The following is a 112,877-nucleotide window of genomic DNA, read 5'->3' on the forward strand; positions in this document are numbered from 1 at the left end:
TATGCCGACGGCCGCATCCCCGATACAACGTGGATCGCCTACGTCGGGGACGGCCTCTCTGGCGACCAGAAGCTGACCGCCGGCAACGCGCTCATGGCCGAGCACCAAGACGTTGGCCGGCCGCTGCGCTACTGGCACAAGCCATTCCAGGGGCAGTGGAGCTTCGAAACCTGGGCTGTGATCGTGCAGCGTCGACTGCGCTGGGGTGTCGGAGCAGACAAGCTGCCACGTCGCGAATTTCTCTGGGTGTTGGCGCCAGTTCCATCCCCAGAGCACGAGACTTGGCCGCCCGAGGTCCTTGAAGCGCTGGAGGCCGACACCGGCGAACTGCACGACGACACTGACGACTATCGCCCCAGCGACGTCGCGCTAGCCCCGGAGGCCCCCGACGCTGCGGAGAGCGACGGGGACGCGTACAAACGCCTCGCGGAGAGGGCGGAGGCGAACGCTGAACGCCGTGAGCGGAAGAAGAAGCCCACAGAGGCCGACAGGTACATCCGCGACCCCAGCGCGCGAGCGGCAGTCCTCAGGCGCTGTCAGAACAGGTGTGAAAACCCTGAGTGCGCCGGCCACCCCACCGAGCTGACCAAAGCCGGCCTGCCCATCTTGCAGGTTGATCACGTTAGGGACCTGTCCAAGGAAGGGCCAGACATCCCACGGAACATGATCGCTCTGTGTCCGAACTGCCATGCGCTCAAGACCTACGGAGTGAACAAGGCGAGGCTCACCCGCCTCCTTGCGGCTACTGCGGAGCACCTTCACGAAACGATGCTCGGGTGACTTGGCATGTCCGCACTAGCTCCTCACCCTCGGGGAGATTCTGGAGATCGCTGCCCAGCCAACGAATCCTGGATGGAAGTGCGTGATCATCCTGATTGCCGTAACTCGGCTTTCCCGTCAGCCTGCAGCAAATCGGCTGACACCAAGACGACATGGCGCAATAATGCAGGCATGGAGATAGCCAATGAGAACACTCACCGCTTGCTCTTCTACGTCGGAGCTGTGACTCGACGTGGGCACAACCTTTCGGTGTCAGACTTTGAAGCCTACGCGAGGGGCCCCTTTCGCAAGACAGAGGTAAGGGAGGGCCCATTTAGCACTTTCCGTGACGTGGAGAGGATGTTCGCGAAACGAAATGTCCCTACCGAAAGCTGGCTTGAATATCTCGTGCGCGTACAGTGGGTTTCCGTCGATGACGGCCATGTGAAGCTCAGTAGACTCGGTAAAGCCATCCTCGACGAGCTCTCGGCACCTGTGGTCGACGCCGACTCGGAAAGCGCCACTGAAGTACTTCTGGATCCGGCGGACCCTTTCGCGTACGTGAAGGTAGTAGGCGTCTTGGCGGACATCGGAACGGGGATGCTCATCGACCCCTACTTCCGGTATGACCAGCTTGAGACGATTATGGATCACACACAGATTCGGCAAATCTTGACCAGCCGGAAGACTGGAAATACTGCAATCTCTCAGCTTCAGCTTGCCCTTGCGGTTATCGATGAAGATGATAGGCCGGAGTTGAGAGTAGCAGAATCGCTTCACGATCGGTTTGCTGTCGGCGACAATGGCAGTGTAGTGGCCATCGGGACATCGCTTAATTCGATCGGAAAGAATCACAGCATGGTGATTCCTTTGAGCGAGACAGCGGGGAGCTCCCTGGCATCCACTTACATGGAGATCTGGGATAAAGCGAGTGTTCTGACCCCACGGCAACAAAACGCGGCGCCCTGATCCTGCCCTGCCATAGAACGTGTCACATCAGGTTGGCGGGAACCGCTGTGGAGTGAGTAGCCAACAGAGTGCGCAGACTTCACCCACAAGAGACCCCCTGCCGGGAGAATTATGGAACTTAACGCATTCGAGAATCAATCAGAAAGGCGAACACGTCGAATCCTAACGTTTGCCACCGCGGACACACTCTATTGGGTCAATGCCAAAACTCGACTGGAGGATGTATTCACCCCCAGCCGCAGCGACCCAGAAGATGAGCGACGCTTCCTCCGAGACGCGCACTTTGACTACACTCTCCATAGGCAAAGTTCAAATACCGCCATCTGGGCATTCGAGTTCGATGGCCCGGGCCACAGGACCGATCCGGATGCAATCCGGCGGGATATCCTGAAGAATCGCATTTGCGCCAAGGCCAATCTCCCCATTCTCCGCATAGAAGATGAGCTCCTAGAGGCGATCGACGGTATCTCTCTCCTAGAGTGGCTCATCAAACGCTGGATGATCCATAAACGAATCATCCCGGGAATGATATCTGAGCGCAACAAGAATGCCGCAGCAATCCCCGAAGAAGAATGGGACGCGCTTCAAATCTCAGAGGGCTTGTTTAGCACCCCACCTGAACTAGACGTTGACTTCTTGTTCAACCTGAACAATCCATATCCGCCTCTTCAGAAAACGTCGACCCGCCTCCTGAATACGTACGGGATCCGAGAAGGATTGTCATTGGAGCTAGATCCCAACTGGCGAGAAATGACAGCTGAGGTGACGTGGGAGCTTTCAACAGAGGGGCCTCTTCCCGATCTGGCAAATCATGGTATGTACAGCCGAAGCTTCTGCGAGGTAGAACTGCGACGGGCCGGGGAGTCGTGGCCTAGCAAGCCTAGGTTCGCGACAACTGGCGAGTACATGGCCCGCATCGCCTACCCGACATTTCCCAACCAGCGCACACCATTCGACCTGAACCCAAAAACTAAAGAGCTTGGGTTGTGCGGCCCTCCCCACGGAGGTTCACTTTGGGCTGCTGGCCCACAGATTGCTTGGCATAAGGCCCTAATGGAAGTCGAGAAATGGGCAGCCAAGAACCTGCCTAGGGTTCCTCCAAACCGCCACACGGAAACGTGAAACGTCAAAAAGGCTCCGGAATGTTTTCAGCTATCTAGTCCCAGCGCATCGAGATGTTCCGCGAAATCCTCCACGAGGCTCGCCAAAACCGCCTTCCCCTTCTCTGCTGTCGCGTATGAAGGGAAGCCGATGACACCTGTATCGGTGTATGCCTTCATCCCGTGTGTCAGAAGGAAGGGGCGCTCTCCACCGTCATGGTCCGCGGTTTCGTAGCCCGGGCGCACAAGGCTCGGTTCAGCGTGTAGAAGGATCGACGTCTCGATCTCCCCCGCATGCATGTCGCCGTGTGCGTCAGACACAAGGCCGGCGCGCTCGCGGGACCGGTTCCACTCGCGGCCCTGCGGGAAGAGCGTCATCCGCGGTTCGGTGAGATTGGCTTCCTGGACGATGTTCGAGAGCACGTAATTGCCGCCGTGGGCGTTGACGAGCACGAGCTTGCGGACACCCTGGGCTTCGAGCGACGCGGCGATGTCGTTGACCACGGCGTGAAGCGTCCGAGCACTGATGCTCACCGTTCCCGGCCACGTACCGTGCTCGTGGCTGCACGCGATCGAGACGGGCGGGAGCTGGAGCACCGGGTACACGGCGGCGATCTCACGGGCGATGATGCACGCGATGGCCGTGTCCGTGACGAGCGGCAGGTAGGCGCCGTGCTGCTCGTATGAGCCGATCGGCAGGATGGCGACTCGGGGTTCCTGTTCCTGGACGTCAGTGGTTGTGATCGTGGGAAGCAGGCTCACAGCTCTCCTCTGGTTTCGTCAGGTCGCCTTCATACTGCCCACGGCCCGGTTGAGTTCAGCAATCTCTACAAGCTTCCTGAACGGCACCAGGTGCGTTTGCAGCCGAGTCAACTCTGCCAAGATCCTCGCCGATCCGGTGGCCTGGGCGATAGATACCGCCTCCATGCCCGCGCGGACGGCGCCCTCCAGGTCCTCATTCTGTGCGTACGCCGTGGCGAGCCGGGCAAGGCAGAGGCCCCGGTCGCGCTGTTGCTGGGCGGGCCACCGCGTGAGGCTTTCTTCCAGAGTCCTCACCGCGTCCTCGGGGCGGTTGAGCGCGATGGCGCAGTTGGCCGCCTCCATGTCGATGTACTCGACCGACACGTATGGTGCGAGACCGTCGTCGTCCCCTTGGGGCTTGTCCGCGAGGATGCGCGCCTGTTCGAGTGCTCGCGCGGTCTCGCTCGCGTTGCCCAGCTCGGCGTGCGCGTTGGCTCGCGCTCGTAAGGCGACGGCCTCGATCTGGGTCGGGATGCGGCCCGAGTAGTTCAGCGCGGCATTGACCAGGCCCTGCGCATAGCCCGCTCGGCCAGCCTCTGTCGCGATGTTGGCGCGCCGCTGGAAGACGTACGCGCTCAGGGTCGGGTTATCGAGTTCGTAGGCGTAGTCGAGGGCCCGGTTCGTCCAGAGCATCGCCTCTTTGGAGTCGCCCGAGTCCTGGTAGAGCCACCCCAGGAACTCCGTGTATCGCAGCCCGACGCGGAGGACATCGCCCCGCATGGGCCCCGATGCGTCCCGACACAACTGCTCGATGAGGGGCACCTGGCTGAGTACCGGCGGGACAAGGAATCTGGGGCCGACCAGTGGTTCCGCCTGGGCGTGCTGCACGAACACAGACTTGAGGTAGCCGAGGACTTCCGGCGTCGCCGTCGGGGCTGGGCCACTCGGGGTCGGCAGCTTAGGCAGAGAATCGAGCTGCGACGGTGCGGTTTCCAGGGCAAACCCGAGATCCTTGCGTGTCGCTTCGTAGACCTCGCAGAAGAGGCTTTGGTAGTCGGGACCGGGCGTGCGACGCCCGTTCTCGAACATGGAGAGCTGGGTCTTCAAGCTGGAGCGCGACGGGAGTTCGATATCGAGCCGGGCCGCGGCGTCCTCCAACGAGTCCATCAACTCGGCCTGCGTCCAGCCGCGGTGACGCCGCGCGGCCTTCAGCTTGGTTTCCATGACTCCCCCAACGTCAGACGGTGTAGCGGACTCCATGGTGCCCATAACACCGCTGACGTGGGGCGTTAACAGGTAACACAGGGGGGGTGTTAACCCCTGTCCACTGCCAACGGGCTTGGAATCGGGCCTACTTGTTCTTGTCAGCGCGGCCGGTGCGACTCGCTTCCAGCTTCTCGACCCGGCCGCGAAGTTCCGAGAGCTGGGAGGTGACATGTTCGAGTTGGCGCAGGACTTCCGAGAGGTCCGGGCTGACGCCGGCCCCACTGGTTTCGGCGGCCTGCTTCGGGTCTCGGGCGTAACTGCCTCGCCCGGTTGTCATCACAAGTCCTTCGTCGCGAAGGACTCCGAGAGCCTTCTGCACGGTGGTCGGCGAGATGTGGAAACGGTCCGCCAGATCCCGCACGGAGCCGACCTTGTGGCCGGGCTTGATGACTCCATCCCTGATCTCGCGTCGCAGGGTCTCGGCTGCCTGTTCGTAGGGCTGTCTGGGGTCGTCCTCAGCGATCGTCACGCTTCCGAGCGTACCCACTAGCACGACCTAGCACGTTCATTGCGCGGCACTCTTGCGCGATGTCACGTACTAGTACATGCTGTTACGTGCCAGCAAGGGAGCCCGGAAGGGCCGAGCGGCTGCATGCAATTACCTGCTTGACCTGCACGTATAGCGCCCGGATGCACGGACCGGAGCACGCGCTACGGAGAACTCAACAGAGTGCCGACCCAGCCGCATGAACACGTGCGGTCGATGGGTGCGGGTCACCATCCCGACCGCCCATGTCGGGCCGGGTGACCTGCCCAGATCCGCCCTCGGGGCGGACTGGCATCGCGTACCTCAACCTCTCCGCCGCGTTCGTTGCGGCGGCCGGTTGCCTCCGCTGCTCGTCTCGTACGAGCGGCGCTGAGGGGAGCCGGAACAGGCCGGACCGAGACCGAGGGGGAACCTCGTGCAGAAGTACTACTTCATCGCCGAAAACCTCACCGCCACCCGGGCCTCTGCGACCTACGGGAACGCGTGCGGCACGGTGTATGCGTCCTCGCCGGAGGCCGCCCGGAAGACGGTTGAGCGCAGCTTGCGCAGCCAGGGATACGAGCCGACCGGCGGCATCAAGATCTTCTAGCCGTCGGCGTATCCGCCTGCTCCACCCACACCCCATGAACGGCGCGCGCCCACCGGAGTTGCCGCTCCGGTGGGCGCTGTTCGGGCCGTTTCCACCTGCTAGGGAGACCACGACCCATGAACCACATCGTCACTGTTCAGGACGCTGTTACCGCATTCGAGTGCTTCGACTTCATGGAGCCCAAGAACGCGGAGCTGAACGCCATCGACGCCGAGATGCCCGTGATCCTGGCGGACGTTGAGCTGCTGGACGCATACATCACCACCCTCGACCGGACGCCGACCGAACTGGACGAGCGGCGCATCCGCCGGGCCCGTAGGCGTCTGCTCGCCGCCCACGTCAACCAGCTCAAGAGCACGGACAGCCAGACGGGCGGTGCCGCATGAGCGCCGGTACCGGCAAGGAGCTGAGCAAGACTCAGAAGGTTGTCCTGGGTATGGCGTTCGTGCCGATGCTCGCGACCGGGGTGTTCGGCGGGATCGGCACCTACTCCAACATCAGCGGCGCTTACGGCAAGGGCACCGCGCTCGGTGCCGTCGCGGCGGGCGAGGGCGCCACCGCCGTGCTCGCCCTGGTCCTGCTCGGGCTGACCATGCTCGGGCAGTCCTCGCCGCGCATCGTGCGCCTCGGACTGTGGGCGCTGCCAGCCGCCGCGTCCGCCATGGCCGCGATGGCGGCCGACAACCCCGGCACCACGGTCATCTACGCCATCACCCCGATGGGCATGTGCGTCTCCGCCGAAGGCATGGCGTTCCTCGCGCGCCGGATCGCGGTGCACACCGAGGGCCGCGACGCCGAGGGCGAACGACGCGCGGTCGAGACCGTGCAGCGCCTCGCGTTCCAGCGAGCCCGCGCCGCCAACCACCCCGACAAGCGGATCCGCTGGTGGTCCGACCGGAAGTCGTGGCGGTTCGCCCGCAAGGTCGGGACCGGGGACGCGGCACTCGGATCGAGGCTGCTCGATGTGCAGCGCGAGCGCGTCACGATCGGCGCGGACGCCGCCCTCGGATCGATGTTCCACCTCACCCCCGACGCCGTGGCGATCGAGGGCGCGAATGCGGAGGAATCTACCGAGACCGCGAGGAAACGGTCTACGGCTGACCTGCCCGAATCGACCCCCGCACCGATCACCGGGAACTCGCTCGTACTGCCGCGTGCGGTGCAGGTCGGGTTCCTGAAGTCGACGCTTCCGAGCAAGCCCGTGAAGGCGATCGAGTCGGCCCCGGTCGCCCCGATCGAGCGCCGCACGGTCGCCGCCGAATCGAGTCGACCCCGCCGCGCCACCGGCCGAGTGCCGGACGTCGCGAAGCCGACCCGATCCAAGCGCACCCCCGAGCAGTTGCTCGCCGAGGCGCGCGAGGTCACGGCGGAATGGCCGGACGCGAAGCTGACCGCGGAGGGCCTGCGCCGCGAACTGCACACCTCGCCCGCGAACGCCCGCACGCTGCGCGAGACGCTACGTGCCGAGCGCGCCAAGGCCGCGTGATGGGCACCGCCTACAGCAAGTGCTACGACCCCACCGGGGCCCGCTACGGGATACCGACCTACCCGTGGCACTACGCCCCGGACGGGTTGGCCACCCGCCGACAGCTCCGCGCGAAGGGGCTGCGGCCGGCCGGACAGCCCGTGTGCGCGCAACTGATGCTGCGTCACCGGGGCCGGAAGTCCGGCGCCCTGGTCGCCTACCTCTACCGCGTCGACCTGGCGAAGCCGGTGCGGCCGATGACCTCCCGCAAGTGGGGTGCGCTCGCCCTGGCGATGCTCGCCCGCCGCACCTGCCCCGTCTGCTCGGTGACCTACAGCTACTGCCTGCCGACGTCGCTCGGCATGTGCCTGCTGTGCCACGACTCCGGCGCCCAGATCGCCGCTTGACCTGCCTGTTCGGGGTTCGGCCGCTCACCTTCCACCGCGGCGGCCGAACCCCTCACTCCCGTGAAGGAGCACTTCAGCATGACTGAGATCGACGTATCCGGTCCGCCTGTTGAGGCACCGGAAGAAGAGACAGAAGAGGCCACGGCGCGGGTGCTGCCGTTCCTGCGCAAGGAGACCACCCCCGCCGCCGCGGCGGTGCCGGCCGACGAGGTGGAGGCGAAGCCGGGTGAGTGGGAGGCCGACCTCCCCGACACCGATGACCCGGAGGCCGAGGGCCTGACGGAGGGCGCGGAGGTCGACCCGCCCAAGCAGGCGTATCCGCCGAGCGTGGCGGAGTGGATGGAGGCCAAGGACAAGGCCCGCCTGCCGGTCCTGCCGGACTGGGTGAAGCTGCCCGACCAGCGCAAGGCCGTCCGTAAGTGGGCGGTGCGGCACTACTCGACGATGGTCGGCTATCACGCGGTGCGCCTGCCCGTCGTCTACACCCCGAAGATCGTGGCGTACTCGCCGATCGGTGCGTGGCGCTGGTCGACCGCGGTCGGCCGGTGGGTGTTCGACGCCGAGGGCAAGGCCCTGCGCCTCGCATCCGTGGTCAAGGAGGACGCCGCGGAGTATCTGCGGCTGTCTCACCAGCGCAATGACCGGGTGCGGCTGCGCGGCATCGTCGCCACCCTCGGCACGTTCATCGGCCTCGCCGCCGCCCTCACGCTGTATGTGATGGCGCCGTCCTGGCTGCTCATGCTCGCGATGGCCGCACTGACCACGGCACTTGGAGCGGCGGGGGCGCCGGCGGATCGGCCGCTGATCGACCGGGCCAAGGTGACGTTCCGCAAGCGCAAGCTGTCCTCCGACATCGTGATCCGCGCGCACGAGGTGGCGGGTCTGACCGAGAAGGACATGTCCGTCGCCTTCCCTCGCCCGATCGGCCGCGACGGGGACGGCTGGCGCGTCGTCGTCGACCTGCCGTACGGCAAGACGTTCAAGGACGCGCTCAAGGCCCACGGCCGCCTCGCCTCCGGCATGGACATCGCGCCCACGCAGTTGTTCATGGACCCGGACGAGACCAGCAACCGCCGTGTCTCGTACTGGATCGCGGACCGTGACCCGCTCGCCGTTCCGTCTGGGAAGTCGCCGCTGCTCGGGGCGACGCGGGTGGACTTCTGGAAGCCGTTCCCGTGGGGTGTCGACGAGCGCGGCAACCCGGTGATGGCGACCATGCTGTGGCTGTCGCTGCTGGTCGGTGCGGTGCCGCGGCAGGGCAAGACGTTCTCCGCGCGCACCATCGCCCTCGCCGCCGCCCTGGACCCGTACGTCAGGTTGTACGTGTTCGATGGGAAGGCGTCGCCGGACTGGCGGAAGTTCGCGCTGGTCGCGCACCGGATCGGGTTCGGCATCGTGCCCAAGAACGGCCTCGACCCGGTCGAGCACCTGCTCGCCTCGCTGCGCGAGCTGAAGGCCGACGTCGAAGACCGCTACCACCGGCTGTCCGAACTGCCGCTGCACATCTGCCCGGAGGGCAAGCTCACCCCGGAGATCAGCCGGGACAAGAAGCTGAACATGCCGCTCACGCTGTTCGTCGTCGACGAGGTGCAGGAGTACTTGCAGCACCCCGAGCACGGCAGGGAGATCCTGTCGCTGCTCGTCTACCTCGCCCGCGTCGCCCCCGCGGTCGGCGTCTCGGTGATGACGTCGACGCAGAAGCCGGACGACAAGGCCTGCCCGTCCGAGCTGCGGGACCAGCACCAGGCCCGGTTCGCGCTGCGGGTCGGCGCCTACCAGGTCTCCGACACCATCCTCGGTGCAGGCTCGTACTCCGAAGGGTTGGACGCGTCCAAGCTGCTCAAGTCCCACAAAGGAGTTGGCCTGCTCAAGGGCATGTCCGACGACTCGGGGATCGTGCGCACCTACCTCGCCGACGGCCGCGACGCGGAACGCATCCTGACCCGCGCCGCCGCCCTGCGCGAGGCCGAGGACACCCTCACCGGCGACGCCGCCGGACAGGCCCCCGCCGCCGAAAACGCCGCCACGATCCTGGACGACGTGGCGCAGGTGCTCGGCAAGGGCGAGGCCAAGGTGTGGTCGGAGACCATCGTCGACCGACTCGCCGACCTGCGCCCCGAGGCCTACGGGCCGTGGGCGGAGCTGGAGCCCAAGCCGAAGGCCGAAGCGCTCACCGCGGCGCTCAAGCCGTTCGGGATCGGCACCGAGCAGATCGGCCGCCGCATCGACGGCAAGCCGGTCAACAAGCGCGGCATCAAGCGCGACGACATCGCCGCCGCGATTACCCAGCGCAACGAAAAGCGGGACGCCGGATAGCCCTTTGGGGTCGCTAGCGCTAGCGGCAGCCGTCGCTAACGTTAGCGACCCCGCTAGCGACCCAAACCGGCCCTGATCAGGCCGCTAGCGGATAGCGGCCTACCTGCGGAAACCCTTCAAAACCGCCTGAGAGGCCCTGTCATGACTCTCTCCGCGCTCACTATCGCCTTCCTGCTGCTCGTCACGCTTGGTTACAGCGTCAGGTGTTGGCTGTCCCCGTTCGGCGACTGCCGACACTGCGACGGGATGGGCCACGCCCTCAAGTACGACCGCAAGGGCAAGGCCAAGCGCGGCAAGGACTGCCGCGCCTGCAAGGCCACCGGCAAGCGGATACGCGTCGGCCGCCACCTCTACAACGTCAGCCGCCGCACCTACCGCGCCGGCACCCGCTGATGGTCGCCACCGTGCCGCGTCTGGCCGCGCTCGGCATCGCGCCCAGGCTGCTGCTCACGTCCTGCCCCGCCCACTGACCCGAAAGGCGGCCCTGATGTCCGTCACGATCCCGCTCGTTCTGCTGCTCGCCGCCGGACTGCTCGTCCTGCTGCGCTTCCGCGCACTCGGGGGCGGCGCCGCCGTGGTCGCCGTGCTGTTCGGCTTCTACCTCGCCTCCACCGACGCCAACGGCACCATCAACGGCCTCGTATCGGCCATCACCAGCGCGATCCCGAACCTCGGAAGCTGAAGGGACCGGCCGTGAACGAACCCACCCTGCACCGCCCGACCGCCACGGCGGACACCATCCACTACCCGACCCCCGTGCCGACCGCGGCGCCGATGGTGCCCATGCAGCCGGGCCAGATTGCCGCCGTGCAGTCCATCGTGTTGCCCGACGGTCGCGTGGTCACCGGCTACGCCATGGACGCGGCCAAGCCCGAACCGGTCGCCACGAAGCCGCCCGTCTCTCGGGCCGCGGTCAACGTCGCGCTCGGGGGCGTCGGCTTCCTCGCCGTATGCGGGGGCCTGCTGATGCTCACCACGTTCGTCGCCGCGCTCGCCACGCTCATCCAACAGCTCGTCATCCTCGCCGCCGTCATCTTCGGCGGGTTCATCGCCGTGCAGATCCTCGGATCGGGCCGCGGCGGAACGACGGTCAACATCCGCAAGGCCGTCATCAAGCGCAACCACTTCCACGGCTGAAGAGGAGCACCACATGACCACGCACCCGCCCCCCGCCGAACTGGCCGACCAGGCCGCTGAAGCGGTCCGCAGCCTCAACCACGCCACCCAGCTCATCAAGGGCGAACTGACCTATCCGAGCGACGCGTACGAGGTCGTCGCCTCCCTCAAGACGCTCACCCAGCGCCTGCCGCAGACCTTCGACCAGCTCTCCACCTTCATGGAGCAGCTGGACAAGACCGGCAACGTCACGGCCGACTACGGCGACGCCGACGAGCACGTCGGCGAGACCCGTTCCGCGCTCGCCTCCGCAGCGCTCATCGCCCAGACGCTCACCGAGCACCTCGACCGCGCACACAGCGCGCTCGCCCCGCTCGGCTACCGCGCCACCGACGACCAGTAGCTACGCCAAGGGCGGCCCCCTACGTCTCGCCAAAGTCGCGGGGCCGCCCTTGTCCACCTGCCCACAACAGACCTGTGGAGGTCTCCCAGCATGACTCAAGTGACCGACATCCGACGAGAGCACCTGCGCCGGTACGGCATCAACGAGCACCACTACACCGCCCTCGACCTCGCCGCGTCCGGTTTCCCCGCTCTGCCGCTTCGGGCCGGGAAGGTGCCGTTCGGCAACTGCCGCCGCTGCACCGACAACGCATGCGGCGGCCGACCGAACATGAAGACCCCCGGCCCCTGCCAGTGCCCGGCGCCCTGCCACGGCTGGGCCGCCGCGACCAAGGACCCGGACATCATCAACTCCGGGATCTGGCGGCACGCGTGGACGAGGGCGGCCGCGGTCGCCTACCACCCCGGCGGAGCGGGCCTGACCGTTGTCGACCTCGACAACGCCGACGCGATCACCTGGGCCCGCGAGAACCTTCCCGCCACCCAGACCGTGACCACCACCCGCGGGGAGCACTGGCTCTACCTCGGACGCACGCAGTCGGCCAACGCGGTGCGTCCCGGCGTCGACATCAAGTCCACGATGTCCTACGCCCGCTGGCTCGGCTTCGGAAGCGGTGACATGGCCCTCCTGCCGGACGCCGTGCGCGCCCTGACCGCGAAGGCACCCGCCACCACCCGGTCTGTGCCGCACATCCCTATGCCCACCGGGGCCGCGGAGTGCCGGCACCGCACGCCCGCCTACCTCGAACGCGGCATCGCCATGGCCGAGCAGCGCATCACGGAGGCCCGCAGCGCGATCCACGCGACCGTCTACCGCACGTTCCTCGCCGTGCTGTCCACGCACGGCCGCTGCGGCTGCCTCACCGAGGACCACATTGCGCGACTGTTCACGGCCGCGCAGACCAAGGGCGAGACGGCCCGGCACTGCACGGAGGCGTGGACCAACGCCCGCACCACGTTGGGACTGTGAGCATGTCCGACGACGAGAAGAACCCCGCACGCAAGGTCATCGCCGACTACGCGCAGACCCACTTCCGGTACTTCCGCACCGCCGACGGCACCGTCTACGCGCAAAAGAACGGCCACCCCGTCGCCCGCCCCATCCGCTCTCAAGGAACCTCGGGGAGCCACCGGCAGGAACTCATGGTTGGCCTGTTCGACGACGGGCACGGCGTCTTCAACGGCACCGCCCTCAAGGAGGCGTTGGACTTGATCGAAGCACTCGCGATGAAGCAGGAAGTCCAGCAAGTCCACATCCGCGTTGCGCCTGGATTCGACGGCGCGACCTGGCTCGACCTCGGGCGCAACGACGGCAAGTCGGTCCGTATCCACCCCACCGGGTGGGACATCCTCACGCCCGACCCGGCCGAGGTCTGCTGGCGGCGCACCCAGCTCACCGGCGAACTCCCGCTGCCGGCCAAGGACACCGACGGCAAGGGCATCGATCTCCTGTTGCGGTTGTGCAACTTCGCCAACGCCGCGACCGAATCGCTCGCCATCGGCTGGCTGATCGGTTGCCTCGGCCCGTCCGTGCCGGTGCCTGCACCGTTCCTCACCGGGCCGCAGGGTGCGGGCAAGTCGACCGGCGGGCGCATGCTCGTGCGGATCATCGAGGGCATGAGCGGCGACCTGCGCCGCGCGCCGAAGGACGAGGAGAACCTGACCGCGGCCGTGGCCGCAGGATGGGTCACCGCGCTCGACAACCTCTCGTACTTGTCCCCGGATCTGTCGGACGCGATGTGCTGCATCGTCACCGGCGCCGAGAGCATCAAGCGCGCCCTCTACACCGATGGCGACGTGGTGCGGGCCCGCTACCGGCGCCCGCTGCTCATGACCGGTATCGACGTCGGCGTGATCCGGCCCGACCTCGCCGAACGGCTCCTGCCGCTCCGTCTGGAACGGCCCACCGTGCGGCGCACCGAAGCGGAGCTGTGGGCCGAGTACGAGGAGATCCTGCCCGTGGTCCTGGGCTCGCTGCTCGACCTCACGGTCAAGGTCCGCGCCGCTCAGGCGGAGATTCCCACCGACCTGCGCATGGCGGACTTCGCGCACCTGTGCGCGCAGCTCGACGCAGCCACCGGCTTCGGATCGCTGGACGCCTACCGGGCCAGCCTGGATGACCTCAATGACGACGTGATCGAGGGCGACCTGCTCGCACAGACCGTCCTCCAGTACGCCGGCACGCTCGTTCCCGGTAGCGAGGAACGGATGACGTCCACCGAGTGGCTACAGGCCCTCACGCGCCTCTACAGCGGCGAGGACTGCCGTCCCCTACCCAAAGGGTGGCCGACCACCGGCAAGGTCCTCTCGGACCGTCTCAAGCGCCTCCAGCCCACCCTCGCCGCCCGCGGCGTCCTCATCGACTCGGGCCGCACCAAGGAAGGCCGCTACCTCGAAATGACGATCCCGGCGAGCCCTCCCCCGCACGAGCAGGACGCGCTGATCTGACCGGAGCCTCCTCAATCGCCCTGCGCTAAAGCAAGAAGAGCACCAGGCCGCGCGACCGGGTGCTCTTCTTGCTGTTCGGCGCAACGCGCCGCCCCATAAGACGTGCCGCGCAGCGGCTCCTTCTTCACGCCTTGAGCCGCACAGCACCACAACAAAGACCCTCCCTATTTTCCTAAGAGAAGAGATCCTGCGTCACCAACGTCACCAACGCGTGAAAACCGGTCCCTGACCTGCTGCTACGGGGGTGACGCAGACGCCCGATCGCTGCGTCATCGTGCGTCATCTGCGTCACCGGCCTGCGTCACCGATGACGCAGCGGGTGACGCACCCCAAACCCCTGCGTCACCCAAAACCGCAGGTCAGAAGCATGAATGACGTAGGTGACGCTGTGACGCAGAAATCCCAACCTCGGACACACACAGCGCTGAAGCGCCCCGGCCTCAACTCCCGAGGACCCCATGAGCCGAACCCGTACCGCTGACTCCGACCCCCGTGCCACCCTCCGCGGCGGCCTGCCCGACCGGTATCTCACCCCCGATGACCTCGCCGAGATGTTCGAGGTGCCCAAGGAAACCGTCTACCAGTGGCGCAAGAAGCGCATCGGCCCGCCCGGCTTCCGCATTGGCAAGCACCTGCGCTATGACCCGGCCGACGTGCAGATCTACGTGACCGAACTCCGCCGCGTGGACGCCGACGCCGCCTGACGTCCCCAGCCGAATCCACTGTTCAACTCCCCAGGGAGGGCCACCCCGTGGCCCTCCCTGCGTGCTGTCGAGAAGGGACCGTCCCTCCATGGCCGGCCACATCCAAGACCGCTGGTTCAAGACCGAGACGACCGCCGAGGGCAAGAGCGTCCGCGAAAGGTCCGACCGCTACGGCACGGGTCTCCGCTATCGCGCTCGCTACGTCGGTCCTGATGGGACCGAGAAGTCCAAGAGCTTTCCCGACGGCCAGAAGCGCAGGGCAGAGAAGTGGCTCGACAAGACCAAAGCCGACATGGACAACGGCCAGTACGTCGACCCCAAAACGGCACGCACCACCTTCCGGCAGTACGCGGAGAAGTGGGTCAAGGGGCACACAGGCGAGATCAACAGCGGGGAAGCTGCGGAACGCCGGCTGCGGCTGCACACGTACCCGCACATCGGGCGCCGCCCCATCGGAGCGTTCAGGCCCGAGCACATCCGCGACTGGATTGCTGCCATGAAGGACACGGTGCCCGCCGAATCGTACCGCCGGGTCATCGTGGGCACGGCGTCCGCTGTGTTCAATGCCGCCATTGAGGATGGGCTCCTCGCCAAGAACCCCTGTAAGGCCAGCTCCGTATCTCTCCCGAAGCCCGGTGGCCCTCAGATCGTCCCGTGGACCGCGACTCAGGTCTTCGACGTGCGTGAAGCCCTCCCCGAACGCTGGCAGGCCGCCGTGGACATCGGCGCCGGGTGCGGACTGCGACAGGGCGAGATCTTCGGACTCTCGGAGGACGAACCCGACTTCGAAAGCGGCTGGTTGACCGTCGCCCACCAGCTCAAGCGCATCCGCGGCAAGTACGTGTTCGCCCTACCGAAGGGCAACAAGGTCCGTACAACACCACTCCCCGACTCGGTAGCCGATGCCCTGAGGCTGCACACGAAGCTGTTCGCGCCGGTTGAGATCACGCTCCCCTGGCGCACGCCGGACGGCCCTCCCATCACCAAACGGCTGTACTTCAGTGGCTTCCAGGGCGACCACGTACGCGTGAGCAACTTCAACGACTGGCATTGGAAGCCCGCTCTCGCGGCCGCTGGCATCATCCCGGAGCGCGAGCCGGGCAAGCGGTACGCGTCGGCGCGCGAGCACGGCATGCACGCGCTCAGGCACTTCTACGCGTCCGTTCTCCTGGATGCTGGCGAGAGCATCCGGGCTCTGAGCACGTACCTGGGGCATAGCGACCCCGGATTCACGCTGCGGACGTACACGCACCTGATGCCGAGCAGTGAGGGCCGGACACGGAAAGCGGTCGACAAAGTGTTCCTCGTTCCCAAGGTCACGGCCCACAGGCGGCCCACGGAGGGTTGACGGCCCACATGAACGGGCAAACGCGCAGGTCGGGGCCACAAAGCCCCGACCAGCCGTGACTTCATCTACTTCTGGCCGATCTACACGGGCGACGCGATCCCGGTCGACTCCTGGCGTTCACGGATGTGGCTGGACACCTGGGTCTGAATCGGTTTCGGTCAGCTTTGTGATCTCAATCCGGACACCTTCGGACATCATCTGCGGAACTCGCGGAACTTGAGGCACCTGCCGTGCTTACAGTCCCTCCCGTAAACCTGGGGAGGGGAGCGCTTCATGCGCAAGGGGGTCAAGATCTCCATCGTCGGCGGGGTGTTCACCGTCATGGTCGGGGGCGCGGGGTATGCGGGGTACAACCTCGTCACGGCGGTCACGGGCGGGAACACCGTGGCGTCGCAGGGGTCCGAGCACAAGTCCGGGCCGCCGAGCGGCGACGAGGTGAAGGAGACCTCGGAGCAGTTCCTCGCGGCGTGGGCGAAGAACGATCCGGGGGCCGCGGCGCGGCTCACGGACTACGCCGACAACGCGATGAGCGTGCTCGAGGACTGGCACGACAAGGCGCACGTCACACGCACCGAGCTGACGCCGACGAAGGCGGACGGCGCGAAGGTCGCCTTCCACGTCGAGGCCACCGTCACGTACGGCAAGAAGACGAAGACGCTGGCGTACGACTCCTCGCTCACGGTCGTGCGCGGGCAGACCACCGGCCGGGCGCTGGTCGACTGGGCGCCGGCCGTCGTGCATCCGGCGATGAAGAAGGGCGACACGCTCGTCACCGGTGAGGCGACGGTGCCGGCGATCGAGGCCGTCGACCGCAATGGAGTCGTGCTGGCCAAGGGCGATTACCCCTCCCTCGGCCCGGTCCTGGACCAGCTGCGCGCCAAGTACGGGGACGCCGCCGGGGGTTCGTCGGGCATCGAGACCTATGTGGAGCGGACCGACGCCAACGGCGAGACGACCACGGCGAAGACGCTCCTCACGCTCGCCAAGGGCAAGCCGGGCAAGCTGCGCACGACGATCAGCGCGACGGCGCAGGCGGCCGCCGAGCGGGCGGTGAAGAAGTACCCGGACTCCTCGGTGGTGGCGCTCCAGCCGTCCACCGGCGAGGTGCTCGCGGTCGCCAACGAGGCGAAGGGCGAGTTCAACGCGGCGTTCCAGGGCGGCAGCGCGCCCGGCTCGGTCATGAAGATCGTCAGCGCGGCCGCGCTGATCGACAACGGCGTCACCTCGGCGAACGGCCCGGCGCCCTGCCCCGATTCGGCGGTCGCGCTCAGCCAGAGCTTCCACAACCTCAAGGGCCTGCGGCCCAACGAGGGGGCGACGCTGGCCGACAGCTTCGCGCGGTCCTGCAACACCGCCTTCATCAAGCTCTCCGACGACCTGGGCGCCGCGAAGTTCGCCGCGGAGGCGGAGGACCGGTTCGGGCTCGGCAAGGACTGGAAGACGGGGATCGTCTCCCGTGACGGTTCGGTGGAAATGCCGGGCGACTCCGACGACGCCGCCGCGCTGATCGGCCACGGGCAGGTCAAGATGAACCCGCTGAACATCGCCTCGGTCACGGCGACCGCCGTCACCGGCACCTTCCGCCAGCCGGTCCTCGTCTCCCGGCAGGTCGACGACCACCCCCTCGCCACGGCGAAGGGCCTCAAGCCGGGCACTTCCGCCCAATTGCGGCAGATGATGCGGCTGACCGCGACCAGCGGCACCGCCGCCGCGGCCATGGCCGGCGTCCCGGGCGACAAGGGCGCGAAGACGGGCTCCGCCGACGTCGACGGCCAGGGCAACGCCAACTCCTGGTTCACGGGCTACAGCGGCGACGTGGCGGCCGCCGCGACGGTCCCGCGCGGCGGGCACGGCGGGGACGCTGCGGGGCCCATCGTGGCGGCCGTCCTGCGGGCCGGTTCGTAGTCCGTACGCGGCGACTACGGGCCGGAGCGTAGATCCCCTACGAATCCGGGTGCCTGGTGGTGAATCCACGCATCGCCAGGCGTTACCACGTCGTTCTGTCCTACGGAAAGTGCGTTCAGGGCCACCCCGTACCCTGGGCCACCCGTAGATCTCCGGAGGACTCAGGTGGGCAGCAGAGGCAAGCGTCGCGATGAACCGCGCCGCAACACGAACGCCCTGGTGATCGGTGGCGTCGCCGCCGTCGCCGTCATCGGGGCAGGCGTCGGCGCGTACGCGCTGATCGGGAGCGGCGAACAGGCGGGCAGCACCTCGGCGTCCGCCGCGGACGACAAGCCCGAGATCCCGAAGGGCCCGCCGACCGCCAAGGAGGTGCGGGCCGTCGCCGACGGTTTCCTCACCGCCTGGCAGCAGGGCGAGACCGCGAAGGCCGCCGCGTACACGAACGACGCGGCGAGCGCGAAGAAGGCGCTCGCCGGCCTCACCGAGGACGCCCACCTCTCCGGCCTGAAGCTCGCCCCCGGCACCCGCGAGGGCGCCGAGGTCCCCTTCCACGTCACGTCCACGGTCGAGTACAAGAAGGGCGGCGGCTCGGGCGCCGAGCTGAGCAAGCCCTTCGCGTACGACTCCTCGCTGACCGCCGAGCGCCGCAAGAGCGACGGCAAGGTCCTCGTCGACTGGCAGCCCTCCGTCGTGCACCCGGACCTCAAGGAGGGCGACCACCTGGAGACCGGCGAGGCCGGCGATCCGCCGGTCAAGGCGGTGGACCGGGACGGGACCGAGCTGGACGCGAAGAAGTACCCCTCGATCGGCACCATCGTCGACGGGCTGCGCGAGAAGTACGGGAAGAAGGCGGGCGGCACCGCAGGCGTCGAGCTGCGCGTCGTGCGGGGCAAGCCCGAGAAGAAGTCCGAGGACAAGAACGCGCTGCCCGACAAGACGCTGCTCACGCTCTCCAAGGGCACGCCGGGCACCGTGAAGACGACGCTGGACCCGGCGCTCCAGGCCACCGCCGAGGAGCAGGTGAAGTCCAGCAAGAAGGCCTCGGTCGTGGCCGTGAAGCCGTCGACCGGCGAGATCCTGGCCGTGGCGAACTCCAGCACCACGTTCAACACCGCGTTCCAGGGCTCGCTCGCGCCCGGCTCCACGATGAAGGTCATCACGGCGTCGATGCTCCTCGACAAGAACCTCGCGGACGTCGACAAGAAGCACCCGTGCCCGAAGTACTTCACGTACGGGCACTGGAAGTTCCAGAACGACGACAAGTTCCAGATCAAGGACGGCACGTTCAAGTCCAGCTTCGCCGCGTCCTGCAACACGGCCTTCATCAGCCAGGCGCCGAAGCTCGACGACGACTCGCTGACCAAGCAGGCCCAGCAGGTGTTCGGCCTCGGCATGAACAACTGGTCGATCGGGGTGCCGAGCTTCGACGGCGCGGTGCCGGTGCAGTCGGACGCGCAGATGGGCGCCTCGCTGATCGGGCAGGGCGGCGTGCGGATGAACCCGCTGAACATGGCCTCGGTGTCGGCGACCGTGAAGGCGGGCGCCTTCCACCAGCCGTACCTGGTCTCGCCCGACTTCGACGACCGGACGCTGGCGAAGGCCTCGCGGCCGATCTCCGCCTCGACGGCCTCGAAGCTGCGGGAGCTGATGCACTACACGGCGGTCGCGGGCACGGCCGTGAAGCCGATGTCCGGGCTCGGCTCCGACATGGGCGCGAAGACCGGTTCGGCGGAGGTCGACGGGCAGAAGGACCCGAACGGCTGGTTCACGGCGTACCGGGGCGACCTCGCGGCGGCGGCCGTGGTGCAGCAGGGCGGGCACGGCGGCGACTCGGCGGGCCCGGTCGTCCGCAAGATGCTGCTCGCGGGCGGCTGACCGGGCGGCCGTTCGCGTGGCGGACGGCACCCCGAAACGGGGTCGCGTGCCCCGTACACGTAGGGCTAGCGTGCGGCGCATGACGACAGCGGAAAGCAGCAACAGCAGCACGGCGGCACACCCCCGGTTCGCCGAGGCCGTCACGGCGATGGGCCTGGCCGACCTCCTGCCGCGGGCGCGGCGCTTCCCCGAGGCGACCCGCACCGCGCAGGAGGCGGCCGACGCGATCGGCTGCGAACTGAGCCAGATCTGCAAGTCGTTGATCTTCGCGGCAATGGGGTCTCCCCTGCTCGAGCCGGTTCGAGAGCTTGGGGAAGGTGTGCCGGTGCTGGTCCTGATGGACGGCGCCTCGCGCGTCGACCTGGATCTCGTACGCGAGGAGCTGGGCGCGCAGAAGGTGACGCGCGCGAAGGCGGATGTCGTCCGGGAGTTCACGGGCTACGCGATCGGCGGCGTGCCGCCCTTCGGCCACGCGAACAAGACCCGCGTCCTCGCCGACCGGTCCCTGCTCGCGCACGACACGGTGTGGGCGGCGGCGGGCAGCCCGTACGCCGTCTTCCCCATGGGACCCAAGGAGTTGATCTCGCACGCGGGCGCCGCGCTCGTGGACGTGCGCGCATGACTCCCGTGGTCGCCGCGGCGGTGCTGCTCGCCGCGGTGACCCACGCCTCGTGGAATGCCCTGGCCCACCACATCACGGACAAGCTGGTCGGCTTCACGTTGATTTCGGGCGGCGGGACGCTGATCGGGCTGGTGCTGGCGGTGTTCGCGCCGATCCCGGCGGCGGGGGCGTGGCCGTACCTGATCGCGTCGGCGCTGATACACGTCGCCTACTACGCGCTGCTGATGACGTCGTTCAAACTGGGCGACTTCGGGCAGGCCTATCCGATCGCGCGGGGCACGGCGCCGCTCGTGGTGACGGTGCTTGCGGCGGTCTTCGCGGGCGAGGTGCCGGGCGGCTGGCAGGCGGCGGGGGTCGCGGTGTCCTGCGCGGGGCTGACCGGGCTCGCGCTGTGGGGGCTGCGGGGGTCGGGGCGGCGGCCGGACTGGCGGGCACTCGGCGCGGCGCTCGCGACGGGGGTGTCGATCGCGTCGTACACGGTGGTGGACGGCCTTGGCGTACGCGCCTCGGGGTCGTCCCTCGGGTACATCGCGTGGCTGATGATCCTGGAGGGGATCGCGGTGCCGGTGTACGCGGCGTACCGCTGGCGCGGCGAACTGGTGGGGCGGTTGCGGCCGTTCGCGTTGCGGGGGCTGCTGGGGGCGGCGCTGTCCGTCGCCGCGTACGGGCTTGTCCTGTGGGCGCAGAGGCGGGCGGACCTGGCCCCGATCTCCGCGCTCCGGGAGACGTCGATCATCGTGGGGGCGGCGATCGGGGCGGTCTTCTTCAAGGAGCGGTTCGGGGCGCCGAGGCTTTTTGCGGCGGGTGTGGTGGTGGCGGGTATCGGGTTGATGCTGCACGCCGGTTGACGGTCGTCCGTGGTGCTGGGGGCGCTGCCCCCAGACCCCCGCTGCTCAATCGCCGCAGGGGCTTGTGTGACGTAGGGCGATGAACCCGCTGCTGACCGCGGTCGTCCCACCGTCGACCGGGAACGTCACCCCCGTCACCCACGCCGCGTCCCGCGACGCGAGGAACGCCACCGCCGCCGCGATGTCGGACGGCTCTCCGACCCGTCCCAGCGGGTACAACTTCCGCATCTCGTCGAGCTGTTCGTCACGGCCCTCCCACGCCGTGGTGCGGACGGTGCCGGGGGCCACCAGGTTGACGCGGACACCGCGCGGGCCCGCGTGGCCAGCCAACGTACGGGTCAGCGACCCGAGACCCGCCTTCGCGGCACTGTACGAGTGGTTGCCGAAGTCCTGGATCCCGTTGACGGAGCCGATGTTGACGATGGCGCCGCGCCCCGAGGCGACGAGGTGCGGCAGCGCGGCGCGGGCGCACCGGTAGGCCCCGGTGAGCGTGACGTCGAGGTCGCGGGCCCACACCTCGTCGTCCTCGTCCTCGAAGAGCGGGGTGTCGGGGTGGCAGGCGTAGGCGTTGTTGACGAGGACGTCGAGCCGGCCGAAGACCTCGACGGCGTACGCGACCGCCGCCTCCACCGACGACCGGTCGGCCACGTCGCACACGAACTCCCTTGCCGTGCCGCCCCGTTCACGGATCGAGGCGACGACCTTCCCGGCCGCCGCCCCGTCGATGTCGGTGACGAGGACGCTCGCGCCCTCCTCGGCCAGCCGGTGCGCGGTGGCGGCGCCGATGCCACGGCCCGCGGCGGTGATCAGGACCCCGTACCCCTCGAATCGATTCATGCCCGGACGCTACCCATGGCCCACTGGTCCAAGGCGCGGAATGGGTTCGACCGGCCCCCGTGGCAGGGCCTTTCGGCCCCTCTCGGGGCCGTGCGTCCCGCCACCACACTGGCCGCTCGACGGGCGTACCGGGGGAGATCGCGATGGGGGAACTGGATGCTCGCGCGCTGAGGACGCTGCGCGAGGACTGCGCGTGGGACGACGCCGAGCGGATGATCGCCGAGCGTCTGGAGGCGGCACCGCGGGACGTGCCCGCCCATGTCCAACTGGCCCGGCTGCGCATGGCGCAGCACCGGAACGAGGACGCGCTGACGGCCGTCATGGAAGCCGTCAGGATCGGCCCGGACGACGACGAGGCCTGGGCCTGGCACGTCGCCGTCCTCGACCGCCTCACCCACTGGGCCGAGGCGGCGGAGACCGGCGAGGACGCCCTGAGCAGGGGGAGCGCGGGCGACCTCACGCGGATCGCCCTCGCCCGGCTGCACAGCGGGCGGCGCAGGATGGACGCCGCCCTCGCACGGCTGGCGGCGATCGGTCCCGGAACTCCGCTGGAGGCCCGCGCGTGCGTCTGGCGGCTGCGGACGCTCGTACGGTACCGGCGGCTCGACGAGGCCGAGGCCGAGGCGCGTGCCGCGCTCCTCGCCCACCCCGACGACCCGCGGACCGTGGCCGCCGCGGGCTGGGCACTGGCCTGGTGCGGGCCCGCCACCTGCGCCGAAGGGCTCGCGGCGATCGAGCGGGCGTTGCGCGTCGCACCGGCCGACGCCCGCGTCCTCGCGGCCCGGTGCGAGGCCCTGTTCACCCACGCCCGGTGGGACGCGATGCGCCGGGCCGCCGAGGAGGCCGTCGAGCGCCGCCCGCGCGTGCCGGGGCTCTACGTCCACCTCGTCCGGGCCTGCCGCGGCGCCCGGCGCCTGGACCGGGCCCGCGAGGCCCTCGACCGGGCGCGCGCCCTCGACCCGGGCGACGAGGACGTACTGGCCGAACACCTGCGGGTCCGCACGGCCGACAGCGCCTGGGCCGAGGCCGCCGATGCCGCGCGCCGAGCGGTCGAGCGGTATCCGCGCAGCGCACGGATGCGGTGCGAACTGGGCTATCTGCGCTGGGCGGAGGAGGAGAAGACCGCCGCACTCGACGCCTTCGAGCGGGCGCTGGACATCGATCCGCAGTACGTCCCGGCCATGGAGTGGCGGGTCCACGTGCTCAGGGGCCTGAACCGGCACGAGGTGGCCGAGGCCGCGCTCGCCGAGTACCTGGGCCGCGCCCCCGAGGCGGCCGGCCTGCACGTGAGCCGCGCCAAGCTGCTCCTGCACCGCGGGGCCCGCGAGGAGGCACTCGCCACCGTGACCGAGGCGCTGCGCTGGGACCGGCGCAGCTCCTTCGCGCTGGCGAGCCGGATCTGGCTGCTGCGCGGCCTGTTCCGTTGGGAGGAGGCCGAAGAGGCCGCCCGCGCGTATGTGGCGGCGTACCCGGACAAGGCCGACCCGCTGCTGCGGCTGGGTTCCGTGCTCGACCTGCGGGGCCGCGAGGAGGCGGCGCTCGCGGCCTACGACGCGGCCGTCGACACGGAGCCCGGCCTCCTCGAGGCGAGCAGCTGCCGGGTCACCCAACTGCGCAGCCTCGGGCGCACGGAGGCGGCGCACGAGGCGGCCGCCGAACTCGTCGGCAGGTGGCCCGACGACCCGGACGCGCATCTGGCGATGTCGCTGCTGCTCACGGACGAGGGCCGCGTCGACCAGGCCGACCGGGCCCTGGACACCGCCCTGCGCCTCCAGCCGCAGCACACGGGGGCCCTGGTGGGGCGGGTCCGTCTGTTGTGCAACGCCCGCCGCTGGGAGGAGGCGGGCGCCGCCGCGGCGCAGGCCGAGACCCGGCAGCCGCGCTCGCTCCCGGTCCTGTTCGCCCGCAGCCATCTGCTGCTCGCCCAGGGGCGGACCGGGGAGGCGCTCGGCGTCATCGAGCGGGCCGACGCCATCGACCCGCACGACTCGGGCGCGGCACGGCGCCGGCTGCACCTGCTGTGCGAGGAGCGCCGGTTCAGGGAGGCCGGCGAATTCGCCGGGCGGATGCTGCGGCTGCGCCCCTGGGACCTCGAACTGAAGCTCCGGTGGTCCGCCGTGCTGCAGGCCCAGCAGCGGCACGCGGCGGCACTGGAGGCGGTCCAGGAGGTGCTGTCGGTGCAGCCCGACTTCGTCCAGGCGAGGTGTCTGCGCGTCACCCTGCTGTGCAGGACGGGCCGGTACGAGGAGGCGGAGGCCGCCGCACGGGAGGGCCTGGACGCCTACTCCGGCAGGACGGAGCTGCGGGCTCGGCTGCAACTGGCCGATGTCCTGGACCGGTTGCACCGCTACCGCGAGGCCCTCGTCGAGTGGGAGCGCATCCGCGCGCAGCACCCGTGGTCCGTGCGCGCCGTTTGCGGGATGTCCACCACCCTGCGGGCGCTGCGCTGCTTCGACGAGGCCCGCCGCATGGTCACCGAGGCCATCGACCGGTTCCCGCACAACGACGACCTGCGCACGGAACTGGCGCTGATCTGCCACGGCATGGGCCTGCTCCGCGAGGCCGAGCAGGAATTCGAGGCGCTCGCCGACCGGGCGCCGAACCCGCGCCTGGAGGCCGCGGCCCGCCGCGGCCTCGGCTGGGTGGCGGTCGCGGACGACCGCTGCGTCGATGCGGTGGCCCAGTTCGAGCGGGCGGGGCGGCTGCGCCCGCACGACCGGCAGCACACGGCGGGGCAGGCGTGGGCGCGGCTGTGCGAGGGCACCGACGCGGCCCTCGACGACGCGGCGGCGCTGGCCCACGAGGTGCTCCGCGAACGCGGCCTCGCGGAGGGCCTCGCCCACACCTGCCTCGGCTTCGTCGCCCACCGCCGCGGCCAACCGGAGGCGGCGGAGCGGCACTTCACCCGGGCCACGGACCTGGAACCGTACGACGGCTGCCATGGAGACCTCGGTGCCCTGTACGTGCAGCAGGGCCGCTACGAGGAAGCGGAGCCGCGCCTGCGCCGGGCCGTCGAGCTGAACGCGAACGACGCCGCGGCCCACATCGAACTGGGCAATCTGTACCTGCACCGGGCCGACGGCCACGCCTGCGCCCCGATGGAGGGGACCGGCGACGCGGAACGGGCGGAGCGCGCCTTCGACCGGGCCCTGCACATCGACCCGCACAGCGGCCGGGCCGCGATCGGGCTCGCCCTCGCGCTGACCCACGCGCAGGGGCAGGGAAACCTCGTGGCGGCCGAGTCGGTGCTGCGGCAGGCACTTGAGCGCTCGCTCGCGGGCGATGTGCGGGTCCAGGTGCATCTGGCGCTGGCCCGGCTGCTGATCCAGGCGGGCGACGCCGTCCAGCGCATCGAACCGTACGAGCAGGCGCTCCAAGAGGCGCTGCGCGCGGGCACGTTGGCGGTGGGGAAGAGCGAGTGCGCCTATCTCGCGGGAATCGCCGAGCAGCGCCGCGGCGCCCAGAGCGGCGACCTGCGGGTGCGGCTGCTCAGCCGGCGGCGGGCTCTCGCGCACTTCCGGCGCTGCCTGCGCCTGGAGAAGGGGCACACCGACGCGGCGCAGGCGATGCGGCTCCTGGAGGAGGAGAACCTCATCACCCGCTCAAGCCGGATCAGCACGGGGGCGCTGGCCGCCGTCTGCGCCGTCGCGCTCGTCACGATGTGGGTGGACTTCCTGTGGAAGCACCACGTCACGGCCGTCATGGTGACGACGCTGACGCCGCTGCTCGCCGGCCTGATGGCGATCGCGTTCCTGCTGCCCGTGCTGAGCCGGCTGAAGCTGCCCGGCGGCATGGAGGCGGACCTGTCGGCCAGTCTGCAACAGGTCTCCTCCGGGCCGGCCGGCGAGATGTCGCTCAGCACGTCCTGGATGTCGTTCACCGCGGGCCCGGTCGGCTGGCTCCCCCGCCTGGACGGCTGGCTGCCGCACCGGATCGGCCAGGACACGGACTGATCAGGCGCCGTCGCCGAGTGCCGCGCGCACCGCCTTCACCAGCGCCTGCGCGCGCGGGTCGGCGGTGACGCCCTTTTGCATGCCGTTCGTCACGTACCCGAACGCGATCCCCGACTCCGGGTCGGCGAAGCCGAGGGCGCCGCCGCGGCCCGGGTGGCCGAAGGAGCCCGGGGAGAGGAGCGGGGAGGCGATGCCATGGAGCATGTGGCCGAGGCCGAAGCGGGAGGGGGCTATCAGAGTGCGGTCCGGGCCCGACGAGGCCTCCGCACGGGCGAGTTGGGCCGTCTCCGGCGTGAACAGGCGCACCCCGCCCTCCACTTCGCCGATCAGCGACGCGTAGAAGCGGGCCAGGCCGTCCGCCGTGCCGATGCCGTTCGAGCCGGGGAGCTGGGCGGCGCGGTACGCCGGGTCGTTCTCGTCCGCCGCCGGGGCGATCGTGCCGAAGGCGCGGCTGGTGAGCGAGTCCGGGTTCGCGTACGCCTCGACGATGGCGCGCTTGGGGCGGGAGCGAAGGCCTCCGGCGGTGGCCGGGGGCTCGACGGGGCCGACCCGGCCGACGCGGTGGGCCTGCGCGTCCGGGAGGCCGATCCACACGTCGGCGCCGACGGGAGCGGCTATCTGCTCGGCGACGTACTCGCCGATGGTGCGGCCCGTGACGCGGCGGACCAGCTCGGCTGTCAGCCAGCTGTACGTCTGCGCGTGGTAGCCGTGGTCGGTGCCGGGCGCCCAGAAGGGTTCCTGCGCGGCGACGGCCGCCGCGGCGAGGTCCTGGTCCGCCGCCTCGGCGGGGGTGAGCGGGCGGTCGAGGGCGGGGACGCCTGCGCGGTGGGCGAGGACGTGCCGGACCAGCGCGTCCTCCTTGCCGTGCGCCTTGAACTCGGGCCAGTACGAGCCGACGGGCGCGTCCAGGTCGAGCTCGCCGCGCTGGTTCAGCAGGAGCAGTGCCGCCGCCGCGATCCCCTTGGTGCCGGAGCGGAGGAGCTGGGCGGTGTCCGGCTGCCAGGGCGCGTCCCCGTCGACATCCCGGGTGCCCGCGTACAGGTCGATGATCCGGTGGCCGTCCCGGTAGACGACGAGCGCGGCGCCGCGCTCACCGCGGGCCGTGAAGTTCTCGCCGAAGGCGGTGCGTACGCCTTCGAATCCGGGGGCCGTCGTGCCGTTCACTGCTGTGTCCACGCAGGGTGCAACAGGGGGCGACGCGCCCGCATTCCGGATGATCGATCAAACCGTCTTGCCCGCCACCGACCTCGGATCGAACCCGAACGGCAGCTCCAGGCGGTGCGCCGCCATCAGGTCCGCGTCCACCAGCAGGTCGCCCGTCGGCCCGTCCGCCACGATCTCCCCGCCGCTGAGGATCACCGCGCGGGGGCACAGCTCCATGGCGTACGGGAGGTCGTGCGTGACCATAAGGACGGTGACGTCCAACGAGCGGAGGATGTCGGCGAGTTCGCGGCGGGATGCCGGGTCGAGGTTGGAGGACGGCTCGTCCAGGACGAGGATCTCCGGCTCCATGGCGAGGACGGTCGCGACCGCCACGCGGCGGCGCTGGCCGAAGGAGAGGTGGTGCGGGGGCCGGTCCGCGAACTCCTCCATGCCGACGAGGGCGAGCGCCTTGCGGACCTGTGCCTCCAGCTCCGGGCCCTTCATGCCCGCCGCCGCGGGGCCGAACGCGACGTCCTCGCGGACCGTCGGCATGAACAGCTGGTCGTCCGGGTCCTGGAAGACGATGCCGACCTTGCGGCGGATCTCCGCCATGTTCTTCGCGGAGACGGGCAGCCCGGCGACCGTGACCGTGCCCGCGCCGCCGGTCAGGATGCCGTTGAGGTGCAGGACGAGGGTGGTCTTGCCGGCGCCGTTCGGGCCGAGCAGCGCGACCCGCTCGCCCTTGCCGATCGTGAGGTCCACGCCGAAGAGGGCCTGGTGGCCGTCGGGGTAGGCGAAGGCGAGCCCGCGTACGTCCAGAGAAGAAGTCACGGCAACAACCATCCCATCAGGCACACCACGAGCGCCGCCCCCGGCAGGGTCAGCGCGTACGACCACTGCGTCCGGGTGGCCGCCAGGTCGTCGATCACCGGCATCGTCCCCGCGTAGCCGCGGCTGACCATGGCGAGGTGCACCCGCTCCCCGCGTTCGTAGGAGCGGATGAACAGGGCGCCCGCCGATTTCGCGAGGACGCCCCAGTGGCGTACGCCCTTCGCCTCGAAGCCGCGGGACTCGCGGGCGATCTTCATGCGGCGCATCTCGTCGGTGATGACGTCGCCGTAGCGGATCATGAACGAGGCGATCTGGACGAGGAGCGGGGGCAGCTTCAGGCGTTGCAGGCCGAGGATCAGTTCGCGCAGTTCGGTGGTCGAGGCGAGCAGGACGGCGGCGGCGACGCCGAGCGTGCCCTTGGCGAGCACGTTCCACGCGCCCCAAAGGCCGCTCTCGCTCAGCGACATCCCGAGCACCTGCACCCGCTCGCCCTCCGCCACGAACGGCATGAGGACCGCGAAGGACACGAACGGGACCTCGATGAGCAGCCGCTTCAGCAGGAAGCCCGCCGGGACCCGCGCCGCGTACGCGACGGCCGCGAGCAGCACCGCGTACAGGCCGAACGCCCACATCGCCTCGCGCGGGGTGGAGACGACGACGAGGACGAAGCAGAAGACGGCGGCCAGCTTGGTGTGCGGCGGCAGCCCGTGCACGGGCGAGGTTCCGGCGCGGTAGAGCTGGTGGGCGTGGCCCGCGCCCATGTCAGGACACCTTCTCCTGCGCCGCCGGCGCCTCGGTCGAGGCCGCGTCGCTCGTGCGCCGCCTGCGCAGCGCCCAGAAGACGCCCGTCCCGGCGACGACGGTGACGCCGACGCCGATGACCCCGGCGAGGCCCCCGGAGAGGCGGCCGTTGGAGATGTCCTTCACGCCGTAGTCGGCGAGCGGGGAGTCGGAGGAGGCGTGCTCCTCGGTCTTCTTGTCGATGCCCTTGTCGTGGGCGACCTTCTCCAGGCCGTCGGGGTCGGCCGAGGCGTAGAAGGAGACGAAGCCGGCGAGGACGACGGAGGCGGCGAGGCCGATGAGCCAGACCTTGCGACTGGAGCGGGCGGCGGCCGGAGCGGGTTCGGCGGCGGGGGCGTCGACCAGCTCCCCGTTGACCCGCAGCTTCAGCGGCTGGTGCAGGCCCCGGGCCCCGTACACGAGGTCGGGGCGCACGGCCACGACGGCGCCGACGGTGAGCGCGGTGATCACGGCCTCGCCGATGCCGATGAGGACGTGCACGCCGACCATCGCGGTGGCGACCTTGCCGATGGAGACGTCGGTCGTCCCCCCGATGGCGTAGATCAGGGTGAAGACGACGGCGGCGGCCGGGACGGAGAGCAGCGCCGCGACGAAGGACGCCGAAGTGATCGAGCGGCGGGTGCGCGGCAGCAGCTTCACGAGGCCGCGGAAGACCAGGTAGGCGACGACCGTCGTGGTGATCGCCATGTCGGTGATGTTCACGCCGAGCGCGGTCAGGCCGCCGTCGGCGAAGAGCACGCCCTGCATGAGGAGGACCACGGAGACGCAGAGGACCCCTGTGTAGGGGCCCACGAGTATCGCGGCCAGCGCGCCGCCCAGGAGGTGTCCGCTGGTGCCCGCCGCGACGGGGAAGTTGAGCATCTGCACGGCGAAGATGAACGCCGCGACGAGGCCGGCGAGCGGAGCGGCCCGCTCGGAGCCCAGCTCACGGCGGGCGCCGCGCAGGCTGACGGCGACGGCACCCGCGGCGACGACGCCCGCGGCGGCCGACACGGGGGCATTGATGAATCCGTCAGGGACATGCATCGTTCGATGATAGAGGCTTGTTGCGAACGCCTTGCAAGAGCCTGTCGGCACCAATTGGCCCCGAACTCCCCCGATCTCCCCCGGTCATCCCTGGTCTGTACACCTCTACATATGCGACATTTAAGGACATGACGGTTGTCGAGCAGTACGTAGAGCAGTACGCCCGGGCCCGAGTCGTCACCGACTCCCCCGAGGCGCACCGGGCGGTCCCCGTCGTACTGCGCCACGAGGGCGGCACGGTCCGTGTCGCGCTGCCCGGGTCCGGCGAGTGGGGGTCCTTCCCCCGCGACCTGCTCGAACGCGGGGTGCGCACCCCGGTCTCCGCCGGCACCGTCCGGATCTGGCCGTGCGGGCGGGTGCAGACGGTCATCGAGTTCCACGCCCCGCACAAGCCGAGCGGGGTGACGGTCGTGCAGTTCGACACGAAAGCGCTGATCCGCTTCCTGCGCCGTACCCACACGGCCGTCACCCCGGCCCGCGCCCCTCAGGGCGTCACGCGCTGACGAGCTCCCGGTCCTCGTCCTCGGGACGCCGGCCGTCCGAAGCCGTCCGCAGGCCCTCGCCCTCGACGTCCACGTTCGGCAGCACCTTCGCCAGCCACTTCGGCAGCCACCAGGCCTTCTTGCCGAGCAGCGCGAGCACGGCGGGCACGAGGGTCATGCGGACGATGAACGCGTCGAAGAAGACGGCGATGGCGAGGCCGAAGCCGATCATCTTCACCATCTGCTCCGAGCTCCCGATGAAGCCCGCGAACACCGCGATCATGATGACCGCCGCTGCCGAGACCACCCGCGCCCCGTGCCTGAACCCGGTGACGACGGCCTGCGCGGGCCGCTCCCCGTGCACGTACGCCTCCCGCATCCGGGTCACGAGGAACACCTCGTAGTCCATCGCGAGGCCGAAGACCACGCCCACCATGAAGATCGGCATCATCGACATGACCGGTCCGGTCTGCTCGACGCCGAACAGCGAGCCGAGCCAGCCCCACTGGAAGACGGCGACGACCGCGCCGAGCGCCGCGAGGACGGAGAGCAGGAAGCCGAGGGCCGCCTTCAGCGGGACCAGGATCGAGCGGAAGACCACCATCAGGAGCAGGAACGCGAGGCCGACGACGAGCGCCAGGTAGGGGATCAGCGCGTCGTTGAGCTTCTGCGAGACGTCGATGTTCATGGCCGTCGAGCCGGTGACGCTCAGCTCGGCGCCGGTGTCCGCCTTGATGTCCTTGCCGGCGTCACGGATGTCGTGCACGACGTTCTCGGTGTCGACCGAGGACGGCTTGTACTTGGAGACGACGCTGATGACGGCGGTGTCGCCCGCCTTGTTGAACGTCGGCGGGGTGACGGCCGCGACGCCGTCCGTGCCCTTGATCTCGCGGACGACCTCGGAGACCGCGGCCTTCGGGTCGGCCGCGCCCTTGGCGTCGACGACCGTCATGAGCGGCCCGTTGAAGCCGGGCCCGAAGCCCTCGGACAGCAGGTCGTACGCCTTGCGCTGCGTGGTGCTGGTCGGCTGCGAGCCGTCGTCGGGCAGGCCCAGTTCGAGCGAGGCCACGGGTACGGCCATGGCGCCGAGGCCGACGATGCCCGCGATCAGGACGGCGACCGGGCGCCGCAGCACGAAGCGGGCCCAGCGGGTGCCCATGTTGGCCTTGGGCTCCTTCTGCTCCCCGAGGTCCTTGCGGGCCTTGCGGCCGTGCACCCGCTTGCCGACGTAACCGAGCAGCGCCGGGATCAGGGTGAGCGCGATGAGCACCGCGATGGCGACGGTGCCGGCGGCCGCGACGCCCATCTTGGTCAGCATCGGGATGTTGACGACGGCGAGACCGACCAGGGCGATGACGACGGTCAGGCCCGCGAAGACGACGGCCGAACCGGCGGTCCCGACGGCCCGCCCTGCCGCCTCCTCGCGCTCCCGGCCCTCGGCCAGCTCGGCCCGGTACCGGGACACGATGAACAGCGCGTAGTCGATGCCGACCGCGAGACCGATCATCATCGCGAGCGTGGAGGTGGTGCTGCCCAGGTCGAGCACGTTGGCGAGCGCCGTGATGGCGGAGACGCCGATGCCGACGCCGATCAGCGCGGTCAGCAGCGGCAGCCCGGCCGCGATCAGCGAGCCGAACGTGATCACCAGGACGACGGCCGCGACCGCGATGCCGATGATCTCCGTGGCGCCGGTCTCCGGCATCGCCTGGAGCGCGTCGCCGCCGACCTCGACGGTCAGCCCTGTCTTCTGCGCCTCGTCGATGACCTCCTGGAGCGCGTCCCGGTCGGCGTCGGTCAGCTCCATCGAGGAGACCTTGTACGAGGCCGAGGCGTAGGCGATCGTGCCGTCCCGGCTGATCGTCTTGGCCACGAACGGGTCCGCGACGGAGGCGACGTGCTTCGAGCTGGACTTGATGGAGGCGACGGTGTCCTGGATGTCGGCCTTGTTGGCCGGATCGGTGAGCTTCTCGCCCTTCGGTGCCTCGAAGACGACGCGGGCGGTGGCCCCGTCGGCGGCGGAGCCGGGGAAGCGCTGGTCGAGCAGGTCGAAGGCCTTCTGGGCCTCGGTCCCCGGTATGGAGAAGGAGCTGGAGGCCGCGGTCGGCGCGGAGGCGGCGCCCACGCCCGCGAGCGTGAGCAGGGCCACCCAGATCAGCGCGACGAAGTGCCGTCGGCGGAACGCGAGTTTGCCGAGTTTGTAGAGGAATGTGGCCACGGAGGCGTACTCCCGGTCGGTGTCGTGGGTCCAACAGGACAGCAGGGCAGGGATGATCGGCCCGACGACATGAGCGGGTGCGCGTCAGGTGGAACAGATGAAGCAGGTGGAACAGGCGGGGAAGGTTCAGGCGCTGAGGGCGGGGAGGACCACAGCGTCGATGTACGAGACGAGGTATTCCTGCGTCGGCGGCTCTTCGTCGATGAGCGTCCGGGTGGCGAACGCGCCGATCAGCATGTGGATCAGATAGCCGAGCGCCGGGTTGTCGGCCCGGACCTCGCCCCTGTCCACCGCCCTGCGCACCATCCGGTCGACGCCCGTCATCTCGGGCTCGACGATCCACTCCTTGAAGGCCGCGAGCAGATCCGGATTGGCGTGCACGGCCACCATCAGGCCGCGCATCAGCGCGCTGTTCTGCTCCATGTGACAGTCGTCCTCGCGGAACGCGATCGCATGCAGATCACCGCGCAGCGAGCCGGTGTCGACCTCGTCGAAGTGCGGCTTCTGGCTCCGCAGCGCCTTCACGACCAGCTCGGCCTTTCCGCCCCACTGGCGGTAGAGCGTCGCCTTGCTCGAGCGCGTGCGGGTGGCCACGGCGTCCATCGTCAGAGCGTCGTAGCCGACCTCACGGAGAAGTTCGAGCACGGCGCCGTACAGCTCGGCCTCGCGCTCGGGCGTGATCCGGCTGCGACGCGTCGTTGCCTCCGCGACCATGTCACCCACCTGACCTCTCCGTATGCGTACGCCATAAAAGTACCCTGCCCCCTAGCGAAACGAAACGGTTTCGTACGTGCGCTGCGCCACATCGGTCCCGGGCACCCTTCTCAGCGAGTCCCGGTTGCCGGAGCCCGCCTCGCGGAAAAGCATGAGGAGGTGACTGAGGTGACTGAGGAATCCGATGCTGCCGACGGCCGGGCGTACCTGCGCTTCCCCCACATCAGCGGCGAGCTGCTGTGCTTCGCCGCCGAGGACGATCTGTGGGTCGCGCCGCTCGACGGCTCGGCGCGGGCCTGGCGCGTCACCGTCGACCGCACCAAGGTCAGCCACCCGCGCTTCTCCCCCGACGGCCGGCACATCGCGTACACGACGTGGCGCAGCCTGGACCCGGAGATCCATGTGGCGCCGGTCGACGGCGGCTCCGCGCGGCGTCTGACGTACTGGGGCAGCGTCGACACCCAGGTGCGCGGGTGGTCGCCCCCCGACAAGGACGGGAAGGCGGACATCCTCGCGGTCGCCTCGCACGGCGAACCCTTCTCGTACTTCACCTTCGCCTACAGCGTCCCGACCGACGGCTCCCCCGGCGGCAAGCTGCCCTGGGGCCCGGTCTCCGACATCCAGGTCGCCGACATCGACGGGGAGCGCCAGACCCTGCTCCTGACCGGTACGCCGCCGCACGAGCCGGCCGCCTGGAAGCGCTACCGGGGCGGCGCGCAGGGCCGGCTCTGGGTGCACGGGCAGCGCATCCTCGCCGACCTCGACGGGCATCTGGACGACCCGATGTTCGTGGACGGCCGCATCGCGTTCCTCTCCGACCACGAGGGCATCGGCAACGTCTACTCCTGCCTCCCCGACGGCACCGACCTGCGTCGCCACACCGACCACGACTCCTTCTACGCCCGGCACGCCACCACCGACGGTGCCCGCGTCGTCTACCAGTGCGCGGGCGATCTGTGGATCCTCGACTCGCTGTCCGCCGACTCCGTGCCGCGCAGGCTGCGGGTCCGGCTCGGCGGGCCGCGCGCGGGCCGGCGCAGCTACCAGGTGCCCGCCGCGAACCACGTCGACTCACTGTCCGTCGACGAGACCGGGCGGGCCAGCGCCGTCGTCGTCCGCGGCAGCCTGTACTGGCTCACGCACCGCGACGGCCCCGCCCGCACCATCGCCGACACCCCGGGCGTGCGCGTCCGCCTGCCCGAGATGCTGGGATCCGGCGGACAGGTCGCCTACGTCACCGACGCCGACGGCGAGGACGCGATCGAGATCGCCTACCTGCCGCGGGCCAGCGGCGACCGCAGCCCGCGCCGGTTCGCCTCCGGGCGGCTCGGCCGCGTACAGGAGCTGGTCTCCGACCCGGCGGGCGAACGCCTCGCGGTGGCCTCGAACGACGGGCGGCTGCTCCTCGTCGACGTCGGCGAGGACGAGGGAGGCGAGGCTCCGCTGGAGGAGCCCACCGTCACCGAGCTGATCCGCTCCACGAACGGCCCCGTCCGCGATCTCGCCTTCTCCCCCGACGGCTCCTGGCTGACCTGGTCGCACCCCGGCATCGGCCGCTCGCTGCGGCAGATCAAGATGGCCCGGATCAACCGGGGCGGCGGCTCCACCGCGCTCGGCGCGACCAAGCGCGAGACCGCGACGGTCGTCGACGTCACCAACGGCCGCTTCGAGGACGAGAACCCGGTGTTCACGCGGGACGGCCGCTATCTCGCCTTCCTCTCCTGGCGCGGCTTCGACCCCGTCTACGACGTGCACACCGGCGACCTGTCGTTCCCGCTGGGCTGCCGCCCCTACCTCGTACCGCTGTCGTCGGCGACGCCGTCCCCGTTCGCGCTCTCGCCCGACGGGCGGACGGCGGCGGGCGGCCTCGACCCGGTGAAGGACGCGGGCGGCGACGGGACGCCGACCGTGGAGATCGAGGGGCTCGCCAACCGCGTCGTGCCGTTCCCCGTCTCGGCGTCCAAGTACTCCTCGCTGCACGCCGTGGCGGGCGGCGGCCTCGTCTGGCTGCGCTGGCCGATCTCCGGCGCGCTCGGCGAGACCTTCGCCAACCCTGCCGACCCCTCGGCCCAGCCGACCCTCGAACACTTCGACCTCGTGAAGGGCAAGAAGTCCCAACTCGTCGCCCACATGGACTGGTTCGCGGTCAGCGGCGACGGCTCCCGGCTCGTCGTCGTCGACGAGGGCGAACTGGAGGCCGTGCCCTCCACCGAGGCCGGCGACAACGACACCACCGTCTGGATCGACCTGCGCCGCATCCTGCACGAGGTCGACCCGGCGGCCGAGTGGCGGCAGGCCTACGACGAGGCGGGCCGCATCATCCGCGCCTACTTCTGGGAGCCGCACATGTGCGGCATCGACTGGGACGCCGTCCTCGACCAGTACCGCCCGCTCGTCGAACGCGTCGCGTCCCCCGACGAGTTCGCCGATCTCCTACGGGAGGTCCTCGGCGAACTCGGCACCTCCCACGCCTACGTGGCCGCCGCCCGCCGCAACGAGGGCCCGCCCCACTACCAGCGCGCGCAGGGCCTGCTCGGCGCCAACTTCGTGTGCCGCGACGGGCATTGGACGCTCCAGCGGATCCTGCCCGGCGACTCCTCCGACTCCAAGGCCCGCTCCCCGCTCGCCGGCACCGGCATCCGCGACGGCGCCGTCCTCACCCACATCGACGGCCGCCCGGTCGACCCGGTCAAGGGCCCCTACCCGCTGCTCGCGGGCGCGGGCGGCACGACCGTCGAGCTGACCTTCGCCCACACCGTCACCCACCACCACCCTTCCAAGGAAGGCCCTTCGGGCCCCTCTCGTCCTGCCGAGGGCGGCGGCCGGCCGCGCCGCGTCGCGATCGTCCCGCTCGTCGACGAACGCCCGCTGCGCTACCAGGACTGGGTCGCCAAACGCCGCGCCGTCGTCCGCGAACTGAGCGGCGGCAAGTGCGGCTACCTGCACATCCCCGACATGGGCGGCTCCGGCTGGGCCCAGTTCAACCGCGACCTGCGCATGGAGGTCTCCCGGCCCGCCCTCATCGTCGACGTGCGCGGCAACGCGGGCGGCCACATCAGCGAACTCGTCGTCGAGAAACTCACCCGGAAGATCATCGGCTGGGACCTGACGAGGAACGCGCAGGCGGTCTCGTACGCCTCGAACGCCCCGCGCGGACCGGTCGTCGCCCTCGCCGACGAGGCCACCTCCTCCGACGGCGACATGATCGCCGCCGCGTTCAAGCTGCTCGCGCTCGGCCCGGTCGTCGGCCAGCGCACCTGGGGCGGCGTCGTCGGCATGACCGGGCGGCACAAGCTCGGCGACGGCACGGTGATCACGGTCCCGATGAACGCGGCCTGGTTCCCCCAGTACGGCTGGTCCATCGAGAACAAGGGCGTGGAACCCGACATCGAGGCCCTGCGCACCCCGCTCGACTGGGCGGAGGGCCGGCACGCCCAGCTCGACGACGCGGTGGAGCTGGCGCTCAACCTCCTGGCGGAACAGGGCGCGACGACCCCGCCCGACTACTCGGACGTCCCGGACCGGCGGCGCCCGCGACTGCCACCACGGTGACCGTCCCCTCCGCCGGACCAATGTCCTGCGGAGGGCTTACCCCCTTCCCCCCCTGGCATGACAGATTCTGGGCGCGCACACGGCGATGTCACGGTCAACTACCTGTCAGCCAGGGGGTTTTCATGTCGCACGGTTCACGAAGAGCGGTACTGCTCGGCGCCGCGGGAATCGGCGCGGGGCTCGCGCTCAGCACCACGGGTCGGGCCGCGGCCGCGACTCCCGCGCTGCCACCCGTCCTCATCACCGAACAGGCCAGCAAGCGGCTGCTGGTGATGGACCCGCGGGTCCGGGTGTGGGACCCGGCCGTCGAACCCGGCGTCGTGCGCTGGGCGTTCTCGCCCGTGGGCGACGCCCGGTACCGGGACACCGAGGCCGACATCAGCTGGGTGTACCCGAGCGAGGCGAAGGTGCGGCGCCATCGGGGGCGTACGTACGTGCTGACCACGGCCTCGTTCGGATTCGCGGGCGTCGTGGAGTGGCCGAGCGGGCGGCGCTACTGGGCCGGGACGCTCGGCCCCGGGGACGACCTGCTCAACCCGCACACCGCCGAGATCCTCCCCGACGGGAACGTCGCCGTCGCGTGCAGCACGGGCGCGCGGGTGCGCCTGTACGCGGCGTCCCTCGGCCCGCACTCCACGCGGTACACGGAGGCCGCGCTGAAGGGGGCCCACGGGCTGCACTGGGACCCGGTGCGCGAGGTGCTGTGGGCCATGGGCGACGACGAGCTGGTGGCCTACCGGGTGGAGGGGACGCGCGTACGACCCACGCTGGTGCGGCAGTTCGCGGTGGCCCTGCCCGTCGCCACCCCGGGGAAGTCCGCCGGTGGGCACGATCTGTTCCCCGTGGCGGGCGTGCCGGGGCGGATGTGGGTGACGACCTCCGCATCCGTGTTCCAGTACGACATCGTCGGCCAGGGCTTCACGCAGGACTTCGCGGGGGCCTCGGAGATCGTCCGCAAGTCGGTGAAGGGCGTGGGGGACGATCCGCGCACCGGGCGGGTGGTCACCACGGTGCCGGAGAAGGGGCTCGGCGAGACGTGGTGGACGACCACCGTGAGCCTGCACCGTCCTGCCGGGGCGTTCACCTACGTCAACGGCGGTATCTACAAGGCCCGTTGGTGGCTACCCCGGTGACCCGTCGGACGGATACCCGCCGGGCGATTACCCGTCGGACGCTTCCAGCCTGCGGTCGAGCGCCAGGGACAGCTCCGCCTCCACCACGCCCTTCGCGAGCGGGCGCAGCCGGTCGATGTCCTTGTCGGAGGCGTGCGCGGCGACGAGGTCGGTGAAGAGCGCGGCCATGGCCTCGGCGTGCTCGCGCACCCGCCTGGCCGCCGCGAGCACGTCGGCCAGCGGGATGCCCTCGCGGACCAGGGCCGCCGAGATGTCGAGCAGCCGGCGGCTGATGTGCACGATCTCCTCGCCGTCGATGCCCAAGTAGCCGAGGTCCAGGGCGGCCTGGAGGTTCTCGGGCGTGACGTCGTCCGCGAAGTAGTCGGCGAGTTCGGCGGCGGAGAGCCGGACGGGGACCTCCTCCGTGGGCCGCACGCCGAGGAGTTCGCCGACGTCGCGGCCGCGGTCGAAGGCCTCGGAGAGCTCGCTGATCCCGTTGAGGGTGTGGCCGCGGTCCAGGAGCGAGGCGATCGTGCGCAGGCGGTCCAGGTGCGACTCGTCGTACCAGGCGATGCGGCCCTCGCGGCGGGGCGGCTTGATGAGCCCGCGCTCACGGTAGAAGCGCACGGTGCGGACCGTGATGCCGGCCGCCTTCGCCAGCTCCTCCATGCGGTACTCGCGCTTGCCTTCGCCGCCCTCTGCCGCCGTGCCGCCCGGTTCGCCCACGTCTTCCTTCACGTCTCCTCCCACGCCGGAAACCTTATGCCGTACTGCCGGTAACTTTCCTCGGTCCGACCCCTACCCATGAGTACGTACAGCCTCTACTCTCCGGATTACGCCAGTGTTCACTGGCAGAGTCGCAGCGGCAAGGGAGGCGCCGGGATGGCCGAGCAGGAGCACGAACACGTACGAGTGGCGGTGATCGGATCCGGCTTCGGCGGCCTCGGCGCGGCGGTCAGGCTGCGCCGCGAGGGGATCACCGACTTCGTGGTCCTGGAACGGGCCGGCGCGGTCGGCGGGACCTGGCGCGACAACAGCTACCCCGGATGCGCCTGCGACGTCCCGTCCCACCTCTACTCCTTCTCCTTCGCGCCCAACCCTGACTGGCCGCGGACGTTCTCCGGGCAGGAGCACATCTGGGAGTACCTGGAGCACGTCGCCGACACCTTCCGGCTGCGCCCGCACATCCGCCTCAACTCAGAGGTGAAGCAGCTGCGCTGGGACAACGACAAGCTCTGGTGGGAGATCGACACCGCGAAGGGCACACTCACCGCCGACGTCGTCGTCTCCGCCACCGGACCGCTCTCCGACCCGAAGACCCCCGACATCCCCGGCATCGACACCTTCCCCGGCAAGGTCTTCCACTCCGCGCAGTGGGACCACGACTACGACCTGCGGGGCAAGCGCGTCGCCATGATCGGCACGGGCGCCTCGGCCATCCAGATCGTCCCCGCCATCCAGAAGGAGGTGGGCAGGCTCACCCTCTTCCAGCGCACCCCGCCCTGGGTCATGCCGCGCGCCGACCGGGCCATCACCAAGGCCGAACGCTGGCTCCACCGCCAACTGCCCTTCACCACCCAGGCACGGCGCGGACTCCTGTGGGGCATCCGGGAGCTGCAGGTCCAGGCGTTCACCAAGCACCCCGGCGAACTGGGCATGGTCGAACAGCTCGCCAAGCGGAACATGCACCGGGCCATCAAGGACCCGGCACTGCGCGCCAAGCTCACCCCGGACTACCGCATCGGCTGCAAGCGGATCCTGCTCTCCAACACGTACTATCCGGCGCTCGCCCAGCCCAACGTCGACGTCGTCGCCTCCGGACTGAGCGAGATCCGCGGCAACACCCTCGTCGCCTCCGACGGCAGCGAGGCCGAGGTCGACGCGATCGTCTTCGGCACCGGCTTCCACGTCACCGACATGCCCATCGCCGACCGCGTCATCGGCGCCGACGGCGACACGCTCATGCAGTCGTGGAAGAACGGCATGAAGGCCCTGCGCGGCGCCACCGCCGCCGGATTCCCGAACTTCATGACCGTCATCGGCCCCAACACCGGCCTCGGGAACTCCTCGATGATCCTCATGATCGAGGCCCAGCTGAACTACCTGGCCGACTACATGCGCCAACTGCACGTCCTCGGCGGCCGCGTCGCCCTCACCCCGCGCGAGACCGCCGTCACCGGCTGGAACAACCGCGTACAGGACCGCATGAAGCGCACCGTGTGGAACACCGGCGGCTGCGACAGCTGGTACCTCGACGACAACGGGGTCAACACCACCGTCTGGCCGGGCACGACCACCGAATTCCGGCACGCCACCCGGCATGTCGACGTAGGCGAGTACGAGGTGGTGCGCGCGCCCGCGAAGGCCGCGTCGACCACGCGTACCAAGAAGAAGACCGAGGTGAACGCCGCATGAGCCGCCTGATGCGCCATGTCACGACGGGACCGTACGCACCGCCCGTCGCCGCCCGCGAACTGACCGTCACCTCCGCGGACGGGGCCCGGCTGCACGTCGAGGTGCACGGCCCCGACGGCGCCCCCGCCGTCGTGCTCTCGCACGGCTGGACCTGCTCGACGGCGTTCTGGGCCGCGCAGACCCGCGCCCTCGCCACCGACCACCGGGTGATCGTGTACGACCAGCGCGGACACGGCCGCAGCCCCGCCGCCGCCGAACCCCCGTACACCACCGACATGCTGGCCGACGACCTGGAGGCCGTGCTCGGCGCGACCCTGGAGCCGGGCGAACAGGCCGTGCTCGCCGGGCACTCCATGGGCGGCATGACGATGATGGCCGCCGCCGGACGCCCCAAGTTCAAGGAGCACGCCGCCGCCGTCCTGCTGTGCAGCACCGGAAGCTCGCAGCTCGTCGCCGAGGCCACCGTGGTGCCGCTGATGCGCGCGAGCAACCTGCGCACCCGCTTCACCCGCGCGATCCTCGGCTCCAAGGCACCCCTCGGGCCCGTCACACCCATCGGCAAGCGCGTCCTCAAGTACGCGACGATGGGCCCCGGTTCGGCCCCCGACAAGGTCGAGGCCTGCGCACGGATCGTGCACGCCTGCCCGCGCGGCGTCCGGTACGGCTGGTCGCACGTCCTCGAACACCTCCAACTCGACGCCGGAGTGGGCGAGTTGACGATGCCGGTCGCCGTCATCGCGGGCACCGCCGACCGCCTCACCCCGGTCGCGCACGCCCGGCGCATCGCCGCCGCGCTGCCCGACTGCGCGGGCCTGACCGAACTGGCGGGGCTCGGCCACATGACACCCATCGAGGCCCCGGACGCCGTCACATCAAAGATCCGCGAACTCTCCACCCAGTACGCGCAGCCGAAGACACAGCCACAGTCACCGTCGCAGTCGGACAAGGGAGCAGACGCCGCATGAGCAAGGTCAGTCTCGAAGGACAGGTCGCGGTCGTCACGGGAGCCGCACGCGGCGTGGGCGAACTGCTCGCACGCAAGCTGTCGGCACGCGGCGCCAAGATCGCACTGGTCGGCCTGGAGCCGGACGAACTGAAGCAGGTGGCCGCCCGGCTGCACTCCGACGCCGACTGGTGGCACGCGGACGTCACCGACCACGTGGCGATGGCGCAGGTCGCCCAGGAGGTCAAGGAACGCTTCGGCAAGGTCGACATCGTCGTCGCCAACGCGGGCGTCGCGACCGGCGGCCCCTTCGCCGAGTCCGACCCGGTGGCATGGCGCCGGGTCATCGAGGTCAACCTCATCGGCTCCGCCGTCACCGCCCGCGCCTTCCTCCCCGTCCTGACGGAATCCCGCGGCTACCTCCTCCAGATCGCCTCCCTCGCCGCGATCACCCCCGCCCCGATGATGACCGCCTACTGCGCCTCCAAGTCGGGCGTCGAGGCCTACGCGCACAGCCTGCGCGCCGAGGTCGGCCACAAGGGCGTCCGCGTCGGCGTCGGCTACCTGTCCTGGACCGACACCGACATGGTCCGCGGCGCCGACCAGGACGACGTGATGCGCGAACTGCGCCAGCAGCTCCCCTGGCCCTCGAACAAGACGTACCCCCTGGGCCCGGCCGTCGACCGCCTCGTCGCGGGCATCGAGCGCCGCTCGCCCCACGTGTACGCGCAGTGGTGGCTGCGCGGCATGCAGGGCATACGCGGCTACCTGCCCGCGGCGATCGGCCTCGTGGGCCAGCAGAAGGTACGCCGCTTCGAGGGCCGCCTCGGCACCGTCTCCAAGGGCCTCGTGGGCGCGGGCGGAGCCGCCGACGAGGCATCGCGGGGCCGCTGACCTGGCCCTTTACGGTGCGTCATTGATCAAAATGCGACAAATGGGGCATCGTGTCAGTCTGGTCGAGGCCCACCCCCCACCCTTCATGGAGTGCATCAAATGGGTATCTCTGACCAGTTCAAGGACAAGGCCGAGCAGCTGCAGGACAAGGCCAAGGAAGCCATGGGCGGCTCCGAGGGCAAGACCGAGGAAGGCCAGGACCGCGCCAAGGAAGGCACGGACCAGGCCAAGGAAAAGGCGCAGGACGCCGCCCAGGAGGCCAAGGACCGCTTCCAGCAGTGACGCCACCTGAACACATGTGACGGGGCCCCGTCCGGAGATCCGGACGGGGCCCGGCCATGCGCCCGCCTCCAGCCGGACCGCACCCGCCTCACGGCTGCCGCTCCACCCGCCCCCTCGCGCGGTGACGGCGCGCCGCCACCCCCAGCAGGACCAGACCCGCGAGGCCGACCAGGAGGGTTGCCCACTCGGGCACATGCGCCGCCCGCATGAGGGCGGCGACGCCGAAGCTCGTGCCCCACCCGGCCTCCGTGACGGCCGAGCCGAAGCCCTGGACGGCGAGGATGGCGCCGAACAGCCACAGCAGCCCCTGACCCGAGCCGCTGTCCGCCCCTTTGAGTTGATTCGCCATGACGAGCCTTCCCTCCCTGTGCCCACGCACCGTTCCGATGCACTTGCATCACATCGTGCGGCCGCAGCGGATATGATGCAAGTGCATCGGAACATGGGAAGGATCGGACCGTGCCCAGGAAGGTCGACTACGAGGACCGGCGCCGGCGGATCGCCGAGGCGGTCTGCACCCTGATCGCGCGCTCGGGGATGGAGTCCGTCAGCCTCCGCGACGTCGCCGCCGAGGCCGGCGTGTCCATGGGTGCCGTCCAGCGGTGCTTCCGCACCAAGGAGGACATGCTGCTCTTCGCGCTGGAGCACATCTCCCAACTGGTCGCAGAACGCGCCAACCAGCGCATCGCCGCCACCTCCACACCCCAGGCCGCAGCAACACTGCTCTCCCACACCCTGGCCGAACTCGCCCTGCTGGACGAGGCGTCGAGGACACAGGCTCACGTCTGGCTGGCCTTCGTCGCCCACGCCCCGGCCAGCGAGAAACTGGCCGCCGTCCTGCGCGACACCTACGGCAAGCTGCACGACCTCATCGCGTGGCTCGTGCGCTACGGCCAGGGCACCCGGGAGTTCCTCCGGAGCCTCGACCCGGACCGCGAGGCGCACACACTCCTCGCCCTCGCCGACGGCCTCACGGCCCACGTCCTGGCGGGCCACCACTCACCGGCCACGGCACTGGCCACCCTCCAGCGCCACATCGACCAGCTGCTGGCGGACACACCCGCCCGCTAGGTCCTGTCGTTCGGAGCGGGCCCCAGGTGCCTAGCGGTCGAAGACCACCGTGACGGGCGCGTGGTCCGACCACCGCTCGTCGTGCGTGGCGGCACGCTCGACGTAGCCCTTCACCGCGCGCGCGGCGAGCCCCGGCGTCGCCACCAGGTAGTCGATGCGCCAACCTGAATCGTTGTCGAAGGCCCGCCCCCGGTACGACCACCACGAGTACGGCCCCTCGACGTCCGGGTGCAGGGCGCGGACCACGTCGACATAGCCGCCGTCGGACGGGTCGAAGACGGAGGTCAGCCACTCGCGCTCCTCGGGGAGGAAGCCGGAGTTCTTCTTGTTGCCCTTCCAGTTCTTGAGGTCGGCCTCCTGGTGGGCGATGTTCCAGTCGCCGCAGACCACGACCTCGCGGCCGTCGGCGGCGGCCCGCTCGCGCAGGGACTTCAGGTAGGGCAGGAACTCGCCCATGAACCGGATCTTCTCGTCCTGGCGCTCCGTGCCGACCTCGCCGGACGGGAGGTAGAGGCTGGCGACGGTGACGCCCGGCAGGTCCACCTCGACGTAGCGGCCGCTGTCCGCGAACTCGGCCGAGCCAAAGCCGATCTGCACCCGCTCCGGCTCGCGCCGCGTATAAAGGGAGACGCCGGCCCGGCCCTTGGCGGCGGCCGGCGCGTGCGCGACGTGCCAGCCCTCGGGCTCCCGCACGTGCTCGGGCAGCTGGTGCGGCTCGGCGCGCACCTCCTGGAGGCAGACGGCGTCGGCGGAGGTCTCGGCGAGCCACTCCACGAAGCCCTTCTTGGCGGCGGCCCGGAGCCCGTTCACATTCACAGAGGTCACAGTCAGCACCCCGGCACGATACCGGCAGACTGGACGGGACAGCCGCAAGCACCCGCATAGAGTTACGATGACCCGTATGACTATTCAGCTTCCCGGAGTCGGGGCCCCGAGCCTGCGACCCACCTCCTTCGGCCACCTCGACGCGATCGCGCTGAACGACCGCGTCCAGCTCGAGTACGCGGAGCGGTACGGCGACGAGGGCGATGTCACGCCGCTCGACCCGACGATGTTCGAGCCGCCGCGCGGCCTCTACCTGATCGCCTACGACGCCGCGGGCACACCGCTCGCGACGGGCGGCTGGCGCGGCCAGGAGGCGAACGACGAGGGGTACGTGGACGGCGACGCCGAGCTGAAGCGCATGTACGTCATCCCGGAGGCGCGCGGCCTGGGCCTCGCCCGGCAGATCCTCGCGGCGCTGGAGGAGGACGCCCGGGCGGCGGGCCGCACGCGCATGGTCCTGGAGACGGGCCTCAAGCAGCCGGAGGCGATAGCCCTGTACGCGTCGAGCGGTTACGAGCCGTGCGCGAAGTTCGGTCACTACCGGTTCGACGAGTTGAGCCGGTGCTTCGCGAAGAAGCTCTGAGCGGGAGAAGCTCTGGGCAGCACGGACCCTGGACATGCGAAAACCCCCGGCGGTTTCCCGCCGGGGGTTTTCGTTGCTGTGGACGTGAGGGGATTCGAACCCCTGGCCCCCTCGATGCGAACGAGGTGCGCTACCGGACTGCGCCACACGCCCTTGCAACGAGTGAAACTCTAGCACCCCGATCCGGGTGCTTGGAAATCCGTTCCCTGGCTGGTCAGCCGGGCGGGCTCCGAAGTGGTCCGGCTCACTCGTTGGCGGCGCGCGGCCGGCCGTCGGCGCCGTCGTCGAACTGGTCGAAGAGCGGGGTCCGTCCGCGCTCGCGGGAGCGGCGCGCGGAGGCGGCGCGGCGGGCGTCGCTGCGGCCGTCGTCGGCGACCGGCTCGGCGGACTCCGGGGCGGCCTCGGCGGCCTGCTCCTCCTGCGCCTGCTGCTGCGCGGCCTGTTCCGCGGCGGAGGAGCGGGCGGAGCTCCACGTCTCGGGTGCGTTGTAGTCGATGCCGCCGGTGGCGCGCGGGGCGACGGGGGCGGTGACGTAGGTGGGCAGCGGCACGGGGACCGGGTCCCAGCTGTCGCCGGGGCCGGGGTGGCGCTGCCGTTCGCGCTGCTGGTCGACCCACTCCTGATGGTCGGTCTGTTCGACGAGGGCGCGGCGGTCGGCGGCGAGGGCCTCGAGGCCGGGGTCGGTGGCGGTCTCGTCCACCGATGGGCCTTCCTCCTGATCCTCGGCCGCGGCGCGGGCCGCGGCCGGCTGCCGCCTGCGGGGCTGGCGTTCGCGCAGTCGCTGTGCGGCGACCTCGGCGCGGCGGCGGTCCATGACGTAGGCGAAGCGGCGTCGTTCCTGGGTGCGCAGGTAGACGATGTACGCGCTGAGGAGCAGTGCGGGGGCCGCGGGTGCCCAGAGGAACGCGATGCCGCCGACGGCGGCCACGACGGCGCCGACGGTGAAGGCGGCGAAGAGCAGCACGGTCGTGCGGCGGCGGCGCGCGAGCACCTTGGTGCGCCGGGCGCGCGCGGCCTGTGCCTCGGCCGCGGCGGCCGAAGTGGCGCGGGCGGCGCGGGGCTTGGCGGGCGGCGCGGGCTCGGCCACCGGTTCGGGTTCGTGGGCGGGGTCCGCGCGCTCGTGGTCCGGTTCCGCGAACTCTCGGGCGGAATCGGGGTGTTCACGGCTTTCGCGACGTTCGCGTCCCGGGTGCGGGGCGCGCCGCTCCGGGGACGGAGACATGCCGACGTCCCGGACGTCCACCCCTTCGGTGGGTGCGTCCGGGTCGACCGGGTCGCCGCGCCGCTCGTCCGACTCGGGCGAGCGCGCCTGCAGGTCCTTGGCGTACCGGCGCTCCATGCCCGCCCGACCGGAGAGAAGCCGGATGGCGGTGCTGAAGCGTTCCGTCGGACGAGCTTCGTTCAACTCGTCCTGCCTACGGAGCCACATCGGCACCAAGTAGGCGGCCCAGGCCCCGACGATGACTGCGTAGATGAGGCCGCTGCTGCTCACGGACACACCGTAGAGGGGTTTAGGCGGGGCCATCCGCCAATTGAGCCGGTGTGTCGCACGATCTGGCTGATAATCCGAGCTTTTTGCGATGGATGTGATCAGCGGGCCGACCTTCGGGGGAATTCAATGACCCCTGACGGTGCCTCTTCGATCAAATTCGAACATTTATTTCATTTCGAGGGCGTGCCCGGATCGACCGTATTGGGGGCACTCGGACCTGCGGGATTGCCGCGTCGCTCACGCCGGCGCCGCTTCAGGATCCCTTCCGGAACCTCTTCGGCGGTGAGCGCGAAGACAAGGTGGTCGCGCCAGGCTCCGTCGATGTGAAGATATCGTGGACGCAGCCCCTCCTCGCGGAATCCGAGTTTCTCCACGACCCTGCGGCTCGGCCCGTTCTCCGGCCGAATACAGACCTCGATGCGGTGCAGGCCCACGGTCCGGAAGCAGTGGTCGACCGCGAGCGCGACGGCCGTCGGCATCACACCGCGGCCCGCCACCGACTGGTCCACCCAGTACCCGACGTGGCCCGAGCACATCGACCCCCAGGTGATCCCGGCGACGGTCAACTGCCCGACGAGGCGGCCCTGGTACTCGACCACGAAGGGCAGCATCCGGCCCGCGTTCGCCTCCGAGCGCAGGTGCCGCACCATTTGACGGTATGTCGGGCGGTGCGTGATCGGGCCGCTCGGCGTGGGCGGCGGGATGGTCGCCTCCCAGGGGCGCAGCCAGTCGCGGTTGCGCCGGTTCACTTCGCGCCAGGCACGCTGGTCGCGCAGCCTTATGGGGCGGAGGACGACTTCGCCCTCCACCAGCACGACGGGCCACGACGGGCTGTTCAGTGCGCACCCCCGGGTGCCTGGGCGTCGGGTCTGGACTCGCTGCTGTCGGGTCCGGAATCGCTTCGCGGATGGTCGCCGCCGTGGATCTGGTCGACGGCGTGGGTCAGCAGCGGCCCGAGGACGGCCAGGCCGTCCTTCACGCCCCCGCTGGAACCCGGCAGGTTCACGATCAGTGTGCGCCCGGCGACCCCCGCGAGGCCACGCGAGAGCGCCGCCGTGGGCACTTTCTCCCGGCCGTACGCGCGGATCGCCTCGGGGATGCCCGGCACCTCGCGGTCCAGGACGCGGGCGGTCGCCTCGGGGGTGCGGTCGGTGGGCGAGATGCCGGTGCCGCCGGTGGTGATCACGACGTCGTACGCCGCCTCCACGGCGGCCCGCAGGGCGGCCTCGACCGGGTCGCCGTCCGGGACCACCTGGGGGCCCTCGACGGCGAAGCCCAGCTCTCTGAGGCCCGCGGCGATCAGGGGGCCGCCCTTGTCCTCGTAGACCCCTGCGGCGGCCCGGTTGGAGGCCGTGACGACGAGGGCGCGGTAGGTGTCGGTCATGCCCGGTCCTCCCGGTTCCAGACCCCGGACTTGCCGCCGGTCTTCTCCTCGACCCGGACGTCCGAGATGACGGCCCCCTTGTCGACGGCCTTGACCATGTCGACGACGGTGAGCGCGGCGACGGAGACCGCCGTGAGCGCCTCCATCTCGACGCCCGTGCGGTCCGTGGTCTTCACGGTGGCGAGGATTTCCACGGCGTCGTCCGCCACGGACAGGTCGAGCTTGACCCCGGACACGGCCAGCGGGTGGCAGAGCGGGATCAGGTCGGGGGTGCGCTTGGCGCCCATGATCCCGGCGATCCGCGCGGTGGCGAGCGCGTCCCCCTTGGGCACGCCCTCGCCGCGCAGCAGCTCCACCACGCGCGGCGAGACGAGGACGCGACCGCTGGCGCGGGCGGTGCGCGCGGTCACGTCCTTCTGCGACACGTCGACCATGCGGGCGGCGCCCGCCTCGTCGATGTGCGTGAGCCGGTCGGTCTGGTCCTGGTGATCCTGCGAAGTGCTCATGGTGCTGTGGCGCTCCCGATCCGAGCCGTGCGCGGTGCGGCGCGCCGGACGATTTGTGCGCGACACGCTATCGCGAGCCTCCGACAGTCGGCCCGCTCAGCCCAGCAGGACCACGTCCACCTCGGTGCCCGGCTCCACCGACGTGGTGTCCTCGGGGACCACGATCAGCGAGTCCGCCTGGGCGAGCGCCGCGATGAGGTGCGAGCCCGCGCCGCCGACGGGGGCGACCTCGCCCGCCTCGGCGTCGTACACCCCGCGCAGGAACTGGCGGCGGCCCGACGGCGAGGTCAGCGCCTTGTCGGCGGTGAGGGTCGCGCGGGCCTTCGGGCGGTGCACGGCGTCCTCGGGCAGGCCCATCAGGGCGCGGATCGCGGGGCGCACGAACAGTTCGAAGGAGACGTACGACGACACGGGGTTGCCCGGCAGCGCGAGCAGCGGGGTGTGGTCGGGGCCGATGGAGCCGAAGCCCTGCGGCTTGCCGGGCTGCATGGCGAGCTTGCGGAACTCGACGCCACTGCCCGCCCCGATGCCCTCTTCGTCGTCCGGGTCGCCGATGCCGGTGAGGGCCTCCTTGACCACGTCGTACGCGCCGACGCTGACGCCACCGGTGGTGACGATGAGGTCGGCGCGGATGAGCTGGTCCTCGATGGTGGAGCGGAGCGTCTCGGCGTCGTCGGCCACCGCGCCCACCCGGTAGGCGATGGCTCCGGCGTCGCGGGCGGCGGCGGTGAGGGCGAAGCTGTTGGAGTCGTAGATCTGGCCGGGCGCCAACTGTTCGCCGGGCTGGACGAGTTCGGTGCCGGTGGAGACGACGACCACGCGCGGGCGCGGGCACACGCGTACGGTGCCGCGGCCGATGGCGGCGAGCAGCGCGATCTGCGGCGGGCCGAGGACGGTGCCGACGGTGAGTGCCCGGTCGCCGGCCTGTACGTCGCTGCCCTGCGCGCGTACGTGCGCGCGTGCCTCGGCGGGGCGGTGCACACGGACCTCGCCCGACGCGCCCTCAGGGGCGGTGCTGTGGGCGGGCATCGAGGTGACGGGGCCCGCGCCGAGTCCTCCGTCGGTCCACTCGACGGGGACGACGGCCTCGGCGCCGGGCGGCAGCGGGGCGCCCGTCATGATGCGGGCGGCCTCGCCGGGGCCGACGGTGGGCTGTTCGGCCTGGCCCGCGGCGACGTCACCGATCACCGTGAGCACGGCGGGGAACTCCTCGCTCGCGCCCGCGATGTCCGCGACGCGCACCGCGTAGCCGTCCATCGAGCTGTTGTCGAACGGCGGCAGCGACAGCGGGACCGTCACCTCTTCGACGAGCACACAGCCCTGTGCGTCGAGGAGTTGGAGCTCGATGGGGTCGAGTGCGTGGACGGCGGCGAGGATGTCCTCCAGATGCTCGTCCACCGACCAGATCTGCGCCTGGTCATTGGTGGCACTGAAACTGTTCACTGCTGCTCCCCTGCTCCTCGTGCCGGTGTGCTGAGTCTTCGGCGTATCCCGGTGTTCCTACCACGGGCGATATGTGACGCCCCGGAGGCGGTGTGCCGTACCGGGGCGCAGGTCCGCCGGGGAGCGGGGGTGCCGGGCCGCCTCGGGCCCGGCCCTGTCGGGTCAGACCTCCTCGGCGACGTAGCCGCGCAGCCAGGTCCGGAACTCCGGTCCCAGGTCCTCACGTTCGCACGCGAGGCGGACGATCGCCTTGAGGTAGTCGCCGCGGTCGCCGGTGTCGTAGCGGCGGCCCTTGAAGACGACGCCGTGCACGGGGCCGCCGATCTTCTCGTCGGCGGCGAGCTGCTGGAGCGCGTCGGTGAGCTGGATCTCGCCGCCGCGGCCGGGCTCGGTCTTGCGCAGTATGCCGAAGACGGCGGGGTCGAGGACGTAGCGGCCGATGATCGCGTAGTTGGAGGGGGCGTCGGCCGGGTCGGGCTTCTCCACCAGGTCGGTGACCTGTACGACGTCCCCGTCCTCGGTGGCCTGGACGGCGGCGCATCCGTAGAGGTGGATCTGGGAGGGCTCGACCTCCATGAGCGCGATGACGCTGCCGCCGTGCTCCTCCTGGACCTCCACCATCTTCTGGAGCAGCGGGTCGCGGGGGTCGATCAGGTCGTCGCCGAGCAGTACCGCGAAGGGTTCGTCGCCGACGTGCGGGGCGGCGCACAGGACCGCGTGGCCGAGGCCCCTGGGGTCGCCCTGGCGCACGTAGTGGATGGTGGCGAGGTCGTTGGACTCCTGGACCTTGGCCAGGCGGCCCGCGTCGCCCTTCTTCTGAAGCGCCGCCTCCAGCTCGTGGTTGCGGTCGAAGTGGTCCTCCAGCGGACGCTTGTTGCGACCTGTGATCATCAGTACGTCGCCGAGCCCCGCCGACGCGGCCTCTTCGACCACGTACTGGATCGCCGGCTTGTCGACGACCGGGAGCATCTCCTTGGGAGTCGCCTTCGTGGCGGGCAGGAACCGGGTGCCGAGGCCCGCGGCGGGGATGACAGCCTTGGTGATCCTGGTGTGCGCGTCAGTCATGCGGGTCACCATATCCGGCTGCTATGGGCGGAATCTGTGGGTCCGCTTTGTAGGCACATATATGCGTCGAATAGGAGAGGTTTGTGACCCGGCTATGAGTCCGCACACCGATGAGCCCGCAGCTGAACCGCGCGGCGACCACCCTGACAAGCGTTCGTTGCGCAGGGAGTTCCTCCGGGTGAGGAGCGCGTTGACGGAGGATGACGTGCGGGAGACGGAGCGGGCCGTGGCCCGCCGGGCTCTCGAACTCGACGAGTTGGCGCGGGCTCGCACGGTCGCGGCGTACGTCTCCGTGGGCGGCGAGCCGGGGACCGGCGCGCTCCTCGACGCCCTGCGCGCGCGTGGCACGCGCGTGCTGCTGCCCGCCCTGCTGCCCGACAACGACCTGGACTGGGGCGCCTACGAGGGTGCGGACTCGCTCACCACGGTGCGGCACCCCGGGAAGATGGCCCTGTCGGAGCCCGGCGGGGAACGGCTCGGCCCCGAGGCCGTCCTGGCGGCGGACGTGGTGCTGCTTCCCGGGCTCGCCGTGGACGCGCGCGGGATGCGGCTCGGCCGCGGCGGCGGCTCGTACGACCGGGTGCTCGCGCGCCTGGAGGCGGCCGGCGTGCGGCCCGCGCTGGTCGTGCTGCTCCACGACAGCGAGGTCGTCGCGCATCTCCCCCAGGAGGCGCACGACAAGGCCGTGGACGCGGTGGTGACGCCCTCGGGCGTGCGGCGCTTCTGACGCCCCCGCCCGCCCATGCGAAAGGGGCCTCCACGCGCGCGTGGAGGCCCCTTTCGCATGGATCGCCGCTACGGCTTCAGGACCAGCGAGTCCTCGGTGCTGTCGCCGACGGCCTTCTCGGAGAAGTTCCAGGGCAACAGGTCACCCTTGATCCACTTCTCGGTCTGGTCCGTGTAGTGGTCGCTGAAGGTGTGCCCCGAGGCGCCCGTCAGGTTGATCCACTTCGACTTGTCGAGGTCCGCCATGTTGACCACCATCCGCATGGACGGCACCCAGTCGACCCCGTAGCCGCCCGCGGCGTTCCAGCCGGTCGCGTTCACGGCCGCCTCGCCGCCGCCCAGCTTCCAGGGGCCGCGGTTGAGCACGTACTGCAGCCAGCCCGGGCCCTCGGTGCCGAGCGTCTGGTTCTTCAGCTCCAGCTTGTGCAGCCGGCCCCAGCTCCAGGTGTCGATGTCCTTGCCGAGCTTGGCCGTGAGGTCCCAGCGGGCGTCCTCCATGGCGCGCGCGAACAGCTGGTCACGGTTCTTGGTGGGGGCGTTCGTGCGGCTGCCCGGCGTCTTCCACCAGTCGTTCTTCGGATCCTTGATGATCTTGCGGACGACCTCGAACCAGCGGTCGCCGCCGTCCGGCTGCGCCGAGTGCGTGTCCCGCTCGCCGCACTCGCGGACCTTGCGGTCCTCGTCGGCGGGGCCCGTCTTGTCGACCGGCTCGACGCTCAGGCACTGGCCGTCGACCCGCAGCTCCTTGGGCAGCTTGTTGCCGAAGGCGAGCTTGAGGACGTTGCGCCACACGGAGTTGAAGTAGGCCGCGGCGGCGGAGTCCGGGTTCTGGGTGTAGTCCCAGTTCTCCAGGAGCTTCTGCGCGTCCCTGACGTCCTTGTCCTGGATGTCGATCTTCTGCAGGTAGGGCACCAGGAGCTTCGCGATCTCGCTGCTGTTGTCCATCTGCATGGTGCGCATGTCGTCGGTGGAGACCTTCCCGCCGTCCTTGATCTTCGACTCGATCAGGTCGGTGATGCGCTGGCTGCGGGTGCCGTAGCCCCAGTCCTTGGTCAGCGTGTACGGGTAGTCGTCGTCGACCACGGCCTGGTTGGCGGTCACGATGTAGCCGCGCTTCGGGTTGAACTCGTAGGGCAGCTCGGACTGCCTGATGTAACCGGTCCAGCGGTACTCGGAGTCCCAGCCGGGGGACGGCAGCGAGCCGTCGCCCTCGCCGCGGGTCGGGATCCGGCCCGGCAGCTGGTAGCCGATGTTGCCCTCGGTGTCGGCATAGGTGAGGTTCTGCGAGGGCACCTGGAAGTCGGCGGAGGCCTTGCGGAACTCGGACCAGTTCGACGCCTTGTCGAGGTTGAAGACGGCGTCCATGGTGTTGCCCGGCTGCAGCGCGGTCCAGCGCAGCGCGATGCCGTAGCCGTCGCCGCGGTCGGGGGCCGCCGCGTCCACGCCGGCCTTCTTGCCGACCTTCACGAGTTCGGAGTTGCGGTCGGACAGCAGCGGCCCGTTGTCGGTCTCGCGCACCGTGATCGTCTTGGACTCGCCGCCGGCGACCTTGATGGTCTCCTTGCGGGTCTTGAACGGCACGGTCTTGTCGTCGACCAGGTAGCCGTCGCCGCTGAACTTCTCCAGGTAGAGGTCGGTGACGTCGACGCCCGAGTTGGTCAGGCCCCAGGAGATGTTCTGGTTGTGGCCGATGACCACGCCCGGCATGCCCGCGAAGGTGTAACCCGAGGTGTCGTACTGGCACTTGCTGGAGACGCTCGTGCAGTGCAGGCCCATCTGGTACCAGACGGACGGCAGTTGCGGCGCCAGGTGCGGGTCGTTGGCGAGCAGCGGCTTCCCGGTGATGGTGTGGTCGCCCGAGACCACCCACGAGTTGGAGCCGATGCCGTTGCCGTTGGGGCCGAGGCCCGCGGAGTCGGGGATCTCGTCCAGGACCTTGGAGAGACCGCCCAGCTGGCTCTGCAGGCCACTGGGAGCCTGTGTGCCGCCCGCCAGGCCGGTGCCCGCCGCCCCGGCCGCCTGCGTGCCCGTACCGCCGCCCGAGGACGCGTCGAACGACTTCGTGGCGCTGTCGTACCCGCCCTCCTGCACGATCGGCTTGTGCCGCGCGTACGGGTAGTCGGGGTACAGGTCGGCGATCTGCTTCGGGCCGAGCCGGCTCGTCATCAGCGAGCGGTCGATCTCCTCCTGCATATTGCCGCGCAGGTCCCAGGCCATCGCCTTGAGCCACGCCACCGAGTCCACCGGCGACCACTTCTGCGGCTTGTAGTCGTTCTCGAAGCCGAGCGCGACGTACTCCGCGGAGATCGCCTTGCCGCTCTTGCCCCCCAGGTAGGAGTTGACTCCCTTGGAGTACGCCTGGAGGTACTTCTTCGTCGAGGGCGACAGCTTGGAGTCGTATTCCTTCTGCGCCACGCGATGCCAGCCCATGGTGCGCAGGAATTCGTCGGTCTTGACCTGGCCCTTGCCGAACATCTCGGAGAGCCGACCGGAGGTCGTATGGCGCCGCACGTCCATCTCGTAGAACCGGTCCTGCGCCTGCACATAGCCCTGCGCCATGAACAGGTCGTGGTCCGTGGACGCGTAGATCTGCGGGATCCCGTAGCTGTCCCGCTTGACCTGCACCGGTCCGTCGAGCCCGTCGAGTTGGATGGACCCCGTCGTCTGCGGCATGGACGCGCGGACGCTGTCGACGCTCCAGTAGGCACCGAATCCGATGCCCGCGAGAACGGCCAACACGAGCACGATCACGATCAGTCGGGCTCGGCGCCCCTTCTTCTTGCCGGGCGGGCTGCCGGCAGAGGCGTTCGTAGTGGAGGGCATCGCGGTCCTTGCTGTCCTTCGCTAACCGGGCGGGGCGAGAGCAACCTTACGAGCAGTGCGGTGTGGCTCCGGACGCGGAGTCGGGAAGCGGGGTTCTACGGAGACGGGCGTGACGTATCCGGCATCAAGAAGGCGTTAACGATTAGGTAAGGTAACGAAGTAACTTCCCTGTCGCAGTGCCCCTCCTGGAAGGAACGGCCCCTGACTGTCCACCAGCTCAACCAGCTCCTGCTCGTCAGCGCCCTCGTGCTGCTCGTGGCGGTCGCCGCCGTGCGCATCTCCTCGCGCAGCGGACTGCCCAGCCTCCTGCTCTACCTCGGCATCGGCGTCGCCATGGGCCAGGACGGGTTCGGCCACGTCGACTTCAGCAACGCCGAAATGACCCAGGTCATCGGCTATGCGGCACTCGTCGTGATCCTCGCCGAAGGTGGTCTGGGCACGAAGTGGAAACAGATCAAGCCCGCCCTGCCCGCGGCCGCCGCCCTCTCGCTCGTGGGCGTCACGGTGAGCGTGGGCGTGACGGCCGCGGGAGCGCACTACCTGGTGGGCCTCGAGTGGCAGCAGGCACTCATCATCGGCGCCGTGGTCTCCTCCACCGACGCGGCGGCGGTCTTCTCCGTCCTTCGTAGAGTGCCGCTCCCCGCGCGCGTGACCGGTGTCCTGGAGGCGGAGTCCGGCTTCAACGACGCCCCGGTCGTCATCCTCGTCGTCGCGTTCTCCGCCGCCGGCCCCATGGAGCACTGGTACGTCCTCGTCGGCGAGATCGCCCTGGAGCTCGCCATCGGCGCCGCCATCGGCCTCGCGGTCGGCTGGCTGGGCTCCTTCGGCCTGCGGCACGTGGCCCTGCCCGCCTCCGGCCTCTACCCGATCGCCGTCATGGCCATCGCCACGTCCGCGTACGCCGCGGGCGCCATGGCCCACGGCAGCGGATTCCTCGCCGTCTACCTGGCCGCGATGATGATGGGCAACGCCAAGCTGCCGCACTGGCCGGCCACCCGGGGCTTCGCCGAGGGGCTCGGCTGGATCGCGCAGATCGGCATGTTCGTCCTGCTCGGCCTGCTCGTCACGCCGCACGAGCTGGCCGACGACATCGTGCCCGCGCTCCTCATCGGCCTGGTCCTCACGATGGTCGCGCGCCCCCTGTCGGTCGTCGTCAGCCTGGTGCCCTTCCGCATACCGTGGGCGGAGAAGGCCCTCATGTCGTGGGCCGGTCTGCGCGGCGCCGTGCCCATCATCCTGGCGACCATCCCGATGGTCACCGGCGTCGCCGACAGCCAGCGGATCTTCAACATCGTCTTCGTCCTGGTCGTCGTCTACACCCTCATCCAGGGACCCACGCTGCCGTGGCTCGCCGGGAAGCTGCGCCTGGCGAGCTCCACCGACGCCGCCGACCTCGGCATCGAATCGGCACCCCTGGAGCGGCTCCGCGGCCACCTGCTGTCCGTCTCCATCCCGGAGGGCTCACGGATGCACGGCGTGGAGGTCGGCGAACTGCGGCTGCCCAAGGGCGCCGCCGTCACCCTCGTCGTCCGCGACGGCGCCTCCTCCGTGCCCGCCCCGACCACCGTGCTGCGCCGGGGCGACGAACTCCTGGTGGTCGCCACCGACCCGGTGCGGGACGCCGCGGAGGCGCGCCTGCGGGCCGTCGCCCTCGGCGGCAAACTGGCCGGTTGGTTGGGTACCGCCGGCCCGGAAGCCCGTTAGCATGGATGCACAGACCATGTACGACCGACTCTGCCTGACGTAGAGCCGGCGCGACCGCAAAGCGGCCGCGGTCCCCTTGCAGCACCGTGCTTCACGGCCTGACCTGCTTGGCCCAGGGCCTCTCCTGGCGCGGACCGTAGGTATCACTCGGTTCCCGGCGCATGAGGACGGCTCTCGGCGCGCACCCCTCAACCACGAGGACCGCGCGCTACCAGGCGGCAGAAAGGCAAGGACCGTGCCACAGAAGGACACGGTCACCGCACCCGGCACCCAGCGGGCCGCACGCCCCGGCTACGGGCAGCTCCTGCGCACCCGCGGGGCCTGGACGTTCCTGCTTCCCGGCTTCGCGGCCCGCCAGCCGTTCGCGATGCTCACGATCTCCATCGTGCTGCTCGTGCAGCACACCACCGGCTCCTACGGCACCGCGGGCGCGGTCTCCGCGACGACCGGTGTCGCCATGGCGCTCTTCGCGCCCTACAGCGGCAAACTGGCCGACCGCTTCGGGCAGCGCGCTGTCCTGCTGCCCGGCGTGCTCGTGCACTCCGCGGCGGGGCTCACGCTCACCGTGCTCGCACTCTCCGGGGCGCCCACCTGGGCGCTGTTCGTGGCCGCCGTGCCCACGGGTGCCTCGACACCGCAGATCGGGCCCATGGTGCGCGCCCGCTGGGGCGTGAAGCTGCAGGGGTCGCCCCTGATGCAGACGGCCGCCGCCTTCGAGTCGGTCACCGACGAGTTCACGTTCGTACTCGGCCCGCTGTTCGCGACGGCCCTGTGCACCGGCATCGACCCGGCCGCGGGCCTGATCACCGAGGCGGCGCTCACACTCGTCGGCGGCCTCCTGTTCGCCACCCAGAAGGCCACCCAGCCCCCCGTGGCCGGCCTGGAGGAGCACGCGCGCGTGCAGCACTCCTCCGCGCTGCGCGTCCCCGGTGTGCGGGTCCTGATCGTCACGTTCCTCGGCATCGGCTCCGTCTTCGGCGGCATGCAGGTCTCGCTCGCCGCGTACACCGAGTCGATCGGCGAGCCCGGCCTCAACGGCGTCCTGTACGGGATCTTCGCCGCGGGCAACATGCTCTCCGGCCTGGCCTGCGGCGCCATCGCGTGGAAGATCGCCCCGCAGCGCAGGCTCCTCGTCGGCTACACGGCGCTCGCCGTCATGGCCTCGGGGCTGTGGGCCGCGCAGTCCGTGGTGCTGCTCGCCGGGCTCGGCCTGCTGGTCGGCGTGTGCATCGCGCCGTCCCTGATCACGGGCTACACGCTGGTCGAGAAGATCGCCCCCGTGGGCTCCCGCACCGAGGCCTTCACCTGGCTGACCGGGGCCGTCGCGCTCGGCCAGGCGGCCGCCGTGTCGGTCTCCGGACAGCTGGAGGACCGCCTCTGGGACGGGGCCGGATTCCTCGTCCCGATGGGCGGCACCGTGCTCGCCCTGGTGGTCATGTTCCTGCTGCGCTCGCGGCTCACACCGTCCTCCACGGGGCGGACCGTGGCACGTGGTGTGGGTCACCGCGAGCCCGTGGCAGTGGACTGATCCCGCGGAATAGGTCACTATGGATCGTCGTTAGCACTCAACGAGTGAGAGTGCCAGGAGGAAGACACAGTGCCGACTTACCAGTACCAGTGCACCGAGTGCGGCGAGGGCCTCGAGGCGGTGCAGAAGTTCACCGACGATGCCCTGACCGAGTGCCCCAGCTGCAACGGCCGCCTCAAGAAGGTGTTCTCGGCCGTCGGCATCGTCTTCAAGGGCTCCGGCTTCTACCGCAACGACAGCCGCGGTTCCTCGTCGAGCAGCAGCCCGGCGTCGGCCTCGAAGTCGTCGACCGGCTCGGAGTCGAAGTCCTCTGACTCGAAGCCGCCCTCGGACGCGAAGCCGTCGACGTCGACCTCTTCGGCCTCGTCGAGCTCTTCGACGTCCTCCGCCGCGTAAAGCGTCCTCCGCCGCACAAAGCAGCGCCGGCGGCGCGAGCGGCGCCGCGAATTCTTACGAGACCCTGTCGTCTTCCGACGACAGGGTCTTCGGCGTTCGCCGCGTGACTACTGTGCTGACCCATGGCGACCAACTCAGGGAACGTACACGCAAGCGCCGCCGCCGGGATCGGCGTGATCGGCGGCTCCGGCTTCTACTCGTTCCTGGACGACGTGACGGAGATCAGCGTCGACACCCCCTACGGGCCGCCGAGCGACTCGCTCTTCCTCGGCGAGGTGGCGGGGCGCCGGGTCGCCTTCCTGCCCCGGCACGGCCGCGGCCACCATCTGCCGCCGCACCGCATCAACTACCGCGCCAACCTCTGGGCGCTGCGCTCCGTGGGCGTGCGCCAGGTTCTCGGCCCGTGCGCGGTGGGCGGCCTGCGGCCCGAGTACGGGCCGGGGACGCTGCTCGTGCCCGACCAGTTCGTGGACCGTACGAAAGCGCGGGCGCAGACCTACTTCGACGGGCAGCCGCTGCCGGACGGGACCGTGCCGAACGTCGTGCACGTCTCGCCCGCCGACCCCTACTGCCCCACGGGGCGCAGGGTCGCGGTGAAGGCGGCGCGCGGCAAGGACTGGGAGCCGGTGGACGGCGGGACGCTCGTGGTGGTCGAGGGGCCCCGGTTCTCCACCCGCGCCGAGTCCCGGTGGCATGCCGCCATGGGCTGGTCGGTGGTCGGGATGACCGGGCATCCGGAGGCGATGCTCGCCCGTGAACTGGAGCTCTGCTACACGTCGTTGACCCTGGTCACGGACCTGGACGCGGGTGCGGAGAGAGGCGAGGGCGTCTCGCACGACGAGGTGCTCCAGGTGTTCGCGGCCAATGTGGACCGGCTGCGGACGGTGCTGTTCGACGCGGTGGCGGGGCTGCCGGCGGAGGCGGAGCGGGACTGCCCGTGCGTGGGGGCGCTCGGCGGGATGGATCCGGGGTTCCGGCTGCCGTGACGCCGTATCTCGGCCGCCGGAACTACCCCTTCGGGTGAGGGAGTTGTCCACAACCGCTCGGTAGTGCACGGGCTTCGGCGGGATGCGGCGGGGAGGCGGATCGTGTTCGGCGAGACGGGTGCGGTGCCCGTCCGGCCCGACCGATCCGCAGGCGGTGACGACTGTGTCCGCATCTGTACCTGTCCCGTACGAGCTCGGCATTCCCCCGACGTCCGAGGTGCCGCCCTTCCCTCCCGTGCGGGTGCGCGGCGCGCGGTGGCGGCCGGGGCGCGCGGGCCGGCGTCGACACCGGCCCGCCGTGGCGGCGGGGCTCGTCCTGACCGCCGCGGCGCTGGCGGCGGCGGTGCCGTCGTCCGGCGCGGGAGGCGGGCCCGAGCCGCCGCACGCGGGGGCGGGGCCGGGTGGGCGGGCCGCCGCGTCCGCCGTGACGGTGTCGGCGCCGGTGCGGATCGCGGACGCGGGGGCGGTGCGGCTGCTGCGGCCGGGCGACCGGGTCGATGTGGTGGCGGCGCGGGCGGACGGCGGTCCGGGAGTGCGGGTGCTCGCGTCCGGCGTCCGCGTGGCATCCGTTCCGAAGCCGGGGCCAACTCTCGGTCAAGGCGGCGATGTCGGCGAAACCTCGGCGGCGGGCGGGGCGTTGGTGGTGCTGACGGTGGAACGTGGGGCCGCGGCGCGGCTCGCGGGCGCCGGAGCCGCCTCTAGGTTGGCGGTGACGGTGTGGTGACGTATATCTCCCCAAGTCCCCCGATCGAGCTACCGAATTGGACAGGTCTGACCCGAACTGTCGTAGGTTGCGGAAGCGTTTGCTCCACAACCTGTACATGTGAAGAGAGGCCTTCTGGTGAGCGAGAACAACGAACCGAGCCTGTGGGAAGGCTTCAAGGCCTTCCTCATGCGCGGGAATGTGATCGACCTCGCGGTCGCCGTCGTCATCGGCGCCGCATTCACCAACATCGTGAACGCGGTGGTGGAAGGGGTCATCAACCCGATCGTCGGCGCGTTCGGCACACAGGACCTGAACAAGTACGCGTACTGCCTCAAGGGCACGTGCGAAAAGGGCAGCGACGACAGCATCCAGATCATGTGGGGCACGGTTCTCAGCGCCGCGATCAGCTTCCTGATCACGGCCGCCGTCGTGTACTTCCTGATGGTGCTGCCGATGGCCAAGTACCTCGCCCGGCAGGCCGCGCGGAAGGCGGAGAAGGAAGGCACCCAGGAGGTCCTGGAGGTCTCCGAGCTGGAGGTGCTCAAGGAGATCCGCGACGCGCTCGTGGCGCAGCGCGGTTCAGGGCACACCGAGCCCTAGCCGGGCTCGCCGCGGCCCTTCAGATGTGGTGGGGCGGCTTCTCGTCGAGGAAGCGGGCCAGGTCGGCGGCGCTGTTGTCGCCGGCCGTCGGCCGCTCGCCCCAGCCGCGGTCCGTGTCGTCGGAGGACTGCGCCGTCAGCGGATCGTCGAAGATCAGCGCGGCCTTGGGGTCACGCTTCTTCGGATCGCGCTTCTCGGGGTCGGGGGTGGGGCTGCTCATGGCTCCAGGGTACGTCGCCGGGGGCGCCGGCCCCCGGGGCGCCGGGTCAGACGGCCGTGAGGCCGTGGGACTCGAAGATCGCCCTCGCGGAGGCGATCTGCTCGGGGGTGGGCGAGGGGGTGTCGTGCAGCGTGAAGGTCTTGCCGAGCGCCTGCCACTTCGCCTCGCCGAGCTTGTGGAAGGGCAGCACGTCGACCCGGGAGACGTTGCCGAGGGAGCCCGCGAAGGCGGCGACGCCCTCGATGTTGGCGGGGTCGTCGGTCAGGCCCGGGACGAGCACGAAGCGCACCCACACGTTCTTGCCGAGGTCGGCGAGGCGGTGCGCGAAGTCGAGGGTGGGCTGCAGCGGTCGCCCGGTGACGTGCTTGTAGGTGTCCCGGTCCCAGGACTTGATGTCGAGCAGCACCAGGTCCGCGTCGCGCAGCAGCGCGTCGGTGGCGCGCACACCGAGGAAGCCCGAGGTGTCGAGGGCCGTGTGCAGGCCCAGCTCGTGCTTGAAGCGGTGCAGCAGCTCGCCGGCGAAGACCGGCTGGAGCAGGGGCTCACCGCCGCTGATGGTGGCGCCGCCGCCCGCGGCCCCGATGAACCGGGTGTACTTGGCGGCCTCGGCGACGATGTCGTCGGCGGCGGTGCGCTTGCCGTCGCGCATCTTCCAGGTATCGGGGTTGTGGCAGTACAGGCAGGTGAGCGGGCAGCCGGAGAGGAACGTCACGAAGCGGGTGCCCGGCCCGTCGACGCCGGTCGACAGGTCCCAGGAGTGCACCGATCCCTCGATGGGCCGACGCGTCGCGGCGGCGGCCGGGGTCGCGGCGTCGTTCGCGGTGAGGTTCTGGGTGAGCATGACGGTCATGACGTTCCTCCTTGTGTCCTGCGGGCTGTCTCGGTCAGGAGGACCGGCTCACAGGGAGCCGTGGAAGGTGCGGTGGATGACGTCCAGCTGCTGCTCGCGCGTCAGGCGGACGAAGTTCACCGCGTACCCGGAGACCCGGATGGTGAGCTGCGGATAGTTCTCCGGGTGCTCCATGGCGTCCTCGAGGGTCGCCTTGTCGAGGACGTTGACGTTCATGTGGAAGCCGTCGCTGGCCATGAAGCCGTCGAGCACGCCGGACAGGTTGCCGATCCGCTCGGTGGGCGTGCGGCCCAGGGCGTCCGGGGTGATCGTGTTGGTCAGCGAGATGCCGTCCTCGGCGTCGTCGTAGGGCAGCTTCGCGACGGACAGGGCGGAGGCGATGTAGCCGTGCTCGTCGCGCCCGTTCATCGGGTTGGCGCCGGGGGCGAAGGGGGTGCCGGAGCGGCGGCCGTCCGGGGTGTTGCCGGTCTTCTTGCCGTAGACGACGTTCGAGGTGATCGTGAGCACCGACTGGGTGTGCACGGCGTTCCGGTAGGTCGGGTGCTTGCGGACCTTCTCCATGAAGCCGTGGACGATGCGCTTGGCGATGTCGTCGGCGCGGTCGTCGTTGTTTCCGTAAGCCGGGTAGTCGCCCTCGATCTCGTAGTCGACGGCGAGTCCGGTCTCGTCGCGGACGATCTTCACCCTGGCGTGCTTGATCGCCGAGAGGGAGTCCGCGGCGACCGACAGACCCGCGATGCCGCAGGCCATGGTGCGCAGGATCTCCTGGTCGTGCAGGGCCATCTCGATGCGCTCGTAGGCGTACTTGTCGTGCATGTAGTGGATGACGTTGAGCGCGTGGACGTAGGTCCGCGCCAGCCAGTCGAGCATCGCGTCGTACTGCCGGGCGACCGTCTCGTAGTCGAGGTACTCGCCCTCGATGGGTTCGAAGCCCTCGACGACCTGCTTGCCGGACTTCTCGTCGCGGCCGCCGTTGATCGCGTAGAGCAGCGCCTTGGCGACGTTCACGCGGGCGCCGAAGAACTGCATCTGCTTGCCGACGGCCATCGCGGAGACGCAGCAGGCGATGGCGGTGTCGTCGCCGTACTTGGGGCGCATCAGCTCGTCGGACTCGAACTGGATGGCCGAGGTGTCGATGGCGACCTGGGAGGCGAAGTCCTTGAACCCCTTGGGGAGTTCGCGCGACCAGAAGACCGTCAGGTTCGGCTCGGGGGCCGGGCCGAGGTTGTAGAGGGTCTGCAGCGCGCGGAAGGTGGTGCGCGAGACGAGCGGGCGGCCGTCCTCGCCGATACCGGCCATCGACCAGGTGACCCAGGTGGGGTCGCCGGAGTACAGGTCGTTGTACTCGGGGGTGCGCAGGAAGCGGACGATGCGGAGCTTGATGACGAAGTCGTCGATGAACTCCTGGGCCTCGGACTCGGTGATCCGGCCGGCCTCGATGTCGCGCTGGAGGTAGATGTCGAGGAAGTTGTCGATGCGGCCGATCGACATGGCCGCGCCGTTCTGCTCCTTCACGGCGGCCAGGTAGCCGAAGTACAGCCACTGGACGGCCTCGCGGCCGGTGGTCGCCGGGCCCGAGATGTCGTAGCCGTACGACATGGCCATGGCCTTGAGCTCGTTCAGCGCCTTGATCTGCTCGGAGATCTCCTCGCGGTCCCGGATGACGTGCTCGGTGGGCCAGGCGGCGCCGAGCTCGTCCTTGTCGGACTGCTTGGCGGCGATGAGGCGGTCGACGCCGTAGAGGGCGACGCGGCGGTAGTCGCCGATGATGCGGCCGCGGCCGTAGGCGTCCGGGAGCCCCGTGATGATGCCGGAGGAGCGGCAGGCGCGGATCTCGGGGGTGTAGGCGTCGAAGACGCCCTCGTTGTGGGTCTTGCGCAGGTGGGTGTAGATGTCGCGGACCTGGGGGTCGGCCTCGTAGCCGTAGGCGTTCAGGGCGCCCTCGACCATCCGCCAGCCGCCGTTGGGCATGATCGCGCGCTTGAGCGGGGCGTCGGTCTGGAGGCCCACGATGAGGTCGTTGTGGTTCGCGGCCGTGCCGTCGATGTAGCCGGGCCTGAACGCGTCGATACGGGACGGGGTCTTCACGTCGACGTCGTGGATGCCGCGCTCGATCTCGGCGGGGAACATTCCGAGGAGCTTGTCCCACACGGCGGTGGTGCGTTCGGTCGGTCCGGCGAGGAAGGAGCCGTCGCCCTCGTAGGGGGTGTAGTTCCGCTGGACGAAGTCGCGGACGTCGACGGCGTCCCGCCACAGCCCTCCCTTGAAGCCGTCCCAGGCCTCGCCGTGCGTCGTCTTTTCCGCGGGAGTGGCAGTCATCTGCGGCACCTTCCCCATCTCTTCGACCAGTGGGTTGCTACGTGTTCATTGCACTCCCGCGGGGCTCGCCGGAGGGGCGGCAATGGTCCTGAGTTGAGGACCGTAGGGCCCTACTTCGGGCCGGTATCCGCCGGAACCACCGGGGTGACCTGGGGTTTCCCTCGGGACTTTCGACCCATGTTCGCTTGTGAACGCATTCACAAGAAATGTGCCGGATTTCCGTGGTACCGGCCCCTGCCGCACATGCGTGAACTGCGTGCCGATTCCCCCACGCCGCCGCCCGATCTGCTGGGGTGGGCCCATGACGTCCACGCCAGACAAGCGCTCCCCGATCCGCCGCATGGTCGAGCGGGGGCGCGACGAGGAACACCGGGCCGCGTCCCCGCTGGAGCTCTTCTTCGACCTGTGTTTCGTCGTCGCCGTCGCGCAGGGCGGGGCGGAGCTGGTGCACGCGGTCGCGGAGGGGCACTCGGGCGCCGGCGTGATCGACTACGCGCGCGTCTTCTTCGCGATCTGGTGGGCGTGGATGAACTTCACGTGGTTCGCCTCGGCCTACGACAACGACGACGCGGCCTACCGCGTGATCACGCTCGTCCAGATCGCGGGCGTCCTGGTGCTCGCGGCCGGCGTCTCACAGGCGTTCGCGCACGACAACTACATGGTCGTCTGGCTGGGCTACCTGATCATGCGGGTCGCCATGGCCACGCACTGGCTGCGGGCAGCCGTCTCCACCACGGGGGCCGAGCGCCGGGTGGCACTGCGGTACGCGGGCGGGGTGCTCGCCTGCCAGATCGGCTGGCTGGCCCTGCTGTTCACGCCCAAGTCGGCGCAGGGCTGGGTGTTCCTCGCGATGGCGATCCTGGAGATGTGCGTACCGGTGTACGCGGAGCGGGACCGGCGGACGTCCTGGCACCCGCACCACATCGCCGAACGCTACGGCCTGTTCACGATCATCGTGCTCGGCGAGTCGATCGCCGCGGCGACGGTCGCGGTGAAGTCCGGCATCGAGGAGAACGACGCGCTCGGCGAGCTCCTGCCGATCGCGGCGGGCGGCCTCCTCATCGTCTTCGCGGCCTGGTGGATCTACTTCGCGGCGCCGATCCACGACCGGCTGCGCAGCAACCGGCAGGCGTTCGTATGGGGCTACGGCCACTTCTTCATCCTCGCGTCGGCGGCCTCCATCGGCGCGGGCATCGAGGTCACCGTCGAGCAGGCGGTGGGCAAGGCGCACATCTCCACGACCGCGGCCTCCGCCGCCGTGACCATCCCGTCGACGGTGTTCCTGCTCCTCGTGTGGGCGCTGCACGCGCGGTACTTCAAGGTGGGGGCCGCGCAGCAGATGGCACTGCCGGTCAGCGCGGTGCTGGTGCTCGCGTGCACGTTCGTGGGGCACTGGGCGGTACTCGCGGCGGGGATCGTCGCGGCGCTCACGGTGGCGGTCGGGGTGACGCTGTCCTCGCGCGGGGGCGAACCGCGACCTGCCTGACGGGCTGCGGGCGGCGCCGCGGTCGGTGCCACGGGCGGTATCGCGGTCCGCGCGACGGGCGGTGCTGCGATCCACACCACGGGCAGCACCGCTGGCAACGCCACGGGCGATGCCCCGGCCGGTACTACGGGGAGCACCACTGGCGGCGCCACGGGCGGTGCCCCAGCCGGCACCCGAGGCGGCACCCGGGCCGGCCCCTGGGTCGGCCCCCGGACCGGTACCCAAGGCAGGCGCCAACTCCCGTGGTAGGCATGGCACATGACGACGTCACGCAACGATGCCCTCACCGATGTCCCCGGCCTGCGCGTCGGACACGCCACCCGTGTCGGGGACGGATTCCTGACCGGTACGACGGTCGTGCTCGCCCCGGAAGGCGGCGCGGTCACCGCCGTGGACGTACGCGGCGGTGGCCCGGGCACGCGGGAGACCGACGCGCTCGACCCGCGCAACCTCGTGCAGCGGATCGAGGCGATCGTGCTCACGGGCGGCAGCGCCTTCGGCCTCGACTCCGCGTCGGGCGTCATGGCGTGGCTGGAGGAGCGAGGGCGCGGGGTCCCGGCCGGCGCCCGCCCCGGAGAGGTGGTGCCGGTGGTGCCCGCGGCGTGCGTGTTCGACCTCGGCCGGGGCGGCGACTGGCGGGCCCGGCCGGACGCGGCGACGGGCCGCGCCGCCATCGAGGCCGCCGCCGCGACGGAGCCCGGCTCCCCCGTCCAGGAGGGCAACATCGGCGCGGGCACCGGCACGCTCGTCGGGAAGCTGCGCGGCGGCATCGGCACCGCGTCCACGGTCCTCGACTCCGGGATCACGGTCTCCGCCCTGGTCGTCGCGAACGCCGCGGGTTCCGCCGTGGACCCGGCGACCGGGGCGCTGTACGGCGAGTTCTTCGCGGGGCGGGGGCCGGTGACGTACCCGACGCCGCAGGCGCACGAGGCGGCCGGCAAGCGCCTGGCCGAAGCAGCTGCGGCCGGGGCGAGCGGGGCGGGGCCGCTGGACGGGGAGGGCGGTCCCGGACGCGCGGCCGGGACCGGCGCGCGGGACGGCGCAACCGCTCCCACCGATCCCCCGCCCCTCAACACCACCCTCGCCGTCGTCGCCACCGACGCCGACCTCACGCGCGCCCAGGCGCAGAAGGTCGCCGGTACCGCGCACGACGGGATCGCGCGGGCCGTCCGCCCGGTGCACCTGCTGAACGACGGGGACACGGTGTTCGCGCTCGCCACCGGGGAGCGGCCGCTCGACGCCGCGAACCCCCTCGCCCTCAACGAGGTGCTCGCGGCCGGTGCCGACCTCGTGACGCGGGCGATCGTGCGGGCCCTGCGCACGGCGGAGTCCGTATCGGCCGGCGGCCGCACCCACCTCTCGTACAGCGACCTCTACGGGGGCACGAGCGGCGCCGTGTAACAGAGATCCACCGCCGCGTAACAGGACTGTCCCTGTGGCTGCGTTCACAGCAAGCGGAGGGAACCCTTCCGGCCGTCTCACGCTCTTCCCCCACATCGGTAGAGAAGCTGCGGAACAGCAGAAACCACGAAAAGGGGAGCAGACCGTGAGCAGGCAGAACATAGCCGTCGTGTGCGCGGCCATCGCCGTCGGCGCACTGACCCTCACGGCCTGCGGGGGCGACGCCACCGCCAGCGACGACAAGGACGGCGACGCCCCGAAGATCGCCATCTCCGCCAAGGACGGCTCGACCGGCGCGTCGATCAACGCGACCGGCGTGAAGGTCAGCGACGGCAAGCTGACCACCGTGAAGATGACCGAGTCGGCGAGCGGCAAGACCGTCCCCGGCACGATCACGTCGAACGGCGCGGCGTGGAAGCCGAAGGAGCAGCTGGAGCGCGGCACCAAGTACCGGATCTCCGCCGCCGCCAAGGACGACGGCGGGCACAAGGCCGCCGCCAACTCCATCTTCACGACGGTCTCCAGCGCCAACAGCTTCATCGGCACCTACACGCCGGACGACGGTTCGACGGTCGGCGTCGGGATGCCGGTCTCGTTCACGTTCGACAAGGCGATCACCAACAAGAAGGACGTGCAGTCGCACATCACGGTGACGTCCAGCAGCGGCCAGAAGGTCGTCGGCCACTGGTTCGGCACGCAGCGCCTCGACTTCAGGCCCCAGGAGTACTGGAAGGCCGGCTCCAAGGTCACCATGAAGATCGACCTCGACGGCGTCGAGGGGGCGAACGGGGTGCACGGCGTGCAGGACAAGACGGTGACCTTCACCGTCGGCCGCGCGCAGGTCTCCACGGTCGACGCGAACACGCAGGAGATGACCGTCGTCCGCGACGGCAAGACCATCAAGACGGTCCCCGTCTCCACCGGAAGCAACCAACACCCGACGTACAACGGGCAGATGGTGATCTCCGAGAAGTTCGTCCAGACGCGCATGAACGGCGACACCGTCGGCTTCGGTGGCGAGTACGACATCGCGGACGTCCCGCACGCGATGCGCCTGTCCCAGTCCGGGACCTTCATCCACGGCAACTACTGGAGCTCACCGGGCATCTTCGGCTCGCAGGGCACCAGCCACGGCTGCGTCGGCATGCGCGACGTGAAGGGCGCCGGCGGCGACACGACCGCCAAGTGGTTCTACGACAACTCCCTCGTCGGCGACGTCGTCGTCATGAAGAACTCGCACGACGAGACGATCGCTCCCGACAACGGCCTCAACGGCTGGAACATGGCATGGAGCCAGTGGACCGCGGGCAGCGCCGCCTGACCCACACGCACTCTCACCGACACGGGCCGCGCGGGAACCTCCCGCGCGGCCCGCGCGTTGTCCAGGCACGTCGCTCAAATCCCGCCCCCCGTTTGTCATTTCCCGGACACAAGGTCCGGCCGAAGGACTACGGTATGCACCCACGAGGTGACACGAAGCAATACTGGGAGGTGCCTTGAGCGCTCCGCATGACTCCGGGCCCGACATCGGATTCGGGACCGCCGAGCCGGACGCGTCACCCGAAGCACAGCTCGGGCGGCTCCTCGGCCGCGCGCTCAACTCCTTCGACCTGCCCGACGAGGCGCTGGAGCGGCTCGACGGCGCGCTCGCGTACGCGGGCTCCCTGCACTCGGCCCACCACAGCGCGGGCCGCCACCGCGAGACCTACCGGCACAACTGGCTGCTGATCGACGGCAGCTCGCTCACCCTCTGGGAGCTCGTGCACAACACGGGCCGGGACGGCACACCTCAGTACGAGGTCTACGTGTCCGAGGACGAGCTGCACCTGGCGACGGGACGGCTCCCGCTGCCCCACGGCGTCGAACCGGAGTTCGACCTCCACGTCCCCATGGCCCCCGTCAAGATCCTGCCGCCCCCGCCGACGCGCCACACCTTCGGCCCCGAAGACCCGGACAGCTCCGTCGACCACGCCCGCCGCCTGCTGCGCCGCGCGGAGAACCCGGACGTCACGACGCGCCCCGGCCCCGGCACCGCGCGACTGCTGCAAGAGGCGTGCGCGCACCAGATCACCCAGGCCTTCGGCTGCCGCGTCAGCCACGGCTTCGCGCTCTACGAGCACGCGTTCCTGCTGCGCGACGGCTGCGAGCTCAGCCTCTGGGAGGTCGAGCACACGGCGACACCGGACGGCCGGCACATGTGCGAGGTGTACGCGACGCAGGACGCGGCGCGGGCCGCGATGGAACACCGGGCGGCGTCCCACCCCCGGGCCCGCAGATAGCACTCCCCCGGACTACCGGCGGCTGAACTCCCGTACAAGCCCCGCGAAAGCGTCCTGCTCGTCGGCCGTCAGCGGCACCGACTCCAGCGCGGGCGCCCGCGACTGCGCCGGGAGCACACCCATCGGCAGCTGCGCCCGCCGCTGCGGCGGCCCGAAGGCGACGGTGCGCACCAGGCGGGCCAGACCGATCATCCATGCCACGGCCGCAAGAGCGACCAGGGCAAGGCCCAGCTGCTGAAGGATCGACACGTGCTCAGGCATGCGGTCCAGTGAACACCACGGTCCGGGACTTTGGTCCCGGACCGTGACGTATCTCGCAAGGCTCCTCAGGCCTCGCCAACCATGCCAACCGCGTCAATCACACCAAGCGCACCAAGCGCGGTATGCCTCACACCTTCGCGGGCTGCACCGCCGCGGGCTCCGTGACGGTCACCGTCTGCGACGGGGCCTGCACGGTCTCCGGCTGCGGCTGCCCGGTGGCGGCCGGCTGCTTGCGCAGCGACTTGAGCAGCACGGTCAGCGCAGCGGTGACGCACGTACCCGCCGCGATCGCCACCAGGTAGAGCCAGGCGTTGCCGATCAGGGGGACCACGAAGATGCCGCCGTGCGGGGCGCGGAGGGTGGCGTCGAAGGTCATGGAGAGGGCGCCGGTGACGCCGCCGCCGACGATCGACGGGACGATCACGCGGAACGGGTCGGCCGCCGCGAAGGGGATGGCTCCCTCGGTGATGAAGGAGGCACCGAGGACCCAGGCCGCCTTGCCGTTCTCCTGCTCGGCCTTGGTGAACAGCCTCGACCGGACGGTCGTCGCGAGCGCCATGGCCAGCGGCGGGACCATGCCGGCCGCCATCACGGCGGCCATCACCTTGAGCGAGCCGTCATTGGGGTTGGCGAGGCCGCCCACCGCGAAGGCGTAGGCGACCTTGTTGAGCGGGCCGCCCAGGTCGCTGGCCATCATCACGCCGAGCACGACGCCCAGAATGATCGCGTTCGAGCCCGACAGCGAACCCAGCCAGTCCGTCAGCCGTGTCTGCACCCAGGCGATCGGCTGTCCCACGACAGCGAACATCAGGAAGCCGACGAGCGCCGACGAGACGAGCGGGATCACCACGACCGGCATGATGCCGCGCAGCACGTCGGGCACCTTGACCCGCTGGATCGCCATGACCAGCGCACCGGCGATCAGACCGCCGACCAGTCCACCGAGGAACCCCGCGTTGACCGTGACCGCGATCGAGCCCGCGACGAAGCCAGGCACCAGGCCGGGCCGATCGGCCATGCCGTATGCGATGTAGCCGGCGAGGACCGGGACCAGGAAGGCGAAGGCCGCCTGGCCGGTCCAGAACATCAGGGCCGCCCAGCTGTGCATCGAGCCCCAGTTGAAGGCGTCGACGACGGACTGGACGTCGGTGTCGGCGATCTTGTAGCCACCGAGTGCGAAGGAGATCGCGATCAACAGCCCACCCGCCGCCACGAACGGCACCATGTAACTGACGCCCGACATGAGCCACTTGCGGAGCTTCGTGCCGTAACCGTCCGTGGAGTCGCCGGAGTTGTCCACAGGTGTGGACGACGCGTCGGCGTGGGCCGTGGTCTCGCCGCGGGCGGCCTTCTCCCGGACCTCCGTGATGAGTTCGGCGGGGCGGTTGATGCCCGCCTTGACGCCGACGTCGACCGTGGGCTTCCCGGCGAAGCGTTCCTTCTCGCGTACGGGGACGTCGTGGGCGAAGATCACGCCGTCGGCGGCGGCGATGACGGCCGGGTCGAGGCGGGTGAAGCCGGAGGAGCCCTGCGTTTCGACGACGAGTTCGACGCCGTCGGTGTCGCGGCCGGTGTTCTCCAGGGATTCGGCCGCCATGTAGGTGTGGGCGATGCCGGTGGGGCAGGAGGTGACGGCGACGATCTTGAACACCGTCGGGTTCTGCGCGGGCGTCTCCTCGTCAGAGGGTCCCGTCTCCGACGCCGGCGGCTCCACAGCCGCTTCTACGGGTTCCGGAGTCGGCTCGTCGCCGCGTATCAGCGCCGCCGTCGCCCCGGCGTCGGTCGCCGCGCGCAGGGTCGTCTTGAAGTCCTCGTCCATCAGCTGGCGGGCCAGGGAGGACAGGATCGTGAGGTGGGCGTCGTCCGCGCCCGCCGGGGCCGCGATCAGGAAGATCAGGTCGGCGGGGCCGTCCGGGGCGCCGAAGTCGATGCCCTCGGCGCTGCGGCCGAAGGCGAGCGTCGGCTCCGTGACGTGCTCGCTCCGGCAGTGCGGGATGCCGATGCCGCCGTCGAGGCCGGTCGGCATCTGGGCCTCGCGGGCCGCGACGTCGGCGAGGAAGCCGTCGAGGTCGGTGACCCTGCCGAGGGCCACCATCCGTTCGGCCAGCGACCTGGCCGCCGCTTCCTTCGTTCCGGCGGACAGGTCGAGGTCGACCAGGTCCGCGGTGATCATCTCCGTCATCGCGGGCTCCTTTGCCTACGCAGGGGTGGGGTGACTGTTCGGGTCCGGGCTGCCGTCGTTGTCGTCGTCATCGCACGGGTTCCTTCAGGGCGCGGTCCACCGGGATCTCGGCCGTCAGGTGCACCGCGTCCGGGCGGAGGTCCCGCGGCGTCGGCATCGCGCTGCCCGGCAGCTGGACCGCCGCCGCGCCGTGGGCGACCGCCGAGGCCAGTGCCTTCGGGCCCTCGCCGCCCGCGATCAGAAAGCCGGCGAGGGAGGAGTCGCCCGCCCCGACGTTGCTGCGCACCGCGTCGACGGGGGCCGAGGCGAACCAGGCGCCGCTCGCGTCGACCAGGAGTTGGCCGTCCGCGCCGAGCGAGGCGAGCACGGCGACCGCGCCCAGCTCCCGCAGTTCCTCCGCCGCCTTGACCGCGTCGCCGACCGTGGCGAGCGGGCGGCCGACGGCCTCGGCGAGTTCCTCGGCGTTGGGCTTGACGACGTCGGGACGCATCCGGAGGGCGGCGAGGAGTGCGGGGCCCGAGGTGTCGAGCGCGATGCGGGCGCCCGCGGCGTGCGCGCGCGTGACCAACTCGGCGTACCAGGAGGGCTCCAGGCCGCGCGGCAGGCTGCCGCAGCAGGCGATCCAGTCGGCCCCTGCGGACCGTTCCCCTACGACGCTCAGCAGCAACTCGGCTTCTGTGGCGGTCAGTTCGGGGCCCGGGGCGTTGATCTTCGTGAGGGTGCCGTCGGCTTCCGCGAGCGCGATGTTCGAGCGGGTGTGGCCCTCGACCGGGACGGGGGCGACGTTGATGCCCTGCCCGTCGAGGAGTTCGGCGACCAGGGCGCCGGGCGCGCCGCCCAGCGGGAGGACGGCGAGCGTGGGGGCTCCGGCGGCGGCGACGGCCCGCGAAACGTTGACTCCCTTGCCGCCCGGGTCCATGCGCTCGCCGCCGGCACGGACGACTTCGCCGCGGTCGAGGCCGGGGATCTCGTACGTGCGGTCGAGGGAGGGGTTGGGGGTGACGGTGAGGATCATGCGGGTGCCGTTGCCTTCGTGCTCGGGGTGGTGCGGGTGGTGCGGGTGCGGAGTGCCGGTCATACGCGGTGCACCTCCGTGCCGCCCGCCTCGATCGCCGCGGCGTCCTCGGGGGCGAGGCCGGTGTCGGTGATCAGGAGGTCGACGTCGGCGAGGTCGCCGAAGCGGGCGAAGTGCTCCTGGCCCCACTTCCCGGAGTCGGCGAGGAGCACGACGCGGCGGGCCGCGGCGACGGTGGCCCGCTTCACGGATGCCTCGGCGAGGTCGGGGGTGGTGAGTCCGGCCTCGGCGGAGAAGCCGTTGGCCGCGAGGAAGAGGACGTCCGCGCGGATCTCCCCGTAGGCGCGCAGCGACCAGGCGTCGACGGCTGCGCGGGTGCGGTGGCGGATGCGGCCGCCGACGAGGTGCAGCTGGATGCCGGGGTGGTCGGCGAGCCGGGCCGCGGTGGGCAACGAGTGGGTGACAACGGTCAGTTCGGATTCCAGCGGCAGCGCGGTCGCGAGCCGGGAGACCGTCGATCCGGCGTCGAGGATCATGCTGCCCTCGGCCGGGAGTTCGGCGAGCGCGGCGTGGGCGATGCGGTCCTTCTCGTCGGCCGCGGTGCCCTCGCGCTCGGCGAGGTCGGGCTCGAAGTCGAGGCGTCCGGCGGGGATGGCGCCGCCGTGCACGCGGCGGACGAGGCCCGCGCGGTCGAGGGCCTTCAGGTCGCGCCGGATGGTCTCGGCGGTGACCTGGAACTCCTCGGCGAGGGACAGCACGTCGACCCGGCCGCCGTCGCGGGCGAGGCGGAGGATCTCCTGCTGGCGCTCGGGTGCGTACATGTCCGTTTACCTGTGCCCTCGTCTGTGAGCCTGCGGGTCCGCGAGTCCGCGAGTCCGCGAATCTGCCCGAATGTGTTGCTCACCCCTGAGGCTACGACCGGATTTCCGGAAAGTAAACAGGTTCGGGCATGCGGCAGACACAAACGGGCATCAATCCGCGTGTGCGCACGACAAAGGGCCCGGCCCTCCCACGAGGAGGACCGGGCCCTGTGCCGGGTGGACGCCTGGCGTCTACTGCCCCATCACGTACTTCACCGTCGGACCCGTGGTCCAGCCGCCGTCCACGGCCAGCTCGGCGCCGGTCATGTACGAGGAGTCGTCCGACAGCAGGAACACGACGGCCTTCGCGATCTCGTCGGCCTCGCCGACGCGGCCCATCGGGGTGTTCGGGTAGTTGCCCTCGCCCTGCTGGATGCCGACCTGCGCGGTCATCGGGGTGTACGTCATGCCGGGGTGCACGGAGTTCACGCGGATCCGCGCGGTGCCCTGCTCGACCGCCGCGATCTTGGTGAGGCCGCGGACGCCCCACTTCGAGGCGCCGTACGAGGAGGTGAGCGCGAGGCCCATCAGACCGGCCGCGGAGGAGATGTTGACGATCGAGCCGCCACCGGCCTCCTTCATCGCGGGGACGACGGTCTTCATGCCCGCGAAGACGCCGACGAGGTTGACGTCGAGGACCTGGCGGAAGCGCTCCACGCTCTCCGTCTCGAACGGCATGCCGGTGGAGATCCCGGCGTTGTTGACCAGGCCGTCGATGCCGCCGAACTCGGTGGTGGCGTGGGCGAGCGCGGCCTGCCACTCGTCCTCCGACGTCACGTCGAGGTGGGCGTAGCGGGCGTTCTCGCCGAGTTCGGCGGCGAGGGCCTTGCCCTCCTCGTCGAGTACGTCGCCGATGACGATGTTGGCGCCGGCGGTGGTGGCGAGGCGGGCGATCTCGGCGCCTATGCCGCGGGCTCCGCCGGTGACCAGGATCGTCTTGCCGGTGAGGTTGTTCATTTCGGCTCCCTTTGGGTTACGTGCCCGTGCTTGTGTTGCGGCCCCCGTCGTTGACGACTCGGGGCTCCGCCCCGGACCCCGCTGCTCAATCGCCGCAGGGGCTGGATGTGCCGAACCGGGGCGCGTCCAGGTGCTCCAGGCACTCCAGAGCCAGCGCCGCCGGGCCGTTCGGGCCCGTCGGGGGTGCGTCCGAGTCGGCCCAGGTTTCGACCGCGACCCGTACCGCCGTCGTCGCCAGGCCGGCGAGGAGGCGCAGGTGCAGATCGGGGGCGGCCGTCTCGCCCGTGCGGTGTGCGAGGACCGTGAGGAGGGTGGACTCCGAGACGCGGCACGTGTCGCTCCAGACGGCCCGCAGTGCCGGGCTCTCGTCGGTGAGGCGGAGCAGGGCGCGGACCCAGCCGAGGGACGCCGCGTTCGCCGGGTCGGTGCCGGTGAGGGCGCGCTCGACGGCGTGCCGCAGCGCGGCGGGGACCGGCAGGTCGGCGGGTGCCTCGCGGACGGCCTCCGCCCACTGGTGGGCCCCGGCGTCGAGGAGCGGGGCGACCGACTCCTCCTTGGTCGCGAAGTAGCGGTAGAAGGTGCGCGGCGCGACGCCCGCCGCCCGCGCGATGTCCTCGGCGCGCGTGGCCCGCAGGCCGTCCCGCGTGAACAGCTCGGCCGCGGCGCGGGCGATGTCCAGGCGCGTGGCGGCCTTGCGTCGCTCCGTCAGCGTCGGGATCGTGACCGCAGTACCTGCCATACGGACATGGTATGCCTCTATGGCACAATCTGCCACTGCCAAGTAATGACCATGCCAAGCGGAGCGAGGCGAGAGCGGTGCGGCGGCGGCGGTTTCTGAGGACGACGGGCCTGGCCGGAGCAGGGGCGGGCGCCCTGGCCCTGACCGGCTGCGGTGCGGGCGACGGGAGCGCCGACGGAGACAAGGTCACGCTCGACCTGCTCGTGTCGAGCTACGACAAGAGCGTCGGCGCCTCCATCGGCGACCAGTGGGACGACGTCGTACGGGCCTTCGAGAAGGAACACCCGGACATCCACGTCGAGGTGGAGCGGGTCCCGTTCCTCAAGATGGACGCGGTCCTCGCCCGCCGGGTCAAGGACGGCCGCGCGCCCGACATCGCCCAGGGCCACCTCTTCGCCCCGTACGCCGAGGACCGCCTGCTGTACCCGGCGGAGCGGCTCTTCGACGTCCCCACGCAGGCGAGCTTCGTCAGCTCCTTCGCCGACGCGGGCCGGGTCGACTCCGTCCAGTACGGCATCCCGATCCTCGCCAGCACCCCGCGCCTCTTCTACAACACGGGCCTCTTCGAACGGGCCGGGATCGCGGGGCCGCCGCGCTCCTGGGCCGAACTCCGGTCCGCCGCACGGGCCTTGAAGGCCATCGGCGTGCCCACCCCGTACGCCCTGCAGTTCGGCCCCGAGGCCGCGGAGGACGAACTCCTCGCCTGGCTGCTCTCGGGCGGCGGCGGTTACGCGGACCTCGGCGGGTACGACTTCGGCTCCACCGAGAACAAGGCGACGCTGACCTGGCTCCGCGACGAACTCGTCAGGCCCGGCCTCGCGGGCGCCGACCCGGGCAAGCTCACCAGGACGCAGGCCTACGCCCAGTTCCTCGGCGGGAAGGCCGGCATGATCATCGCCCACCCGGTGCTGCTCGGCGCCGCCGACAAGGCGCGGCTGCCGTACGCGCACGCCGCGTTCCCGCTCAGGTCCGGGTCCGAGGCGGCGCCTCCGGTGGGGCTCAACGACTGGATGATGGCGTTCAAGAGCGGCGGCCACGCGACGGAGGCCGGGAAGTTCCTGACGTTCCTGTTCAGCACCGGCTCCGCGAAGACGTACGGGGGCGCGCAGGCCACGCTGCCGGTGACCGTGACGGCCTCCGACCGGCTGCGGGCCGACCGTTCGCAGCGGAAGCTGTGGAAGTTCGTCGACCAGATGCCGGACGCGGAGTTCCACCCGGTGGGCCTGCGCTCATGGCCCAAGGTGCGCTCGGCGGTGCGCGAGCGGATCGGTGCGGCGGTGGCTCCCGGCGGCAACCCGGCCCAGGTCCTGGAGGACCTGGACGCCATCAGCCCCGCCGGCGATTGAGGCGCGGGGCCCGGATCGGAGCCCCGCGACCGTCACACCAACTCCCGCTCCACCTCCGGCTCCCGCTCGGACGACACCGCACCGTCCTCGACGCCGTCCCCCGAAACAACCTCACCCGCCCCGCCGGAGGCCTTCGGCAGCGCGAACATCAGCGCGAAGATCCCGACGAGGACCCCCGCCACCCACACCATCGCGCCGCGGAACCCGTCCACGAACGCCACGTCGCCGATGCCCTGCGCGAACTTGTCCTCCACCACGTTGAAGAAGACGACGGAGACGAGGCTGAGGCCGAGCGCGTTGCCCATCTGCATCACCGTGTTGATGAGCCCGGACGCCGACCCCGCGTGCTCGCGCGGCACCTCGGAGAGCACCGCGTCGGTCAGCGGCGCGACGATCAGGCCCATGCCGAGCCCCATCACGACCAGCGGCAGCGCCATCTGCCAGGAGGCGATGCCGAGCCCGTAGTGCCCGGCCTGCCATACGTAGATCAGCACGCCGGCCGCCATCGTGAGCGCGCCCGCCTGGAGCACCTTGCGCCCGAACCGCGGCACCAGCTTCTGCACGGAGATCCCGGCGGCGACCGACACCGCGACCGAGAACGGCACGCCCGTGAGGCCCGCCCGCAACGCGCTCCAGCCGAGGCCGAGTTGCATGTACAGCGTCCAGGTCAGGAAGAAGATGCCGGTGGCGATGCCGAACACGGTCTGCACGGCGATGCCGCCCGCGAAGCTCTTCACCTTGAACAGCGACAGCTCGATCAGCGGCGACCCGTCGCGCCGCGTCTTCGCCCGCTCGTACGCGACGAGCACGCCGACGAGTACGACGGACGCCGCCATCATCACGTACCCCCACAGCGGCCAGCCGTTCTCGCGGCCCTGGGTGAGCGGGTAGACGAGCGCCAGCATGGCGAGCGTGACGAGGACGACGCCGACGAGGTCCAGCTTCAGCGCCTTCGGCGCCCTGGACTCGCCGATGAACCGCGAGCCGAGGACCAGAGCGGCGATGCCGACGGGCAGGTTGATGAGGAAGATCGGGCGCCATTCGAGCCCCGCGATGTTCCACTCGGTCAGCAGCGCGCCGAGCAGCGGACCGGTCACCGCGCCCATGCCGACGATCGCGCCGAACAGGCCGAAGACCTTTCCGCGTTCGTGCGCGGGGAACGTCGCGTGCACGATCGAGAGCACCTGCGGCACCATCATCGCCGCCATGCCGCCCTGCAGGATGCGCGAGGCGACCAGCATCTCCGGGTTCGCGGCGAAGCCGCACAGCGCGGAGGCGACCGTGAAGCCGCCGACCCCGAGCAGGAACAGGCGCTTGCGGCCGAAGATGTCGCCGAGCCGGCCGCCCGTGATCAGCAGCGCGGCGAAGGCGAGCGCGTAACCGGCGGTGATCCACTGGAGCTGCCCGGTCGAGGCGCCCTCGTCGTGCTGGATGGTCGGCAGGGCGACATTGACGATCGTGACGTCGACGAGGTCCATGAAGGCCGCCGTCATCACGATGGCGAGGGCGAACCAGCGCCTGCGGTCCGCCTCCGGCCGGGTCTTGGGAGAAGTGCTGCTGAAAGAACTCATGCCGGGAGGCTAGGAGGGATATAGGTCATAAGCGGTCCTAGTTCCCGGGCATGCTGGGACGCATGACGATGACGGCAGGCACCACCATCGCGACGGCGGCCCGGCGATGACCGGGGCGACCGGCGCCCAGACACCCGTACGGCTGCTGCAGCTGCTCTCGCTTCTGCAGACGCCCCGTGAATGGCCCGGCAGCGAGCTGTGCGAGCGGCTCGGGGTCAGCCGGCGCACCGTGCGCCGCGACATCGACCGGCTGCGCGACCTCGGCTATCCCGTGCAGGCCACGCTCGGCGCGGACGGCGGCTACCGGCTCGTCGCCGGCAAGGCGCTGCCGCCGCTCGTGCTCGACGACGAGGAGGCGGTGGCCATCGCGGTGGGCCTGCGGGCCGGGGCGGGGCACGCGGTCGAGGGCGTCGAGGAGGCCTCGGTGCGGGCCCTCGCCAAACTCGAACAGGTGCTGCCCTCGCGGCTGCGCCACCGGGTGGCCACGCTTCAGGCGGCCACCATCCCCCTGACCTCGGGCGACGGCGCCACGATCGCGCCGGAGACGCTCACGGTGATCGCCTCGACGGCGGCGGGCAGCGAACGTCTGCGCTTCAGCTACCGGGCGCGCGACACCGCGGAATCGCGCCGCCTGGTGGAGCCGCACCGGCTGGTGTCGACGGGCCGCCGCTGGTATCTCGTCGCCTACGACATCGACCGCGAGGACTGGCGCACCTTCCGCGTCGACCGCATCTCGGACCCGTTCGCCACGGGCGCGCGGTTCGCTCCGCGGGAGGTGCCGGAGGGCGACGCGGCGGAGTACGTACGCCGCTCGGTGTCCTCGTGGGGCGCGAGCACGTCGTACGACCTGGACGTCGAGTTCGCGGCCCCGGCGCAGACCGTCGCGGAACACATCCCGCCGGCGGTCGGAGTCCCGGAACCGATCTCGGACGACCGCTGCCGCCTACGGGCCGCGTCGTCGGACCCGGTCCACTGGATGGCGATCCGCCTGGCGATGACGGGTTACGCGTTCCGGGTCCGGGGCCCGGAGGAACTTGCAACTGCAGCACGAGAGTTGGGCACACGGCTGACCCAATCGAGCCCGCTCTAGCGCGAGAGACGGCGGGGACTGGTATTTCAAGCCCCTGCGGCGATTGAGCAGCGGGGCCCGGGGCAGAGCCCCGAGACCGCAACACCGCTACGGCGCAACAAAGAACCCGGTCACGCGGCCGCGTCGAACCCCGTGTCCCGCGCCAGCTTCTTCAGCTCGAGAAGCGCATGCTTCTCGATCTGACGGATCCGCTCACGCGTCAGGCCGTGCTCCTTGCCGACCTCCGTGAGCGTCCGCTCCCGGCCGTCCTCGATCCCGTACCGCATCTTGATGATCGACGCGGTGCGCTGGTCGAGCCGGCCGATGAGGTCGTCCAGCTCCTCGCTGCGCAGCAGCGTGAGCACGGACTGCTCGGGCGACACGGCGGAGGTGTCCTCCAGCAGGTCGCCGAACTGGGTCTCGCCCTCGTCGTCCACCGACATGTTCAGCGAGACCGGGTCGCGGGCCCAGTCCAGGACGTCGACGACGCGCTCCGGCTTGGCGCCGAGCTCGGCGGCGATCTCCGAGGGCTCCGGCTCGCGGCCGTGCTCGCGGTTGAACTCGCGCTGCACGCGGCGGATCCGGCCCAGCTCCTCGACCAGGTGGACGGGGAGGCGGATGGTGCGGGACTGGTCGGCTATGGAGCGCGTGATGGCCTGGCGGATCCACCACGTCGCGTACGTGGAGAACTTGAAGCCCTTGCGGTAGTCGAACTTCTCGACCGCGCGCACCAGGCCCGCGTTCCCCTCCTGGATCAGGTCGAGCAGGGGCAGGCCCGACCGCGGGTAGCGGCGGGCGACCGCCACGACGAGCCGGAGGTTCGACTTGATGAAGATGTCCTTCGCGTTCTCCGACGCCGCGACCAGAGCCTCCAGCTCCTCGCGCGACGCCTCGACCGCGGCCTTGCTGTCGGAGACCGTGCCGTCGAGGATCTGCTGGGCGTAGACGCCTGCCTCGATGGTCTGGGACAGCTCGACTTCCTTTGCGGCGTCGAGCAGCGGTGTGCGCGCGATCTCGTCGAGGTACATGCCGACCAGGTCGCGGTCGGCGATCTCCCCGCCTCCTGCGCGAACACTGCGTGCCGCATCAGTCTCACCAGTGGCGGCGGACTTACGACGGGCTACGGCACGGGTTGCCATGCGTGCTCCCTTGCGGTGGTAGGTCGGCTGTACGCCCCTTCCGGGGCCTTACGGGTGCCCTGCATCCGATGGAATCAACGACTGGAATCCGGACAGAATTCCCAAGCCGCCCATCTTTTTTCTGATCATGCAGTACCCTGTCGCGCCACACCGCGCGAAGAAGGGGGACAAGATGGTGTCCGATTCCACAGAGGTGCAGGTCAGGCCGGGAGTCGAGGACGACCTCAAAGCCCTCACGGACCTCTACAACCACTATGTGCGTGAGACGCCGATCACGTTCGACACGGCCGTCTTCACTCCCGAAGAGCGACGTCCTTGGCTGCTCTCCCATCTTGAAGACGAACGCCACCCGCTCCTGGTTGCCACTGAGACGACCTCTCACCGGATCCTCGGCTACGCGACGGCCAGCGCGTTCCGGCCGAAGGCCGCGTACGACACCTCGGTGGAGGTCACGGTCTACCTGGCGCCCGACGCGGGCGGCCGCGGCGTCGGCACGCTCCTCTACAAGGCGCTCTTCGCGGCCCTGTCCGGCCAGGACGTCCACCGCGCCTACGCGGGCATCGCCCAGCCCAACGAGGCCTCCGCCCGCCTCCACGCCCGCTTCGGCTTCCGCCATGCCGGGACGTACCGGGAGGTGGGCCGGAAGTTCGGCCAGTACTGGGACGTGGCCTGGTACGAGAAGGAGCTGTGAGCCCGGCGCTCAGCCGAACTGCACCGACCGCTTCGCCAACCCCATCCAGAACCCGTCGATCACGCTCCGCTGCCCCGCCAGATCGCCGGAGGCGTCCGCCGCGCCCATCGTCACGAACAGCGGGGCGAAGTGCTCGGTGCGCGGATGCGCGAGCGCGCCCGCCGGGGACTTGTGGGTGAAGTCGAGCAGCGCGTCCACGTCGCCCGCCTCCAGCGCCCGGTGCCCCCAGTCGTCGAACTCGGACGACCACGCCGGGATGCCGCCCTGCCGCAGCGCGGCGAGGTTGTGCGTGAAGAAGCCGGAGCCGACGATCAGCACGCCCTCGTCGCGCAGCGGCGCGAGGCGGCGGCCGATGTCCATGAGCCGGGCCGGGTCGAGCGTCGGCATGGAGACCTGGAGGACCGGGATGTCGGCGTCCGGGTACATCTCGACGAGCGGGACGTACGCGCCGTGGTCGAGCCCCCGGTCCGGCACGTCCTGGACGGGGATGCCCGGCGCGCGCAGCAGTTTGCGCACGGAGTCGGCGAGCTCGGGCGCGCCCGGCGCCGCGTACGTCACCTCGTAGTAGTGCTCGGGGAAGCCCCAGAAGTCGTAGACGAGCGGCACGGTCTCGGTGGCGCCGAGGGCCAGCGGCACGTTCTCCCAGTGGGCGGAGATCATCAGGATCGCCCTGGGGCGCGGGAGGTCGGCCGACCAGTCGGCGAGCTGGCCGGTCCACAGGGTGTCGTCGGCGAGCGGCGGCGCACCGTGGGAGAGGTAGAGCGCAGGCATCCGGTTCGCGTTCACGACGACCTCCTTGAAGTTTCAAGCTTTAGGGTTGCCCACAAAAGTAAGCCTTCTTTGTTTAATATTCAAGGAGGAGGTCTACGATGGGAACCATGGAGCAGCGGCACACGCAAAGCGACGGACGCGACGCGAAGGACGCGGAGGCCACCGCGTGGCTCAGCGAGGACGAACAGCGCACCTGGCGCGCGTACCTCCATGCCACCACGCTCCTCGAGGACCACCTCGACCGGCAACTCCAGCGCGACGCGAAGATGCCGCACATCTACTTCGGGCTCCTCGTGCGACTGAGCGAGTCCCCCCGGCGGCGGCTGCGGATGACCGAGCTGGCGCGGGAAACGAAGATCACCCGCTCCCGCCTCTCGCACGCGGTCGCGCGCCTGGAGAAGAGCGGGTGGGTGCGGCGCGAGGACTGCCCCTCCGACAAGCGCGGCCAGTTCGCGATCCTCACGGACGAGGGCCTCGAGGTCCTGAAGAAGACCGCTCCCGGGCACGTCGAGACCGTCCGCCAGGCACTCTTCGCGCGGCTCACCCCCGAACAGCAGAAGTCCCTCGGCGAGATCATGATGATCGTCGCCGAGGGACTTCAGCCGAAGGACGCCGGGGCGGACCTCCCCTGGCTCAGGTGAGATCCGCCCCGTACGCGGGGGTGGTCAGTGCGCGACCACCGGCACCAGCACCTCGTCCTCCGCACCCTCCGTGTCGCCGGAGGCCGCGGGCGAACCCGTGCCCGGAACGCCCGTGTTGACGAGCGTGAAGGCGATCAGGGAAGCGACGGCGAGGATGCCGACTGCCCACCAGATGGCGTGGGTGTAGCCGCTCACCATGGCCTGCGCCTGCAGCAGCTGCTGGTTCGTGGCTCCGGCCGCGTGGTCCGCGACGTACGCGGTGGTGGCCGAGGCCGCGATCGTGTTCAGCAGGGCCGTGCCGATGGCGCCGCCGACCTGCTGCGAGGTGTTGACCATCGCAGAGGCGACGCCCGCGTCCCGGGGCTCCACGCCGAGCGTGGCGAGCGACATGGCGGGCATGAACGCCGTACCCATGCCGAGGCCGAGCAGCAGTTCGGCGGGCAGGATCAGACCGGCGTACGACGAGTCGACGGACAGCTGGGTCAGCATCAGCATGCCGAGCGCCGCGACCAGGAAGCCGGGGCCCATCAACAGGCGCGGGCGGACCCGCGTCATCAGGCGGGCGCCGATCTGCGTGGAGCCCGCGATCATGCCGACGATCATCGGCAGGAACGCGAAGCCGGTCTTCACCGGCGAGAAGCCCTTCACGATCTGCAGGTAGTAGGTCAGGAAGAGGAACAGGCCGAACATGCCGATGACGGCGAGGCCGAGCGAGGCGTAGACACCGCCGCGGTTGCGGTCGGCGATCACCCGCAGCGGCAGCAGCGGGTGCTTGACGCGGGCCTCGACGACGACGAAGGCGAGCAGCAGCACGGCCGCAGCGATGAACATGCCGATGGTGGTCGCGTCGGACCAGCCGTTGGTCTCGGCGCGCGTGAAGCCGTAGACGAGCGAGACCAGGCCGAGCGTGGACAGCAGCACGCCGGGGATGTCGAGCGGCGAGCGGTTGCGCGAACCGGCCGGCTCACGGATGACGAAGTACGCACCGGCGGCGGCGACGATCGCGAACGGGATGTTCACGAAGAACGTCCAGCGCCAGTTCAGGTACTCGGTGAGGAAGCCGCCGAGGATCAGGCCGACGGCGCCACCGCCACCGGCGATCGCACCGTAGATGCCGAACGCCTTCGCGCGCTCCTTGGCGTCGGTGAACATGACGGCGAGCAGCGACAGGGCGGCGGGCGCGAGCAGCGCGCCGAACAGGCCCTGGAGCGCACGGGCGCCGAACATCATGGCCTCGCCCCCCGCCGCGCCGCCGAGCGCGGAGGCGAGGGCGAAGCCGATCAGGCCGGTGACGAAGGTGCGCTTGCGGCCCCACAGGTCCGCGATGCGCCCGCCGAACAGCAGCAGACCGCCAAAGGCGAGCGCGTAGGCCGTGATGACCCACTGCTTGTTGCCGTCGGATATGCCGAGGTCCTGCTGTGCGGCGGGCAGGGCGATGTTCACGATGGTGGCGTCGAGGACCACCATCAGCTGGGCGAGCGCGATGAAGGCGAGTGCCTTCCAGCGCCTCGAATCGGGTGCCGTTTCCGGCAAGGGGGTACCCACAGCGGGACTCCAAGTCGTGAATAAGCGTGAGAAATCGGGTTGGTACGAAGCTGGAGGTCGTTCCACGAAGGTCGTTCTACGGAGAGGGGAGCGCCCGGACGTCAGTCCTGGCGGAGGTCCTCCAGGGTCGCGGGCTCGCCCGGGAGTTCCGAGCGGGCGGGTGCCATCAGGCCGTCAAGGAACAGCTGCAGATGACGGTGGACGTACCGGTCGAAGTCCATACAGCCGGTGCCGGGCAGCGGCCGGGTGAGCTGGGAGAGGGCGACCATCAGATCGCCGACGCCGACGTCGGGCCGCAGTTCACCGGCCGTACGGGCCCGTTCGGTGAGCTGCTCGACGGCGTCGGTGAGCCGGTCGCGGGAGGCGACCAGATCCGGATGGTCCTTGTCGAAGGTGGCGTTGAGCATCGGGCACAGGGCGCCGATCCGCTCCTCGGCGGCGGCGTGCACGAAGGTGCGCAGCGCGCCGAACGCGGTCGCCCCGCCGGCGTCCTCGGCGGCGAGCCCCCGCTCCGCGTGCTCGGTGATGGTGTCGGTGACCGTGAGGACCACGTGGTGCATCAGCTCGCCGCGGTCCTTGAAGTTCCGGTACAGCGTCGCGTTGCCGACGCCGGCGCGGCGGGCGACCTCGTCGAGCGGCAGGACCGGACCGTGCTCCACGAGCAGCTCGCGCGCGGCGGCGACGATCCGCTCCCGGTTGCGCACGGCGTCGGCCCGCGGGCGCGGGGCGCGGCGCTGCGGCTTCTCGGTCGCGGTGGTCACGGCGGTCTCCTTCACGGTCTGGGTATGAAGTGGGGAGCTGGTCCCCGTTTCGTGCGGACACGGGTCTAAACGGGGAGAGCGTCCCCGGTTATTTCCCGGGCCTGATGTGACCTGCCTCACACGCCTCTGACCTCGGAAACCCACGATCGGCGCACCCAGCGAGCGGCCCGCCACACCTCACCACAGGGTGATCGAAAGGGACCCGAGCGTGAGGCGGTGCGGATGCGGATGCGTCGGATACGCAGGGGTCGACGTGCGGCGCTGCTCGCCGCGAGCACGGCGGCGGCGCTCACCGTGACGATGACCGCGAGCACCGGCAGGCTCCTCGACGACTCGACGACCGCGGCGGGTCCCGTCGCCGTCTCGCGCGCGACCTCCCTCTCCCCCTGCATGATCCGCGGCTCGTTCGGCGTCCAGATGTCGGAGGGCCTGCCAACCGCCCCCGGCTACGCCCGGTCCACAGGCACCGTGCGGGCCCTGAACCTCATGGTCGACTTCCCGGACGCGCCCGGCGAGGGCTCCGCGAAGGACCGGTTCGACGAGTTCTTCCCGCAGACCCAGGACTGGTTCCGCACCGGCTCGTACGGAAAGCTCGACTACGTCCCCGAGGCCCCGGTCGACCACTGGCTGCGGATGCCCAAGCCGTTCACCTCGTACGGGATAGACCGCGGCGCCCCCTTCGACCCCGGCTACCGCGAGCTCGCCGACGACATCGCGGCCGCGGCCGACCCCGAGGTGGACTTCCGGCGGTACGACCTGGTGAACATCCTGGTCACCCCGAACGCGGGGCCCTCCGCGCTGGACACCGTGCTGTCCGTGACGTTCGCCGGCAACCACGAGGCGCCGGTCGCCGACGGGGTGCCGCTGTCCAACGCGTCGTTCGTGTACTCCCGCCAGGACGACGGATCGGGGTCGTACGCGCAGACCGGGTACCGGGTGCTGCCGCACGAGAACGGGCACGTGTTCGGGCTGCCGGATCTCTACACGCAGGAAGGCGGTGGGGCTGCCGGGCACTGGGACATCATGAGCGAGGACTGGGGGGCCGGGAACGATCTGCTCGGCTGGCACAAGTGGAAGCTCGGGTGGCTCGACGACAGCCAGGTCGGCTGCGCCGCGCAGTCCGGCACGACGGAGTACCGGCTGTCGCCGCTGGCCCGCGACGACGGGCGGTCGAAGCTGGTGTTCGTGCCGCTGACCAAGAAGTCCGGGTACGCGATCGAGGTGCGTACGCAGGAGGGCAACGACGAGGCGGTGTGCCGCTCCGGCGTCCTCGTCTACAAGGTCGACGCGGACGTGGACACCGGGCAGGGACCGATCAAGGTCGAGGACGCGGCACCGGACAGCGGCGGCTGCACGCGGCAGCCCAACGTCCACGCGGAACTGTCCGACGCGGCGTACCAGCCGGGCGAGGTCTTCCGGGACAAGTCGTCGGGCGTACGGGTGACGGTCGGCGGCATCACGTCCTCCGGCGACTACCAGGTCCAGGTCACCCGCAATTAGCACGGCGGGCTGAACCGTCCTCACGCCACGGGGCTCCGCCCCGGCCCCCGCGCCTCAATCGCCGGCGGGGCTTGAATCGGCCAACGCCGCCCGCAACTCCCGCTTCAGAATCTTGCCCGTCGCGTTCCGGGGCAGCTCCGTCTCCTGGAGGACGACATGGGCCGGAACCTTGAACGCCGCCAAGGACTTCGCCACGAACCCGCGGATGTCGTCCGCCCCGACCACCGACCCGGACCGCACACGAAGCACCGCCGCCACCTCTTCCCCGAGGACCGGATGCGGAACACCCACAACGGCCGCCTCCAGTACGTCGGGGTGGTCGTGGAGGACCGCCTCCACCTCGACACAGTGGACGTTCTCCCCACCCCGGATCACCAGGTCCTTGATCCGGTCGACGACACTGACCCGCCCCTCCGAGCGCACCGCCAGGTCCCCCGTCCGGAACCACCCGTCCGCCGTGAACGCCGCCCCGGTGGCCTCCGCCGCGTTCCAGTACCCCCGGATCAACGGCTGCCCGCGCAGGCACAGTTCGCCCACCTCACCGTCGGCGACCGCCTCGCCCGCCGGGTCCGCGATCCGCACCTCCACCGCGGGCGCCGGACGGCCCACGCTCCCCGGCCAACTCCGGTACTCCTCCCCCGCGTTGGAGAGCACCCCGCCGAGCGTCTCGGTGAGCCCGTACCCGTTGCGCGGCTCGATGCGCTCGCCGTAGCGGTCGGTGAGCCGGGCCACGATCCCGGGCGGGGCCGCGGCGCCGCCGGTGCTGAATCCCGTAAGGGAGGGGAGTTCGTCGCCCAGTTCCGAAGCCCGTTCCAGGAGTTGGAGGGCCGTGGCCGGGACGCCGCCGAAGCTGGTGATGCCGTGTTCGCGGATCATGGCGAGCGCGGCGTCCGGGTCCCATTTGCGCAGCACCACGATCGTGCCGCCCACCCCCATCGCCGCGTAGAACCCGGTGAACGCCGCCACGTGGAAGAAGGGGAAGGTCAACAGGCCGATGGGGGCCGGGCCCTGCCCCGGCATGACGCCGCGCAGCAGCGCCGTGCGCGCGGCGGCGTAGCGGGGCCCCGCGATCGCGCCCATGTGCGCGTGGTGGGTGGCGACGGCACCCTTGGGGCGGCCCGTCGTACCGGAGGTGTAGAGGATCGTGGCGTCCGCAAACGGGTCGATGTCCACGTCTGGCGGCCCGAGTTGGGGATCGGGCGTGGGCAGATCGGCATACCGCTCCACCCGGTCACCGCTCACCTCCCGCCCCTCCTCGTGGCAGACCAGCGTCCAGGGGCGCGGGCTCGCCGCATCGAGCCACGGTCTGACCCGTTCCCAGCGCTCCCCGTCGACGACGAGCACCGCGGGCCCGCAGTCGTCGAGGGCGTACGCGAACTCGTCGGCGGTCCACCACCCGTTGAGCGGCACCGCCACCAGGCCCGCCAACTGCGCCGCCCAGAAGGCGACCTGCCACTCCGGATGGTTGCGCATCGCGATGACGGCGCGGTCGCCCGGCCGCAGCCCGTAGCCGCCCGCGCTCTCGTCCTCGGTGAAGCGGCGGGCCAGCGCGCACGCCGCCGCGAAGAACTCCCCGTAGGTCATGCTCCCGGTCTCGGAGACGACGAAGGGCGTGTCACCGAACGCCCACGTCGTCTCGCAGAACTCGCGCAGCGTACGGGGCCCGTCGGCATAGGAAAGGCGCCCGTCCTCGCCTCGTACGACGGCGAAGGGGGCGCCCGGAGCGGTCAGCAGCGCTTCCACGGAATCCACGGCATCAGCGTCCATGGTCGGACGGTACGTCCGGCGGCCCGACCCACGTCAAGGTACGTGCACCGGCCAAGGGCCGGACGGGGCCCGGACAACGCGACGGGCGGCGCACGTGAACCTCCACGCGCACCGCCCGCCGACAAGCCTCGGAACCCTCTGCCTACGACACTTCGGCCTTCGCCTGCTCCGCCACCCGCTTGTGCTCCGCCACCCGCTTCCGGGTCAGGAACCAGCCGATGACCAGGCCGACCACGATCAGCGGCGAGCAGTACACCGAGACCGCCGAGTCACCGCCGCCGACGACCATCAGGACCACGACCGCGACCAGGAACACGATGGTCAGCCAGCTCGTGAACGGCGCGCCCGGAAGCCGGAACGACGGACGCTCCAGCTCGCCGCGCAGCGCCTTCCTGCGCAGCACCATCTGACAGATCATGATCATGACCCAGGTGCCGATCATCGTGATCGCGGAGAAGTTGATGACGATCGCGAACGCCCGCTCGGGCACGATGTAGTTGAGGATGATGCCCGCGATGTAGCAGGTCGCGGTCAGCAGCACGCCACCGTAGGGGACGCCCTTCTTGCTCATCTTCGTCGTGAACGCCGGGGCGGAGCCCGCCAGGCCCATCGAGCGCAGCACGCGGCCGGTCGAGTAGAGCCCGGAGTTGCAGCTGGACAGGGCCGCCGTGAGGATCACGAAGTTCATGATGCCGCTGATGCCGGGCACGCCCAGCTTCCCGAGCAGCGTCACGAACGGGGACTCGCCCGCCTTGTACGCGCTCCAGGGCAGCAGCAGGACGAGGAGCAGCACCGACCCGACGTAGAACAGCACGATGCGCCACGACACGGAGTTGATGGCGCGCGGGATCACCTTGCGCGGGTTCTCGGTCTCGCCGGAGGCGATGCCGACCATCTCGATCGCGGCGTACGCGAAGACGACGCCCTGGATGAGGACGATGGCGGGCAGCAGTCCGTTCGGCAGCATGCCGCCGTTGTCGGTGATCAGCTGCGGGCCCGTGCTGTGGCCGTCGACGGGGTGGCGGCTCGCGAGCAGCCAGCAGCCGATGCCGAGGAAGCCGAGGATCGCGGCGACCTTGATGATCGAGAACCAGAACTCGAACTCGCCGAACCAGCGCACCGAGATCAGGTTCGCGCCGAGCACCACGAGGAGCGCCACGAGCGCGAGCGTCCACTGGGGTATGTCGCGGAACATGGCCCAGTAGTGCAGGTACATCGCCACCGCGGTGATCTCCGCGATGCCGCTGCACACCCAGTGCAGGAAGTAGACCCAGCCCGCCGTGTACGCGGCCTTCTCGCCGAGGAACTCACGCGAGTACGAGACGAACGAGCCCGACGTGGGCCGGTGCATCACCAGCTCGCCCATGGCGCGCGTGATGAAGAAGGCGAACAGACCGGTGATGGCGAAGATGACCACCAGGGACGGGCCCGCGGTGTGCAGCCGCTCCCCCGCGCCGAGGAACAGACCGGTGCCGATGGCGCCACCGATCGCGATCATCTGGACCTGACGATTGCGCAGGCCGGCCGCGTAACCCCCCTCACGGATGGCTCCGGCCGTGGCCTTGCCGCCCGTGGTCACACCGCTCTCGGTCGCAGCCGTAGAGGCCTGCGCGGGCCGGGCCTCGGGCTCGGCTTGTGCTGTGTGCTCCATGGTTCTCCGACGTACGTGCAAAACGGCATGCCGCACACACGCGAGCGCGAACGCGCGCAGGCGTGTACGGCGTACCTGTTGGACAGGACTGGTCCGCCGGATTCGGCGAACTACGAGATCGGAACGGATCCCGGTGGAGTGTGCCGCGGGCGGACCACGCGACGACACGCCACCTTAAACCGTTCGCGGGGGCAACTAATCCACGAGCCCGAGCAGCGAACCGGCGTACTGGGCACCGGACTCGGCGAGCACCTCGTCGAGCGACTGCGCGGACCGTACGGGGGCGAATGTCACCTTGTCCGCTTCTGCCCCGTTCTCCGACTGGACATATCCGTACACAGCGGGACGGGGAAGGCTGTTGTAGTGGAAGTGCGTCGAGAAGTAGTACGCGCCGGTGTCGTACAGCGCGACGAGGTCGCCGGGCTCCAGTTCGGGCAGCTCACGGCCGCGCGCCACGAGGTCGCCCGCGAAGCAGCAGGGCCCGGCCACGTCCTGCACGATCTCCCGCGTCGTCTTCGCCCGGCCCGCGGCGTCGTACGCGCCGACCCGCAGCGGCCAGGACTCGGGCACGAAGACGGTACGGGTCGCCACCTGCGCGCCCGCGTGCGTCACGGCGATCCGGCGCCCGCCGGACGTCTTGGTGTACTCGACGTGCGCGGCGATGAACCCCTGCTTGGCGAGGAGCGAGCGCCCGAACTCGGTGACGAGCGTGTACCGCCCGTCGAAGAGGCCGGGGACGGTCTCCCGCAGGATGCGCGCGTACTCCTCGAAGCCGGGCGTGATGTCGTCCGACGCGAAGTTCACCGGCAGGCCGCCGCCGATGTCGAGGGTGTCGATCTGCTGCCGCCCGACGTGCGCGTTGATCTTCTCGGCCAGGTCGTACGCGGCCCGTACGCCCTCGGCCATCAGCTCCAGGGCGACGCCCTGCGAGCCGGTGTGAGTGTGAAGGCGGGTCATCCACGGCCGCGCCTTGTACGCGCCGAGGACCCACTGCTCCGCGCCCTCGTCGCGCAGCGCGACGCCGAACTTGGAGGTGGCGGTCGCGGTGCTCATCGCGCCGATCGAACCGCTGCCGACCTGCGGATTCACCCGCAGGCCCACGGGCGAGGCGCTGGGGTTCGCCGCGAACTCCTCGACGAGCGCGTCGATCCGCTCCAGCTCCTGCGGGTTGTCGGCGTTCACAGCGATACCGGCCGCCAGCGCCTCGCGCAGCTCCCCGACGGTCTTGGCGGGCGAGTCGAAGACGATCCGCTCGGCCGGCACCCCGGCCGCCCGCGCGAGCGCCAGCTCACCGGGGCTCGCGACCTCGGCGCCGATGCCCTCCTCGTTCAGGAGCGCGAGCACGGGCACCAGCGAGGACGCCTTCACCGCGAAGGTGTGCCGCGCGTCGACGCCCGCGAACGCCGCCTTGAGCGCACGCGCCGCCTCCCGGACCCCGGCCACGTCGAGCAGCCCCAGGACGGGGGCGTCGGGACCTACGAGCCCCTGCTCGACGGCGGCGCGCAGGGCGGCGTCGCGGCGGGCGGCGGAGGTGGGGGGCTGCGGCATCAGGGGGTGGCCTGCCTTCTGCTTCGTATTGCTTCGTACGGGGTGGTGCTCGGGGCACTCGTCACTGTGCAGCGCGGCGGGGCGGCGTGTCTGCGTGCGGCCGCACGAAGTACGGGGCGGCCGGATGGTGCGCTGGCACAACGTGCGGGCTGCGGGGCGGTGCGCGTAGTGCCTGTGTACGACGGTGGGCGGGGTGGCATGGTGGCGACGCACCACGCCCAGGGTTCTCACGCCGTGCTCACGGCAGCGGTATGAGCCCGGCCCGCCGCAGCCCGAGCTCGACGACGAGCCGCACGTCGGGATCCGCCAGGTCGAAGCCGCCCAGCTCGCGGGCCCTGCGCAGCCGGTACCGCAACGTGTTCGCGTGGATGCCCAGGTACCGGGCGGTGGCCCCGGCGTCCCCGAAGAACGCCAGATGCGCGGCCACGGTGCGCGGCAGATCCGTCCCGTGCCGCTCGTCGTGCGCGAGGAGCGCCGCCACGGCGTCCCCGACGGACGGCACCCGCGCGGCGACGGCGTCCGACACCCGCAGCGCGTCCAGGGCGAACCGCACGTCGTCGGCGCCCGCAACCTCGGGCTCCCCGCGCTCGCGCAGCACCCGCAGCACCTCGCCGGCCCCGGCCCGGGACTCCGCCGCGTCCTTCAGCGCACCGACCACCGGCCCGACCGCGACCAGGGGCTTCACCCCGGCGCCGCGCAGCACGGCGGCGAGGTCCCGGGCGAGACGCTCGGCGGCGTCGGGCCGGGGCTCGGCGAGCAACACGTCGAACCGGTCACCGTCATGCCGGGCCGTGGCCCCCGGGGAGCCGCCCTCCACCCGATACGCGAACGCCGGCGAGCCATGCGCGGCAACCCGCAACGCCACCGCCCGCAACGCCCGCTCCCGCACCTCCGGTGCCACGTCCCCCACGACCGCACCGGAAAGCACCGCACACGGCTGCCCCGGATCGACCCCGAGCGCGGCCCCCGCGGCGACCACATCCGGCGCCCGCTCCTCGAACAGCGCCCGCACCGCGTGCCTCCGCCGCCCCTCGGCGGACCGGGACCGCAACCGGTGGTGCAGCAGATGCGGGACCGCGATCGTGGCGGCCTGCCGCAGCGCGTCCCGGGCCCCGTCCGGCAGCGGCTCCCCGTCGGCGGCGGCCCACAGCGACCCGAGCACCTCCTCGCCCGCCCGCACGGCGACGGCGAGCCGCTCGGGAAACCGCCCGTCAGCGGGCCGCAGCACGACATCCCCCGCCCACAACGCGGCCAGGAACCCGCTCTCCGCCAGCTCGGCGACCCGCCACCTGGGCACCCGCCGCCCGAGGATGGTCAGCCGCCGCAGCGGGTCGGCGGTGTCTGCGGTCGGCGAGTACGCCAGCACGTTGGACTCGGGGTCCTCGATGGTGATCGCGCCCCCGACGAGCGCGGCGAGCGCGGACGCGAGGGCCGGCAGATCCCCGAGCCCCACGTCGACACCCGGTTCGGGCACCCGCGCCCCACCGGCCGCGAGCGCGGCCCGCAGCAGCCCGATCAACTCGCCCCAGTCGACCCACGGGGCGCGGGCGAGCAGCGCGGTGGACACGCTGTCGGCCACTTCCCCAAGGAGCGGCGAGATGCCTTCGGCCCCGCGCCGCACCACAAGGGCGGCAGCCCCCGCCCGATCAGCGGCCCGCAAAACTTCAGCGGCAGCGGGATCGGCCGTATCAACGCCCACAGCGATCAGCACCCGCCCCCGCTCCTGCAGGCTCTCCCCGGCGTCGAACACGCCGACCCCGCCCACGGCGACGTCCGTCCCGCACGGCGCCCGCACGACCTCGACGACGTCTCGCCCCACGACCTCGACGACCTGCGCCAACGTGGGGCCGCCGCCCGCCGCGGGCCTCTCCGACTGCTCCATGCCCCCAGTCTCACCGATCACGTAACCGGCGCCACTGTGACGAACAAGTCACCGCAAACAGCCCACTTGTGAGCAACGGCACCCACCGGACGGCCCGAAGAGCCCGCCGCCGCCCCTACGTTGGAAAAATGTCCCCTCTAGCCGTGGTCAGCGAGGCGTACGGGCCCCGCTTCGCCGAATTCGCCTTCGAGCCCGCCTTCCTGGCCGCGGTCGACCAGCACGTGGCGGAGATCCGCGACCGCGTCGCGGCCGGATCGGCGGCGCTGCACCCGCCGGCCCCCGATGCCGAGGCCCTCGGCGACTACGCGCTCGGCTTCCTCGACGCGCTCAGCGAGAACGGCTGGCTCGAACCGGTGGGGCACGACTACGCGGTGTGCCGCCTCACCGCCATCAGCTGGCTGGTGAGACGGCACGACCTGCTCGACCTGGTGTAGGCGGCTACTGGTTGTCGAACCGCTCCCGCTCCTGAACGGGCTGATTGCTGAGCGCATCCTCACGCCCCGCCTGATAAGCACCGGCACCACCGGCACTCCCCACGCTCCCCTTCGCCTTGGCGGTCTCCTCCTCGGCCATGTTCAGCCACCGCTCCCAGCGCTGCTTCATCGGCCCGATGAGCCCGCCGCCGACGCCGACGATCAGGATTCCGGCGGCCGCCGCGAGCGCGGCGATCAGCACCGGCTGCGTGACGGTCGTGGCGATCCCCGCCTGCCCGAGCGCGGCAATCGCACCGAGCACGACGATGCAGGCCCACACGATGGTGCCGACGGTCTTCCCGTACGAGACGGAGGACAGGGCGTTGGTGACGATGTCCCGCACCAGGTTGGCGACGGCCATGGCCACGACGATCAGGACGACCGCGACGATGCCGCGCGGCAGCCAGGCGACGATGCCGTTGATCATGTCGGACACGGGGTTGGGGCCGAAGACCCCGAAGCCGAGCTGGAGCACGATCAGCATCAGGGCGACGTAGACGACCTTGCAGAGGATCGCGGTCGTGTCGTACTTCGACCCCTCGAGCATCTTCGCCGAGCCGGCCCGCTCGGCGAGCTTCTCCGACCCGATCTTCCTGAGCCCCCGGTCGAGGAGCTTGGTGATCATCTTGGCCACGAACCAGCCGATGACCATGACGACGATGAAGCCCAGCAGTTTCGGCACGAACTCGGCGACCTTCGACCACGCGTCGTTCAGCCCTTGAGTGAAGTCGACGGCGAGCGTGCCGGCGCCGTCCGGCGTACTGAGGTTCTGGATCATGAGTGGTACCTCCACCCAGTGGGGCCGGGCGCCGCGAAGCCGCACCCGACGAGACGTGTCCCCCTCGTTTTCCTGTGTCCCTCCGGCTTAACAGCCCCAGCCGCCCCCGGCCGCCCCACATCCCCCATTGGCGTGACCCACGCCCCGAACCCGATCCGCTACGCTGTTCACGCGCCTTCGTAGCTCAGGGGATAGAGCACCGCTCTCCTAAAGCGGGTGTCGCAGGTTCGAATCCTGCCGGGGGCACCAGCACAAGGGCCCCGGACCGGTCACGGTCCGGGGCCCTTGGCGTCTGCTCTTCCGACACCAACGGGTGCGCCGCCCGGTGACTGCCTCCGATGCCCCTGTTTCATGGCCCCCGTCGCCCGTTTAGTGGCCGTTTAACGCCGGGCCGCACAGTGGGCCGAGCAACTGACCGGCCGAGTTTGCGACGGAACGGATGACGTCATGAGCAAGACGCTGCACATCAAGACGCTCAAGTGTGTCGAGCAGGAAGACTGGACGATCGACGACAGGATCGTGATCTACGTGAACGGCGACCCCGTCAACGGGGCCGCGTTCGACGACGGCCAGAAGCGCTTCCTGGACACCAAGGTGGCCTTCAAGCAGGAGGCCGTCGTCAAGCTCGTGGAGATCGACGACGCCGACGCCGACGACGTCCTGGGCGTCCACACGGTCCGCGGCGGTTCCGGCGTCCTGGAGTTCACGCGCGACGACGCGCACTACCAGATGTCCTACGAGGTCTCGGGGAGCTGACCCGCGTATGACCGACAGCCAAAGGGGCAGTGCCGCGTAGGCGCCCATCAGCCCTGCGGGGCAGCCTCCCCGCCCGTTCTCGGGGGCGGCGAAGGTACCCGTGCATCGATCACCTTTCAGGGTCTTGAACGGCTGACCTTCGCCGGCTCGAGCGGACCCGCTTCTGGCCCGAGGCCACGGAGGAAGCGTTCTGGCACACGGACCGGTTCGCGGGAGTTGACTGCGGCATCCCTGAGTGCGGGTGCAACGGCGCATACTTCCGTGAACACCTGGAAGTCGTGCTTCAGACACTGCGCGCGTGGCGTCAACGCCATGGAGGACCCATGAGACTCGTACGCACAGTCGCCGTGGCGGCCTTGTCCGCCGCCCTGCTCTCAGGGTGCGCGCAGGAGAAGCCCGAACTGCGCCCCACCGGGACCCCCGGTGAAGGCGCCTGGTACGAGAGCACGAAGGCCGAGCGCCACGAGTACTGCGAGGCCTACCGCGCGCACGACCCGCAGCGCCCCATCAGCATCCCGACGTACCCGTCGGAGGAGTCCAGGGACGAGTTCGCCGACGACTTCTACAACGTGCTGAAGAGGAAGTGCTGAGCAACCGGCGGGGCCCGCCGGCAAGGACTCACAGAATCCACCTCCCCCTGTGACCGCCTTGTGAAGATCCAATGGGCTTGGCATACTCCTCCAGCCGCCCCCCAACGGCCAGCGCCCGCGCAGGGCTTGGTCGTCTTCGCGTTCCCCTGGGGGGATCTTGAAAATGCATGCTGTGGCGCGCGCTGCCGCTCTGACGGTGGCCGCGGTCGCGACGACGTTCGCCGTGGGGGCGCCCGCGCACGCGGTCGACGTGGAGTCCGGGACGTTCGACGTCGTCAGTGAGGTCGGGGACCCGGTCGGTGGCGGGTATCCGTACTCGTACGTCGACGGCGCCGGGTCGGGCGACTCCATGTACGCCGGGTGGAACGACGAGCAGAACTCCGTGCACGTCATCGTGATCGCCGCCAACGGGGATCGGTGGGATCTCACCATGGGGGCTCCGAGCGGGGACCGGCTCGCGGTCGGGACGTACAGCGGGGCCACCGACACGCCCTCCCTCGGCGGGGCCAAGCTCTCCGTCGACGGGACGTTCTACGGGTGCGAATCCGAGGGGTCGTTCACCGTCGACCGGCTCGAACTCGGGCCCCGCGGATACGTCCAGGCCCTCGACGCGAGCTTCGCGCAGAACTGCAAGGGCACCGTTCCCGGGCTCACCGGGCAGGTCCACCTCACCAATCCGCCGCCGCCCGCCGAGCTGTCGCTCGCGGCGGATGTCGACGCCACCGGCTCCGTGTCCGCCGACGGCAAGGCCACCGTGCGCGGCACCGTCACCTGCTCCGAGCCCGTCGACGACGTCCTGGTGAACGGCCGTATCGAGCAGGTCGTCGGCAAGGACGCCCTGGCCACCGCCACGTACTACACCCACGTCGCCTGCACCCCGGGCGCACCCGTCGCCTGGTCCGCCGTCGGCACCCCCACCGGCAGCGTCCCCTTCGCCAAGGGCAACGCCTCCGTCGGGTACAAGGCCCAGGCCACCGACCCGGTGTACGGGCACACGGTCGTCACCGACCCCGCCGCAACCACCGTCGTGTCGCTGCGCAAGTGACGAGTAGGCACAGCTCTCTCAACTCCCCCCCATACTGGCATTTGGAGATTCGTGAGATTCAGATCTAGATCCAGATCCATATCCAAGAAGCCCAGAACTGCCCTCACTCGTGGCGCCACCACCGTCGCCTCCGCCGTGCTCCTCTCCGGCGCCTTCGGCGTCGGCACCGCCGCGGCCTACGACGTCGAGTCCGGCAGTCTCGCCTTCAGCGGGGACGCCGGTGAGTACATCAGCGGTGGGCAGTCCTACGCGTACGACGAAGGGCTGACCACGCAGGGGTACGTCACCAATGGCGTCCCGACCGGCGTCGGCGTGTTCGTCGACGCGGGCGACGGGAGCAGTTGGGCCCTGCACCTCGAAACGGCCGGCGGTGACGTCCAGCCGCTGGCGCCCGGCACCTACAGCGGCGCCGCGGCCAACCCGGCCCCCGGCCGGCCCCGTATCGAGCTGCGCGGCAACGGACGGGACTGTCTCGCCGAGGGGGCCTTCGCCGTCCAGGACGTGGACATCACCGCCCGCGGCTACGTGAAGAAGCTCGACGCCACCTTCGAGCAGCACTGCCCCGGCGCCACGGAGTCGGTGCGCGGCGAGGTCCACCTGAGCAACCCGGAGCCGCCCGCCGAGACCGCGCTGGGGCTCGACGTCGCCCCCGACGCCGTCGCCGGCCGGGTCGACGGGCACGCCCTCGTGCACGGCACGGTCACCTGCACCGAGCCCGTCGCCCTCGACACGTACGGCACGGTGAGCCAGACCCTGGACGGCGTGACCACCCGCGGCACCTACCGCACCCGGGTCGACTGCGTGCCGGGCGCGCCCGTGCCGTGGGCCGCCTCCGCCGCTCCCACCAGCGGCGTGCCCTTCCAGCGCGGGGACGCCACCGTGATCGCGAGCAGCACCGGCAAGGACCCGTTCTACGGCCACACGATCACGGCCGGCTACAGCGGTCCGCTCCAGCTCACGAAGAAGTAGCCCCGCCTCACGGTCACGGTCACGACCGCTGCCGCATGGAGCCCACCGTCCGCAGCACCCGGTCCGCCCGCTCCCGCAGCTCCGGATGCGCGAGCACCGTGTTGCGCAGGCCGCGGACCGGGCGGCGCCACAGGCGGTGGGCCGTCGCGGCGGGGTGGGGGCGGGTCGCGAAGCCCTCGGCGACCCGGAGTTCGCGGGTCTTGAGCCAGTCCTTGTACTCCTTCTCGCCGCGGCCCCAGTCCATCAGCCGGATGCCCTGGCGGCCCGCCGCCTCGACCATCCGCAGGTGCATGAGGAGGCCGGGCGAGTAGTAGCTGAACTCCGGGTCGTACGCGGTGAACCAGGCCGCGAAGACCGTCCGGGACGTCGGCCCGAAGTGGGCGGCGACCGGGCGGTCGCCCGCGTAGACGACCGAGAGGACACCGGTGAAGTGCTCCTCACGGACCCGGAAGAGGTGGTCGGTGAGGTGCACGATCCACGGGCGGGCGAAGCGGTCCATGCGGCCGGTGCGGCGGTACTGGGCCGACTTCCAGCGCATCAGCTGGTGCAGCACCTCGGGGTCCCGCTCGTCGTAGACGAAGCGCATCTCCCCCACGTTGCGGCTCAGGCGGCGCTCCTTCTTGAGCGTCGTCTTGGCCTGTCCTGGATAGGCCGCCTTCAGCCACTCCTCGTACGTCTCGTGGCTGCCGTCCTTCAGGTCGAGGACGGGTGAGGCGAAGGTTCCGGTGACGTAGCGGCCGAAGGGTCTCTGTTCCTCGACGAGGTGGTCGAACTCGAAGACCGAGAGCCCGCAGGCGCGCAGGAGTTGTCTTGTGTCCCAGGTGACGCCGGGCCGGTGCACCAGGGCCTGGCAGTCGGACAGGCCCATGCCGATGGCCCGGCCGATGCCCGCGGGCCCCTTCTCGTACGGGAGGAATCCGACGGGTTCGCCGCCCTCGCGCAGCACCGCCACGTACGCGCGGCCCTTGAACCGGGCGACGGCCTCCGCGAACTCCGGTGCCAGGAACGGGTTCTGGAAGTCCGGAGAGTGTTCCATCGTCTCGTGCCAGGCCGCACGCAGGGACGCGCTGAGCTCGTCGGCCCTGTACGTCGTGATGTTCAACGTCGGTTCGCCCGCCCCTCGCCGCGGGCGCCTGGCCCACCGGCAATCGGATACGAGCGTCGATTCGGATACGAGCGTCGATACGTGAGCGTGCCGCTCATGAGCCCCCCTCTTCCCCCAGAGGGCTCAAAGGTCGCGAAACAGTACGCACGCTGTCAAGGGTCCTTCGGGCACTTCGGACACCCAACCGGAAGCCGTCGCCTACGAGTTGATCCGCATGTGGACGTGCATGTCGTGCCAGCCGTCGGTGTGCCGGGCCGAGCTGCGCCGGGTGCTCTCCAGTTCGTAGCCGGACTTGAGGGCCACCCGGCACGAGGGTTCGTTGCGGGTGGAGTGCTGGAGGTCGAGGCGGTGGAAGCCGAGGGCGAACGCCCAGTCCGTGAGCGCGTCCAGGGCCCGCGGCGCCACTCCTGCCCCTCGGGCCTGCGGCAGCACCCAGTAAGCGACCTCGGCGACGCCGTCCAGGAAGTTCATCTCGCGCAGCGCCATCCGGCCGAGCGGCGCGTCGTCTGCGGCCCCGGCCACGATCCACTGGGCCGACGTCTCCTCCCGCCAGCCCGTGTGCGTCGCCTCGACCCAGGCGCGTGCCTCGTCCAGGGACTCCATGCTGCGGATGTGCCAGTAGCGCAGGACCGGGTCCTGGAAGGCGTCGTGGACCGCCTGCGCGTCGCCGAACGCCGGTGTGCGCAGCACGAGTTCACCGTCGGCCGAGCGGAGCGTCGGCTGCGGGGCCGACGCCAGGGTGCCCGGCTCGATGACGTGCTTGGTGTCGAAAGGCATGATCCGCATGATGACCGGATCCCGCTGTCCGTGCACCCGGATTGCGGGGCGGTTCCGGGTCGGTCCCGGGCCGGTCGCGGGTCAGTCCTTGGTACGGACCGGTGCCGTCTCCGGCAGGCGCCAGACGCAGAGCGCGCTGGCGAGGCCGGCGAGCGCCATGTATCCGGCGAGGTACCAGGGGCGGTCGCCGCCCGCGTCGACCAGGAGCGTCGCCACGAAGGGCGAGGTACCCGCGAAGATCACGCCGTTGATCTCGCGGACGAAGACGAGCCCGCTGTAGCGGACCTCGGTCGGCAGCGACTCGGCGTAGAACGTGCCGGTGACCGCGAAGATCGAGTTGAGCATGAGCGCGAAGGCGACCGTGATCGCCAGGTAGATCAGCCACGGCTCGCGCGTGTCCACCAGCCAGAAGAACGGGTACGCGAAGAGCGTGATCGCCACCGCGCCGCCGATCATGACCGGCTTGCGCCCGACCCGGTCGGAGAGCGCGCCCGCCAGCGGGATCGTGAGGATCGAGACCGCCGAGGCGATGGTGATGCCGAGGACGGAGGTGCCGGAGGACAGGCCCAGCTGGTTGGTGAGGTAGCTGGGCAGGTAGCCCTGGATCGCGTACGAGGCGATGGCGGTGGCGCAGCCGGAGCCGACGAGCAGGGCGATGGCCTTGGGGCGGGCCTTGATCGCGGCGAGCACGGGGAGCTTCTCGCGCTTGCCGCTGTCGCGGGCCTGTTCGAACTGCTCGGTCTCGGGCGCCGCGTTGCGGATGAGGAGCGCGATCACGACCACGAACGCGCTGGCCAGGAACGGGATGCGCCAGCCCCAGCTGAGGAAGTCGTCCTCGGGCAGCGTCGAGACGGCGGCCACCGCGCCGGAGGCGATGACGACGCCGATGAACTCGCCCGCGCCGGGCAGCGAACCGTAGAACCCGCGCTTGCCCTCCTCGGCCGCCTCCGTCGACATGACGTACGCGCCGCCGAGCTCGGCGCCGACGCCGAAGCCCTGCATCATCCGGCAGAACACGAGCAGGACCGGGGCCCAGATCCCGATCTGGTGGTACGTCGGCAGGAAGCCGATGGCGAGGGTGCCGGCGCCCATCAGGACCACGGTGAGGATCAGCACCGGGCGGCGGCCGATGCGGTCTCCGAGGTGGGCCAGGAACAGGCCGCCGATGGGGCGTACGGCGAAGCCGAGCCCGAAGGTCGCGAACGAGGCGAGGGTCGCCGCGAACGGCGAGACGTCCGGGAAGAAGACCTTGTTGAAGACGAGCGCGGCCGACGCCCCGAACAGGAAGAAGTCGTACCACTCGAGGATCGAGCCGACGACGCTCGCGGCCGCGGTGCGGCGCTGGCGGGTGCGGGCGCTCATGACCTTCGCGCCGCTCGGAGCGGACAGCTCGGCGGACGACTCCTCGTGGGTGGATGTGCTCGTCGTCGGGCTCATCTCACTCTCTTTCCGGGCTCGGTGGGCCGACTAATGACCCGATGTTGCAACATGTGCACGCCTGTTGCGTGAAGGCTGCTAATGTTCTTCATGGGCCCAGCGGGATGTCAATGGAGGGACGGCGAATGTCCGGTAAGGCGGTCTGTCTCGGCGAGACGATGGCGCAGGTCACCCCCGCCGACGGCAAGGATCTTGAGCGGAGCCGGGAGCTGCGGCTCGCGGTCGCGGGCGCCGAGTCGACCGTGGCGCAGTACCTCGCGGATCTCGGGCACGGGGCCGCGTGGGTGAGCCGGGTCGGGGACGATCCGTTCGGGCGGCGGATCACCGCGGCGGTCGCCTCGCGCGGCGTGGACGTCGGCGGGGTGCTCGCCGATCCGGCCGCCCCCACCGGCGTCTACTTCAAGGACCCGGGGCCCGACGGCACGCGCGTGCACTACTACCGGGCGGGCTCGGCCGCGTCCCGGATGACACCGGCCGACGCGGACCGCGTCGACCTGACCGGCGTACGGCTGCTGCACCTCACCGGGATCACACCGGCCCTGTCGGACGGCTGCGCCGGACTCGTGGACGCGCTCGTGCGAAGGGCGGCGGACAGCGGGACGCTCGTATCGTTCGACGTCAACTACCGCCCCGCGCTGTGGTGTTCACGCGAGCAGGCGGCGGACGCACTGCTCGCGCTCGCCCGGCGCGCCGACATCGTGCTCGTCGGGCGCGACGAGGCCGAGACGCTGTGGGGCACCGCCACCGCCGAGGACGTACGCGACCACCTCGCGCCGCGCGACACCCTCGTGGTCAAGGACGGGGACGTCGGCGCCACCGAATTCACCGCCACCGGGGCCGAGTTCGTGGCGGCGCCCGCCGTCGATGTCGTCGAGGCCGTCGGCGCCGGTGACGCCTTCGCGGCCGGGTATCTCAGCGGGCTGCTCAAGGGGGCGCCGCCCGCCGAGCGGCTCGCGCTCGGGCACCGGCTCGCCGGGCGGACGCTGCGCAGCATCGAGGACTACGTGCCCGCGACCGGCCCCGACGCGGCCGATGCAACGACCGGCGAAGGACACTGATCCCATGTCACAGACCGTCCGTCGCGCCATCGACATCCTCGAGTTCGTCGCCCGCCGCCCGCGCACCCAGACCGAGGTCGGCGAGCACCTCGGCGTGCACCGCTCGACCGCGCTGCGCATCCTGGAGTCCCTCACCGACGGCGGCCTCGCCCGCCGGCTCCCCGACGGCCGGTACGCGGTCGGGCACCGGCTCGCCGGGCTCGCCCACCTCGCCCTGGAACAGTTCGGCCTGAAGGACGTCGCGGGCGAACACCTGCGACTGCTCGGCGAGCGCTGCGGGCACACCGTGCACCTCGCCGCCCTGGAGGGCGAGCGGATCGTCTACGTCGACAAGGTCGACCCCGTCGACGGGGTGCGGCTCTACTCGCAGATCGGCCGCCCGGTCACCCTGCACACCGCGGGCGTCGCCAAGGCGATCCTCGCGTACGTACCGCGCGAGCGCGCCGACGAGCTGCTCGCCGGCTGCGACTTCGCGCCGCACACCACCACGACGATCACCTCCCCCGACGCCTACCGCACGGCCCTCGGCGAGACCAGGACCCGCGGCTGGGCCGTCGACGACGGCGAGTACGAGGACTTCGTGAACTGCGTCGCCGTCCCCGTACGGGACAGCAGCGGCGAGGTCGTCGCCGCCGTGTCGGTGACCGCGCTCAAGGCCAGGGCCGACCTGGGCGCCCTCGAATCCGATGTGCTGCCCGACCTCATGACCACCGCCGACACGATCTCCAAGGAGCTGGGATGGCGTCCGTAACGTTTGATGAGCTGTTCGCCGGGGTGCCCGTCATGGCGATCCTGCGCGGCATGCCCGCCGACAAGTCCGTCGAACTCGCCGTACGCGCATGGGACCTCGGCATCGAATGCGTCGAGGTGCCCGTGCAGACGGAGGAGGCCGCGCGGGTGCTCGGCGCCGTCGTCGCAGCGGGCGCCGAGCGCGGCAAGCCGGTCGGCGCGGGCACGGTCACCACGGCCGAGCGGCTCGGGTGGGCGGTGGACGCGGGCGCCGCGTTCACGGTGGCCCCCGGGTTGGACGTGGAGGTGGCGCGGGCGAGCGTCGCGGCGGGGCTGCCGCATCTGCCGGGTGTCGCCACCGCCACGGACGTGCAGGCCGCGCGGGCCATCGGGCTGACCTGGCTGAAGGCGTTCCCGGCGAGCGTGCTCGGGGTGGACTGGTTCCGGGCGATGCGGGGGCCGTTCCCGGAGGTGCCGTTCGTGGCCACGGGGGGCATGGACGCGGGGAACGCGGCGGACTATTTGGCGGCGGGGGCGTCTGTGGTTGCCGTTGGTTCGGCCCTGGAGGACCCGGCGCAACTTTCCTCGCTGGCCGAACTGTTGCGGTCACCCGCGTGAGCGTCGCGGGGCTCTGCCCCGGCCCCCGCGCCTCAATCGCCGGCGGGGCTTGATTTGCCGAACCGGGCTTGATTTGCCGAACCGGGCTTGATTTGCCGAACCGTGCTCAGCCATATCGAAGGACATGCCATGAAGATCACCTCGCTCACCACCTACCTCGTCGCTCCCCGTTGGTTGTTTCTCAAGGTGGAGACCGATGAAGGGATCACGGGGTGGGGGGAACCCGTCGTCGAAGGACGGGCGCATACGGTCGCCGCCGCTGTCGACGAGTTGAGTGACTACCTCGTCGGGCAGGATCCGCTGCGGATCGAGGACCACTGGCAGGTCATGACGAAGGGCGGGTTCTACCGGGGCGGGCCCGTGCTGTCGTCCGCCGTGTCCGGGATCGACCAGGCCCTGTGGGACATCAAGGGCAGGTTCCACGGCGTCCCGGTGCACGATCTGCTGGGCGGCGCCGTCCGGGACCGGATGCGGATGTACTCGTGGATCGGCGGCGACGACCCGAGCGAGGCCGCCGAGCACGCGGCGCAGCGCCTCGAACAGGGGTACCGGGCCGTGAAGATGAACGTCGGCGGCAGGATGCGGCACCTGGAGACCTCGCGGGAGATCGACGCGGTCGTCGAGCGCGTGGCCTCCGTGCGGGACGTGCTCGGCCCGGACGGCGGCGTCGCCGTCGACTTCCACGGGCGCACCTCGCCCGCCCTGGCCAAACAGCTCGCCCAGGCGCTCGAACCGCTGCGCCCGATGTTCATCGAGGAGCCGCTGCTCCCCGAACTCACTTCGCAGTACGGCGACTTCACGGCATCGACGTCCATCCCGGTGGCTACCGGTGAACGGCTCTTCTCCCGCTGGGACTTCGACCCGGTCCTGCGCTCCGGCATCGCGCTCGCGCAGCCCGACCTGTCGCACGCGGGCGGCATCTCCGAGACCCGGCGGATCGCGGCGCAGGCCGAGGTGCACGGCGTGGGCCTCGCCCCGCACTGCCCGCTCGGGCCGATCGCGCTCGCGGCGTGCCTCCAGGTCGACTTCGCGTCGCCGAACGCGTTCATCCAGGAGACCAGCCTCGGCATCCACTACAACGTGGGCTCCGACCTCGGCGACTACCTCGTCGACCCGTCTGTCTTCGCCTTCGACTCCACGGACGGTCACATGGCACGGCTGACCGCGCCCGGCCTCGGCATCGAGGTCGACGAGCAGGCCGTCATCAAGGCGTCCACATCGGGCCACCGCTGGCGCAACCCGGTGTGGCGCCACGCGGACGGCTCGTTCGCGGAGTGGTGAGCACGGCTCACCGAAGCTCCTCCGGGCACGGGGTGCCGCGAGGCAGCTGGTAGGGCGCCGCGAGGCGGTACGTGCCCGGCTTCGGGGCGAGCAGCACCGTCCACTCGTCGCCCGCCTCGTCCTTCTCCGTCCCGACGAGGCAGCCGTGCACGTTCGCGTACCGCTTGGGGAGGGAGTCGTCCGACTCCCGCGCCCGCTTCGACGACTCCGTCTCCTTGGGCGCCCCGAGGCTCTTGCCCTCCGCGTCGACGACCGACAGCCACGGCGAGTACGGGACGCGGATCAGCACCCGGCCGGGCCGGGTCACCTCGATGGTCAGCTCGCCCTGCTCCGCGGCGTCGACGACGGCGTGCGGCTCGGCGAGCGGCGTCGGGTCCGTGACGGCGAACAGCTGCCAGTTGGCGTCGCCCCACACCTGCTTGAGGTACGGCAGCCCGCGCTGGACGAGCTGCCGCTCGCGTTCGGCGCCCTTGCCGTCCGGCTCGCCCTTGGGCAGCACCACGTAGTGCACGGCCCAGCGGCGCAGCCACTCGCGGTAGTTAGCCGAGTTGAGGGTGTCGTCGTAGAAGAGCGGGTTGCGCTCCATGTCGGCCTGCCGGTTCCAGCCACGCGCCAGGTTCACGTACGGGGCGAGCGCGGAGGCCTCGCGGTGCGAGCGGGCGGGCACCACCTCGACGCGGCCGTGCTCGGCCCTGACCTCCTGCAATTCGTTGACCAGCGGCGCCAGTTCACGCGCCCAGGAGGCGGCGGGGGTGGTCCGCACGACGTCGTCGACCGACTTGAAGCCGATCCACGCGTTGAAGGCGCAGAACGCGACCACGATGACGTACCACTTGCGCGAGCGCGGGACCGTGAACGGCAGCGCCGCGAGCAGCGCGACGCCCGCGAACAGCATCGGGAGCCGGGTGATGTTGGAGCCGATCTGCGAACTGATCAGCCACACCAGGAGTACGGACAGGGTGTAGACGGCGGACGTGATCCGGACCGTCACCCACCCCTTGGGGACGAGGACGCACACGAGGACGCCGTAGACCATCGGCAGCAGCGCCGACCAGAACGACATCGGCTGCGTGCCGGAGAACGGGAACAGCCAGGCCGAAAGCACGACGACGGCGGTGGGCGCGAGCCCGAGCGCGTACGCGCCGGGGCGCCGCTTCTGCAGGAACAGCGCCACGGCGACGAGCCCGACGAACAGCCCGGCCACCGGCGAGCAGGCGGTCGCGATGCCCGCGAGGGGCGCCGCCACGGCCGCCTTCGCCCAGCGCTTGTAGCGCCAGCGGTACGGCCAGCAGAACACGGCGGCCGTCGCCGCGAGCCCGAACATCATGCCGAGGCCGAACGTGACGCGCCCCGACGCGGCGTTGCACAGCAACGCGAAGACACCGGCGAGGGCCGGCCACAGCGGCTTGGCGACCACCCGCGTCCGGATCAGGATCATGGTCAGCAGCGCCGCGGACAGCGTGCCCGCGCCCATCATCGTGGTGCGCACGCCGAACACCGACATGAGGTACGGCGAGACCACGCTGTACGACACCGGGTGCATGCCGCCGTACCAGGCGAGGTTGTACGCGGAGTCGGGATGCCGGCCGACGAACTCGGCCCACGCGTCCTGCGCCGCGAGGTCCCCACCGCTGTTCGCGAACGTGAAGAACCAGATGAGGTGGAGGAGTGCGGCGGCCACCGTGGCGAGAGTGACGGGGTGCCGGGCGAGACGCTTCAGGCGGGCGCCGGCGTTCGCTTCGCCGGTGGCCACGGGGCCCGCATGCTGCTCTGGGAGCCGTATCCGGGGGCGGTCCTTGCCCGCCCCGGGCTTCGCGTCGTCGGCGCGCGCCGGCCTCGTTGTGGCCACTGCAGACACTCCCGTTTACCCGTGTGCCGTTGTGAATGAACGGGTGGGCGTCCCCCGCCTGCCCGGTCTCGCGACGCTAGCACGGCGGGCGCGGACGGGCGCCGTGGGAGGCCGAAGGGCATCGGCCTCCCACGCGGCGCCTCCGGCGGTCAGCCGACGCGGGTCAGCTTCGCGCCGAGTCCGGGCTCGGTGAGGTCCTTCTGGATGGCCACCGGCACCTCCACGGCGCCGCCTTCGCCGTCGCCGACCTCCAGCACGCCGACGGTCTCCCCGGCCTTGCCGGTGTGCGGCACGGACTTGCCGTCCTGGTCCGCGAGTTGCAGGCGCACGGTCTTGCCGGCCCAGCCGACGGCCTTGACGTCCTTCGTGACCGTGACGGGCGTGTGCCCGCCGAGCTGGTCGTCGACGTAGCCGACGACGTCGCCCTTCTTCAGGACCGTGGACGAGGTGACCGCGTCCTGGGCGGCGAGCATCGCGGTCTTGCTGACCGCGTTGACCGTGTCGATGATCGGCGCCCGGTGCTGGCCGAGGATCGCGCCGACGACCGTGACGGTCTCGCCGCCGGTCTCCTTGGTCGCGGCGAACAGCAGGTTGCCGCCGGCCTTGGTCGTCGTACCGGTCTTGATGCCGATGGCGCCGTCGTACGGCACGAGGCGGTTGTAGTTGGTCCACTTCTTGCCGGACGGGTCGGTCCAGGTGGGCAACTTGGTGATGTCGGTGAGCGCGGGGATCTGCACCAGCTCATTCCCCAACTTCACCTGGTCCTCGGCGGTGGAGACGGTGCTCTCCTTGAGGCCGGAGGGGTCGGTGTACGTGGTGTTCTTCATGCCGAGCTTCTTGGCGGTGGCGTTCATCTTCTTGACGAACGCCTCCTCGGAACCGGCGTCCCAACGGGCCAGCAGGCGCGCGATGTTGTTCGCGGACGGGATCATGACCGCCGCGAGCGCGTCCTTCTGGGAGATCTTGTCGCCCTCCTTGACGGTGTTGAGCGTCGACTCGTTCTGCCCGTCGGCGTCGTAGCCGCCCTCCTTCTCGGCGGTCGCGTCGATGTCGATCGACGGGCCGTCGGCACCCGCCTTCAGCGGGTGGTCCTTGAGCACGATGTACGCGGTCATGGACTTGGCGACCGAACCGATCGGCACGGGCGTCTGCTTGCCGAAGTTGTCCATCGTGCCGATGCCCTGGACGTCCATCCAGCCCTGGCCCTCGTCCGGCCACGGCAGGGACGCCTTGTCGCCGTCGAAGCTGTACGTGGCGTCGGCGGTGAGCGAGAGGGACGGTGTCGGCAGTGGGCGGACGGCCTGGATCACGCCGAACACGATGACCAGCAGGATGACGAGCGGCGTCCACACCTTGACCCGGCGCACCGCGGTACGGACCCGGGTCTCCGGGGGCGGCGGGGTGTTGGTCAGCTCGGCGAGCAGGTCGAGCGGCGGCTTCGGCGGCAACGGCTGCTGGGTCGTCCGCTCGGCCGGTTCGACCGTCGGCTGCTCGGCCTCCGGCGGCAGCTCCTTGCCCGCGTCAAGCGACCTCAGCGGCACGAACTTACTGCTCTGCGCGGTCCCGGCCGCCTTGAGCGTGGTGGTCGGCTGATCCACGGGCTGCGGCACAGCCTTGAACACAGCGGTGGCCTGATCCACGGGAACATCCGCCTTGCCGGCGGCTTTCCCGTCGGCCTTGGCTGCGGGCTTGGCGTCGGACTTGGCGTCGGACTTGGCGTCCGGCTGGGCGTCGTCCTTGGCGTCATCCTTGGCCGCGGACTTGCCGTCCGGCTTGGCGGCGGGCTTGGCCTCGACATTGGCCGCGGACTTGCCGTCGGCCTTGGCGTTGCCCGCGGAGTCGGCCTTGTCGCCGGCCTTGGCCGCGGGCTTCCCGCCTGCCTCGGAACCCGACTTGGCGTCGGCCTCGGCGGCGGGCTTGCTGTCGGCCTTGGCGTCCGGCTTGGCGTCGGGCTTGGCCTCGTCCTTGGCTGCGGACTTACCGTCGGCCTGGACGTCGGGCTTCCCGTCCACCTTGGAACCCAACTTGGCGTCGGACTCGGCGTCGGACTTGGCCGCGGACTTACCGTCGGCCTGGGCATCCGACTTGGCGTCGGGCTTGGCGTCGCCCTTGGCTGCGGGCTTGCCGTCGGACTTGGCCGCGAGCTTCCCGCCTGCCTCGGAACCCGACTTGGCGTCGGCCTTGGCATCCGGCCCGCCGTCGGCCTCGGCTGCGGGCTTGCTGTCGCCCTCGGCCGCGAGCTTCCCGCCTACCTCCGAACCCGACTTGGCGTCGGCCTCGGCCGCGGACTTGCCGTCAGCCTTGGCATCCGGCTTGGTGTCGTCCGGGGCGGCGGCCTGGCCCGCGAGCTCGGCAGCGGGCTTGCCCTCAGCCTTGGCCGCGGACTTGCCGTCAGCCTCGGAACCCGACTTGGCGTCGGCCTTACCGTCGGCCTCGGCCACGGACTTGCCGTCAGCCTTGGCATCCGGCTTGGCGTCGGCCGGGGCGGCGGCCTGGCCCGCGAGCTCGGCAGCGGGCTTGCCCTCGACATTGGCCGCGGACTTGCCGTCAGCCTCGGAACCCGACTTGGCGTCGGCCTTACCGTCGGACTCGGCCACGGACTTGCCGTCAGCCTTGGCATCCGACTGGGCGTCGGCCGGGGCGGCGGCCTGGTCCGCGGGCCCGGCAGCGGGCTTCCCGTCGGCCTTGCCATCCGGCTTGGCGTCGCCCTCGGCGCCCGATTCGGCATCCGCCTCGGCGTCGGGCTTCCCGCCGGTCTTGGCGCCCGACTTGCCCTCGGCCTTGGCCGCGGGCTTCCCGGCGTCCTCGGCGCCCGCCTTGGTGTCAGCGTTCCCGTCGGCCTCAGCGCCCGGCTCGGCATCCGCCTCGGCGTCCGCCTTGCCGGTGTTCTCGCCGTCCGGCTTCGCGGCAGGCGTGACGGCTGCCTTGGCCTCGGAACCGGCCGACGGGGCGTCACCCTCGTCGTCCGAACCGGCACCGGACTTGGCGTCGTCCGCGACGTCGGCCTCGGCCGCGGGCTCGGCGGCAGGCTCACCGCCACCCGGCTTCGGCGCCGCCTTGCGCTGCGGCAGGGCGGTGGCCGGTGAGGCGTCGCCCGTGGGCCCGGGGCCCGTGTCGTCGCCGCTCGTATTTGCAACTGCAGACGGATCGGCGGAGCCGCCGTCGCCCGCCACCCACGCCGCGACGGCCGCCCGCAGACGCTCGTCGCCGGCCTCCTCGGGCGCCGCCGCGTCCGGAGCCGAAGACCCCGCGTCCGGAACCTCGCCGGAGGCACCCGCCTCCTGGCCCACGCCGGACGGCGCTCGCGACACCGCGAGACGCGGATCCTCCGGAGCCGGGCCTCCCGACGCCTTGTGCTCTCCCGACCTGTCGGGGGTCCCCGCCACCGATGCCTCCTCGACCGAATGAACCACTCAACCACTTGTCGCCGGACAGACCAGCCCTGTCCGAACCATGTACCAGTGTCCTGTGTGGGGGCTTAACCCACGTGGTAGACGAGAACGACATACCTATAGGTTCCCGCCCAAACCCCCCACGCACTCTCGACAGACAGATGTGAGAGGGGTCACCCTGTCATTCATCCACGCGGGGAGGCATGGATGGGCAGGAGCCGCAGAACACTTCCGGAGGAGCTTCTGCTGCTCGCTCTGGACCCGGCCACGGGTACCACAGCGCAGCCGCAGTCGCTCGACCTAGGTCTGGCCGGAGCACAGCTAGTAGAGCTGGCGCTGGCCGGACGGATAGCCCCAGACGGGGATCGTATCGCCGTGGTGGCACCACGGCCGACCGGAGATCCGACTCTGGACTGCGCGTTGGAGTTGCTGCGAAGGCGTGGCGCTCCCGTACGGGCCGTCCACTGGATAGGCGGGCCGCGTCTCGGCCTGCGACAGACCTACCTCTCGCACCTGGAGCGGTGCGGCATGGTGCATGCCGTGGCCGGCCAGATGTGCGGGGTACTGCCGACGACTCGCTACCAGGCGACGGACACGGCGATCAGCCGGGAGATCAGGGCCCGGCTGGACAGTGCGATCCGCACCGGGGTCCCACCGGACCCACGGACCGCGGCGCTCGCCGCGCTGGCCCATGCGGTCGGTCTCGGCAAGCACCTGTATCCGGGCAACGAGGGCAGGTCCTCGCGCTCCCGGCTGCGGGACCTGATCAGGCACGACCCGATGGGCGGCCTCGTGGCGCACGCCGTGATGGACGTCCAGAACGGTGTGGCGGTACAGCCACGCCGCTCACCGGCCCCCTCGGCGGGCCGGGCCGCACCGGAGCCCGCACGCGGGGTTCCGATGCAGCCACGCCGCGGATCCATGGCTCGCGCCGTGGCCCACTAGGCGAACCGCACCACCCGTAGCACCGCAGCGCCGCACCGTAGTCCCCAAGAACCGGTCCGGGAGCCGCTGTACCGCGCGGGGTGGCGTGCCGGGCGTGAGGACGACGCCCCGGCCCGTCGCCCCGCGCGCTCGCGTTTGTGCTGCACAGGAGGCACGTGCACGCCGCATGTGCGTGCACGTACATCCGCCGTTTCCCAGCGCAGGGCCGCCTCGGGGTGGCAATCTGCTGAGCAGTAGATACGCAACGTATACAGAGCAGAGAATTGCACGTAGCCGGAGGTGCACGTCCGTGGCGTCCAACGTCAATCCCACCGTCAGGCGACGCCGGTTGGGCCAGGAGCTGCGCCGGCTCCGGGAACTCAAGGGCATGACCGCCGAAGAGGTCGCCGAGCGCCTGCTGGTGTCGCAGTCGAAGATCAGCCGCCTGGAGAACGGGCGGCGCAGCATCAGCCAGCGCGACGTACGCGATCTGTGCGGGGTGTACGAGGTCGAGGACCACCGGGTCATCGACTCGCTGATGCAAATGGCCAAGGATTCGCGCCAGCAAGGCTGGTGGCACTCCTTCGGCGACATCCCGTACAGCGTCTACATCGGTCTGGAGACCGACGCGGCGTCGCTGCGCGTGTACGAGTCGCAGTGCATCCCCGGCCTGCTGCAGACGCGCGGCTACGCGGAGGCGCTGATCCAGGGCGCGATGCCCGAGGCCTCGCAGACCGACGTCGAGAAGCGCGTGCAGGTCCGCATCCGCCGCCAGGAGCGGATCGACGACGAGGCCAACTCGCTGCGCCTGTGGGTGGTCCTGGACGAGGCGGCGCTGCGCCGCACCGTCGGCGGCTCCGCGGTGATGCGCGAGCAGTTGGAGCACCTCGCGGAGGTGTCCGGGCTGCCCCATGTCACCGTGCAGGTGCTGCCCTTCGAGATGGGCGCGCACCCGGGGATCACGGGGCAGTACGCGATCCTCGAGTTCCCCGACGCGGCGGACTCCAGCGTCGTGTACATCGAGGGCGTCACCAGCGACCTGTACCTGGAGAAGACGCAGGACGTGCAGAAGTACAGCGTCATGTACGAGCACCTGCGTGCCCAGGCGCTGAACGTGGAACAGTCCCGGCAGTTCATCCTGGAAGCCGCGAAGCGGCACACGCGCTGAGGTCCAACTCGCGTAACGGACCGCCGGGTTCAGGCCTCGGATCCGGGCCCCGCCCGTGGGAAAGCGCCGCACGGTACACCTTTCCCACGGGCCGATGGAAGACCCCCCTGGAATATGCCATCCGGTCGAGTGAATGGCCCCACCGCTGCCCCTGGTCGGCGAGTAGCGTCGATCACGCCAACAACAGACAAGGTGTTGGCGCAAAGCCGCGGCAAGTCCGCGGCCACGCAAGGGACAACTGGCCAGACCGGAGCAGATCATGGCAATCACCAAGGGCGCACAGCCCACCTGGATCAAGTCCTCGTACTCGGCAGGGAACGGCGCGTGCGTGGAGATCAAGTCTCCCGCGGCCCACGCCGTGGACGTACGCGACTCCAAGGACCCGCAGGGCCCGAACCTGGCGTTCGCGCCGGCTTCATGGAGCGCCTTCGTCACGGAGATGAGCCGGGTCGACGTCTGACCCCCAGCACACTCCGTGAGACAACCGAACACGCAAGACAGCTCAAGGCAACACAGCTCCATGCAAGACAGCTCCATGCAACACAGCACCACTGACAGAGCCCTCTCGACTGGTCCGCCGTCCTGGCCGAGGGGGCTCGGCGCTGTCCGGATCAGCGCAGCTGGTCCACGTACTTGTCCGTGCCCGGCACCGTCGGGATGAACGGGGCCATCAGTTCCACCCGGCCGAGGCCCGAGGCCGCCACCGCCTCGCCCAGGCCCGCGAAGTGCTCCTGCCACGCCTCGCGCGGGTCGCACTGCAGGAACCAGAGCAGGGTGAGCCGGGTGTCGACGCCCTCGACCTGCTTCACATACGTCATCCGGTCCCCCGGCAGCGGGGTCGGGCGGAAGACCGTGACCAGCGCGGCGGGCGAGCCCGCGAGCCGCCGCGGCAGATGTTCCTCACGCAGCCAGTTCAGCAACTCGGCGCGCTGCCGCGGCCCTTCGGAGTCGATCACCTCGACGACCAGGCCCTGGTACGGGTGGTCGAGCGCGTGGAAGTCGCGCGGCCCCTCGTCGCCGTCCCGGTACACGGTCGCCTCGTGGTCCTGGAACGACGTGAAGACGTGGGTGC

Annotated in this window: 103 protein-coding genes and 2 tRNA genes (2 of these 105 cut by a window edge); 59 read left to right on the plus strand and 46 right to left on the minus strand. The window is 70.6% G+C overall.

From position 1 onward, the window contains the following. From ACFV9W_RS15865 to ACFV9W_RS15875, 3 genes are all read left to right on the plus strand, one after another. Window positions 1–780: the 3' end of an HNH endonuclease gene (locus tag ACFV9W_RS15865; protein WP_385760542.1), read on the plus strand. It extends 903 nt beyond the left edge of the window; the window shows 780 of its 1,683 coding nt (coding positions 904–1,683); its start codon lies off the left edge, out of view; its stop codon occupies window positions 778–780. A gap of 171 nt (window positions 781–951) precedes the next feature. Continuing rightward, window positions 952–1,728, plus strand: a complete 777-nt coding sequence (locus ACFV9W_RS15870; protein ID WP_385760545.1) for a hypothetical protein — start codon at window positions 952–954, stop codon at window positions 1,726–1,728. Between the two features lie 111 nt (window positions 1,729–1,839). Next, window positions 1,840–2,850, plus strand: coding sequence for a DUF2726 domain-containing protein (locus ACFV9W_RS15875; protein WP_385760548.1), 1,011 nt, complete (start codon window positions 1,840–1,842; stop codon window positions 2,848–2,850). Window positions 2,851–2,876: 26 nt separating this feature from the next. Here ACFV9W_RS15875 and ACFV9W_RS15880 read toward each other — a convergent pair whose 3' ends face one another. The 3 genes from ACFV9W_RS15880 to ACFV9W_RS15890 all read right to left on the minus strand — a co-directional run bounded on the left by ACFV9W_RS15880 (window position 2,877) and on the right by ACFV9W_RS15890 (window position 5,304). Beyond that, on the minus strand, window positions 2,877–3,590 hold the full coding sequence (locus ACFV9W_RS15880; protein ID WP_385760551.1) for a creatininase family protein: 714 nt from the start codon (window positions 3,588–3,590) through the stop codon (window positions 2,877–2,879). Window positions 3,591–3,608: 18 nt separating this feature from the next. After that, a complete protein-coding gene (locus tag ACFV9W_RS15885) occupies window positions 3,609–4,793 on the minus strand; it encodes a hypothetical protein (protein ID WP_385760553.1) in 1,185 nt (394 codons plus the stop codon). Between the two features lie 127 nt (window positions 4,794–4,920). Next, the gene (locus tag ACFV9W_RS15890) at window positions 4,921–5,304 is read right to left on the minus strand and encodes a GntR family transcriptional regulator (protein ID WP_385760555.1); all 384 of its coding nucleotides are present in this window, start codon (window positions 5,302–5,304) and stop codon (window positions 4,921–4,923) included. A gap of 433 nt (window positions 5,305–5,737) precedes the next feature. Here ACFV9W_RS15890 and ACFV9W_RS15895 point away from each other — a divergent pair, with 433 nt between their 5' ends. From ACFV9W_RS15895 to ACFV9W_RS15975, 17 genes are all read left to right on the plus strand, one after another. Continuing rightward, window positions 5,738–5,911, plus strand: a complete 174-nt coding sequence (locus ACFV9W_RS15895) for a hypothetical protein (RefSeq protein ID WP_385760558.1) — start codon at window positions 5,738–5,740, stop codon at window positions 5,909–5,911. 116 nt (window positions 5,912–6,027) lie between these two features. Next, window positions 6,028–6,297, plus strand: a complete 270-nt coding sequence (locus tag ACFV9W_RS15900; protein WP_385760561.1) for a DUF6284 family protein — start codon at window positions 6,028–6,030, stop codon at window positions 6,295–6,297. Continuing rightward, window positions 6,294–7,397 carry a conjugal transfer protein gene (locus ACFV9W_RS15905; protein WP_385760563.1) on the plus strand — a complete coding sequence of 368 codons (1,104 nt, stop codon included), beginning with the start codon at window positions 6,294–6,296 and terminating at the stop codon, window positions 7,395–7,397. Before ACFV9W_RS15900 ends, ACFV9W_RS15905 begins: the two co-directional genes overlap by 4 nt. After that, window positions 7,397–7,783 (plus strand): RRQRL motif-containing zinc-binding protein, encoded by a 387-nt coding sequence (locus tag ACFV9W_RS15910; protein WP_385760566.1) that lies wholly within the window; start codon window positions 7,397–7,399, stop codon window positions 7,781–7,783. The genes ACFV9W_RS15905 and ACFV9W_RS15910 overlap by 1 nt, the downstream gene beginning before the upstream one ends. Window positions 7,784–7,861: 78 nt before the next feature. Next, the gene (locus ACFV9W_RS15915) at window positions 7,862–10,099 is read left to right on the plus strand and encodes a cell division protein FtsK (protein WP_385760569.1); all 2,238 of its coding nucleotides are present in this window, start codon (window positions 7,862–7,864) and stop codon (window positions 10,097–10,099) included. A 141-nt stretch (window positions 10,100–10,240) separates the two neighbouring features. Then, window positions 10,241–10,492: a hypothetical protein gene (locus ACFV9W_RS15920; RefSeq protein ID WP_385760571.1), complete on the plus strand. Its 252-nt coding sequence runs from the start codon at window positions 10,241–10,243 to the stop codon at window positions 10,490–10,492. A 94-nt stretch (window positions 10,493–10,586) separates the two neighbouring features. Continuing rightward, window positions 10,587–10,781 (plus strand): hypothetical protein, encoded by a 195-nt coding sequence (locus ACFV9W_RS15925; protein WP_385760574.1) that lies wholly within the window; start codon window positions 10,587–10,589, stop codon window positions 10,779–10,781. 11 nt (window positions 10,782–10,792) lie between these two features. Beyond that, window positions 10,793–11,236, plus strand: a complete 444-nt coding sequence (locus ACFV9W_RS15930) for a hypothetical protein (protein ID WP_385760576.1) — start codon at window positions 10,793–10,795, stop codon at window positions 11,234–11,236. A 13-nt stretch (window positions 11,237–11,249) separates the two neighbouring features. After that, on the plus strand, window positions 11,250–11,618 hold the full coding sequence (locus tag ACFV9W_RS15935) for a hypothetical protein (RefSeq protein WP_385760579.1): 369 nt from the start codon (window positions 11,250–11,252) through the stop codon (window positions 11,616–11,618). Between the two features lie 90 nt (window positions 11,619–11,708). Further along, on the plus strand, window positions 11,709–12,587 hold the full coding sequence (locus ACFV9W_RS15940) for a bifunctional DNA primase/polymerase (RefSeq protein WP_385760582.1): 879 nt from the start codon (window positions 11,709–11,711) through the stop codon (window positions 12,585–12,587). A 2-nt stretch (window positions 12,588–12,589) separates the two neighbouring features. Further along, window positions 12,590–14,065, plus strand: coding sequence for an ATP-binding protein (locus tag ACFV9W_RS15945; RefSeq protein ID WP_385760585.1), 1,476 nt, complete (start codon window positions 12,590–12,592; stop codon window positions 14,063–14,065). Window positions 14,066–14,523: 458 nt separating this feature from the next. Next, window positions 14,524–14,769 (plus strand): helix-turn-helix domain-containing protein, encoded by a 246-nt coding sequence (locus ACFV9W_RS15950; protein WP_385760588.1) that lies wholly within the window; start codon window positions 14,524–14,526, stop codon window positions 14,767–14,769. A gap of 88 nt (window positions 14,770–14,857) precedes the next feature. Beyond that, window positions 14,858–16,117, plus strand: a complete 1,260-nt coding sequence (locus tag ACFV9W_RS15955; RefSeq protein ID WP_385760591.1) for a tyrosine-type recombinase/integrase — start codon at window positions 14,858–14,860, stop codon at window positions 16,115–16,117. Between the two features lie 273 nt (window positions 16,118–16,390). Next, window positions 16,391–18,022 carry a penicillin-binding transpeptidase domain-containing protein gene (locus tag ACFV9W_RS15960; protein WP_385760594.1) on the plus strand — a complete coding sequence of 544 codons (1,632 nt, stop codon included), beginning with the start codon at window positions 16,391–16,393 and terminating at the stop codon, window positions 18,020–18,022. A gap of 165 nt (window positions 18,023–18,187) precedes the next feature. Beyond that, on the plus strand, window positions 18,188–19,897 hold the full coding sequence (locus tag ACFV9W_RS15965; protein ID WP_385760597.1) for a penicillin-binding transpeptidase domain-containing protein: 1,710 nt from the start codon (window positions 18,188–18,190) through the stop codon (window positions 19,895–19,897). A 79-nt stretch (window positions 19,898–19,976) separates the two neighbouring features. Then, window positions 19,977–20,519 carry a YbaK/EbsC family protein gene (locus ACFV9W_RS15970; RefSeq protein ID WP_385760600.1) on the plus strand — a complete coding sequence of 181 codons (543 nt, stop codon included), beginning with the start codon at window positions 19,977–19,979 and terminating at the stop codon, window positions 20,517–20,519. Beyond that, window positions 20,516–21,367 (plus strand): EamA family transporter, encoded by an 852-nt coding sequence (locus ACFV9W_RS15975; RefSeq protein WP_385760603.1) that lies wholly within the window; start codon window positions 20,516–20,518, stop codon window positions 21,365–21,367. The genes ACFV9W_RS15970 and ACFV9W_RS15975 overlap by 4 nt, the downstream gene beginning before the upstream one ends. Before the next feature lie 45 nt (window positions 21,368–21,412). Here the strand turns inward: ACFV9W_RS15975 and ACFV9W_RS15980 are convergent, their stop codons facing one another. Then, window positions 21,413–22,204 (minus strand): SDR family NAD(P)-dependent oxidoreductase, encoded by a 792-nt coding sequence (locus ACFV9W_RS15980; RefSeq protein WP_385760606.1) that lies wholly within the window; start codon window positions 22,202–22,204, stop codon window positions 21,413–21,415. A gap of 143 nt (window positions 22,205–22,347) precedes the next feature. Between ACFV9W_RS15980 and ACFV9W_RS15985 the strand changes: the two genes are divergently transcribed. Then, window positions 22,348–26,157 (plus strand): tetratricopeptide repeat protein, encoded by a 3,810-nt coding sequence (locus tag ACFV9W_RS15985; protein WP_385760609.1) that lies wholly within the window; start codon window positions 22,348–22,350, stop codon window positions 26,155–26,157. Here ACFV9W_RS15985 and ACFV9W_RS15990 read toward each other — a convergent pair whose 3' ends face one another. Genes ACFV9W_RS15990 through ACFV9W_RS16005 form a run of 4 tightly spaced genes read right to left on the minus strand, consistent with a single transcriptional unit; the run spans window position 26,158 to window position 29,958 of the window. After that, complete coding sequence (locus tag ACFV9W_RS15990; RefSeq protein WP_385760612.1) at window positions 26,158–27,321, minus strand: serine hydrolase domain-containing protein; 1,164 nt, start codon at window positions 27,319–27,321, stop codon at window positions 26,158–26,160. Between the two features lie 57 nt (window positions 27,322–27,378). Beyond that, window positions 27,379–28,143, minus strand: a complete 765-nt coding sequence (locus ACFV9W_RS15995) for an energy-coupling factor ABC transporter ATP-binding protein (RefSeq protein WP_385760616.1) — start codon at window positions 28,141–28,143, stop codon at window positions 27,379–27,381. Then, window positions 28,128–28,892, minus strand: coding sequence for a cobalt ECF transporter T component CbiQ (gene cbiQ / locus ACFV9W_RS16000; RefSeq protein ID WP_385760619.1), 765 nt, complete (start codon window positions 28,890–28,892; stop codon window positions 28,128–28,130). The genes ACFV9W_RS15995 and cbiQ overlap by 16 nt, the downstream gene beginning before the upstream one ends. Window position 28,893: 1 nt before the next feature. Then, a complete protein-coding gene (locus ACFV9W_RS16005; protein WP_385760622.1) occupies window positions 28,894–29,958 on the minus strand; it encodes an energy-coupling factor ABC transporter permease in 1,065 nt (354 codons plus the stop codon). Between the two features lie 128 nt (window positions 29,959–30,086). On the opposite strand from ACFV9W_RS16005, the gene ACFV9W_RS16010 reads away from it, so the two are divergent. Continuing rightward, window positions 30,087–30,461, plus strand: coding sequence for an SsgA family sporulation/cell division regulator (locus ACFV9W_RS16010; RefSeq protein WP_385760625.1), 375 nt, complete (start codon window positions 30,087–30,089; stop codon window positions 30,459–30,461). Here the strand turns inward: ACFV9W_RS16010 and ACFV9W_RS16015 are convergent. Further along, the gene (locus ACFV9W_RS16015) at window positions 30,451–32,655 is read right to left on the minus strand and encodes an MMPL family transporter (RefSeq protein ID WP_385760628.1); all 2,205 of its coding nucleotides are present in this window, start codon (window positions 32,653–32,655) and stop codon (window positions 30,451–30,453) included. The two genes, ACFV9W_RS16010 and ACFV9W_RS16015, sit on opposite strands and share 11 nt — an antisense overlap. Window positions 32,656–32,781: 126 nt before the next feature. Beyond that, entirely contained in the window at window positions 32,782–33,369 is a 588-nt protein-coding gene (locus ACFV9W_RS16020) for a TetR/AcrR family transcriptional regulator (RefSeq protein ID WP_326021473.1), read from the minus strand. Between the two features lie 168 nt (window positions 33,370–33,537). On the opposite strand from ACFV9W_RS16020, the gene ACFV9W_RS16025 reads away from it, so the two are divergent. Both ACFV9W_RS16025 and ACFV9W_RS16030 read left to right on the plus strand, forming a co-directional pair. Then, window positions 33,538–36,921 carry a S41 family peptidase gene (locus tag ACFV9W_RS16025; RefSeq protein ID WP_385760632.1) on the plus strand — a complete coding sequence of 1,128 codons (3,384 nt, stop codon included), beginning with the start codon at window positions 33,538–33,540 and terminating at the stop codon, window positions 36,919–36,921. A gap of 122 nt (window positions 36,922–37,043) precedes the next feature. Beyond that, entirely contained in the window at window positions 37,044–38,054 is a 1,011-nt protein-coding gene (locus tag ACFV9W_RS16030) for a DUF6528 family protein (protein WP_385760635.1), read from the plus strand. Window positions 38,055–38,081: 27 nt separating this feature from the next. Here ACFV9W_RS16030 and ACFV9W_RS16035 read toward each other — a convergent pair whose 3' ends face one another. After that, window positions 38,082–38,702, minus strand: coding sequence for a MerR family transcriptional regulator (locus tag ACFV9W_RS16035; protein WP_385760911.1), 621 nt, complete (start codon window positions 38,700–38,702; stop codon window positions 38,082–38,084). 213 nt (window positions 38,703–38,915) lie between these two features. On the opposite strand from ACFV9W_RS16035, the gene ACFV9W_RS16040 reads away from it, so the two are divergent. The 4 genes from ACFV9W_RS16040 (at window position 38,916) to ACFV9W_RS16055 (ending at window position 42,567) form a co-directional block, all read left to right on the plus strand. Further along, window positions 38,916–40,448, plus strand: coding sequence for a flavin-containing monooxygenase (locus ACFV9W_RS16040; RefSeq protein ID WP_385760637.1), 1,533 nt, complete (start codon window positions 38,916–38,918; stop codon window positions 40,446–40,448). Further along, window positions 40,445–41,413 (plus strand): alpha/beta fold hydrolase, encoded by a 969-nt coding sequence (locus tag ACFV9W_RS16045; RefSeq protein WP_385760639.1) that lies wholly within the window; start codon window positions 40,445–40,447, stop codon window positions 41,411–41,413. The genes ACFV9W_RS16040 and ACFV9W_RS16045 overlap by 4 nt, the downstream gene beginning before the upstream one ends. Continuing rightward, window positions 41,410–42,285, plus strand: a complete 876-nt coding sequence (locus ACFV9W_RS16050) for an SDR family oxidoreductase (RefSeq protein ID WP_385760642.1) — start codon at window positions 41,410–41,412, stop codon at window positions 42,283–42,285. The genes ACFV9W_RS16045 and ACFV9W_RS16050 overlap by 4 nt, the downstream gene beginning before the upstream one ends. Before the next feature lie 99 nt (window positions 42,286–42,384). Next, a complete protein-coding gene (locus ACFV9W_RS16055; RefSeq protein ID WP_385760645.1) occupies window positions 42,385–42,567 on the plus strand; it encodes a hypothetical protein in 183 nt (60 codons plus the stop codon). Between the two features lie 88 nt (window positions 42,568–42,655). On the opposite strand, the gene ACFV9W_RS16060 is transcribed toward ACFV9W_RS16055, so the two are convergent. After that, window positions 42,656–42,916: a hypothetical protein gene (locus ACFV9W_RS16060; protein ID WP_385760648.1), complete on the minus strand. Its 261-nt coding sequence runs from the start codon at window positions 42,914–42,916 to the stop codon at window positions 42,656–42,658. Between the two features lie 110 nt (window positions 42,917–43,026). Between ACFV9W_RS16060 and ACFV9W_RS16065 the strand changes: the two genes are divergently transcribed. Next, window positions 43,027–43,638 carry a TetR/AcrR family transcriptional regulator gene (locus tag ACFV9W_RS16065; RefSeq protein ID WP_385760651.1) on the plus strand — a complete coding sequence of 204 codons (612 nt, stop codon included), beginning with the start codon at window positions 43,027–43,029 and terminating at the stop codon, window positions 43,636–43,638. A gap of 30 nt (window positions 43,639–43,668) precedes the next feature. Here ACFV9W_RS16065 and ACFV9W_RS16070 read toward each other — a convergent pair whose 3' ends face one another. Beyond that, window positions 43,669–44,472 carry an exodeoxyribonuclease III gene (locus ACFV9W_RS16070; protein WP_385760653.1) on the minus strand — a complete coding sequence of 268 codons (804 nt, stop codon included), beginning with the start codon at window positions 44,470–44,472 and terminating at the stop codon, window positions 43,669–43,671. Between the two features lie 67 nt (window positions 44,473–44,539). Here ACFV9W_RS16070 and ACFV9W_RS16075 point away from each other — a divergent pair, with 67 nt between their 5' ends. Continuing rightward, window positions 44,540–45,046: a GNAT family N-acetyltransferase gene (locus ACFV9W_RS16075; RefSeq protein WP_385760655.1), complete on the plus strand. Its 507-nt coding sequence runs from the start codon at window positions 44,540–44,542 to the stop codon at window positions 45,044–45,046. A gap of 79 nt (window positions 45,047–45,125) precedes the next feature. Here the strand turns inward: ACFV9W_RS16075 and ACFV9W_RS16080 are convergent. From ACFV9W_RS16080 to galU, 7 genes are all read right to left on the minus strand, one after another. Then, window positions 45,126–45,199 (minus strand) — tRNA-Ala (locus tag ACFV9W_RS16080). A 91-nt stretch (window positions 45,200–45,290) separates the two neighbouring features. Next, the gene (gene glpR, locus ACFV9W_RS16085) at window positions 45,291–46,538 is read right to left on the minus strand and encodes a gephyrin-like molybdotransferase receptor GlpR (RefSeq protein ID WP_385760657.1); all 1,248 of its coding nucleotides are present in this window, start codon (window positions 46,536–46,538) and stop codon (window positions 45,291–45,293) included. A gap of 170 nt (window positions 46,539–46,708) precedes the next feature. Then, entirely contained in the window at window positions 46,709–47,353 is a 645-nt protein-coding gene (locus tag ACFV9W_RS16090; protein WP_385760660.1) for a GNAT family N-acetyltransferase, read from the minus strand. A gap of 20 nt (window positions 47,354–47,373) precedes the next feature. After that, complete coding sequence (locus ACFV9W_RS16095; protein WP_385760663.1) at window positions 47,374–47,922, minus strand: molybdenum cofactor biosynthesis protein B; 549 nt, start codon at window positions 47,920–47,922, stop codon at window positions 47,374–47,376. Next, complete coding sequence (gene moaC, locus ACFV9W_RS16100) at window positions 47,919–48,428, minus strand: cyclic pyranopterin monophosphate synthase MoaC (RefSeq protein ID WP_385760665.1); 510 nt, start codon at window positions 48,426–48,428, stop codon at window positions 47,919–47,921. The genes ACFV9W_RS16095 and moaC overlap by 4 nt, the downstream gene beginning before the upstream one ends. A gap of 96 nt (window positions 48,429–48,524) precedes the next feature. After that, a complete protein-coding gene (gene glp / locus ACFV9W_RS16105) occupies window positions 48,525–49,871 on the minus strand; it encodes a gephyrin-like molybdotransferase Glp (RefSeq protein ID WP_385760668.1) in 1,347 nt (448 codons plus the stop codon). A gap of 162 nt (window positions 49,872–50,033) precedes the next feature. Continuing rightward, complete coding sequence (gene galU / locus ACFV9W_RS16110) at window positions 50,034–50,936, minus strand: UTP--glucose-1-phosphate uridylyltransferase GalU (RefSeq protein WP_385760670.1); 903 nt, start codon at window positions 50,934–50,936, stop codon at window positions 50,034–50,036. A gap of 94 nt (window positions 50,937–51,030) precedes the next feature. Between galU and ACFV9W_RS16115 the strand changes: the two genes are divergently transcribed. Beyond that, a complete protein-coding gene (locus tag ACFV9W_RS16115; protein WP_385760673.1) occupies window positions 51,031–51,663 on the plus strand; it encodes a 5-formyltetrahydrofolate cyclo-ligase in 633 nt (210 codons plus the stop codon). A gap of 68 nt (window positions 51,664–51,731) precedes the next feature. Here the strand turns inward: ACFV9W_RS16115 and ACFV9W_RS16120 are convergent, their stop codons facing one another. Further along, window positions 51,732–54,485: a penicillin acylase family protein gene (locus ACFV9W_RS16120; protein WP_385760676.1), complete on the minus strand. Its 2,754-nt coding sequence runs from the start codon at window positions 54,483–54,485 to the stop codon at window positions 51,732–51,734. Window positions 54,486–54,731: 246 nt separating this feature from the next. Here ACFV9W_RS16120 and ACFV9W_RS16125 point away from each other — a divergent pair, with 246 nt between their 5' ends. The 6 genes from ACFV9W_RS16125 (at window position 54,732) to mscL (ending at window position 60,405) form a co-directional block, all read left to right on the plus strand. Continuing rightward, window positions 54,732–56,189: a potassium/proton antiporter gene (locus ACFV9W_RS16125; RefSeq protein ID WP_385760679.1), complete on the plus strand. Its 1,458-nt coding sequence runs from the start codon at window positions 54,732–54,734 to the stop codon at window positions 56,187–56,189. 235 nt (window positions 56,190–56,424) lie between these two features. Continuing rightward, a complete protein-coding gene (locus tag ACFV9W_RS16130) occupies window positions 56,425–57,717 on the plus strand; it encodes an MFS transporter (protein WP_385760682.1) in 1,293 nt (430 codons plus the stop codon). Between the two features lie 69 nt (window positions 57,718–57,786). Continuing rightward, the gene (locus tag ACFV9W_RS16135) at window positions 57,787–58,113 is read left to right on the plus strand and encodes an FmdB family zinc ribbon protein (protein ID WP_385760685.1); all 327 of its coding nucleotides are present in this window, start codon (window positions 57,787–57,789) and stop codon (window positions 58,111–58,113) included. A gap of 122 nt (window positions 58,114–58,235) precedes the next feature. After that, window positions 58,236–59,099, plus strand: a complete 864-nt coding sequence (locus ACFV9W_RS16140; protein ID WP_385760688.1) for an S-methyl-5'-thioadenosine phosphorylase — start codon at window positions 58,236–58,238, stop codon at window positions 59,097–59,099. Between the two features lie 163 nt (window positions 59,100–59,262). Further along, window positions 59,263–59,823: a hypothetical protein gene (locus ACFV9W_RS16145; RefSeq protein WP_385760691.1), complete on the plus strand. Its 561-nt coding sequence runs from the start codon at window positions 59,263–59,265 to the stop codon at window positions 59,821–59,823. A gap of 114 nt (window positions 59,824–59,937) precedes the next feature. Beyond that, the gene (gene mscL / locus ACFV9W_RS16150) at window positions 59,938–60,405 is read left to right on the plus strand and encodes a large conductance mechanosensitive channel protein MscL (RefSeq protein ID WP_385760913.1); all 468 of its coding nucleotides are present in this window, start codon (window positions 59,938–59,940) and stop codon (window positions 60,403–60,405) included. 19 nt (window positions 60,406–60,424) lie between these two features. Here mscL and ACFV9W_RS16155 read toward each other — a convergent pair whose 3' ends face one another. The 3 genes from ACFV9W_RS16155 to pflB are packed head-to-tail and all read right to left on the minus strand — an operon-like array spanning window position 60,425 to window position 63,794. Next, window positions 60,425–60,625: a hypothetical protein gene (locus ACFV9W_RS16155; protein ID WP_385760694.1), complete on the minus strand. Its 201-nt coding sequence runs from the start codon at window positions 60,623–60,625 to the stop codon at window positions 60,425–60,427. 46 nt (window positions 60,626–60,671) lie between these two features. Beyond that, complete coding sequence (pflA, locus tag ACFV9W_RS16160) at window positions 60,672–61,475, minus strand: pyruvate formate-lyase-activating protein (RefSeq protein ID WP_385760697.1); 804 nt, start codon at window positions 61,473–61,475, stop codon at window positions 60,672–60,674. Window positions 61,476–61,523: 48 nt separating this feature from the next. Then, the gene (pflB, locus tag ACFV9W_RS16165) at window positions 61,524–63,794 is read right to left on the minus strand and encodes a formate C-acetyltransferase (protein ID WP_385760700.1); all 2,271 of its coding nucleotides are present in this window, start codon (window positions 63,792–63,794) and stop codon (window positions 61,524–61,526) included. Between the two features lie 301 nt (window positions 63,795–64,095). Here pflB and ACFV9W_RS16170 point away from each other — a divergent pair, with 301 nt between their 5' ends. From ACFV9W_RS16170 to ACFV9W_RS16185, 4 genes are all read left to right on the plus strand, one after another. After that, on the plus strand, window positions 64,096–65,280 hold the full coding sequence (locus ACFV9W_RS16170; RefSeq protein WP_385760703.1) for a low temperature requirement protein A: 1,185 nt from the start codon (window positions 64,096–64,098) through the stop codon (window positions 65,278–65,280). Between the two features lie 258 nt (window positions 65,281–65,538). Continuing rightward, window positions 65,539–66,681: a P1 family peptidase gene (locus tag ACFV9W_RS16175; protein ID WP_385760706.1), complete on the plus strand. Its 1,143-nt coding sequence runs from the start codon at window positions 65,539–65,541 to the stop codon at window positions 66,679–66,681. Between the two features lie 145 nt (window positions 66,682–66,826). Beyond that, a complete protein-coding gene (locus tag ACFV9W_RS16180; protein WP_385760709.1) occupies window positions 66,827–68,002 on the plus strand; it encodes an Ig-like domain-containing protein in 1,176 nt (391 codons plus the stop codon). Between the two features lie 175 nt (window positions 68,003–68,177). Then, window positions 68,178–68,960: a DUF6227 family protein gene (locus ACFV9W_RS16185; protein WP_385760711.1), complete on the plus strand. Its 783-nt coding sequence runs from the start codon at window positions 68,178–68,180 to the stop codon at window positions 68,958–68,960. A 12-nt stretch (window positions 68,961–68,972) separates the two neighbouring features. Here the strand turns inward: ACFV9W_RS16185 and ACFV9W_RS16190 are convergent, their stop codons facing one another. From ACFV9W_RS16190 to ACFV9W_RS16215, 6 genes are all read right to left on the minus strand, one after another. Further along, window positions 68,973–69,221, minus strand: coding sequence for a hypothetical protein (locus tag ACFV9W_RS16190; protein ID WP_385760714.1), 249 nt, complete (start codon window positions 69,219–69,221; stop codon window positions 68,973–68,975). A 127-nt stretch (window positions 69,222–69,348) separates the two neighbouring features. Then, a complete protein-coding gene (locus ACFV9W_RS16195; RefSeq protein ID WP_385760716.1) occupies window positions 69,349–71,403 on the minus strand; it encodes a fructose-specific PTS transporter subunit EIIC in 2,055 nt (684 codons plus the stop codon). Window positions 71,404–71,470: 67 nt separating this feature from the next. Beyond that, on the minus strand, window positions 71,471–72,418 hold the full coding sequence (gene pfkB, locus ACFV9W_RS16200; RefSeq protein WP_385760916.1) for a 1-phosphofructokinase: 948 nt from the start codon (window positions 72,416–72,418) through the stop codon (window positions 71,471–71,473). Window positions 72,419–72,477: 59 nt separating this feature from the next. Then, complete coding sequence (locus ACFV9W_RS16205) at window positions 72,478–73,239, minus strand: DeoR/GlpR family DNA-binding transcription regulator (RefSeq protein ID WP_385760719.1); 762 nt, start codon at window positions 73,237–73,239, stop codon at window positions 72,478–72,480. A gap of 231 nt (window positions 73,240–73,470) precedes the next feature. Beyond that, window positions 73,471–74,235, minus strand: coding sequence for a glucose 1-dehydrogenase (locus ACFV9W_RS16210; RefSeq protein WP_385760722.1), 765 nt, complete (start codon window positions 74,233–74,235; stop codon window positions 73,471–73,473). A gap of 85 nt (window positions 74,236–74,320) precedes the next feature. Continuing rightward, window positions 74,321–74,974, minus strand: a complete 654-nt coding sequence (locus ACFV9W_RS16215; RefSeq protein WP_385760724.1) for a TetR family transcriptional regulator — start codon at window positions 74,972–74,974, stop codon at window positions 74,321–74,323. Window positions 74,975–75,051: 77 nt separating this feature from the next. Between ACFV9W_RS16215 and ACFV9W_RS16220 the strand changes: the two genes are divergently transcribed. Next, window positions 75,052–76,320, plus strand: a complete 1,269-nt coding sequence (locus tag ACFV9W_RS16220) for an extracellular solute-binding protein (protein WP_385760727.1) — start codon at window positions 75,052–75,054, stop codon at window positions 76,318–76,320. Between the two features lie 32 nt (window positions 76,321–76,352). On the opposite strand, the gene ACFV9W_RS16225 is transcribed toward ACFV9W_RS16220, so the two are convergent. Next, entirely contained in the window at window positions 76,353–77,891 is a 1,539-nt protein-coding gene (locus tag ACFV9W_RS16225) for an MFS transporter (RefSeq protein WP_385760729.1), read from the minus strand. A gap of 106 nt (window positions 77,892–77,997) precedes the next feature. Between ACFV9W_RS16225 and ACFV9W_RS16230 the strand changes: the two genes are divergently transcribed. Beyond that, window positions 77,998–78,981 (plus strand): helix-turn-helix transcriptional regulator, encoded by a 984-nt coding sequence (locus ACFV9W_RS16230; protein WP_385760732.1) that lies wholly within the window; start codon window positions 77,998–78,000, stop codon window positions 78,979–78,981. A gap of 110 nt (window positions 78,982–79,091) precedes the next feature. Here the strand turns inward: ACFV9W_RS16230 and ACFV9W_RS16235 are convergent, their stop codons facing one another. Continuing rightward, window positions 79,092–80,099: an RNA polymerase sigma factor RpoD/SigA gene (locus ACFV9W_RS16235; RefSeq protein ID WP_385760735.1), complete on the minus strand. Its 1,008-nt coding sequence runs from the start codon at window positions 80,097–80,099 to the stop codon at window positions 79,092–79,094. Between the two features lie 172 nt (window positions 80,100–80,271). Between ACFV9W_RS16235 and ACFV9W_RS16240 the strand changes: the two genes are divergently transcribed. After that, complete coding sequence (locus ACFV9W_RS16240) at window positions 80,272–80,790, plus strand: GNAT family N-acetyltransferase (RefSeq protein WP_385760737.1); 519 nt, start codon at window positions 80,272–80,274, stop codon at window positions 80,788–80,790. 9 nt (window positions 80,791–80,799) lie between these two features. Here ACFV9W_RS16240 and ACFV9W_RS16245 read toward each other — a convergent pair whose 3' ends face one another. Beyond that, window positions 80,800–81,561, minus strand: coding sequence for a dioxygenase (locus ACFV9W_RS16245; RefSeq protein WP_385760919.1), 762 nt, complete (start codon window positions 81,559–81,561; stop codon window positions 80,800–80,802). Between the two features lie 107 nt (window positions 81,562–81,668). Here ACFV9W_RS16245 and ACFV9W_RS16250 point away from each other — a divergent pair, with 107 nt between their 5' ends. Next, window positions 81,669–82,202, plus strand: coding sequence for a MarR family winged helix-turn-helix transcriptional regulator (locus tag ACFV9W_RS16250; RefSeq protein WP_385760740.1), 534 nt, complete (start codon window positions 81,669–81,671; stop codon window positions 82,200–82,202). Between the two features lie 24 nt (window positions 82,203–82,226). On the opposite strand, the gene ACFV9W_RS16255 is transcribed toward ACFV9W_RS16250, so the two are convergent. Both ACFV9W_RS16255 and ACFV9W_RS16260 read right to left on the minus strand, forming a co-directional pair. Further along, window positions 82,227–83,735 carry an MFS transporter gene (locus ACFV9W_RS16255; RefSeq protein WP_385760743.1) on the minus strand — a complete coding sequence of 503 codons (1,509 nt, stop codon included), beginning with the start codon at window positions 83,733–83,735 and terminating at the stop codon, window positions 82,227–82,229. Between the two features lie 113 nt (window positions 83,736–83,848). After that, window positions 83,849–84,508: a TetR/AcrR family transcriptional regulator gene (locus tag ACFV9W_RS16260; RefSeq protein WP_385760746.1), complete on the minus strand. Its 660-nt coding sequence runs from the start codon at window positions 84,506–84,508 to the stop codon at window positions 83,849–83,851. A gap of 228 nt (window positions 84,509–84,736) precedes the next feature. Between ACFV9W_RS16260 and ACFV9W_RS16265 the strand changes: the two genes are divergently transcribed. Continuing rightward, window positions 84,737–86,008, plus strand: coding sequence for a M6 family metalloprotease domain-containing protein (locus tag ACFV9W_RS16265; protein ID WP_385760749.1), 1,272 nt, complete (start codon window positions 84,737–84,739; stop codon window positions 86,006–86,008). 54 nt (window positions 86,009–86,062) lie between these two features. Here ACFV9W_RS16265 and ACFV9W_RS16270 read toward each other — a convergent pair whose 3' ends face one another. From ACFV9W_RS16270 to ACFV9W_RS16285, 4 genes are all read right to left on the minus strand, one after another. Then, on the minus strand, window positions 86,063–87,775 hold the full coding sequence (locus ACFV9W_RS16270) for a class I adenylate-forming enzyme family protein (protein ID WP_385760752.1): 1,713 nt from the start codon (window positions 87,773–87,775) through the stop codon (window positions 86,063–86,065). Between the two features lie 142 nt (window positions 87,776–87,917). Next, complete coding sequence (locus ACFV9W_RS16275; RefSeq protein WP_385760755.1) at window positions 87,918–89,426, minus strand: amino acid permease; 1,509 nt, start codon at window positions 89,424–89,426, stop codon at window positions 87,918–87,920. Window positions 89,427–89,621: 195 nt separating this feature from the next. Then, window positions 89,622–90,974: a diaminopimelate decarboxylase gene (locus ACFV9W_RS16280; protein ID WP_385760758.1), complete on the minus strand. Its 1,353-nt coding sequence runs from the start codon at window positions 90,972–90,974 to the stop codon at window positions 89,622–89,624. 238 nt (window positions 90,975–91,212) lie between these two features. Further along, a complete protein-coding gene (locus ACFV9W_RS16285; protein ID WP_385760761.1) occupies window positions 91,213–92,856 on the minus strand; it encodes a PucR family transcriptional regulator in 1,644 nt (547 codons plus the stop codon). A gap of 128 nt (window positions 92,857–92,984) precedes the next feature. Between ACFV9W_RS16285 and ACFV9W_RS16290 the strand changes: the two genes are divergently transcribed. Continuing rightward, a complete protein-coding gene (locus tag ACFV9W_RS16290) occupies window positions 92,985–93,290 on the plus strand; it encodes a DUF6401 family natural product biosynthesis protein (RefSeq protein ID WP_385760764.1) in 306 nt (101 codons plus the stop codon). Between the two features lie 4 nt (window positions 93,291–93,294). On the opposite strand, the gene ACFV9W_RS16295 is transcribed toward ACFV9W_RS16290, so the two are convergent. Further along, window positions 93,295–94,107, minus strand: a complete 813-nt coding sequence (locus ACFV9W_RS16295) for a hypothetical protein (RefSeq protein WP_385760767.1) — start codon at window positions 94,105–94,107, stop codon at window positions 93,295–93,297. Window positions 94,108–94,280: 173 nt separating this feature from the next. Between ACFV9W_RS16295 and ACFV9W_RS16300 the strand changes: the two genes are divergently transcribed. The 5 genes from ACFV9W_RS16300 to ACFV9W_RS16320 all read left to right on the plus strand — a co-directional run bounded on the left by ACFV9W_RS16300 (window position 94,281) and on the right by ACFV9W_RS16320 (window position 97,467). Then, window positions 94,281–94,356: transfer RNA gene (locus ACFV9W_RS16300), tRNA-Arg, on the plus strand. Between the two features lie 198 nt (window positions 94,357–94,554). After that, complete coding sequence (locus tag ACFV9W_RS16305; RefSeq protein ID WP_385760770.1) at window positions 94,555–94,863, plus strand: hypothetical protein; 309 nt, start codon at window positions 94,555–94,557, stop codon at window positions 94,861–94,863. Between the two features lie 323 nt (window positions 94,864–95,186). Continuing rightward, window positions 95,187–95,453, plus strand: a complete 267-nt coding sequence (locus ACFV9W_RS16310; RefSeq protein ID WP_385760773.1) for a hypothetical protein — start codon at window positions 95,187–95,189, stop codon at window positions 95,451–95,453. 172 nt (window positions 95,454–95,625) lie between these two features. Then, window positions 95,626–96,498, plus strand: coding sequence for a hypothetical protein (locus tag ACFV9W_RS16315; protein ID WP_385760776.1), 873 nt, complete (start codon window positions 95,626–95,628; stop codon window positions 96,496–96,498). Between the two features lie 51 nt (window positions 96,499–96,549). Further along, window positions 96,550–97,467, plus strand: a complete 918-nt coding sequence (locus ACFV9W_RS16320; protein WP_385760778.1) for a hypothetical protein — start codon at window positions 96,550–96,552, stop codon at window positions 97,465–97,467. A gap of 19 nt (window positions 97,468–97,486) precedes the next feature. On the opposite strand, the gene ACFV9W_RS16325 is transcribed toward ACFV9W_RS16320, so the two are convergent. The 3 genes from ACFV9W_RS16325 to ACFV9W_RS16335 all read right to left on the minus strand — a co-directional run bounded on the left by ACFV9W_RS16325 (window position 97,487) and on the right by ACFV9W_RS16335 (window position 100,786). Continuing rightward, window positions 97,487–98,569: a GNAT family N-acetyltransferase gene (locus tag ACFV9W_RS16325; protein WP_385760780.1), complete on the minus strand. Its 1,083-nt coding sequence runs from the start codon at window positions 98,567–98,569 to the stop codon at window positions 97,487–97,489. A 201-nt stretch (window positions 98,570–98,770) separates the two neighbouring features. Then, window positions 98,771–99,349 (minus strand): GNAT family N-acetyltransferase, encoded by a 579-nt coding sequence (locus ACFV9W_RS16330; RefSeq protein ID WP_385760783.1) that lies wholly within the window; start codon window positions 99,347–99,349, stop codon window positions 98,771–98,773. Window positions 99,350–99,430: 81 nt separating this feature from the next. Continuing rightward, a complete protein-coding gene (locus ACFV9W_RS16335) occupies window positions 99,431–100,786 on the minus strand; it encodes an MFS transporter (RefSeq protein WP_385760786.1) in 1,356 nt (451 codons plus the stop codon). A gap of 125 nt (window positions 100,787–100,911) precedes the next feature. Here ACFV9W_RS16335 and ACFV9W_RS16340 point away from each other — a divergent pair, with 125 nt between their 5' ends. From ACFV9W_RS16340 to dgoD, 4 genes are all read left to right on the plus strand, one after another. After that, window positions 100,912–101,844: a sugar kinase gene (locus ACFV9W_RS16340; RefSeq protein ID WP_385760788.1), complete on the plus strand. Its 933-nt coding sequence runs from the start codon at window positions 100,912–100,914 to the stop codon at window positions 101,842–101,844. A gap of 4 nt (window positions 101,845–101,848) precedes the next feature. Next, on the plus strand, window positions 101,849–102,595 hold the full coding sequence (locus ACFV9W_RS16345) for an IclR family transcriptional regulator (RefSeq protein ID WP_385760791.1): 747 nt from the start codon (window positions 101,849–101,851) through the stop codon (window positions 102,593–102,595). After that, complete coding sequence (locus ACFV9W_RS16350) at window positions 102,583–103,191, plus strand: bifunctional 4-hydroxy-2-oxoglutarate aldolase/2-dehydro-3-deoxy-phosphogluconate aldolase (protein ID WP_385760794.1); 609 nt, start codon at window positions 102,583–102,585, stop codon at window positions 103,189–103,191. The genes ACFV9W_RS16345 and ACFV9W_RS16350 overlap by 13 nt, the downstream gene beginning before the upstream one ends. A 129-nt stretch (window positions 103,192–103,320) precedes the next feature. Then, window positions 103,321–104,472 carry a galactonate dehydratase gene (gene dgoD, locus ACFV9W_RS16355; protein WP_385760797.1) on the plus strand — a complete coding sequence of 384 codons (1,152 nt, stop codon included), beginning with the start codon at window positions 103,321–103,323 and terminating at the stop codon, window positions 104,470–104,472. A gap of 7 nt (window positions 104,473–104,479) precedes the next feature. On the opposite strand, the gene ACFV9W_RS16360 is transcribed toward dgoD, so the two are convergent. Both ACFV9W_RS16360 and ACFV9W_RS16365 read right to left on the minus strand, forming a co-directional pair. Then, complete coding sequence (locus ACFV9W_RS16360) at window positions 104,480–106,321, minus strand: MFS transporter (protein ID WP_385760799.1); 1,842 nt, start codon at window positions 106,319–106,321, stop codon at window positions 104,480–104,482. A gap of 149 nt (window positions 106,322–106,470) precedes the next feature. After that, window positions 106,471–109,632: a D-alanyl-D-alanine carboxypeptidase gene (locus ACFV9W_RS16365; RefSeq protein ID WP_385760802.1), complete on the minus strand. Its 3,162-nt coding sequence runs from the start codon at window positions 109,630–109,632 to the stop codon at window positions 106,471–106,473. Between the two features lie 288 nt (window positions 109,633–109,920). On the opposite strand from ACFV9W_RS16365, the gene ACFV9W_RS16370 reads away from it, so the two are divergent. From ACFV9W_RS16370 to ACFV9W_RS16380, 3 genes are all read left to right on the plus strand, one after another. Next, window positions 109,921–110,658, plus strand: a complete 738-nt coding sequence (locus tag ACFV9W_RS16370) for a GPP34 family phosphoprotein (protein WP_385760804.1) — start codon at window positions 109,921–109,923, stop codon at window positions 110,656–110,658. A gap of 289 nt (window positions 110,659–110,947) precedes the next feature. Then, entirely contained in the window at window positions 110,948–111,805 is an 858-nt protein-coding gene (locus ACFV9W_RS16375; RefSeq protein ID WP_385760807.1) for a helix-turn-helix domain-containing protein, read from the plus strand. Window positions 111,806–112,064: 259 nt separating this feature from the next. Further along, the gene (locus ACFV9W_RS16380; protein WP_385760809.1) at window positions 112,065–112,265 is read left to right on the plus strand and encodes a DUF397 domain-containing protein; all 201 of its coding nucleotides are present in this window, start codon (window positions 112,065–112,067) and stop codon (window positions 112,263–112,265) included. A gap of 151 nt (window positions 112,266–112,416) precedes the next feature. On the opposite strand, the gene ACFV9W_RS16385 is transcribed toward ACFV9W_RS16380, so the two are convergent. Continuing rightward, window positions 112,417–112,877, minus strand: the 3' portion of a protein-coding gene (locus ACFV9W_RS16385) for a hypothetical protein (protein WP_385760812.1). 400 nt of this gene lie beyond the right edge of the window; only the last 461 of its 861 coding nucleotides appear in the window; its start codon lies beyond the right edge, outside the window — the gene reads right to left on this strand; it ends in the stop codon at window positions 112,417–112,419.

Origin of the sequence: Streptomyces sp. NPDC059897, assembly GCF_042730865.1 — a bacterium.
Lineage (GTDB): Bacteria > Actinomycetota > Actinomycetes > Streptomycetales > Streptomycetaceae > Streptomyces.

Coding starts and splice junctions, on each gene's coding strand:
- ACFV9W_RS15870 (WP_385760545.1), top strand. CDS start 952: ATGGAGATAGCCAATGAGAACACTCACCGCTTGCTCTTCTACGTCGGA.
- ACFV9W_RS15875 (WP_385760548.1), top strand. CDS start 1,840: ATGGAACTTAACGCATTCGAGAATCAATCAGAAAGGCGAACACGTCGA.
- ACFV9W_RS15885 (WP_385760553.1), bottom strand. CDS start 4,793: ATGGAAACCAAGCTGAAGGCCGCGCGGCGTCACCGCGGCTGGACGCAG.
- ACFV9W_RS15900 (WP_385760561.1), top strand. CDS start 6,028: ATGAACCACATCGTCACTGTTCAGGACGCTGTTACCGCATTCGAGTGC.
- ACFV9W_RS15905 (WP_385760563.1), top strand. CDS start 6,294: ATGAGCGCCGGTACCGGCAAGGAGCTGAGCAAGACTCAGAAGGTTGTC.
- ACFV9W_RS15910 (WP_385760566.1), top strand. CDS start 7,397: ATGGGCACCGCCTACAGCAAGTGCTACGACCCCACCGGGGCCCGCTAC.
- ACFV9W_RS15915 (WP_385760569.1), top strand. CDS start 7,862: ATGACTGAGATCGACGTATCCGGTCCGCCTGTTGAGGCACCGGAAGAA.
- ACFV9W_RS15920 (WP_385760571.1), top strand. CDS start 10,241: ATGACTCTCTCCGCGCTCACTATCGCCTTCCTGCTGCTCGTCACGCTT.
- ACFV9W_RS15925 (WP_385760574.1), top strand. CDS start 10,587: ATGTCCGTCACGATCCCGCTCGTTCTGCTGCTCGCCGCCGGACTGCTC.
- ACFV9W_RS15935 (WP_385760579.1), top strand. CDS start 11,250: ATGACCACGCACCCGCCCCCCGCCGAACTGGCCGACCAGGCCGCTGAA.
- ACFV9W_RS15940 (WP_385760582.1), top strand. CDS start 11,709: ATGACTCAAGTGACCGACATCCGACGAGAGCACCTGCGCCGGTACGGC.
- ACFV9W_RS15945 (WP_385760585.1), top strand. CDS start 12,590: ATGTCCGACGACGAGAAGAACCCCGCACGCAAGGTCATCGCCGACTAC.
- ACFV9W_RS15950 (WP_385760588.1), top strand. CDS start 14,524: ATGAGCCGAACCCGTACCGCTGACTCCGACCCCCGTGCCACCCTCCGC.
- ACFV9W_RS15955 (WP_385760591.1), top strand. CDS start 14,858: ATGGCCGGCCACATCCAAGACCGCTGGTTCAAGACCGAGACGACCGCC.
- ACFV9W_RS15960 (WP_385760594.1), top strand. CDS start 16,391: ATGCGCAAGGGGGTCAAGATCTCCATCGTCGGCGGGGTGTTCACCGTC.
- ACFV9W_RS15970 (WP_385760600.1), top strand. CDS start 19,977: ATGACGACAGCGGAAAGCAGCAACAGCAGCACGGCGGCACACCCCCGG.
- ACFV9W_RS15975 (WP_385760603.1), top strand. CDS start 20,516: ATGACTCCCGTGGTCGCCGCGGCGGTGCTGCTCGCCGCGGTGACCCAC.
- ACFV9W_RS15980 (WP_385760606.1), bottom strand. CDS start 22,204: ATGAATCGATTCGAGGGGTACGGGGTCCTGATCACCGCCGCGGGCCGT.
- ACFV9W_RS15985 (WP_385760609.1), top strand. CDS start 22,348: ATGGGGGAACTGGATGCTCGCGCGCTGAGGACGCTGCGCGAGGACTGC.
- ACFV9W_RS15995 (WP_385760616.1), bottom strand. CDS start 28,143: ATGGTTGTTGCCGTGACTTCTTCTCTGGACGTACGCGGGCTCGCCTTC.
- cbiQ (WP_385760619.1), bottom strand. CDS start 28,892: ATGGGCGCGGGCCACGCCCACCAGCTCTACCGCGCCGGAACCTCGCCC.
- ACFV9W_RS16005 (WP_385760622.1), bottom strand. CDS start 29,958: ATGCATGTCCCTGACGGATTCATCAATGCCCCCGTGTCGGCCGCCGCG.
- ACFV9W_RS16010 (WP_385760625.1), top strand. CDS start 30,087: ATGACGGTTGTCGAGCAGTACGTAGAGCAGTACGCCCGGGCCCGAGTC.
- ACFV9W_RS16020 (WP_326021473.1), bottom strand. CDS start 33,369: ATGGTCGCGGAGGCAACGACGCGTCGCAGCCGGATCACGCCCGAGCGC.
- ACFV9W_RS16030 (WP_385760635.1), top strand. CDS start 37,044: ATGTCGCACGGTTCACGAAGAGCGGTACTGCTCGGCGCCGCGGGAATC.
- ACFV9W_RS16035 (WP_385760911.1), bottom strand. CDS start 38,702: ATGGAGGAGCTGGCGAAGGCGGCCGGCATCACGGTCCGCACCGTGCGC.
- ACFV9W_RS16040 (WP_385760637.1), top strand. CDS start 38,916: ATGGCCGAGCAGGAGCACGAACACGTACGAGTGGCGGTGATCGGATCC.
- ACFV9W_RS16045 (WP_385760639.1), top strand. CDS start 40,445: ATGAGCCGCCTGATGCGCCATGTCACGACGGGACCGTACGCACCGCCC.
- ACFV9W_RS16050 (WP_385760642.1), top strand. CDS start 41,410: ATGAGCAAGGTCAGTCTCGAAGGACAGGTCGCGGTCGTCACGGGAGCC.
- ACFV9W_RS16055 (WP_385760645.1), top strand. CDS start 42,385: ATGGGTATCTCTGACCAGTTCAAGGACAAGGCCGAGCAGCTGCAGGAC.
- ACFV9W_RS16060 (WP_385760648.1), bottom strand. CDS start 42,916: ATGGCGAATCAACTCAAAGGGGCGGACAGCGGCTCGGGTCAGGGGCTG.
- ACFV9W_RS16075 (WP_385760655.1), top strand. CDS start 44,540: ATGACTATTCAGCTTCCCGGAGTCGGGGCCCCGAGCCTGCGACCCACC.
- ACFV9W_RS16095 (WP_385760663.1), bottom strand. CDS start 47,922: ATGACCGACACCTACCGCGCCCTCGTCGTCACGGCCTCCAACCGGGCC.
- moaC (WP_385760665.1), bottom strand. CDS start 48,428: ATGAGCACTTCGCAGGATCACCAGGACCAGACCGACCGGCTCACGCAC.
- galU (WP_385760670.1), bottom strand. CDS start 50,936: ATGACTGACGCGCACACCAGGATCACCAAGGCTGTCATCCCCGCCGCG.
- ACFV9W_RS16115 (WP_385760673.1), top strand. CDS start 51,031: ATGAGTCCGCACACCGATGAGCCCGCAGCTGAACCGCGCGGCGACCAC.
- ACFV9W_RS16120 (WP_385760676.1), bottom strand. CDS start 54,485: ATGCCCTCCACTACGAACGCCTCTGCCGGCAGCCCGCCCGGCAAGAAG.
- ACFV9W_RS16140 (WP_385760688.1), top strand. CDS start 58,236: ATGGCGACCAACTCAGGGAACGTACACGCAAGCGCCGCCGCCGGGATC.
- ACFV9W_RS16155 (WP_385760694.1), bottom strand. CDS start 60,625: ATGAGCAGCCCCACCCCCGACCCCGAGAAGCGCGATCCGAAGAAGCGT.
- pflA (WP_385760697.1), bottom strand. CDS start 61,475: ATGACCGTCATGCTCACCCAGAACCTCACCGCGAACGACGCCGCGACC.
- pflB (WP_385760700.1), bottom strand. CDS start 63,794: ATGACTGCCACTCCCGCGGAAAAGACGACGCACGGCGAGGCCTGGGAC.
- ACFV9W_RS16170 (WP_385760703.1), top strand. CDS start 64,096: ATGACGTCCACGCCAGACAAGCGCTCCCCGATCCGCCGCATGGTCGAG.
- ACFV9W_RS16175 (WP_385760706.1), top strand. CDS start 65,539: ATGACGACGTCACGCAACGATGCCCTCACCGATGTCCCCGGCCTGCGC.
- ACFV9W_RS16190 (WP_385760714.1), bottom strand. CDS start 69,221: ATGCCTGAGCACGTGTCGATCCTTCAGCAGCTGGGCCTTGCCCTGGTC.
- ACFV9W_RS16195 (WP_385760716.1), bottom strand. CDS start 71,403: ATGACGGAGATGATCACCGCGGACCTGGTCGACCTCGACCTGTCCGCC.
- pfkB (WP_385760916.1), bottom strand. CDS start 72,418: ATGATCCTCACCGTCACCCCCAACCCCTCCCTCGACCGCACGTACGAG.
- ACFV9W_RS16205 (WP_385760719.1), bottom strand. CDS start 73,239: ATGTACGCACCCGAGCGCCAGCAGGAGATCCTCCGCCTCGCCCGCGAC.
- ACFV9W_RS16210 (WP_385760722.1), bottom strand. CDS start 74,235: ATGAACAACCTCACCGGCAAGACGATCCTGGTCACCGGCGGAGCCCGC.
- ACFV9W_RS16215 (WP_385760724.1), bottom strand. CDS start 74,974: ATGGCAGGTACTGCGGTCACGATCCCGACGCTGACGGAGCGACGCAAG.
- ACFV9W_RS16225 (WP_385760729.1), bottom strand. CDS start 77,891: ATGAGTTCTTTCAGCAGCACTTCTCCCAAGACCCGGCCGGAGGCGGAC.
- ACFV9W_RS16230 (WP_385760732.1), top strand. CDS start 77,998: ATGACCGGGGCGACCGGCGCCCAGACACCCGTACGGCTGCTGCAGCTG.
- ACFV9W_RS16235 (WP_385760735.1), bottom strand. CDS start 80,099: ATGGCAACCCGTGCCGTAGCCCGTCGTAAGTCCGCCGCCACTGGTGAG.
- ACFV9W_RS16240 (WP_385760737.1), top strand. CDS start 80,272: ATGGTGTCCGATTCCACAGAGGTGCAGGTCAGGCCGGGAGTCGAGGAC.
- ACFV9W_RS16245 (WP_385760919.1), bottom strand. CDS start 81,561: ATGCCTGCGCTCTACCTCTCCCACGGTGCGCCGCCGCTCGCCGACGAC.
- ACFV9W_RS16250 (WP_385760740.1), top strand. CDS start 81,669: ATGGAGCAGCGGCACACGCAAAGCGACGGACGCGACGCGAAGGACGCG.
- ACFV9W_RS16265 (WP_385760749.1), top strand. CDS start 84,737: ATGCGTCGGATACGCAGGGGTCGACGTGCGGCGCTGCTCGCCGCGAGC.
- ACFV9W_RS16270 (WP_385760752.1), bottom strand. CDS start 87,775: ATGGACGCTGATGCCGTGGATTCCGTGGAAGCGCTGCTGACCGCTCCG.
- ACFV9W_RS16275 (WP_385760755.1), bottom strand. CDS start 89,426: ATGGAGCACACAGCACAAGCCGAGCCCGAGGCCCGGCCCGCGCAGGCC.
- ACFV9W_RS16280 (WP_385760758.1), bottom strand. CDS start 90,974: ATGCCGCAGCCCCCCACCTCCGCCGCCCGCCGCGACGCCGCCCTGCGC.
- ACFV9W_RS16285 (WP_385760761.1), bottom strand. CDS start 92,856: ATGGAGCAGTCGGAGAGGCCCGCGGCGGGCGGCGGCCCCACGTTGGCG.
- ACFV9W_RS16290 (WP_385760764.1), top strand. CDS start 92,985: ATGTCCCCTCTAGCCGTGGTCAGCGAGGCGTACGGGCCCCGCTTCGCC.
- ACFV9W_RS16295 (WP_385760767.1), bottom strand. CDS start 94,107: ATGATCCAGAACCTCAGTACGCCGGACGGCGCCGGCACGCTCGCCGTC.
- ACFV9W_RS16305 (WP_385760770.1), top strand. CDS start 94,555: ATGAGCAAGACGCTGCACATCAAGACGCTCAAGTGTGTCGAGCAGGAA.
- ACFV9W_RS16310 (WP_385760773.1), top strand. CDS start 95,187: ATGAGACTCGTACGCACAGTCGCCGTGGCGGCCTTGTCCGCCGCCCTG.
- ACFV9W_RS16330 (WP_385760783.1), bottom strand. CDS start 99,349: ATGCCTTTCGACACCAAGCACGTCATCGAGCCGGGCACCCTGGCGTCG.
- ACFV9W_RS16335 (WP_385760786.1), bottom strand. CDS start 100,786: ATGAGCCCGACGACGAGCACATCCACCCACGAGGAGTCGTCCGCCGAG.
- ACFV9W_RS16340 (WP_385760788.1), top strand. CDS start 100,912: ATGTCCGGTAAGGCGGTCTGTCTCGGCGAGACGATGGCGCAGGTCACC.
- ACFV9W_RS16345 (WP_385760791.1), top strand. CDS start 101,849: ATGTCACAGACCGTCCGTCGCGCCATCGACATCCTCGAGTTCGTCGCC.
- ACFV9W_RS16350 (WP_385760794.1), top strand. CDS start 102,583: ATGGCGTCCGTAACGTTTGATGAGCTGTTCGCCGGGGTGCCCGTCATG.
- dgoD (WP_385760797.1), top strand. CDS start 103,321: ATGAAGATCACCTCGCTCACCACCTACCTCGTCGCTCCCCGTTGGTTG.
- ACFV9W_RS16370 (WP_385760804.1), top strand. CDS start 109,921: ATGGGCAGGAGCCGCAGAACACTTCCGGAGGAGCTTCTGCTGCTCGCT.
- ACFV9W_RS16380 (WP_385760809.1), top strand. CDS start 112,065: ATGGCAATCACCAAGGGCGCACAGCCCACCTGGATCAAGTCCTCGTAC.